The 111,363-nt window shown below is 71.9% G+C and carries 106 protein-coding genes (1 of these 106 cut by a window edge); 46 read left to right on the top strand and 60 right to left on the bottom strand.

Annotation, left to right across the window (positions count from 1 at the left end):
* Window positions 1-46 precede the first annotated feature (46 nt).
* Both ACYQ8Q_RS23875 and ACYQ8Q_RS23880 read right to left on the bottom strand, forming a co-directional pair.
* Window positions 47-454, bottom strand: coding sequence for a DUF3224 domain-containing protein (locus tag ACYQ8Q_RS23875; protein ID WP_460067741.1), 408 nt, complete (start codon window positions 452-454; stop codon window positions 47-49).
* A 57-nt stretch (window positions 455-511) separates the two neighbouring features.
* Window positions 512-1,336 (bottom strand): maleylpyruvate isomerase family mycothiol-dependent enzyme, encoded by an 825-nt coding sequence (locus tag ACYQ8Q_RS23880; protein ID WP_460067742.1) that lies wholly within the window; start codon window positions 1,334-1,336, stop codon window positions 512-514.
* 202 nt (window positions 1,337-1,538) lie between these two features.
* On the opposite strand from ACYQ8Q_RS23880, the gene ACYQ8Q_RS23885 reads away from it, so the two are divergent.
* Window positions 1,539-2,357 carry a carbon-nitrogen family hydrolase gene (locus tag ACYQ8Q_RS23885; RefSeq protein WP_460067743.1) on the top strand — a complete coding sequence of 273 codons (819 nt, stop codon included), beginning with the start codon at window positions 1,539-1,541 and terminating at the stop codon, window positions 2,355-2,357.
* Here ACYQ8Q_RS23885 and ACYQ8Q_RS23890 read toward each other — a convergent pair.
* Window positions 2,345-3,172 carry a glutamate ABC transporter substrate-binding protein gene (locus tag ACYQ8Q_RS23890; protein WP_460067744.1) on the bottom strand — a complete coding sequence of 276 codons (828 nt, stop codon included), beginning with the start codon at window positions 3,170-3,172 and terminating at the stop codon, window positions 2,345-2,347. The two genes, ACYQ8Q_RS23885 and ACYQ8Q_RS23890, sit on opposite strands and share 13 nt — an antisense overlap.
* 278 nt (window positions 3,173-3,450) lie before the next feature.
* Window positions 3,451-3,948, bottom strand: a complete 498-nt coding sequence (locus ACYQ8Q_RS23895; RefSeq protein ID WP_460067745.1) for an LURP-one-related/scramblase family protein — start codon at window positions 3,946-3,948, stop codon at window positions 3,451-3,453.
* 53 nt (window positions 3,949-4,001) lie between these two features.
* Here ACYQ8Q_RS23895 and ACYQ8Q_RS23900 point away from each other — a divergent pair, with 53 nt between their 5' ends.
* On the top strand, window positions 4,002-4,553 hold the full coding sequence (locus ACYQ8Q_RS23900) for a hypothetical protein (RefSeq protein ID WP_460073464.1): 552 nt from the start codon (window positions 4,002-4,004) through the stop codon (window positions 4,551-4,553).
* On the opposite strand, the gene ACYQ8Q_RS23905 is transcribed toward ACYQ8Q_RS23900, so the two are convergent.
* A complete protein-coding gene (locus ACYQ8Q_RS23905) occupies window positions 4,495-5,490 on the bottom strand; it encodes a helix-turn-helix domain-containing protein (RefSeq protein WP_460067746.1) in 996 nt (331 codons plus the stop codon). The two genes, ACYQ8Q_RS23900 and ACYQ8Q_RS23905, sit on opposite strands and share 59 nt — an antisense overlap.
* A 53-nt stretch (window positions 5,491-5,543) precedes the next feature.
* On the opposite strand from ACYQ8Q_RS23905, the gene ACYQ8Q_RS23910 reads away from it, so the two are divergent.
* On the top strand, window positions 5,544-5,936 hold the full coding sequence (locus ACYQ8Q_RS23910) for a cupin domain-containing protein (protein ID WP_460067747.1): 393 nt from the start codon (window positions 5,544-5,546) through the stop codon (window positions 5,934-5,936).
* A 75-nt stretch (window positions 5,937-6,011) separates the two neighbouring features.
* On the opposite strand, the gene ACYQ8Q_RS23915 is transcribed toward ACYQ8Q_RS23910, so the two are convergent.
* The 3 genes from ACYQ8Q_RS23915 to ACYQ8Q_RS23925 all read right to left on the bottom strand — a co-directional run bounded on the left by ACYQ8Q_RS23915 (window position 6,012) and on the right by ACYQ8Q_RS23925 (window position 7,700).
* Window positions 6,012-6,563, bottom strand: a complete 552-nt coding sequence (locus ACYQ8Q_RS23915) for an SMI1/KNR4 family protein (RefSeq protein WP_460067749.1) — start codon at window positions 6,561-6,563, stop codon at window positions 6,012-6,014.
* A 75-nt stretch (window positions 6,564-6,638) separates the two neighbouring features.
* Window positions 6,639-6,845, bottom strand: a complete 207-nt coding sequence (locus tag ACYQ8Q_RS23920) for a DUF397 domain-containing protein (RefSeq protein ID WP_460067750.1) — start codon at window positions 6,843-6,845, stop codon at window positions 6,639-6,641.
* Between the two features lie 9 nt (window positions 6,846-6,854).
* Entirely contained in the window at window positions 6,855-7,700 is an 846-nt protein-coding gene (locus tag ACYQ8Q_RS23925) for a helix-turn-helix domain-containing protein (protein WP_460067751.1), read from the bottom strand.
* 207 nt (window positions 7,701-7,907) lie between these two features.
* Between ACYQ8Q_RS23925 and ACYQ8Q_RS23930 the strand changes: the two genes are divergently transcribed.
* The 3 genes from ACYQ8Q_RS23930 to ACYQ8Q_RS23940 are packed head-to-tail and all read left to right on the top strand — an operon-like array spanning window position 7,908 to window position 10,376.
* Window positions 7,908-8,315 (top strand): ATP-binding protein, encoded by a 408-nt coding sequence (locus ACYQ8Q_RS23930; protein ID WP_460067752.1) that lies wholly within the window; start codon window positions 7,908-7,910, stop codon window positions 8,313-8,315.
* Window positions 8,312-8,560, top strand: coding sequence for a hypothetical protein (locus tag ACYQ8Q_RS23935; RefSeq protein WP_460067753.1), 249 nt, complete (start codon window positions 8,312-8,314; stop codon window positions 8,558-8,560). The genes ACYQ8Q_RS23930 and ACYQ8Q_RS23935 overlap by 4 nt, the downstream gene beginning before the upstream one ends.
* Entirely contained in the window at window positions 8,553-10,376 is a 1,824-nt protein-coding gene (locus ACYQ8Q_RS23940) for a thioredoxin-like domain-containing protein (protein WP_460067754.1), read from the top strand. Before ACYQ8Q_RS23935 ends, ACYQ8Q_RS23940 begins: the two co-directional genes overlap by 8 nt.
* Window positions 10,377-10,388: 12 nt before the next feature.
* Here ACYQ8Q_RS23940 and ACYQ8Q_RS23945 read toward each other — a convergent pair whose 3' ends face one another.
* From ACYQ8Q_RS23945 to ACYQ8Q_RS23965, 5 genes are all read right to left on the bottom strand, one after another.
* Window positions 10,389-10,553 (bottom strand): hypothetical protein, encoded by a 165-nt coding sequence (locus ACYQ8Q_RS23945; protein ID WP_460067755.1) that lies wholly within the window; start codon window positions 10,551-10,553, stop codon window positions 10,389-10,391.
* Between the two features lie 59 nt (window positions 10,554-10,612).
* Window positions 10,613-11,761 (bottom strand): glycosyltransferase family 2 protein, encoded by a 1,149-nt coding sequence (locus ACYQ8Q_RS23950; protein WP_460067756.1) that lies wholly within the window; start codon window positions 11,759-11,761, stop codon window positions 10,613-10,615.
* A 162-nt stretch (window positions 11,762-11,923) separates the two neighbouring features.
* The gene (locus ACYQ8Q_RS23955) at window positions 11,924-13,222 is read right to left on the bottom strand and encodes a M18 family aminopeptidase (RefSeq protein ID WP_460067757.1); all 1,299 of its coding nucleotides are present in this window, start codon (window positions 13,220-13,222) and stop codon (window positions 11,924-11,926) included.
* Window positions 13,223-13,428: 206 nt separating this feature from the next.
* Window positions 13,429-15,255, bottom strand: coding sequence for an acyl-CoA dehydrogenase (locus tag ACYQ8Q_RS23960; protein WP_460067758.1), 1,827 nt, complete (start codon window positions 15,253-15,255; stop codon window positions 13,429-13,431).
* A gap of 141 nt (window positions 15,256-15,396) precedes the next feature.
* A complete protein-coding gene (locus tag ACYQ8Q_RS23965) occupies window positions 15,397-16,248 on the bottom strand; it encodes an intradiol ring-cleavage dioxygenase (RefSeq protein WP_460067759.1) in 852 nt (283 codons plus the stop codon).
* A 177-nt stretch (window positions 16,249-16,425) separates the two neighbouring features.
* Here ACYQ8Q_RS23965 and ACYQ8Q_RS23970 point away from each other — a divergent pair, with 177 nt between their 5' ends.
* From ACYQ8Q_RS23970 to ACYQ8Q_RS23980, 3 genes are all read left to right on the top strand, one after another.
* Window positions 16,426-16,890, top strand: coding sequence for an SseB family protein (locus ACYQ8Q_RS23970; protein ID WP_055638059.1), 465 nt, complete (start codon window positions 16,426-16,428; stop codon window positions 16,888-16,890).
* A gap of 186 nt (window positions 16,891-17,076) precedes the next feature.
* Window positions 17,077-19,038 (top strand): NHL repeat-containing protein, encoded by a 1,962-nt coding sequence (locus ACYQ8Q_RS23975; protein WP_460067760.1) that lies wholly within the window; start codon window positions 17,077-17,079, stop codon window positions 19,036-19,038.
* 122 nt (window positions 19,039-19,160) lie between these two features.
* Complete coding sequence (locus ACYQ8Q_RS23980; protein ID WP_460067761.1) at window positions 19,161-20,141, top strand: pirin family protein; 981 nt, start codon at window positions 19,161-19,163, stop codon at window positions 20,139-20,141.
* 71 nt (window positions 20,142-20,212) lie between these two features.
* Here the strand turns inward: ACYQ8Q_RS23980 and ACYQ8Q_RS23985 are convergent, their stop codons facing one another.
* Window positions 20,213-21,316 (bottom strand): epoxide hydrolase family protein, encoded by a 1,104-nt coding sequence (locus tag ACYQ8Q_RS23985; RefSeq protein ID WP_460067762.1) that lies wholly within the window; start codon window positions 21,314-21,316, stop codon window positions 20,213-20,215.
* A 93-nt stretch (window positions 21,317-21,409) separates the two neighbouring features.
* Between ACYQ8Q_RS23985 and ACYQ8Q_RS23990 the strand changes: the two genes are divergently transcribed.
* The gene (locus ACYQ8Q_RS23990; protein ID WP_460067763.1) at window positions 21,410-21,874 is read left to right on the top strand and encodes a MarR family winged helix-turn-helix transcriptional regulator; all 465 of its coding nucleotides are present in this window, start codon (window positions 21,410-21,412) and stop codon (window positions 21,872-21,874) included.
* 85 nt (window positions 21,875-21,959) lie between these two features.
* The gene (locus ACYQ8Q_RS23995; RefSeq protein WP_460067764.1) at window positions 21,960-22,892 is read left to right on the top strand and encodes an ADP-ribosylglycohydrolase family protein; all 933 of its coding nucleotides are present in this window, start codon (window positions 21,960-21,962) and stop codon (window positions 22,890-22,892) included.
* On the opposite strand, the gene ACYQ8Q_RS24000 is transcribed toward ACYQ8Q_RS23995, so the two are convergent.
* Window positions 22,864-23,043 carry a DUF397 domain-containing protein gene (locus ACYQ8Q_RS24000; RefSeq protein ID WP_460067765.1) on the bottom strand — a complete coding sequence of 60 codons (180 nt, stop codon included), beginning with the start codon at window positions 23,041-23,043 and terminating at the stop codon, window positions 22,864-22,866. The two genes, ACYQ8Q_RS23995 and ACYQ8Q_RS24000, sit on opposite strands and share 29 nt — an antisense overlap.
* A 3-nt stretch (window positions 23,044-23,046) precedes the next feature.
* Entirely contained in the window at window positions 23,047-23,895 is an 849-nt protein-coding gene (locus tag ACYQ8Q_RS24005) for a helix-turn-helix domain-containing protein (protein ID WP_460067767.1), read from the bottom strand.
* A 194-nt stretch (window positions 23,896-24,089) separates the two neighbouring features.
* On the opposite strand from ACYQ8Q_RS24005, the gene ACYQ8Q_RS24010 reads away from it, so the two are divergent.
* Entirely contained in the window at window positions 24,090-24,518 is a 429-nt protein-coding gene (locus tag ACYQ8Q_RS24010; RefSeq protein ID WP_460067769.1) for an ATP-binding protein, read from the top strand.
* Window positions 24,519-24,597: 79 nt separating this feature from the next.
* Window positions 24,598-25,509, top strand: coding sequence for a hypothetical protein (locus ACYQ8Q_RS24015; protein ID WP_460067770.1), 912 nt, complete (start codon window positions 24,598-24,600; stop codon window positions 25,507-25,509).
* 109 nt (window positions 25,510-25,618) lie between these two features.
* Here ACYQ8Q_RS24015 and ACYQ8Q_RS24020 read toward each other — a convergent pair whose 3' ends face one another.
* The 4 genes from ACYQ8Q_RS24020 to aspS form a co-directional block, all read right to left on the bottom strand.
* Window positions 25,619-26,014 (bottom strand): hypothetical protein, encoded by a 396-nt coding sequence (locus ACYQ8Q_RS24020; RefSeq protein WP_460067771.1) that lies wholly within the window; start codon window positions 26,012-26,014, stop codon window positions 25,619-25,621.
* Window positions 26,015-26,182: 168 nt separating this feature from the next.
* A complete protein-coding gene (locus ACYQ8Q_RS24025) occupies window positions 26,183-27,139 on the bottom strand; it encodes an intradiol ring-cleavage dioxygenase (RefSeq protein WP_460067773.1) in 957 nt (318 codons plus the stop codon).
* Window positions 27,140-27,244: 105 nt separating this feature from the next.
* Window positions 27,245-28,192 (bottom strand): intradiol ring-cleavage dioxygenase, encoded by a 948-nt coding sequence (locus tag ACYQ8Q_RS24030; RefSeq protein WP_460067774.1) that lies wholly within the window; start codon window positions 28,190-28,192, stop codon window positions 27,245-27,247.
* Between the two features lie 137 nt (window positions 28,193-28,329).
* The gene (gene aspS, locus ACYQ8Q_RS24035) at window positions 28,330-30,093 is read right to left on the bottom strand and encodes an aspartate--tRNA ligase (RefSeq protein ID WP_460067776.1); all 1,764 of its coding nucleotides are present in this window, start codon (window positions 30,091-30,093) and stop codon (window positions 28,330-28,332) included.
* A gap of 182 nt (window positions 30,094-30,275) precedes the next feature.
* Between aspS and ACYQ8Q_RS24040 the strand changes: the two genes are divergently transcribed.
* Window positions 30,276-32,420 (top strand): SpoIIE family protein phosphatase, encoded by a 2,145-nt coding sequence (locus tag ACYQ8Q_RS24040; protein ID WP_460067778.1) that lies wholly within the window; start codon window positions 30,276-30,278, stop codon window positions 32,418-32,420.
* On the opposite strand, the gene ACYQ8Q_RS24045 is transcribed toward ACYQ8Q_RS24040, so the two are convergent.
* Together ACYQ8Q_RS24045 and ACYQ8Q_RS24050 are read right to left on the bottom strand one after the other, a co-directional pair.
* Window positions 32,372-33,436, bottom strand: a complete 1,065-nt coding sequence (locus tag ACYQ8Q_RS24045; RefSeq protein WP_460067779.1) for an AI-2E family transporter — start codon at window positions 33,434-33,436, stop codon at window positions 32,372-32,374. The two genes, ACYQ8Q_RS24040 and ACYQ8Q_RS24045, sit on opposite strands and share 49 nt — an antisense overlap.
* A 71-nt stretch (window positions 33,437-33,507) precedes the next feature.
* Window positions 33,508-36,546, bottom strand: coding sequence for an FG-GAP repeat domain-containing protein (locus tag ACYQ8Q_RS24050; RefSeq protein ID WP_460067781.1), 3,039 nt, complete (start codon window positions 36,544-36,546; stop codon window positions 33,508-33,510).
* Window positions 36,547-36,743: 197 nt separating this feature from the next.
* Here ACYQ8Q_RS24050 and ACYQ8Q_RS24055 point away from each other — a divergent pair, with 197 nt between their 5' ends.
* The 7 genes from ACYQ8Q_RS24055 (at window position 36,744) to ACYQ8Q_RS24085 (ending at window position 45,724) form a co-directional block, all read left to right on the top strand.
* Window positions 36,744-37,346, top strand: coding sequence for a DUF4956 domain-containing protein (locus tag ACYQ8Q_RS24055; RefSeq protein WP_460067783.1), 603 nt, complete (start codon window positions 36,744-36,746; stop codon window positions 37,344-37,346).
* Window positions 37,343-38,143 (top strand): VTC domain-containing protein, encoded by an 801-nt coding sequence (locus tag ACYQ8Q_RS24060; protein ID WP_460067785.1) that lies wholly within the window; start codon window positions 37,343-37,345, stop codon window positions 38,141-38,143. The genes ACYQ8Q_RS24055 and ACYQ8Q_RS24060 overlap by 4 nt, the downstream gene beginning before the upstream one ends.
* Window positions 38,140-39,966 (top strand): carbohydrate-binding domain-containing protein, encoded by a 1,827-nt coding sequence (locus ACYQ8Q_RS24065; RefSeq protein WP_460067786.1) that lies wholly within the window; start codon window positions 38,140-38,142, stop codon window positions 39,964-39,966. Before ACYQ8Q_RS24060 ends, ACYQ8Q_RS24065 begins: the two co-directional genes overlap by 4 nt.
* A 109-nt stretch (window positions 39,967-40,075) precedes the next feature.
* Entirely contained in the window at window positions 40,076-41,419 is a 1,344-nt protein-coding gene (locus ACYQ8Q_RS24070) for a pectate lyase family protein (protein WP_460067788.1), read from the top strand.
* Between the two features lie 206 nt (window positions 41,420-41,625).
* Entirely contained in the window at window positions 41,626-42,342 is a 717-nt protein-coding gene (locus ACYQ8Q_RS24075) for a hypothetical protein (protein WP_460067789.1), read from the top strand.
* Window positions 42,339-44,744 carry a P-loop NTPase gene (locus ACYQ8Q_RS24080; RefSeq protein WP_460067790.1) on the top strand — a complete coding sequence of 802 codons (2,406 nt, stop codon included), beginning with the start codon at window positions 42,339-42,341 and terminating at the stop codon, window positions 44,742-44,744. Before ACYQ8Q_RS24075 ends, ACYQ8Q_RS24080 begins: the two co-directional genes overlap by 4 nt.
* A complete protein-coding gene (locus tag ACYQ8Q_RS24085; protein ID WP_460067791.1) occupies window positions 44,735-45,724 on the top strand; it encodes a hypothetical protein in 990 nt (329 codons plus the stop codon). Before ACYQ8Q_RS24080 ends, ACYQ8Q_RS24085 begins: the two co-directional genes overlap by 10 nt.
* 75 nt (window positions 45,725-45,799) lie before the next feature.
* Here ACYQ8Q_RS24085 and metG read toward each other — a convergent pair whose 3' ends face one another.
* Window positions 45,800-47,515: a methionine--tRNA ligase gene (gene metG / locus ACYQ8Q_RS24090; RefSeq protein WP_460067793.1), complete on the bottom strand. Its 1,716-nt coding sequence runs from the start codon at window positions 47,513-47,515 to the stop codon at window positions 45,800-45,802.
* Between the two features lie 123 nt (window positions 47,516-47,638).
* Complete coding sequence (locus tag ACYQ8Q_RS24095; RefSeq protein ID WP_460067795.1) at window positions 47,639-49,681, bottom strand: VWA domain-containing protein; 2,043 nt, start codon at window positions 49,679-49,681, stop codon at window positions 47,639-47,641.
* A 279-nt stretch (window positions 49,682-49,960) separates the two neighbouring features.
* Here ACYQ8Q_RS24095 and ACYQ8Q_RS24100 point away from each other — a divergent pair, with 279 nt between their 5' ends.
* A complete protein-coding gene (locus tag ACYQ8Q_RS24100; protein WP_460067796.1) occupies window positions 49,961-52,021 on the top strand; it encodes a PhoX family protein in 2,061 nt (686 codons plus the stop codon).
* On the opposite strand, the gene ACYQ8Q_RS24105 is transcribed toward ACYQ8Q_RS24100, so the two are convergent.
* On the bottom strand, window positions 52,022-53,971 hold the full coding sequence (locus tag ACYQ8Q_RS24105) for an FUSC family protein (RefSeq protein ID WP_460067797.1): 1,950 nt from the start codon (window positions 53,969-53,971) through the stop codon (window positions 52,022-52,024).
* A gap of 152 nt (window positions 53,972-54,123) precedes the next feature.
* On the bottom strand, window positions 54,124-54,909 hold the full coding sequence (locus tag ACYQ8Q_RS24110; protein ID WP_460067798.1) for an alpha/beta fold hydrolase: 786 nt from the start codon (window positions 54,907-54,909) through the stop codon (window positions 54,124-54,126).
* 79 nt (window positions 54,910-54,988) lie between these two features.
* Here ACYQ8Q_RS24110 and ACYQ8Q_RS24115 point away from each other — a divergent pair, with 79 nt between their 5' ends.
* Complete coding sequence (locus ACYQ8Q_RS24115; protein WP_460067799.1) at window positions 54,989-56,335, top strand: aminotransferase-like domain-containing protein; 1,347 nt, start codon at window positions 54,989-54,991, stop codon at window positions 56,333-56,335.
* On the opposite strand, the gene ACYQ8Q_RS24120 is transcribed toward ACYQ8Q_RS24115, so the two are convergent.
* Window positions 56,235-57,140: a hypothetical protein gene (locus tag ACYQ8Q_RS24120; protein ID WP_460067800.1), complete on the bottom strand. Its 906-nt coding sequence runs from the start codon at window positions 57,138-57,140 to the stop codon at window positions 56,235-56,237. The genes ACYQ8Q_RS24115 and ACYQ8Q_RS24120 overlap by 101 nt on opposite strands.
* Window positions 57,141-57,294: 154 nt before the next feature.
* On the opposite strand from ACYQ8Q_RS24120, the gene ACYQ8Q_RS24125 reads away from it, so the two are divergent.
* Complete coding sequence (locus ACYQ8Q_RS24125) at window positions 57,295-57,822, top strand: SH3 domain-containing protein (protein WP_460067801.1); 528 nt, start codon at window positions 57,295-57,297, stop codon at window positions 57,820-57,822.
* Window positions 57,823-57,883: 61 nt separating this feature from the next.
* Here the strand turns inward: ACYQ8Q_RS24125 and ACYQ8Q_RS24130 are convergent, their stop codons facing one another.
* Window positions 57,884-58,324, bottom strand: coding sequence for a hypothetical protein (locus ACYQ8Q_RS24130; protein WP_460067802.1), 441 nt, complete (start codon window positions 58,322-58,324; stop codon window positions 57,884-57,886).
* 110 nt (window positions 58,325-58,434) lie between these two features.
* Here ACYQ8Q_RS24130 and ACYQ8Q_RS24135 point away from each other — a divergent pair, with 110 nt between their 5' ends.
* On the top strand, window positions 58,435-59,682 hold the full coding sequence (locus tag ACYQ8Q_RS24135; protein WP_460067803.1) for a PP2C family protein-serine/threonine phosphatase: 1,248 nt from the start codon (window positions 58,435-58,437) through the stop codon (window positions 59,680-59,682).
* A gap of 62 nt (window positions 59,683-59,744) precedes the next feature.
* Window positions 59,745-60,857: a hypothetical protein gene (locus ACYQ8Q_RS24140; protein WP_460067804.1), complete on the top strand. Its 1,113-nt coding sequence runs from the start codon at window positions 59,745-59,747 to the stop codon at window positions 60,855-60,857.
* A gap of 52 nt (window positions 60,858-60,909) precedes the next feature.
* Here ACYQ8Q_RS24140 and ACYQ8Q_RS24145 read toward each other — a convergent pair whose 3' ends face one another.
* Window positions 60,910-61,068 carry a hypothetical protein gene (locus ACYQ8Q_RS24145; protein ID WP_460067805.1) on the bottom strand — a complete coding sequence of 53 codons (159 nt, stop codon included), beginning with the start codon at window positions 61,066-61,068 and terminating at the stop codon, window positions 60,910-60,912.
* A 132-nt stretch (window positions 61,069-61,200) separates the two neighbouring features.
* On the opposite strand from ACYQ8Q_RS24145, the gene ACYQ8Q_RS24150 reads away from it, so the two are divergent.
* On the top strand, window positions 61,201-62,544 hold the full coding sequence (locus ACYQ8Q_RS24150; protein ID WP_460067806.1) for a helix-turn-helix domain-containing protein: 1,344 nt from the start codon (window positions 61,201-61,203) through the stop codon (window positions 62,542-62,544).
* A 9-nt stretch (window positions 62,545-62,553) separates the two neighbouring features.
* Here the strand turns inward: ACYQ8Q_RS24150 and ACYQ8Q_RS24155 are convergent, their stop codons facing one another.
* Complete coding sequence (locus ACYQ8Q_RS24155) at window positions 62,554-63,114, bottom strand: YciI family protein (RefSeq protein ID WP_460067807.1); 561 nt, start codon at window positions 63,112-63,114, stop codon at window positions 62,554-62,556.
* Between the two features lie 124 nt (window positions 63,115-63,238).
* Between ACYQ8Q_RS24155 and ACYQ8Q_RS24160 the strand changes: the two genes are divergently transcribed.
* The 3 genes from ACYQ8Q_RS24160 (at window position 63,239) to ACYQ8Q_RS24170 (ending at window position 65,828) form a co-directional block, all read left to right on the top strand.
* Window positions 63,239-64,240 (top strand): permease, encoded by a 1,002-nt coding sequence (locus ACYQ8Q_RS24160; protein ID WP_460067808.1) that lies wholly within the window; start codon window positions 63,239-63,241, stop codon window positions 64,238-64,240.
* Complete coding sequence (locus ACYQ8Q_RS24165) at window positions 64,237-65,007, top strand: TIGR03943 family putative permease subunit (RefSeq protein ID WP_460067809.1); 771 nt, start codon at window positions 64,237-64,239, stop codon at window positions 65,005-65,007. Before ACYQ8Q_RS24160 ends, ACYQ8Q_RS24165 begins: the two co-directional genes overlap by 4 nt.
* A gap of 95 nt (window positions 65,008-65,102) precedes the next feature.
* On the top strand, window positions 65,103-65,828 hold the full coding sequence (locus tag ACYQ8Q_RS24170; protein ID WP_460067810.1) for a GAF and ANTAR domain-containing protein: 726 nt from the start codon (window positions 65,103-65,105) through the stop codon (window positions 65,826-65,828).
* A 261-nt stretch (window positions 65,829-66,089) separates the two neighbouring features.
* On the opposite strand, the gene ACYQ8Q_RS24175 is transcribed toward ACYQ8Q_RS24170, so the two are convergent.
* A complete protein-coding gene (locus ACYQ8Q_RS24175) occupies window positions 66,090-66,863 on the bottom strand; it encodes a hypothetical protein (RefSeq protein WP_460067811.1) in 774 nt (257 codons plus the stop codon).
* A gap of 321 nt (window positions 66,864-67,184) precedes the next feature.
* On the opposite strand from ACYQ8Q_RS24175, the gene thrS reads away from it, so the two are divergent.
* On the top strand, window positions 67,185-68,393 hold the full coding sequence (gene thrS / locus ACYQ8Q_RS24180; protein WP_460067812.1) for a threonine--tRNA ligase: 1,209 nt from the start codon (window positions 67,185-67,187) through the stop codon (window positions 68,391-68,393).
* Window positions 68,394-68,466: 73 nt separating this feature from the next.
* Window positions 68,467-69,456 (top strand): nucleoside hydrolase, encoded by a 990-nt coding sequence (locus ACYQ8Q_RS24185; protein ID WP_460067813.1) that lies wholly within the window; start codon window positions 68,467-68,469, stop codon window positions 69,454-69,456.
* On the opposite strand, the gene ACYQ8Q_RS24190 is transcribed toward ACYQ8Q_RS24185, so the two are convergent.
* The 3 genes from ACYQ8Q_RS24190 to ACYQ8Q_RS24200 form a co-directional block, all read right to left on the bottom strand.
* Complete coding sequence (locus ACYQ8Q_RS24190; RefSeq protein ID WP_460067814.1) at window positions 69,453-70,073, bottom strand: hypothetical protein; 621 nt, start codon at window positions 70,071-70,073, stop codon at window positions 69,453-69,455. The two genes, ACYQ8Q_RS24185 and ACYQ8Q_RS24190, sit on opposite strands and share 4 nt — an antisense overlap.
* Window positions 70,074-70,206: 133 nt before the next feature.
* Complete coding sequence (locus ACYQ8Q_RS24195; protein WP_460067815.1) at window positions 70,207-71,172, bottom strand: LAETG motif-containing sortase-dependent surface protein; 966 nt, start codon at window positions 71,170-71,172, stop codon at window positions 70,207-70,209.
* A gap of 247 nt (window positions 71,173-71,419) precedes the next feature.
* Window positions 71,420-72,184: a DUF4142 domain-containing protein gene (locus ACYQ8Q_RS24200; protein ID WP_460073466.1), complete on the bottom strand. Its 765-nt coding sequence runs from the start codon at window positions 72,182-72,184 to the stop codon at window positions 71,420-71,422.
* A 196-nt stretch (window positions 72,185-72,380) separates the two neighbouring features.
* On the opposite strand from ACYQ8Q_RS24200, the gene ACYQ8Q_RS24205 reads away from it, so the two are divergent.
* Together ACYQ8Q_RS24205 and ACYQ8Q_RS24210 are read left to right on the top strand one after the other, a co-directional pair.
* Complete coding sequence (locus ACYQ8Q_RS24205; protein ID WP_460067817.1) at window positions 72,381-73,079, top strand: MOSC domain-containing protein; 699 nt, start codon at window positions 72,381-72,383, stop codon at window positions 73,077-73,079.
* Window positions 73,080-73,150: 71 nt separating this feature from the next.
* Complete coding sequence (locus ACYQ8Q_RS24210; protein WP_460067819.1) at window positions 73,151-74,425, top strand: M24 family metallopeptidase; 1,275 nt, start codon at window positions 73,151-73,153, stop codon at window positions 74,423-74,425.
* Window positions 74,426-74,447: 22 nt separating this feature from the next.
* Here ACYQ8Q_RS24210 and ACYQ8Q_RS24215 read toward each other — a convergent pair whose 3' ends face one another.
* The 6 genes from ACYQ8Q_RS24215 to ACYQ8Q_RS24240 form a co-directional block, all read right to left on the bottom strand.
* A complete protein-coding gene (locus ACYQ8Q_RS24215; protein WP_460067820.1) occupies window positions 74,448-75,137 on the bottom strand; it encodes a DUF6445 family protein in 690 nt (229 codons plus the stop codon).
* A gap of 119 nt (window positions 75,138-75,256) precedes the next feature.
* On the bottom strand, window positions 75,257-75,580 hold the full coding sequence (locus ACYQ8Q_RS24220) for an SCO0607 family lipoprotein (protein ID WP_460067822.1): 324 nt from the start codon (window positions 75,578-75,580) through the stop codon (window positions 75,257-75,259).
* A 137-nt stretch (window positions 75,581-75,717) separates the two neighbouring features.
* Window positions 75,718-75,993 carry a protealysin inhibitor emfourin gene (locus ACYQ8Q_RS24225; protein WP_460067823.1) on the bottom strand — a complete coding sequence of 92 codons (276 nt, stop codon included), beginning with the start codon at window positions 75,991-75,993 and terminating at the stop codon, window positions 75,718-75,720.
* Window positions 75,994-76,005: 12 nt separating this feature from the next.
* Complete coding sequence (locus ACYQ8Q_RS24230) at window positions 76,006-77,052, bottom strand: M4 family metallopeptidase (RefSeq protein WP_460067824.1); 1,047 nt, start codon at window positions 77,050-77,052, stop codon at window positions 76,006-76,008.
* Between the two features lie 193 nt (window positions 77,053-77,245).
* Complete coding sequence (locus ACYQ8Q_RS24235; protein WP_460067825.1) at window positions 77,246-77,773, bottom strand: FxLYD domain-containing protein; 528 nt, start codon at window positions 77,771-77,773, stop codon at window positions 77,246-77,248.
* A 115-nt stretch (window positions 77,774-77,888) separates the two neighbouring features.
* The gene (locus ACYQ8Q_RS24240) at window positions 77,889-78,077 is read right to left on the bottom strand and encodes a hypothetical protein (protein ID WP_460067826.1); all 189 of its coding nucleotides are present in this window, start codon (window positions 78,075-78,077) and stop codon (window positions 77,889-77,891) included.
* 182 nt (window positions 78,078-78,259) lie between these two features.
* On the opposite strand from ACYQ8Q_RS24240, the gene ACYQ8Q_RS24245 reads away from it, so the two are divergent.
* Window positions 78,260-80,551 (top strand): LuxR C-terminal-related transcriptional regulator, encoded by a 2,292-nt coding sequence (locus ACYQ8Q_RS24245; RefSeq protein WP_460067827.1) that lies wholly within the window; start codon window positions 78,260-78,262, stop codon window positions 80,549-80,551.
* A gap of 447 nt (window positions 80,552-80,998) precedes the next feature.
* Here the strand turns inward: ACYQ8Q_RS24245 and ACYQ8Q_RS24250 are convergent, their stop codons facing one another.
* From ACYQ8Q_RS24250 to ACYQ8Q_RS24265, 4 genes are all read right to left on the bottom strand, one after another.
* Entirely contained in the window at window positions 80,999-81,475 is a 477-nt protein-coding gene (locus ACYQ8Q_RS24250; RefSeq protein WP_460067828.1) for an N-acetyltransferase family protein, read from the bottom strand.
* Window positions 81,476-81,518: 43 nt separating this feature from the next.
* Window positions 81,519-82,130, bottom strand: a complete 612-nt coding sequence (locus tag ACYQ8Q_RS24255; protein WP_460067829.1) for a M23 family metallopeptidase — start codon at window positions 82,128-82,130, stop codon at window positions 81,519-81,521.
* Window positions 82,131-82,204: 74 nt separating this feature from the next.
* Window positions 82,205-83,233 carry a glycoside hydrolase family 26 protein gene (locus ACYQ8Q_RS24260; protein ID WP_460073467.1) on the bottom strand — a complete coding sequence of 343 codons (1,029 nt, stop codon included), beginning with the start codon at window positions 83,231-83,233 and terminating at the stop codon, window positions 82,205-82,207.
* Between the two features lie 16 nt (window positions 83,234-83,249).
* On the bottom strand, window positions 83,250-83,753 hold the full coding sequence (locus ACYQ8Q_RS24265) for an N-acetyltransferase family protein (protein ID WP_460067830.1): 504 nt from the start codon (window positions 83,751-83,753) through the stop codon (window positions 83,250-83,252).
* A 105-nt stretch (window positions 83,754-83,858) separates the two neighbouring features.
* Here ACYQ8Q_RS24265 and ACYQ8Q_RS24270 point away from each other — a divergent pair, with 105 nt between their 5' ends.
* From ACYQ8Q_RS24270 to ACYQ8Q_RS24285, 4 genes are all read left to right on the top strand, one after another.
* The gene (locus ACYQ8Q_RS24270) at window positions 83,859-84,737 is read left to right on the top strand and encodes a zinc metalloprotease (protein ID WP_460067831.1); all 879 of its coding nucleotides are present in this window, start codon (window positions 83,859-83,861) and stop codon (window positions 84,735-84,737) included.
* Window positions 84,738-84,945: 208 nt separating this feature from the next.
* Entirely contained in the window at window positions 84,946-86,649 is a 1,704-nt protein-coding gene (locus ACYQ8Q_RS24275) for a lysyl oxidase family protein (RefSeq protein ID WP_460067832.1), read from the top strand.
* Window positions 86,650-86,692: 43 nt separating this feature from the next.
* Window positions 86,693-87,847, top strand: coding sequence for a hypothetical protein (locus ACYQ8Q_RS24280; RefSeq protein ID WP_460067833.1), 1,155 nt, complete (start codon window positions 86,693-86,695; stop codon window positions 87,845-87,847).
* Window positions 87,848-87,938: 91 nt separating this feature from the next.
* A complete protein-coding gene (locus ACYQ8Q_RS24285) occupies window positions 87,939-88,412 on the top strand; it encodes a carboxymuconolactone decarboxylase family protein (protein WP_055635004.1) in 474 nt (157 codons plus the stop codon).
* 14 nt (window positions 88,413-88,426) lie between these two features.
* Here the strand turns inward: ACYQ8Q_RS24285 and ACYQ8Q_RS24290 are convergent, their stop codons facing one another.
* Window positions 88,427-88,840 carry a hypothetical protein gene (locus ACYQ8Q_RS24290; RefSeq protein ID WP_460067834.1) on the bottom strand — a complete coding sequence of 138 codons (414 nt, stop codon included), beginning with the start codon at window positions 88,838-88,840 and terminating at the stop codon, window positions 88,427-88,429.
* Window positions 88,841-89,184: 344 nt separating this feature from the next.
* On the opposite strand from ACYQ8Q_RS24290, the gene ACYQ8Q_RS24295 reads away from it, so the two are divergent.
* Both ACYQ8Q_RS24295 and ACYQ8Q_RS24300 read left to right on the top strand, forming a co-directional pair.
* The gene (locus ACYQ8Q_RS24295) at window positions 89,185-90,597 is read left to right on the top strand and encodes an LCP family protein (protein ID WP_460067835.1); all 1,413 of its coding nucleotides are present in this window, start codon (window positions 89,185-89,187) and stop codon (window positions 90,595-90,597) included.
* Between the two features lie 291 nt (window positions 90,598-90,888).
* On the top strand, window positions 90,889-91,374 hold the full coding sequence (locus tag ACYQ8Q_RS24300) for a MarR family winged helix-turn-helix transcriptional regulator (protein WP_460067836.1): 486 nt from the start codon (window positions 90,889-90,891) through the stop codon (window positions 91,372-91,374).
* A gap of 52 nt (window positions 91,375-91,426) precedes the next feature.
* Here ACYQ8Q_RS24300 and ACYQ8Q_RS24305 read toward each other — a convergent pair whose 3' ends face one another.
* On the bottom strand, window positions 91,427-92,635 hold the full coding sequence (locus ACYQ8Q_RS24305; RefSeq protein WP_460067837.1) for a cysteine desulfurase-like protein: 1,209 nt from the start codon (window positions 92,633-92,635) through the stop codon (window positions 91,427-91,429).
* 108 nt (window positions 92,636-92,743) lie between these two features.
* On the opposite strand from ACYQ8Q_RS24305, the gene ACYQ8Q_RS24310 reads away from it, so the two are divergent.
* The gene (locus ACYQ8Q_RS24310) at window positions 92,744-93,676 is read left to right on the top strand and encodes a LysR family transcriptional regulator (RefSeq protein WP_460067838.1); all 933 of its coding nucleotides are present in this window, start codon (window positions 92,744-92,746) and stop codon (window positions 93,674-93,676) included.
* Between the two features lie 7 nt (window positions 93,677-93,683).
* Here ACYQ8Q_RS24310 and ACYQ8Q_RS24315 read toward each other — a convergent pair whose 3' ends face one another.
* On the bottom strand, window positions 93,684-93,899 hold the full coding sequence (locus ACYQ8Q_RS24315; protein WP_460067839.1) for a tautomerase family protein: 216 nt from the start codon (window positions 93,897-93,899) through the stop codon (window positions 93,684-93,686).
* A gap of 131 nt (window positions 93,900-94,030) precedes the next feature.
* On the opposite strand from ACYQ8Q_RS24315, the gene ACYQ8Q_RS24320 reads away from it, so the two are divergent.
* The gene (locus ACYQ8Q_RS24320) at window positions 94,031-94,912 is read left to right on the top strand and encodes a helix-turn-helix transcriptional regulator (RefSeq protein ID WP_460067840.1); all 882 of its coding nucleotides are present in this window, start codon (window positions 94,031-94,033) and stop codon (window positions 94,910-94,912) included.
* Between the two features lie 156 nt (window positions 94,913-95,068).
* Here the strand turns inward: ACYQ8Q_RS24320 and ACYQ8Q_RS24325 are convergent, their stop codons facing one another.
* The 9 genes from ACYQ8Q_RS24325 to ACYQ8Q_RS24365 all read right to left on the bottom strand — a co-directional run bounded on the left by ACYQ8Q_RS24325 (window position 95,069) and on the right by ACYQ8Q_RS24365 (window position 104,568).
* Window positions 95,069-95,542 (bottom strand): GtrA family protein, encoded by a 474-nt coding sequence (locus ACYQ8Q_RS24325; RefSeq protein WP_460067841.1) that lies wholly within the window; start codon window positions 95,540-95,542, stop codon window positions 95,069-95,071.
* Window positions 95,543-95,652: 110 nt separating this feature from the next.
* A complete protein-coding gene (locus tag ACYQ8Q_RS24330) occupies window positions 95,653-97,044 on the bottom strand; it encodes an NADase-type glycan-binding domain-containing protein (RefSeq protein WP_460067842.1) in 1,392 nt (463 codons plus the stop codon).
* On the bottom strand, window positions 97,041-97,601 hold the full coding sequence (locus ACYQ8Q_RS24335; RefSeq protein WP_460067843.1) for a phage tail protein: 561 nt from the start codon (window positions 97,599-97,601) through the stop codon (window positions 97,041-97,043). Before ACYQ8Q_RS24335 ends, ACYQ8Q_RS24330 begins: the two co-directional genes overlap by 4 nt.
* Window positions 97,602-97,644: 43 nt before the next feature.
* Window positions 97,645-99,603 carry a putative baseplate assembly protein gene (locus tag ACYQ8Q_RS24340; RefSeq protein WP_460067844.1) on the bottom strand — a complete coding sequence of 653 codons (1,959 nt, stop codon included), beginning with the start codon at window positions 99,601-99,603 and terminating at the stop codon, window positions 97,645-97,647.
* Entirely contained in the window at window positions 99,603-100,046 is a 444-nt protein-coding gene (locus tag ACYQ8Q_RS24345; RefSeq protein ID WP_055638845.1) for a GPW/gp25 family protein, read from the bottom strand. Before ACYQ8Q_RS24345 ends, ACYQ8Q_RS24340 begins: the two co-directional genes overlap by 1 nt.
* Before the next feature lie 46 nt (window positions 100,047-100,092).
* Window positions 100,093-102,006 carry a VgrG-related protein gene (locus ACYQ8Q_RS24350; RefSeq protein ID WP_460067845.1) on the bottom strand — a complete coding sequence of 638 codons (1,914 nt, stop codon included), beginning with the start codon at window positions 102,004-102,006 and terminating at the stop codon, window positions 100,093-100,095.
* Entirely contained in the window at window positions 102,006-102,731 is a 726-nt protein-coding gene (locus tag ACYQ8Q_RS24355) for a CIS tube protein (protein WP_460067846.1), read from the bottom strand. Before ACYQ8Q_RS24355 ends, ACYQ8Q_RS24350 begins: the two co-directional genes overlap by 1 nt.
* 30 nt (window positions 102,732-102,761) lie before the next feature.
* Window positions 102,762-103,187, bottom strand: coding sequence for a phage tail protein (locus ACYQ8Q_RS24360; RefSeq protein WP_460067847.1), 426 nt, complete (start codon window positions 103,185-103,187; stop codon window positions 102,762-102,764).
* 40 nt (window positions 103,188-103,227) lie between these two features.
* Entirely contained in the window at window positions 103,228-104,568 is a 1,341-nt protein-coding gene (locus ACYQ8Q_RS24365; protein WP_460067848.1) for a hypothetical protein, read from the bottom strand.
* 892 nt (window positions 104,569-105,460) lie between these two features.
* Between ACYQ8Q_RS24365 and ACYQ8Q_RS24370 the strand changes: the two genes are divergently transcribed.
* Entirely contained in the window at window positions 105,461-105,871 is a 411-nt protein-coding gene (locus ACYQ8Q_RS24370; protein WP_460067849.1) for a hypothetical protein, read from the top strand.
* An 848-nt stretch (window positions 105,872-106,719) separates the two neighbouring features.
* Here the strand turns inward: ACYQ8Q_RS24370 and ACYQ8Q_RS24375 are convergent.
* From ACYQ8Q_RS24375 to ACYQ8Q_RS24390, 4 genes are read right to left on the bottom strand one after another with little or no spacing between them, the layout of a single operon-like run.
* Complete coding sequence (locus tag ACYQ8Q_RS24375; RefSeq protein ID WP_099054051.1) at window positions 106,720-106,878, bottom strand: DUF6760 family protein; 159 nt, start codon at window positions 106,876-106,878, stop codon at window positions 106,720-106,722.
* A complete protein-coding gene (locus ACYQ8Q_RS24380) occupies window positions 106,875-107,354 on the bottom strand; it encodes a hypothetical protein (protein WP_055636447.1) in 480 nt (159 codons plus the stop codon). The genes ACYQ8Q_RS24375 and ACYQ8Q_RS24380 overlap by 4 nt, the downstream gene beginning before the upstream one ends.
* Window positions 107,354-107,797 (bottom strand): phage tail protein, encoded by a 444-nt coding sequence (locus tag ACYQ8Q_RS24385; RefSeq protein ID WP_055636448.1) that lies wholly within the window; start codon window positions 107,795-107,797, stop codon window positions 107,354-107,356. The genes ACYQ8Q_RS24380 and ACYQ8Q_RS24385 overlap by 1 nt, the downstream gene beginning before the upstream one ends.
* A 53-nt stretch (window positions 107,798-107,850) precedes the next feature.
* Window positions 107,851-109,431, bottom strand: a complete 1,581-nt coding sequence (locus tag ACYQ8Q_RS24390; RefSeq protein WP_460067851.1) for a phage tail sheath subtilisin-like domain-containing protein — start codon at window positions 109,429-109,431, stop codon at window positions 107,851-107,853.
* Window positions 109,432-109,731: 300 nt separating this feature from the next.
* Between ACYQ8Q_RS24390 and ACYQ8Q_RS24395 the strand changes: the two genes are divergently transcribed.
* On the top strand, window positions 109,732-111,183 hold the full coding sequence (locus ACYQ8Q_RS24395; RefSeq protein WP_460067853.1) for a hydrolase: 1,452 nt from the start codon (window positions 109,732-109,734) through the stop codon (window positions 111,181-111,183).
* A 52-nt stretch (window positions 111,184-111,235) separates the two neighbouring features.
* Window positions 111,236-111,363: the 5' end (the start) of a ricin-type beta-trefoil lectin domain protein gene (locus ACYQ8Q_RS24400; RefSeq protein WP_460067854.1), read on the top strand. It continues 1,267 nt past the right edge of the window; 128 of the gene's 1,395 nt are visible here — the first part of the coding sequence; the start codon lies at window positions 111,236-111,238; its stop codon lies off the right edge, out of view.

Below are 111,363 nucleotides of genomic sequence, written 5' to 3' on the forward strand. Positions count from 1 at the left end.
CCGGGCCCGCCGTGATCCACACGGCGGGCCCGGCGCGTTCCCGCCCTCAGCCGAGCTCGTACTCGAACCACACCCGGTGCGTCCCGTCGGCCTCCACGGTCAGCCCGCCCGTGCCGGTGATCCCGGTCAGCGCGCCGGTGCCGCTGGACGGGACGACGGTGAAGAACTCCGCGCTGCGGTCACTGCCGGTGGTGGTCGCCGAGTGCACGAAGTTGAACGCGCCCTCCCGGCCGTGCAGCGCGCCCTCGAAGGACTCCATGGCCACATAGGTGCCGACCCCGGTGGCCTGGTCGTACGCGGCCGTGAACAGGGTCGCCGACCGTCCGGTGACCTCCCCCTCGTACCGCTTCTCCATGGTCGCGACGCCGACCGGCAGGGCCGTTTCCACCGCCGGTTCGGGCTTCAGTCCGGCCGGGACGAACGCGTGCACGCTGAAGGTTCCGCTGGCTCTCATACGTCGACCGTACCGAGCGCCACCGACAGCGGCGGGGAACGACCGGCGGACCGGTGGCTACCTCGTCACCGCGAAGTTCCGCAGGATCGCCGCCGTCAGCCGGGGCTCGCCCTCCGCCTTCACCCGGTCCGCGACCGCCTCCGCCGTCACCCGGCCGCAGGCCAGCCGGACGTACGTCTCCCAGTCGAGGGCGAAGGAGGCGGCGGGGCCCAGCGCCGGGGCGGTCTCCAGGGTGCCGCGGCCCTGGATGTCGACCCGGATCGTGCGCAAAAACTCGATCGGCCCGTGCACATCGAAGACGACCGCCGAACTGCGCGGCGCGTCGGCGCGGTCGGCGACGACGGCCGGCAGCTCGCCGAGGAGAACGTCCCGGGCGATGTGGGCGCCGGGGGAGTCCAGGTTGCCGGGGCGGCCGAGCGCGGCGCGCAGATCCTGCTCGTGCACCCACACGTTGAACGCGTGGCCGCGCATGGACTCCTCCAGCGTCAGCTCCGCGCCGAGGGGTCCGCGCACGATCGTGCCCGGCTGGCGCGACTCGTTGCGCAGCTGGCGGTTGCGCCGGATGATCATCAGCTCCAGCTCGGAGGTCATCTCGGGCGCGGTGTGGTGCCGGCGGACGTCGACCTGTCCCTCCATGTACCGCTGGATGTCGGTGGTGACGTGGAAAAGGTCCCGGGGCAGTGAGTGGATCGGGCGGGGATCGCCGTACATCTCACTGTCCAGGCCGATCACGTGCGAGACCACATCGCGGACCGACCAGCCGGGGCACGGGGTCCGCCAGTTCCACTCGCCCTCGACGAGCGGCTGCACCAACTCGGATATCGCTTCGATGGAGTGGGTCCAGGCGTCGGCGTAGGGCTGGAGGGTGGGATGCAGACTCACGGAACGGGACCCCTCGGCGGTCGGTGCACGGGCAGATGGTGGCGGCGGGTGGCGGCGTTGCCAACGGGAGGCGGAGACGGTCGGCGGCTGTCGGCGGGTGTCGTGAAACGCTAAGTTACGCTGCTGTGAGGCACCCCGGCAGTGCTTTCGTGTGACGATCGTAGGCCCGTGTGGACTACTCGAATGCCAGGACGGTGGTACTGTGCGCGCCTCTCTGATCCAGATCGCCGTAGACGAGGGCGAATCGGTCGAATCGCGGCGGGCGCGGGTCGCCTCCCTCGTACGGGAGCAGGCCGGTGTCGCGGACCTCGTGGTGCTGCCGGAGCTGTGGACGACCGGCGCGTTCGCCTACGAGGCCTTCGCCGACGAGGCGGAGCCGCTGGAGGGGCCGACCTACGAGGTGATGGCCAAGGCCGCGAGCGACGCGGGCGTGTGGCTGCACGCGGGCTCGATCCCCGAGCGTGACCCCGAGGGCCCCCTTTACAACACGTCTCTCGTCTTCTCCCCCTCCGGTGAGTTGGCCGCCGCCTACCGCAAGATCCACCGCTTCGGCTTCGACAAGGGCGAGGCCGTGCTGATGGGCGCGGGCCGGGAGCTGGTGACGGTCCGTCTCCCGGACACGACCGTCGGTCTGGCCACCTGCTACGACCTCCGCTTCCCCGAACTCTTCCGCGGTCTCGTCGACGCCGGCGCCGAGACCCTCGTCCTCTCGGCGGGCTGGCCGGAGCGCCGCCGGGCGCACTGGACGCTGCTGGCCCAGGCGCGGGCGGTCGAGAACCAGGCGTTCGTGCTCGCGTGTGGAACGGCCGGGACGCACGCCGGAGTTCCCCAGGCGGGTCACTCGATCGTGGTGGATCCGTGGGGCGAGGTGCTGGGCGAGGCAGGCCCCGGCGAGGAGGTCCTCACCGTCGCCCTCGATCCGGCGAAGGTCGCCACGACCCGGGAACAGTTCCCGGCGCTGAAGGACCGGGTACTGGGGCTTGCCCGCCCCGGGCACCGCGACCCGCATCAGCCCCGGTAGCGGGGCGCGGGCGGGAAGAAGTCGCCGTACACGCCCAGCCACTTCTTGTGCAGGGCCAGGAGTGTTCCCGAGGCGCGCAGCCGGGCCAGCACACCGTTGACGAAGCGGACCAGCTCGGGAGCGTTCCGCGCCACGGCGATGCCGTGCGGTTCATAGGTGAACCGAGGCCCGGTGATACGGGTGGTGGGGTCCTGGGCGCGCAGTCCGGCGAGGACGTTGTCGGTGGTCGACACGGCGGCCACCTCGCCCAGCTGGAGCAGGACGAGGCAGTCGGTCCAGTCGGCGACCGTCACCGGTGTCACCTTCGGGCGGGCCCGGCGCAGCGCGTCCAGCGAGGTGGTGCCGTCGGCCGTGCACACCCGCTGTCCGGCGAGGTCCGCGAGCTTCTTCGCACCGGAGGCCTTGGGCACGAGGACCCGCTGGCCGGAGTCCAGGTAGTCGCTGCTGAACAGGACGTGTTCCATGCGCTCGCAGGTGATCGTCATCGAATGGGCGACGAGGTCGACCTCGCCCTGCTCCAGCACCTCGATGCGCCGCCGCGACGGCACGGTCCTGAACTGCACCCGGTCCGGCCGCCCGAACAGGGCCGTGGAGATCTCCCGCACCAGATCGATGTCCAGCCCGTCCAGCCGTCCGGTGGTGGGATCGCGGTAACCGAAGAGGTACGTGTTCTGGTCCACGCCCACGACGAGCCGCCCCCGCTCGACGATCCGTTCCATCGCCGACCCGTCCGGCATCCGGCCGCCCGGCGCGGGCATGGGGTCCGGTGGCTTCAGCGAGTGCAGGGGGTCGCAGTCGGCCGCGTCGGCGCGCACCGGCGCGGTCCGAGCCGGTGGCGACGACGCCGTCGACCGGGCTCCAGCACGCGGCGCCCCGTCCGTGGAGGAGGCGGTCAGCCCCACCGTGGCCGCCAGCGCCAGGACCGCCCCGAGAGCGCGCCGACGTAACGCACCCCGCCCCGCTGCCCGCCCGCCGTCCCCCACGCGTGCCCCCCCGCCGCCGTGATACCGCGTCCGGCTCGTACGTCCGTTCATCGGTACGTCCGTTCAAGGGTGGGCCCGCAGCGGCTCCACCGCCACCCCGCCGCAGGGCTTCAGTCCCCGTCCCGCTCCTTCTCCGCCAGATGGATCACGCACACCGTCACCGCGATCAACAGCGCCGGATCCGCGTCCTCCCGTACGACGTCCACGCCGTACGTCTCCCGCACGTGCAGCCACCGCCGGGAGATGACGGCGAGCAGCTCGCCGTCGTACTCGACCGCGAACTCCCGGTCGAGGATCTTCCCGCTGACGTCCAGCACGGTCCGGCCGTCCGCCAGCGCCACCCGGTAGTGGTTGCGCAGCAGCGACAGCCGTTTGCGCCGCACGGTGGCCAGCGGCTCGCCGTCCCGCTCGATCACCATCGTGTCCCGCAGGGCGAACATCTTCTGGTGGATGTCGATCAGGACCCGCCCCTGTGTGTCCTTCAGCTCGAAGGTGTCCCGCAGCCGGATCGCCTTGCCGTCGACGAGGTACACCCTCTCGCCCCGGTCGTCCTCGATCCAGTAGTCGTCACCGAGGGCCAGGAGCCGGTCGCGTACGAGGAATCTCATGCCGGTACTGCTTCCCCGCCTGAGAAGATCTTTCCCGGAGGGGGCGGGAAATGGTGACACGGTTGACTCGACTGCGCGTGCTGATGGGAGTGTCCGCGCTGCTGGCCGGGGTGTCCGGGTGCTCCGGGCCCGGGGCGTGCGCGGGAGTCGGCGTGGTGTCCCAGGTCGGGGTGTTCTTCGTGGCGGAGGGATACGGAGATCTGGCCGGCGCCTCGTACGAGTTGTGCACGCGGGGCGAGTGCGTGAAGGGCCGGCTGCAGCAGGAGGGCATCTCGAAAATGAACCTCCTGCTGCCGGACGACGTCGACCCCGACACCGCCCCGGTCCGCTTCAAGGTCACCCGCGAGGGTGCTCGCACCCCCTTCATAGACGAGTCCGTCGAGGTGAGGCTCCTCCACCAGTCCGACGGTTGCGGCGGCGGGGGATACAGCCGGGGCCTCGCGTACACCAAGGAGAGCGGCTTGATGAAGAGCGCCCCGAAGTCCGTGTTCGCGGCGTGGATCAAGCAGCACGAGGAACAGGCCACGGCGCTTCCCACGGGGGCGACTACGACCCCGTCCGCCCGCCCGCCGGCCCGAACCGCCGCCGGTACGCCGACGGGCTGAGCCCCGTCTCGCGGCGCACGCGTGCGCGTAGGTTGGCGGCCGTCCCCAGGCCGCTCCTGGCCGCGACCACGTCCAGCCGTTCCTCCCCCCGCTCGATCAGCCGGCAGGCGAGCGCCACCCGCTCCCCGGTCAGCCAGGCCAGCGGGGTCGTGCCGAGCTGGGCACGGAAGCGCCGGTGGAGCGTGGCGGGGGAGACGGCCGCGCGGGCCGCCAGGTCCACCACCGTCAGCGTCTCCCCCAGCCGCTCCTGCGCCCAGGCCAGCAGGGGCCCCAGCGACTCGTCGGGCACGTCCGGCAGCGGGCGCTCCACGAACTGCCGCTGGCCACCGTCCCGGTGAGCGGCGAACACCAGCCGCCGGGACACGGCATTGGCGACCTCGGCGCCGTGGTCGCGCCGGACGACGTACAGCCCGAGGTCGAGGGCGGCGGCGCTGCCCGCGGCGGTCAGGATGTCGCCCTCGTCGACGAAGAGGACGTCGGGCTCCAGCCGTACGCGCGGATGCAGCGCGCGGAAGGCCTCCGCCCACATCCAGTGGGTGGTCGCCCGGCGGCCGTCCAGCAGTCCGGCCTCGGCGAGTGCGAAGCTGCCGGTGCACAGGCTCAGGACACGTGCCCCGCGCGCGTGGGCGCGACGGACGGCGTCGAGGACGTCGTCCCCGCGCGGTACGACATTGTCGGGCCGCCCCGGTACGACGAGGGTGTCCGCGCCGTCGACGGCCTCCAGCCCCGGCACCCCGCTCAGCCGGAAGAACCCGTGGTTCATCCGCACCTCACGCGCGGGTGCGCACAGCGTCACCTCGTACAGTGGTCCCGGCAGCCCGAGTTCGGGGCGGGGCAGCCCGAACAGCTCGGTGGCGACTCCGACTTCGAAGGGATTGGTCCCTTCGTCGACGATCACCACGACGTGATGCGGCTGTTGCGAGGATCCTTGCGGCATGTGCGATTCCTAGCACTCGTCCACGGCCGCCGCCAGGGACGACGATGACCGCCATGACCACCGAACCCGTCTCCCTGGCCACCGCCCTCGCGTCCTTCTCCGAGCGCTGGAGCCCCCGTATCGTCACGACCGTCAACGACTACGACATCCGCGTGGCCAAGGTCGAGGGCGAGCACCTCTGGCACGTCCACGACCACACCGACGAGTTCTTCCTGGTCCTGTCGGGCGAACTCCACATCGGACTGCGCGAGGCGGCCGGCGAGCGGACGGTCGTCCTCCCGAAGGGTTCCGTCCTCACGGTCCCGCGCGGCGTCGAGCACAAGCCCTACGCCCCCGTCCCCACCGAGATCCTCGTCCTCGAACCCACCGGCACCTCCACGGTCGGCGACCGTCACGAGGAGATCCCGTCCCACGTGGACGCGACGACGGGCCACGCGCTGGCCTGAGCCGCCGTCGGTTCGGTGCGGCGAACCCGTGAGGGAGAGCAGTCGGCGGGTTGGTCTGGACGCCGTGCGGAGTTTCTACGGGTCCTGCAGCCACTCGGTGTACCAGGTGCGAAAACCGGGGCTCACCGGGACGAAGCCGCCCCAGTCCGGGTCGATCTGCCAGACCTCGCCCTTTCGCAGGCCGTTCAGGACCAGCCTGACGTAGATGCCGCAGCCCTCTTCGGCCAGCATGAGCGTGCCGCGGGTCAGCTCACAGGCAGATGGGCCGATCCGGCCGGGCAAGGGATCGGTGAGGGGAAACGGCTCGGCGAGTCGGCCCGGGAGCCGGTCTTCCTGCCACTCGCCGTCCACAGCCCACTCCTCGCTGATCTCCGGGCGGGGAACCGTCAACGGCATCAACCCGTGGCCGGGACCGGCGGGTCCGTTGCCTACCTCCGTGACGAAGGACCGGTACTCCGTCGGCAGATCGATGCCATGGGCTGCCTCGAATGCCCTGATCTCCACCTCCGGCAGCGCCGGCGCCAGCTCGTACCGGTGTGTATCCGCGCCGAAGCGCGACCGCTCCGGGTCCCGTGCCGCCATCTCCCGTATCCGAGCGCGTACGCCACCCTCGTCCCAGCTCTCCACCCGACGACCGTAGCAACGACGTCGGCGCCCGGTCCGCCACACCTTCGCGCCAGGCGACTACCGGTGGGGGGGCCTTCAGGCGGAGGGGCCGGGGGCGGGCGCGTTCCTCACTGCCGTGAGCAGGGCGTTGAGGGCGGTCGGGGAGGGCGTAAGGAGCGTGGCCGGGGTGTCGCTCTCGCGGAGGTGGAGGGTGGCGGGGGTGGGGGCGGCTATCTCCAGGCAGTCGGTGTCGGGGTCGCCTCCAGAGAACGATGACTTCTGCCAGTGGAGTGCTTCAGACACGGGAATCCTTCAAAGTTCATTGGCGATACGGCGGATGAGGCCGAGGGAAGCATCCTGCGGGAGCGCTGCCTTGTCGATGGTCTCGCTCCGGGTGCGGTAGCGGTTCAGCCGTGCTGCGGCGTCGATGAACTCGGCGCCATGTGGCGTGTCGATCTGCACGGTGTCCAGCTGGGGCACGACTCCGCCAACGTACTGCATGGGAAAACCGGCCCCTGCGAACCCGTCGGACTCGAACGGGATGACGCGAATGGCGATCGTCTCCCTGGCTGTCGCCTGAAGAAGGTGGTCGAGCTGGGCGCGGGCGACCTTGGAGCCACCTACGCGCATGCGCAGCGCGGCCTCGTGAATGATCACGTCGTACGGCGTCCCCAACGCGATGACCTGCTGGCGGCGCATCCGGAACGAGACGCGCCTCTCGCGGTCCTCCTCCGGGAGGTTCGGTTCCACGAAGAGCGAGGCCGCGCGTACGTGGTCCTCGGTCTGGAGAACTCCCGGGATGTGCACGACCTGGAACGTGTGGACATACGACGCGTGGTGCTCCAACTCGGCAAGGTCGAGTGCCGCAGCGGGCAACACCGCCCGGTAGTCCTCCCACCAGCCCTTGTCGCGCTCGTTGGCCATGTCGGCCAACGCATCCACGAGCTGGGGGTCGTCGCAGGAATAGTGCTCGGCGAGCCTGCGCAGCCGTTCCTCGCTGACACCGTGTTTCCCTGACTCGATGTTGCTGATCTGGGCCTGACTCGTGCCCAGCCAGGCGGCGACGTCACGGGACACCAGGCCCGCCGCCTCGCGCAGCCTGCGCAACTCCGTGCCGAGGCGTACCTGGCGGGCAGTGGGGATGACCCTCGGCGGCATGACGTCTCCTCAGTTCCACCGACTCGGTTGCGGCGTTGCAAATATACCGAGTACCTTCATGTCGTACTCACGGAGAGTGTCCGACTGGTCACTTATCCGCAACTCCTCAATGCCTAAAGCCCGTTGGAAGCGCCACCCTGGCCATCGACGCCGGGGCGCCGGACAGCAACGCGGCCACCCCCTCGCCCGCCCCGGAGTTGATGCCCCATGCCCTCGTACACCCTCACCTGCCCACCCCTCGACACCTCGCCCCACATCGCCCGCGACTTCGTCGCCACCGTCCTGCGCGCCCTGGAGCTGGACCGCGCCCTGGTGGACGACGCGATCCTCTGTACCTCCGAACTCGTCACCAATGCCTGTACGCATGCCAAAGGCGACGGCACCGTGCTGTGGCTGGCGGTGGAGGAGAGGCGGCTGCGGGTGGCGGTGTACGACGGGGACGAGAACCCGCCGGTGATAAGAGAACAGATGCCTGAGATGTGGGAGCAGGGCGGCGGCCGGGGTCTGTATCTCGTGGACGCCCTCACCGAGGGCCGCTGGGGACACGGACCGCACCCGGAGGGCAAGGCGGTCTGGTTCGACCTGCCGGTACGGCGTATGGCGGCGGCGCCATGACGGACCACCAGCCGCAGCTGCCGCTCACCCCGCAGCAGCGGCTCGAAACGGCCGCCGTGATCCTCGGTCTCGCCCGCCCGATGCTCGACGACGGTGCCCACTCCGCCCCCGAACATCTCCGCTGGCTCGCCGGCCGCCTGGCCGAGTCCCTGACGGACGTCCTCGCCATCGCCGCAGCACACCTTCGTGGAGCATCTGGCGACGTGACTGTCGGCGCCAGGTGGCACCCTGGAGATCATGAGTGACTCCTCTCCCCGCCGTGTCCGTGTCCGTGCCCCCGAGCTGATCGGCAAGGGTGGCTGGCTCAACACGGGCGGAGCGCAGTACACCCTCGCCGACCTGCGAGGACGCGTTGTCATTCTCGATTTCTGGACCTTTTGCTGCATCAACTGCCTGCACGTCCTGGACGAGCTCCGTGAGCTGGAGGAGAAGCACCGGGACACCCTCGTCGTCATCGGGGTGCACTCGCCGAAGTTCGTGCACGAGGCCGAGCATCAGGCGGTCGTGGACGCGGTGGAGCGGTACGGGGTCGGGCATCCCGTGCTGGACGATCCGGAGCTCGCGACCTGGAAGCAGTACGCCGTCCGTGCCTGGCCGACGCTGGTCGTGATCGACCCGGAGGGGTACGTCGTCGCCCAGCACGCCGGGGAGGGGCATGTGCACGCCATCGAGCGGCTGGTGGCGGAGCTGGAGGACGAGCACGGGGCGAAGGGGACGCTGCGGCGCGGCGACGGGCCGTACGTGGCGCCGGAGCCGGAGCCGACGGCCCTGCGCTTCCCGGGGAAGGCGCTGGTGCTGCCCGGCGGGACCTTCCTGGTCAGTGACACCACCCGGCATCAGCTGGTGGAGCTGGAGGCCGACGGGGAGAGCGTCGTGCGGCGGATCGGCTCCGGGGTGCGCGGCTTCGCCGACGGTACGGCGGACACGGCGGCCTTCAACGAGCCTCAGGGGCTCGCGCTGCTCGACGAGTCGGCCGTGGTCGTCGCCGACACCGTCAATCACGCGCTCCGGCGACTCGATCTCGCCTCGGGGCACGTGACGACCCTCGCGGGGACCGGCAGGCAGTGGATGCAGGGCGACCCCACCTCGGGCCCCGGCCCGGAGGTCGACCTCTCGTCCCCCTGGGACGTGGCGCTGTTCGGCGGCAGGGTGTGGATCGCCATGGCCGGTGTCCACCAGTTGTGGGCCTACGACCCTGCCGAAGGGACGGTGGCCGTCGCCGCCGGTACCACCAACGAGGGCCTTGTCGACGGGCCGGGTGCCGAGGCGTGGTTCGCGCAGCCGTCGGGTCTTGCCGCGACCCCCGACCGGCTCTGGCTCGCCGACTCCGAGACGTCCGCGCTGCGGTGGGTGGACCGGGAGGGGGTCGTGCGCACCGCCGTCGGCACGGGGCTGTTCGACTTCGGGCACCGGGACGGGGCGGCCGGTCAGGCGCTGCTCCAGCATCCGCTCGGGGTCACCGTGCTGCCCGACGGGTCCGTCGCCGTCAGTGACACCTACAACCACGCGCTGCGCCGCTACGACCCCGCGACCGGCGAGGTCAGCACCCTCGCCACCGATCTGCGGGAACCGAGCGACGCCGTGCTCGTCGGGGACGACATCGTGGTCGTGGAGTCCGCCCGGCACCGGCTGACCCGGCTGCGGCTGCCGGAGGAGGCGGTACGGGTGGAGTCCGTGGCGCATCGCACGCGGCGGGCGGCGACGGAGGTGGCGCCGGGGAAGCTCAGGCTGGAGGTGATCTTCCAGGCTCCGGCCGGGCAGAAGCTGGACACGCGGTACGGGCCGTCGACCCGGCTGCTGGTCTCCGCCACCCCGCCCGAGCTGCTGCTGAAGGGCGAGGGAGCGGGTACGGACCTCTCGCGCACGCTGGAGCTCGATGCGGCGGTCACGGAAGGGGTGCTGCACGTCTCCGCGATGGCGGCGAGCTGTGACGACGACCCCGCGAACCCGTACCCCGCCTGCCATGTGCACCAGCAGGACTGGGGCGTTCCGGTCCGCCTCACCGAAGGCGCGGCGGACCGGCTGCCGTTGGTCCTGGCCGGGATGGACCCCGACCAGTAGCTTGGCCCGCCGTCAGCCGCGGCGCGAGCGCGGGGCCAGCTTGAACAGGGCGACGCCCGCGGCGACCAGGGTGGTGGCGGTGACGACCAGCGCCATGCTGTTCATCCACAGACCGGTGGCGGCCAGGGTGGCGCCGCCGGCGCCCGTGGTTCCGGCGCCGATCACTCTTCCGTACATCGTGCTTCTCCTAGAGAGTTCCAAGGGGGAGGGGGGTGGGTTCAGGAGGCCCGGGGGGCCTACGTCGCCACCCACTTCTCCTCGCTGCGGCGCACCAGCCCCCACAGCGAGGTGAAGTAGACGGCGTGCTGGAAGAGGTCGTAGAGCATCTCCGGGACCATCAGCGCGGCGACCAGGACGGCCTTCGGGCCCGCGCGGCGGACGGAGACGGTCTTCTCGACCACGAAGATCAGGCCGATCGCCGTCCAGAACGGCGAGAGGCCGGGCCAGCCGTACAGCGTGGTGAAGGTGGCCATGTAGGTGAGGTAGATCAGGAAGGACAGCGCGCCGAAGCCCATCAGGAACTGCTGCATGAAGTAGCGGGCGGTGACCTTGGTCCAGCCGTAGTCGCGCAGGTTCTCCAGGGCGCCGCGCTGCCAGCGCAGCCGCTGGTGCCAGAGCTTGCCGAGGGAGGGCATGACCTCGGTGACGACCGCGCAGCCGGCCGGGGACATGGCCCGGTAGCCGAGGGTCTTCACCGCCTTGGTCATCTCGTCGTCCTCGGTGAGCGAGGCGAGGCTGTAGTAGCTGGTGCCGCCGCCGATGACCCCGGCGCGGCGGGCGGCGCGCACCTCGCGCAGGACGCGGGCGCGGAACATGGTGCCGGTGCCGGTGAGGACCTGGGCCTTGCCGCCGGTGCGTTCCAGTTCCCAGGCGTAGCGGTGGAACTCCATGCGCTGGAGCAGTCCGAGGAAGCCGCCGCCCTCCTCGCCGTAGAAGACCCCGCCGACGGCGCCGACCTTGCGGTTGAAGGTGCCGAGCGCGGTCTCGGCGAACCAGGGGTCGAGGACGGTGTCGGCGTCCTGGACGAGGAGCAGGTCGCGGTCGTCGAGGTGGGGCAGCATCCAGGCGATGGCCTGGTTGAGGGCGCCGGCCTTCTTGTGGGTGTTGCCCTGGGTGTGGAAGACCTGGGCGCCGTGGGCGACGGCGATCTCGGCGGTGTCGTCGGTGCAGTTGTCGCAGACCACGACGACGAGGTCGGGCCGCCGGGTCTGGTCGCGCAGGCCGTCGACGGCGGCGCCGATGCGGTCCGCCTCGTTGTGCGCCGGGATCAGGACGGCGAGCCGGGGGCGCTCGGCCGGTTCCTCGGGGGCCGCGTGCGCACGGCGCGTCGCGTGGCGACGCGTGTCCTGCGCTCGCGGACCGCTCGGTGGCGCGAGGTCGAGCACGCCGGGACCCCCAGGTGTGAAGTTGCGGGCCCCCCGGCCCCTCTTTCCCCAGAAGTCTTCACGTAATTACTACAACCCGACAAGTTGTCCCGAGTAACGGACTGCTCACGGTTGTCTGTTTTTCCCTGTGAATCCCGTTGGTGATGAGGTGTCAGAAAAGAACTAGCCCTCCAGGAAAGCCACCAGCGCGTTCGCCAGCAGATACGGGTCGGCGTCGCCGCACAGTTCGCGGGCGCTGTGCATGGACAGGATCGCCACACCGATGTCGACGGTCCGGATCCCGTGCCGGGCCGCGGTGATGGGGCCGATGGTCGTGCCGCAGGGCATGGAGTTGTTGGAGACGAACGACTGGAACGGCACGCCCGCCTTCTCGCAGGCGGCGGCGAAGACGGCGCGGCCGGTGCCGTCGGTGGCGTAGCGGTTGTTGACGTTGACCTTGAGGATGGGGCCGCCGTTGACGCGCGGGTGGTGCGTCGGGTCGTGCCGCTCCGCGTAGTTGGGGTGGACCGCGTGGCCGGTGTCGGAGGACAGGCACACCGTGCCCGCGAAGGCCCTCGCCCGGTCCTCGTACGATCCGCCGCGCGCCAGGACGGAACGTTCCAGCACGGTGCCGAGCAGCGGGCCGTCGGCGCCCGTGTCGGACTGCGAGCCGTTCTCCTCGTGGTCGAAGGCGGCGAGCACCGGGACGTACGGCAGCTCGGCGCCGCTCGTCGCGACGGCCGCCAGGGCCGCCGTGCCGGCGTGCACGGACAGCAGGTTGTCCATCCGCGGGCCGGCCACCAGCTCCTGGTCGCGGCCCAGGTAGGCGGGCGGCTCCACGGAGTGGGTCATCAGGTCCCAGCCGGTGACCTCGCCCGCGGGGATCCCGGCCTCCTCCTCCAGGAAGGCGATGAGGTCGCCGTCGCGCACCTCGTGCCCGAGGCCCCAGACCGGCTGGAGGTGGCGCTGCTTGTCGAGCTTGAGTCCGTCGCTGTTGACCGCGCGGTCGAGGTGGATGGCGAGCTGGGGGACCCGCAGCAGGGGGCGGCCCACGTTCACCAGGCGGGTCGAGCCGTCCCGCAGGGTGAGCCGGCCCGCGATGCCGAGGTCGCGGTCGAGCCAGGAGTTGAGCAGCGGCCCGCCGTAGATCTCCACGGCGATCTGGCGCCAGCCGTGCGCGCCGGTGTCGGGCAGCGGCTTGACGCGCAGGTTCGGGGAGTCGGTGTGGGCGCCGACGATCCGGAACGGGGTGTGCGGCGCGGCGCCCTCGGGGACGTACCAGGCCACGATCGCGCCACCGCGCAGCACGTACTTGCCGCCGCTGGTCCCGTCCCAGGCGTCCGTCTCGACGACCTGCCGGAAGCCTGCCTTCTCCAGCCGCGCCGCCGCGTTCGCGACGGCGTGGTACGGCGACGGGCTCACCGTGAGGAAGGACATCAGGTCGTCGGTGTGGCCGCGGTCGAAGCGGGGGGGTTCGCTCATGGGGTTCACCTTAACGACGTACGAGGGCCCGTTCCCGGTCGTGGGAACGGGCCCTCGTGAGGACGGTGTGGAGGGCGGCCCCGCCCGGCGGCTCCTGTCGGGGAGCTGGGGACCGGGTGGGGGACCGGGGCCGCATTTCTAGCATGCCGCGCCGGTCCCCGGGCCGGGACGGTCCGCAACCCTCGGGCCGGGGACGGCCCGGAACGTCAGAAAGCGGCCTCGTCCAGCTCCATCAGGTCCAGCTCGACACCCTCGGCGATCTTGCGGGCCAGGGTGACGCCGGGCAGGACGTTGGCCGCGAAGAACTTCGCCGCCGCGATCTTGCCGGTGTAGAACGCCTTGTCCTTCGCCGACGCCGTCTCCAGCTTCTCGGCGGCGATCGCGGCGCCCTTGAGCAGCAGGTAGCCGACGACCACGTCACCGGAGGCGAGCAGCAGACGGGTGGTGTTCAGGCCCACCTTGTAGATGTTCTTGACGTCCTGCTCGGTGGCCGCGAGGTCGGTCAGCATCAGGCCGACGATGGCCTCCAGCTCGACGGCGGCCTTGGCGAGGTGCTCACGGGCACCGGCCAGCTCCTCGCCGCCCGTGCCGAGCGCCAGGAACTTCTTGATGTCCTCGGCGAGGGAGTTCAGCGCGGCGCCCTGGTTGCGGACGATCTTCCGGAAGAAGTAGTCCTGGCCCTGGATCGCGGTGGTGCCCTCGTACAGGGTGTCGATCTTGGCGTCGCGGATGTACTGCTCGATCGGGTACTCCTGGAGGAACCCGGAGCCGCCGAACGTCTGGAGCGACTGGGCGAGCTGCTCGTAGCCCTTCTCCGAGCCGTAGCCCTTGACGATGGGCAGGAGCAGGTCGTTCAGCGCGTGCTCGGTCTTGGCGTCCTCGCCCGCGGCCTCCTTGACGGCGATCGCGTCCTGCACCGACGCCGTGTACAGCACGAGGGCGCGCATGCCCTCGGCGTACGCCTTCTGCGTGATCAGCGAGCGGCGCACGTCGGGGTGGTGGGTGATGGTGACCTTGGGCGCGGACTTGTCCATGAAGTTCGCGAGGTCGGGGCCCTGGACGCGCTCCCTGGCGTACTCCAGCGCGTTGAGGTAGCCGGTCGACAGGGTCGAGATGGCCTTCGTGCCGACCATCATCCGGGCGAACTCGATGATCCGGAACATCTGGCGGATGCCGTCGTGCTTGTCGCCGATCAGCCAGCCCTTGGCGGGGTGGCGGTCGCCGAAGGTCATCTCGCAGGTGTTGGAGGCCTTCAGGCCCATCTTGTGCTCGACGTTGGTGGCGTAGACGCCGTTGCGCTCGCCCAGCTCGCCGGTCTCGACGTCGAAGAGGTACTTCGGGACGAGGAAGAGGGAGAGCCCCTTGGTGCCGGCTCCGGCGCCCTCGGGACGGGCGAGGACGTAGTGGAGGATGTTCTCCTCCATGTCGTGCTCACCGGACGTGATGAAGCGCTTGACACCCTCGATGTGCCAGGAGCCGTCCTCCTGCTGCACGGCCTTGGTGCGCCCGGCGCCCACGTCCGAGCCCGCGTCGGGCTCGGTGAGCACCATGGTGGAGCCCCAGGTCCGCTCCACGGCGATCTTGGCGATCTTCTTCTGCTCGTCGTTGCCCTCGTCGTGGAGGATGCCGGCGAACGCCGGGCCGGAGGAGTACATCCACACGGCCGGGTTCGAGCCGAGGATCAGCTCCGCGTACGACCAGATCAGCGACGGCGGAGCGGTGGTGCCGCCGATCGCCTCGGGCAGGCCCAGGCGCCAGTACTCCGACTCCATGAAGGCCTTGTACGACTTCTTGAAGGACGGCGTGACCGGCGCGGTGTTGGTCTCCGGGTCGAAGACCGGGGGGTTGCGGTCGGCGTCGGCGAAGGACTCGGCCAGCTCGTTCTCGGCGAGGCGGGTGAGCTCCTCGAGGATGCTCTTCGCGGTCTCGGTGTCCATCTCCTCGAACGGGCCGGTGCCGTACAGCTTGTCGCGTCCCAGTACTTCGAAGAGGTTGAACTCGATGTCGCGGAGATTCGACTTGTAGTGCCCCATGGCGACGGCTCCGTAGAGAGATCGGCGAGGCACTTGATCCTCGCGCCAGTTCACTTACCAACTAGTAGCACCGATGATGCTACCCGTCGGTAATAAGCCGCAACCCCGATCCGGTCATCTGTGACGGTTCACACCGGCGCCTCACACCGCGATCGTGAGCGTCGCGGTGTACCCCTTGTCCACGCTGCCCTCCAGGGCCGCCAGTTGCTGGTCGTACCCGTCGCTGAAGATGTTGTCCGTGTCCAGGGACAGCTGGCTCAGGTTGGTCACGCTCTTGCTGTAGCCGTCGGTCGCGTACACCGTGTCGCAGACGTCCTTCGGCAGGGCGAGCTGCGAGGTGTTCGTGATGGAGGTGGCCGCGGTGGCGTCCTCCAGGCTGCCGTAGACCTCGAAGTGAATGTGCGGCCAGCGGCCGGAGTAGCAGGCCGGGAAGATGCTCTCGAAGGTGACCTGCCCCTTGTCGTCGGTCTCCTGCACGCCCCGCAGGTAGTTCTCCTCGGTGACGCCGTCCGAGTACAGGGAGTAGTTGCCGTCCCGGTCGCAGTGCCAGAGGTAGACGGCCGCACCCTCCTTGGGCGTGCCGCAGCCGGACGCGGCGTCCACGACCGTGAGGGTGACCGTCAGCGGGACGCCCTCGGCGGTGCCGCCCGCGGAGTCGCCGAAGCTGGAGGTGATGTCGCTGCGCACGACACCGCTCTCCTTGAGGACGTTCACCCCGTTCGAGCCGTCGCCGGGGTAGGGGCCGGCGGTCTCGTTCGGGATGGTCGCGCACTCGCCTGCGGAGGAGGTCGTTCCGCTTCCGGACGAGGAGGAGCCGGAGGAGGCCGTTCCGGACGCGGTGTCCGAGTCGTTCCCGGCGCATCCCACCAGCGGAACCAGCCCTGCGCCCGCGAGCAGCCGGATCATCCTGCGGCGGGCCAGGACGGGAAGGTCGTAGGAGAGCCCTCTGTCGTGCTCGTGGTCTTCGTGGTCTTCGTGGTGGTCGTGCGCCATGGTCTGCCCCTTGCCTCCGGAGAGTCCGGACTTTGCCGTTCCGTGGTGCTTTCTTTGATGTGGGGACGGTATGGGCACTCGCTGTGCGATTCCAGGGCCGAACCTGTGGAGTTCCCGTGTTCTGTGCGAGGTCCCGTACCGTCCCACCGGCCGTGCGGTCTCGGTACGCTTGCGCCCATGTACGGCTACGAGCAGAACATGGGCGCCCAGCAGCAGTACGCCCCGCCGCAGCAGCCGATGGCGGGCGGCTACGGGCAGCAGCCGCCCCTGTACCCCGAGCCGTCCCCGCCCTCCCTCGCGGACGCGGTCCGTGCCTTCACCACGGGCCAGATGGCGGCGGAGGACTTCCAGCAGGTCTTCGCGACCTCCAAGGTCTACTGCCCGCGCGGCGACAACCCCGGCTTCCTCGCGCTGCACAACACCCAGCAGCCGGTGATCCCGATGTTCACCTCGCTGAAGGAGCTGCGCCGGTACGCGGGCAAGGAGTCCAAGTACTTCGTCATCACCGGCGCCGAGGTCATCGACCTCCTCCCCACCGGCTACGGCTTCGTCGTGGACATGGAGGGCGAGCACCGGATGGTGTTCGACGCGAAGGCGGTCGAGCAGATGGTGGAGTTCGCGATGCGCAGGATGTACGGCTGAGCCGTCCCCGCCGGCCGGGCCCTCGTGGGAAAACCCGCTCCCTGTTTGTCACAGCCATGCCATAGGGTGCCCTGAGGCAGCCGCGCCCCGCGCGCAACCGCTCTCCGCGGTCGCGTCCGGGTGCCGCGCGGCGCTCTCATCTACCCGGCGAACCCGGGTTTCCACTGGGGGTTCATCACTGTGCGCATGCGCAGCACTTCGGTCGCGACGGCGCTCGCGGTCCTGTTCAGCTCGGCGGCGCTGAGCGTCGTGGCGGCGGGGACCGCCTCGGCCGCCGAGACCACCGTCGCCCGCGCCGGCGGCCTCGTCGTGGACGGCGCGCTCCAGCGCGTGTTCGTCGGCGACGCGGCGGACGGCCGGATCCTCGCCGCCGACTACAGCGGCACCCTCGTCGACCTGAACGTCGGCTTCGGCAGCGTCAGCGACCTGGCCCTGTCGGACGACGGCACCACCCTGTACGCGGCCCTGCCCAACACGCACCAGATCCTCGCCCTGGACCCGGCCACGCTGGACGTCAGGACGACGTACACGATCCCGACCACCGCCGGCCCGCGCCACCTGGCCTTCGCCGGGGGCAAGGTCTGGTTCTCGTACGGCGACCAGTGGGACGGCGACCTCGGCTCCGTCGACCCGGCGGTGGACCCGGCGAGCGGGACCGACCCGGTGGCGATGACCCAGATCCCGGCCGAGGGAACGGGGTCCGGGATGTGGGGGCAGGCCCTGCTGGACACCGACCCGTCGCGGCCGGGCCTGCTGGCCGTCGGCGAGACCGGGGACTCCACGGGCACCGAGGCCGTCCTCGACGTGTCGAGCGGCACCGCCGAGGTGGTCGCCTGGCACGACACCTCGTACGCCCTGAACGACGGTGTCCGGGACATCGACCTGGTCGCGGGCGCCGACCAGGTGCTCGTCAACGGCTCCGACCGGCACGCCTACGCGAACGGCACCCTCACCAAGGACGGCGCCTACCCCGAGGCGTGGGGCGGCGACGCCGGGCCGAACGGGCTGGTCGCCCAGTACGCCCCCGGCAAGGTCACGGTCTACCGGCCGAACGCCACCCAGCCCCTGCGCACGTACACCGTCGGTTCCTCCTCCGACTACACCGCCGCCGCGGATGTGCGCTGGGCGCCGGACTCCTCGCGGATCTTCGCGCTCGCACCGGCCGGCGGCGGCACCTACACGCTCAAGGCCCTCTCCCAGCCGACGCTGAACGTCCCCACCCTCACGGTCAGCGCCCCGAGCTCGGCGACCCGCGCCAAGAAGCTCACCGTCACCGGCAGGATCTCGGCGACGGTCCCGCTGCCCACGGGCGTCAAGCTCTCCGTCACCCGCACCGACCTCGACAGCCCCAGCGGCAAGGCGCTCGCCGCCGTCACGGTCAAGGCGGACGGCACGTACTCCTTCACGGACACCCCGCCGGCCGGCGGCACGGTCACCTACAAGGTGACCTACGCGGGCGACGCCGAGCACACCGCGGTCTCCGCCTCCGACAAGGTCGCCGTCTCCCGCGTCGCGACGAGCCTGAGCCTGAACAACAACGGCAAGCTGTACAACTACGGCGCCGACGTGAAGTTCACGGCGCACCTGGGCTCGACCTACAACAACCGCACGGTCGAGATCTGGGCCGACCCCTTCGGCAGTGACAAGCCGAAGAAGCTGATCAAGAAGGGGAAGGTCAACTCCAGCGGCAACATCGCCGCCTGGGTCGACATGACCCGGGACACGACCGTCACCGCGGTCTTCGCGGGCGACTCCCGCTACAAGCCGAAGACCGTGAAGGTCACGGCCTACGCGCGGGTCAAGGTCTCCACCGCCGTCTCCAAGCACTACCGGACGGCGAAGATCGGCTCGACGTCGTACTACTGGTTCCACAAGAACACCGACCCGCTGCTCACCACGACGATGACCTACTACCCGGGCCGTCAGCAGCGCTTCGACCTCCAGGTCTACTACCAGGGTTCGTGGTACTCCACGGACTCGGAGTGGTTCCCCATCGGCGCGAACGGGAAGTCGGCCGTCAGCCTCGGGGCGCCCGGTGAGTCGGGCATCCGGGCCCGGATGCGCTCGGTGTACGTCAACGGCTCGTCCGGCGACAACGTGAACTCGACGACGTACGGCGCCTGGAAGTACCTGTACTTCAGCAACTGATCCCTCGTCCGAGGGACGGCACGGCCCGGAGGGAATGTCCTCCGGGCTTTCGTCGTTGGGGCTGGCAGAAAGTTCAATGCTCAACTAAACTGGGCCGCACATCGCCCAAGGAGGTAGGGACCATGCCTGCAGTGACCGTCGAGAACCCGCTGACGCTGCCGCGTGTCGCCGCGTCGGCCGAGGCCGTGGCGCGTCCCGTGCTGGGTGTCACGACCGCGCCGAGCGGCTTCGAGGGCGAGGGCTTCCCGGTGCGCCGGGCGTTCGCGGGGATCCACTACCGCCACCTCGACCCGTTCATCATGATGGACCAGATGGGCGAGGTGGACTACGCGCCGGGCGAGCCCAAGGGCACCCCCTGGCACCCGCACCGCGGCTTCGAGACCGTCACCTACATCATCGACGGCATCTTCGACCACCAGGACAGCCAGGGCGGCGGCGGCACCATCACCAACGGCGACACCCAGTGGATGACGGCCGGCTCGGGCCTCCTCCACATCGAGGCGCCGCCGGAGCACCTCGTCATGTCCGGCGGGCTCTTCCACGGCCTCCAGCTGTGGGTGAACCTCCCGGCCAAGGACAAGATGATGGCGCCGCGCTACCAGGACATCCGCGGCGGCAACGTCCAGCTGCTGACCACCCCCGACGGCGGCGCGCTGCTGCGTGTCATCGCCGGCGAGCTGGACGGTCACGCGGGCCCCGGCATCACGCACACCCCCATCACGATGATCCACGCGACGCTCGCGCCCGGCGCGGAGCTGACCCTCCCCTGGCGGGAGGACTTCAACGGCCTGGCGTACGTCCTGGCGGGCAAGGGCACGGTCGGCGCCGAACGCCGTCCGATCCACCTGGGCCAGACCGCGGTCTTCGGGGCCGGTGGTTCGCTGACCGTCCGCGCGGACGAGAAGCAGGACTCGCACACGCCGGACATGGAGGTCGTGCTGCTGGGCGGACAGCCGATCCGTGAGCCCATGGCCCACTACGGTCCGTTCGTCATGAACACCAAGGCCGAACTGCAGCAGGCGTTCGAGGACTTCCAGAAGGGCCGCCTGGGGACCGTCCCGGCGGTGCACGGGATGACGGAGGCGGGGCCTGAGGAGGCCTGAGGCACGGAGGTACGGAGGTACGGCGGAGCGGTCTCGCGTGCGCGGGGCCGCTCCGCCGTATCCGGTCGTGCTCACTCCTTCCCGACGCCGACGAGGAAGAAGTCCCGGACGTCCCCGGCGAGCAGTTCCGGCACCTCCATCGCGGCGAAGTGGCCGCCGCGCTCGAACTCCGACCAGTGCCTGATGTCGTACAGCCGCTCGGCCAGCGGTCGTACCGACTGGGTGATGTCGTGCGCGAACACCGCGACCCCGACCGGCGCCGGGCAGGGCACGCTCCGCCCGCGGGGAGCGTCGTGGTGCAGCCGTGCCGAGGAAGCCGCGGTGGCGGTCAGCCAGTACAGCGAGATGTCGGTGAGCATCCGGTCGACGCCGACCGGCGTGCGCGGGTCGGTCCACTGCGCGAAGCGTTCGGCGATCCAGGCCAGCTGGCCGACCGGCGAGTCGGTCAGCGCGTATCCGATGGTCTGCGGGGTGAGGGCCTGGAGGGCCTGGTACGGCGGACGGTTCGCCATCAGCTGTCTGATCCTGTCCAGCCGGGCCTCGTCCTTCTCGGACAGCTCGACGCGGGCCTCCGGGTCCGGCCGGGTCGGCAGGTAGTTGACGTGCACCCCGACGACCTGCTCGGGTGCCACGGCGCCGAGGGCCGTCGATATGCCGGCGCCGAAGTCGCCGCCCTGGGCGCCGTACCGGTCGTAGCCGAGGCGGCGCATCAGCTCGGCCCAGGCCCGCGCGATCCGGAAGGCGTCCCAGCCGCGCTCGTGGGTCGGCCCCGAGAAGCCGTATCCCGGGATCGACGGGATCACCAGGTGGAAGTCGCGCGAGAGCGGCTCGATCACGTCGAGGAACTCCAGGAACGACCCCGGCCAGCCGTGCGTGAGGATCAGCGCGAGCGCGTCCGGCCTCGGGGACCGGACATGGACGAAGTGGATGTTCTGGCCGTCGATCCCGGTGGTGAAGTGCGGAAGTTCGTTGAGCTCGGCCTCGTGCTTCCGCCAGTCGTAGCCGGTGCGCCAGTACTCGGCCAGCTCCTTCAGCCGCGCGAGCGGGAAGCCGTAGTCCCACCCGGCGTCGGCGACCTCGTTGGGCCAGCGGGTGCGGGCGAGGCGGTCGGCCAGGTCGTCGAGGTCGGCCTGGGGGATGTCGATGCGGAACGGCTCGATCAGGGTCTCGGACATGGTCTTCCCCTCGGATCGTTAGTGACATAAACGTTAGTGTCACTAGCGAAGGTAGACTGTTAGTGGCACTAACACAAGAGGTGGAGGAACCCGATGAGCGCGACCCCCGAACACACCCCGGCCCGGCTGCGCGCCATCCCCAGCCGGCTGCTCGCCGGGGCCGCGGCCGTCGGCGACCGGCTCGTCGGGGAGCGCCTGGCCGCCGAGGGCGCCCACAAGTGGCACTTCGCCGTGCTGGTCGCGCTCGCCGAGGGCGGTGCGGCCAGTCAGGCGGACCTCAGCCGCCGCACCGGCGTCTACCGCAGCGACATGGTCGCCGTCCTCAACGCGCTCGCCGACGCCGCGTGCGTGAGCCGTGAGCCCGACCCCGCCGACCGCCGCCGCAACGTCATCACCCTCACCCCCGCGGGCCACCGCCGCCTGGAGCGCCTCGACCGGCTCATCGCCGACGCCCAGCGCGAACTCCTCGCCCCCCTCACCCCCGCCGAGCAGGACGAACTCACCCGCCTGCTCACGCTCCTGAACGAACAGCACCGCCCCCTGCACGACGCGCGGTAGCCGTACCGGGGGCGAGGGGGAAAAGTCGGTGGCGGGCCGGGCCCGAAGATGCTCCTCTCTACGGTGTGCGGAGCGAGGGGGCGCCATGGAAGGCATGCGTACGGACCTGATGACCAGGAGCCTGGAGGGGCTGGTCCTGGGGGACGCGTTCGGGGACGGCTGGTTCCTGCGGGCGGAGGAGGACGCGGAAGGGCTGTGGGCGGCGCGGGAACTCCGGCCCGGCCCCTGGCTGTGGACGGACGACTCGGCGATGGCGCTGGTGCTGTGCGCGCATCTGGAGGAGCACGGGGAGGTCCGGGAGGACGACCTGGCCCGGGAGTTCGCCGCCGCGTACGCACGCGACCCGGACCGCGGCTACGGCCCGTCGATGCACGGGGTGCTGCGCCGCATCGGGGAGGGTGAGCACTGGCGTGAGGTGACGACGGGCGCCTTCGGCGGGCAGGGCTCGCACGGGAACGGCGCGGCGATGCGGGTGGCTCCGCTGGGGGCGTGGTTCTACGACAGGCCGGCGCTCGCGGCCAGGCTGGCCTTTCTGTCGGCGCTGACCACACACGCCCACCGCGAGGCCACGGCCGGGGCGGTCGCGGTGGCGGTCGCCGCGTCACTGGCGGCGGCCTCGGCGGAGAGGGAGGCGCCGCCTCGGGGGGACTTCCTGCGCAACGTCGCCTGGTACGTGCCGAACAGCGAGGTCCGCTCGCGCCTGTGGCGTGCCGCGGACTTCCCTTCGCGCACGTCGGTACGCCACGCGGCGTCGGTCCTGGGCACGGGCACCCAGCTCTCGGCCCAGGACACGGTCCCGTTCGCCCTCTGGTCGGCGGCCGGCCACCTGGACGACCTGACGGAGGCGCTGTGGCAGACGGTCGGGGGGTGGGGGGACCGGGACACGACCTGTGCGATAGCGGGGGGCGTCGTCGCGGCCCGCACGGGGACGGGGGGCGTTCCGGCGGCTTGGCGGGAGGCGTGCGAGGAGATTCCGCCGTGGGGCGCTGTCAGGGGCGGTCGGGGCGGAGATGGGTGAGGAGGGCGGCTAGGGCGGTGGGGGTGAGGGGGAGTGTTCGGGTGGGGGTGTCGCTCTCGCGGAGGAGGAGGGCGGCGTCGGTGGCGGCGAGTTCGACGCACTCGTTGCCGTCGGCACCGCCGGAGTACGTGGACTTCTGCCACTGGATCACGGCTTACATCTCCTTCGCCAGACGATGGATGAAGTCCCGCGACCGAGCAGCATCGAGGGACGCCGACTCCACCTTACGGAAGAGTGTTCGCATGGCGTGGAGTTGAGCGGCGGCGTCCAGGAACGCCGATCCATAGGGGGTGTCCCGCTGCACTGTGTCCAGAGCGGGCACGCGCCCGCCCGCGTAGACCAGTGATGAACTCGCGCCGCCGAACCCGTCGATGTCGAAGGGGACGACCTGGACCGAGATGTTCGGGCGTTCCGACTGGCTGAGCAGTCGCTCGAGTTGGGCGCGGGCGACCCGGCGGTCTGCCACGCGCGTACGCAGCACGGACTCGTGCAGGATCACCGTGTACGGAAGCGCGTTCCCCCGGGACAGGACCTGCTGGCGGCGCATGCGGTAGGCGACCCGAAGCTCCTGCTCATCCGCCGGGAGCTCGGGTACCCAGTACCGGAACACGGCTCGTGCGTAGTCCTCGGTCTGAAGAAGTCCTGGTACGTGGGCGGTCGCGATCACGCGAAGTGAGTGGGCGTGGTGCTCCAGCTCCGCCAGATCGAGGAACGTCGGGCTGAGGGTCTCCCGGTATTCCTCCCACCACCCTTGCGTTCGGTCTGTCGCCATCTCCACGAGTGCGTCGATCAACTCCTTTTCCGTACAGGCATACTGAGCGGCCATCCTCCGTACGCGCGCCTCGCTGACCCCCGCGACGCCCGACTCGATCTGGCTCATGGTCACGGCCACTGCGCCCAGCAGACCGGCGGCCTGACGTGCGGTCATGCCCGCCGCCTCGCGTAGTCGGCGCAGCTCCCGGCCCAACCGCTGCTGTCTGGCCGTCGGTTGTTTCCGTGGCACCTGAACCTCCGCGCTCACCACATTGGGTGATCAGAGTACGACAACCAGTTGCGCGACACTAACCTTAGTCTCTACCGTCGGTGATGCGACGCACACCCTGCGAAACCGGAAACCGGAAGCGCACCGCCCTGTCATGCCAAGACGGCGGCGACGGAGCCACCGGCCCACTCCCCTCCACCTGCCAGGAGTCACCCATGCCCGAACCCGAAGAAGGTCCCGCCGTCTGGGAGTACATCCTCTACATCCCCAACGACCCCCGAGCCGTCCGCATCTGCCGTCAGACCCTCCGCGCCGTCCTCGCAGCCCATGGCTTCCCGCATCTCACCGAGGCCGCCGAGCTGCTGGCCGCCGAGCTGATCACCAACGCGGTGCGGCACACCAAGGGCCCCGCCGCCATAAAACTCCGCGCGGAACACCGCACCCTCCGCATCGGCGTCTGGGACAACGACCCCGCCCCGCCCCGCCTGTCCCGCGACACCTCGTGGGACGCGGAGACCGGCCGTGGGCTGGCGCTCGTACGGGACTGTTCGGACCGTTGGGGCTGGGTCCCTCGGCCCGATCACAAGAACATCGTCGGCGCCGGCAAATACATCTGGTGCGACCTGGTCAGCGTCGTGGCGTGAACGTTCCTTCGCTCCTCGAAAGAGTGAACGCCCCGAGTTCGCCGGACAATCGACTCCTTGATCGTTCTAGGTTGCGCACATGGTCACACCCACCCACGAGGCCTCCCATCGGCTTTTCCAGGAACATCCAGAGGCCCTCACACCCGTCTTCGAGTCGCTGGGAATTCCGCCGCCGTCGAAGGCGGACTTCGGCACTGTCTCGCCGGACGCCACAGAGATCCGACCGCTGGAGCGCCGGGTCGACACTGTGCTCAAGTTCGAGCCTGAGATGGGCGAGAGCTTCCTGATCGCCATCGAAGCACAGACCAAGAAGCACCCGGAGAAGGCGAAAAGCTGGGCCTACTACGTCGCTTATCTGCGTGCGAAGTACGACATGCCGGTGCTGCTGGTGGCGGTATGCAAGGACCGCCCGACCGCGATCTGGGCGGCGGGGCCCTTCGAGTGCGCCGTGGGGCCGTGGACGACGCAGGTGACGAGGCCATTCGTCCTGGGGCCGACCACGGTCCCCGAAGTCACCGATGAATCAATGGTCACGCGGAACCCGGCGTCAGCGGCTCTGTCGGCCATCGTTCATAGCGAGAATCTCCGAGCACCCGCCATACTCGAAACGGTGGCCCGCGGCTTCCTGGCCTTCGACCCGCTCACTACGAGGCACTGGGTCGAGGTCGTGGAGATCGGCCTGGAGAGCACTCCGATCAGAAAGGCATGGAAAGCACTGATGAAGAGCCTCGTCACCCACTACCCGGGCCACAGGACGATGTTCGAGGAGACGTATCTGGAAGGGGAGGCGAAGGGCAAGGTCGAAGATCGCGCGTCGCTCGTTCTCCGTCTCCTGGAGAAGCGCGGCATCGATGTCCCCGAGGACATCCGCGAGCGCATCACCTCCTGCGACGACCTCGACACCCTCACCCTCTGGTTCGACCGTTCCCTGACGGCCACGGCAGCAGGAGACCTGTTCGTCGAGCCGTCCGAGGACGAGACGAGCACATGAACACGGACCCGGATTCGGATGTCTCGGTGCCGGACGAGGGGCACTGGTACATCACCACCCGCACCGGCCTGAAGACCCTTGCCCCATGGCGGGCATCGCCCCTCCGGCTCTAGCGAGACGTAGTCGCGAAGGCAGGCGCAGGGAAAGGGGCCGTGTCCAGGCCCAACCCCGCGCGGGCCACCCGCAGGTGGGCGAGGCCCTCCCCCGCCAGTCGCGTGACCTCCGCGTACTCCGTCGCCGTATGGGCCGTGGCCAGAAGGGATCGGGCCTCGCGCTGGCATTCCGCCGCTCGCGTCAGGGCGTGGTCCGTGTCGGCGGCGGCCGTCGACCAGGCGCGGGCGTTCGGGGGGACCAGGCCGCCCGTCAGGCGGACGAGGGCGTGGTTGGCCTCGGCCTCCGCGTCGAGGTCGGACGCGGGACGGGTCCGCTGGGCCCGGCGCTGGGCCACGACTCCTGCCGTGGCGCCGACGATCAGCAACACCGAAAGCGCAATCGCGAAAACCATGGCCCGTTCCTCCCTTGTCCGCCGACCCTCGTCGGCTCCCTCCTCCTCCATGAGAAGACAAGGCGCTGTGATCACCCCCCGGGATTCCTGTGTGACACCGGTGAGGTTTCCAAGGGGGTGGACAAGAGGGGCGGAACAAGGGAAGGAGCAGGCCGGGCGGACAGTGCGTCAGGTCGCCGACGGGGAAGCGGAGGCGCTCGGCTCGGGCGGGGTGCCCTGGCCGTCCTGGGTGGTGGCGGGGTCGACGCCCACGGTCAGCGTCGCCCGTACGCCTCTGGAGATGTCCCGCTTGTCGTAGCGGAGCTTGAGCAGGCCGCCCGTCGCGCCGCTCTGGTCGTAGATCGTGTCCTCGGTCAGCAGGGTGCGCTCCGCTGTGTTCGAGGTGTACGGCTCCACGCTCTCCGTGGCCACGACCGACTCCTCGTCGAAGAAGAACTGGCCGGTGTGGCAGGTGTGGCCGCCCTCGTAGCCGGCGTCGGTCCACTCGCCGTCCACGTGCACCTTGGTGTGAATGTGGACGCAGCGGCCCCGGTACCAGCCCGGGAAGACCGTCTTGAAGGAGACATGGCCGTGGCGGTCCGTGCGCCAGGTGCCGCGGAGGTAGCGGGTGTCGTCGGTCGGTTCCTGGTGGCCGCCACCGCCGCCACCGGGAGGCGGGCCCGTCGGGGCGTCGGTCGGGGCGTCGGTCGGGGGTTCGCCCGTCGGGGCCGGGCCGCCGCCCCCGCCGCCGCCGTTGCCCATGTCCTCGTAGCCCGAGTAGACACCCGCCGCGTCGCAGTGCCAGATGTCGACGGCCGCGTTGCGGAGGGGCCGGCAGGTCTCGGAGTCGATCACCTTCAGGCTGAGGAGGAGGGGGATGCCCTCGCGGTCCTCCGTGACGTCCCGGCGGATCTTGTCGGCGTCGATGTAGTAGGGGCCCTCGACCGTCTCCGAGGTGAGGACATAGCAGTCCTCGGGCCGCTCATGGGGGCCGGGTGTCCGCTCGCCGGCCGCCGCGTCGACCGCGAGTGCGCCACCGCCGAGTCCCGCCACGGCGAGCGCGCCCGCGCCCACCGCGACGACCCGACGGCGCGTCAGATCGGTTGTCTCCGCGGGCAGTTGGGGTTCCTGTGAGTATCCCGTCATGGACATGCAAAGTAGGCAGGAACCCTGTCAGCGAGCTGAGAAAACGGCCCCCTTTCGCATCCTGCGCGAAAGGGGGCCGGAAATCGACCTACGGACGATCAGCGGTCAGCTCGTGCCGTCGTTGGTCTCGTCGGGAGCGACGCCCATGGTGATGGACGCGGTCACGCCCTTGGCGATGTTGTTCTTGTTGTACTTCAGCTTGAGCAGGCCGCCCGTGGTGCCGCTCTGGTCGTAGATGGTGTCCTCGGTGAGCAGGGTGCGGGTCGTGGTGCTCGTCGAGTACGGGTCGACCTCCTCCGTGAGGAGCACGGCCTCCTCCTCGAAGAAGAACTGGCCGGTGTGGCAGGTGTGGCCGCCCTCGTAGCCGGCGTCGGTCCACTCGCCGTCCACGTGCACCTTGGTGTGGATGTGGACGCAGCGGCCCTGGTACCAGCCGGGGAAGATCGTCGTGAAGGTGACACAGCCCTTCTTGTCGGTCTTCCAGGTGCCGCGCAGATAGCGGGTGTCGCTGGTGGGCTCCTCGTGGCCGCCACCGCCGCCGGTGCCGCCGGACGGGGGCTCGCCGGTGGGCTCACCGGACGGGGGCTCGCCGGTGGGCGTGTCCGTGGGGGCGTCCGTGGGGGCCGTACCGCCACCCTGGGAGAAGGACTCGTAACCCGAGTAGAGGCCGAGCGCGTCGCAGTGCCAGACGTCCACGGCCGCGCCCACGACCGGCTTGCAGGTCTCGGAGTCGATCACCTTGAGCTTGAGGGTCAGCGGGATGCCCTCCTTGTCCTCGGTGATGTCCTGGCGGAGCTTGTCCGCGTCGATGTAGTACGGCCCCTCGGTGGTCTCCGAGGTGAGCTTGTAACAGACCTCGGCCGTGCTCGACGCGGACGCGGAGGCGGTGTCCGTCGCGTCCGAGGCCTCGTCGGCGGAGGCGGTCATGGCCAGCGCGCCGGCCGCGCCGACACCGACAACGGCCGCGCCGCCCGCGACGACGACCTTGCGGCGCGTCATGTTCCGCTTGTGCGCGGGGCCTTCGGGTTTGATCTCTTCGGTGTTTCCCGTCATGCCTCGGACGCTAAGTAAGAAGGCTGTCCTGATCATGGGTGAAGACTGTGGGTTCCTGAGAAACCTGAGGCCTTCGGCCACCGAAACGGAAAAGGGGCGGGAAACCGACCCCGGTCTCCCGCCCCTTTCACAGAAACCTACTTCGGCTGCGGCTTGCGCACCGTCAGGTGCAGCTCCCTCAGCCGGGCCTCCTCCAGCTCCGTCGGCGCGCCCATCATCAGGTCCTGGGCGTTGCCGTTGAGCGGGAACGCGATCGTCTCGCGGATGTTCGGCTCGTCCGCGAGGAGCATGACGATACGGTCCACGCCGGGCGCGATGCCGCCGTGCGGCGGGGCGCCGAAGCGGAACGCGCGCAGCATGCCCGCGAACTTCTCCTCGACCGTCTCCCGGTCGTAGCCGGCGATCTCGAACGCCTTCAGCATGATCTCCGGCTCGTGGTTCCGGATCGCGCCGGAGGACAGCTCGACGCCGTTGCAGACGATGTCGTACTGCCAGCCCAGGATGTCCAGCGGGTCCTGGGTCTGCAGCGCCTCCAGGCCGCCCTGCGGCATGGAGAACGGGTTGTGCGAGAAGTCGATCGCGCCGGTGTCCTCGTCCTTCTCGTACATCGGGAAGTCGACGATCCAGCAGAAGCGGAAGACGCCCTCCTCGAAGTGGCCGGCCCGCTTGGCGGCCTCGACGCGCACCGCGCCCATGATCTTCGAGACCTCGTCGAACTCGCCCGCGCCGAAGAAGATCGCGTGGCCGGGGGCCAGCGAGAGCCGCTTGGTCAGCTCCGCCACGTTCTCCTCGGTGAGGAACTTGGCGATCGGGCCGGACAGCGTGCCGTCCTCGGCCACCCGCACCCACGCCAGACCCTTCGCGCCCAGCGTGACGGCGAAGTCGCCGAGCTGGTCGAAGAACTTCCGGGGCTGGGCGGAGACGTCCGGCACCGGCAGGGCGCGCACGTGCTTGCCCGCGAAGGCCTTGAACTCCGAGCCCTCGAAGACATCGGTGATGTCCACCAGCTCCAGCTGGGCCCGCAGGTCCGGCTTGTCGGAGCCGTACTTCAGCATCGCCTCGCGGAACGGGATGCGCGGGAAGGGGGACGTGACGTGCCGGCCGCCGCCGAACTCCTCGAACAGCTCGGTCATGAGCTGCTCGATCGGCTGGAAGACGTCCTCCTGCTCGACGAAGCTCATCTCGACGTCGAGCTGGTAGAACTCGCCCGGCGAACGGTCCGCACGCGCGTCCTCGTCACGGAAGCAGGGCGCGATCTGGAAGTAGCGGTCGAAGCCGGAGATCATCAGCAGCTGCTTGAACTGCTGCGGCGCCTGCGGGAGGGCGTAGAACTTGCCCGGGTTCAGCCGGGAGGGGACCACGAAGTCACGGGCGCCCTCGGGGGAGGTCGCCGACAGGATCGGGGTCGCCATCTCGTTGAAGCCCAGCGCCGTCATCTTGTGCCGGATCGCCGAGATGACCGCCGTACGCAGCATGATGTTGCGGTGCATGCGCTCGCGGCGCAGGTCCAGGAAGCGGTACTCCAGACGCCGCTCCTCGTTGACCCCGTCCTCGGTGTTGATCGTGAAGGGCAGCGGCTGGGCGGCGCCGAGCAGCTCGACCTCGCCGACCTCGACCTCGATCTCACCCGTGGGGAGGTCCGCGTTCACGTTCTCCGTGCCGCGCGAGACGACCTTGCCGTCGACGCGGACCGTCGACTCCTTGCTGACCTTGTCCAGGGCCTCGTACGCGGGCGTGCCCGGCCGCGCCACCAGCTGCGTGATGCCGTAGTGGTCGCGCAGATCGATGAAGAGGATGCCGCCCAGGTCGCGCCGATTGTGCAGCCAGCCACTCAGCCGGACGTCGGTGCCGACGTCAGAGGAGCGGAGCTCGCCGCAGGTGTGGGACCTGTACCGATGCATCGTCGTTCATCCAGCCTTCGTGGATAGGGGGCACGTTTCACGTGAAACAAACCCCAGGGTACCGGGCAGCCCAAGATCGCCTCCCCTCAATAGCGCCGGTGATGATCATCACCGGTTGCGATCCGCTCATCAATGGCACTCATCAGTGGCACCTTTCGGCGCCGTCTTCTTAGAGTGGGGCAATGCGCGCTGGCGAGTCCCTGCCCGCCGTGGGAGAGGTCCTCGCCTCCCTCGCGACCGGCCTGTGGCACTGGAGCACGGCCACCGGGCAGGTCACGGTCGACGCCGAGGCCGCCCGGCTGCTCGGGCTGCCCGCCGAGGGGACGGTCCTCAGCGAGGCCCAGACCCGGGCCCGGCTGCACCCCGTCGACTGGAACGAGATCACCGGAGTGGTCCAGCTCGCCGTCGCCGAGGGCACCCTCGCCGAGGTGCGGATCCGGATCATGGACGAGCAGGGGCGGATCATCCGGGTGGTCCGCAGCCGCTCCAAGCCCTCCTTCGACCCCGAGAAACGGGCGTACGAGCTGATCGGCACCCTCCAGGAGGTCACCGAGCCCCGCCCCGGCACCCCCGCCGGGCGCACCGCCGTCACCGGTGACTGGCGGCGCTCACGGGAGGCGTTCCTGCTGGACGCGGGCCGGGCGCTGGCGGAGGCGCGGTCCACGGAGGAGGTGCTGCGGGTGGCGGCGGGCCTGGCGATGCCGGGGTTCTCGCCGGACGGGCTCGCCGTCTTCGGGGTCGACGGCGACCGGCTGACGATCATCGGCCACCACGGGCAGCAGCCCGGCGACGAGGAACCCTTCACCCATATGCCCGTGGAGACGGACTACCCGGCCGCCGAGGTCGTCCGCACCGGCCGTGCCGTGTACCTCTCCTCACCCGGGCAGTACAAGGAGCGCTACCCCCTCACCTGGCCGATGGCCGCGCACTTCGGCCGGGAGTCCTGGGCGTTCGTGCCCCTGACGGTGGCCGGGCGGACGATGGGCGCCTGGATGGCCGCCTTCACCCACCCGGTGGTCTTCACCCCGGACGAGCGGTCCGTCCTCACCACCGTCGCCCGGATGCTCGCCCAGGCCCTCACCCGCGCGGGCGCCGCCGAGACCCAGCGGGAGCTGACCGACGGCCTCCAGCGCTCGATGCTGCCCACGCTCGGCCCCGAGATACCCGGCATGACCCTGGCCGCCCGCTACATACCGACCGGCGGCGGGCTTCAGGTCGGCGGCGACTGGTACGACATGATCCCGCTGCCCAGCGGCCGGTTCGCGCTGGTCATCGGGGACGTCCAGGGTCATGACGTGCGCGCCGCCGGGCTCATGGGCCAGCTGCGGATCGCCCTGCGCGCCTACGCCGCCGAGGGCCACCGCCCGGACGCCGTGCTCTCCCGGGCCTCCGGCTTCCTGCACGGCATCAACCAGGCCGGCGACGACACCGACCTGCGGTTCGCGACCTGCCTCTACATCGAGGTCGACCCGGTGACCGGGGTGCTGGAGACGGCCCGGGCCGGGCATCTCGACCCGGCCGTGCGGATGGCCGACGGCACGGTCATGGTCCGCGCCACGGCCGGCGGTCTCCCCCTCGGTATCGACCCCGCCGCCGACTACCCCACCACCCGGCTCGCGCTGGAGCCCGGTGAGTCGCTGATGCTGTGCACCGACGGGCTGCTGGAGACGGGCGGTCACGACCTCGACACCGGCTGGAGCCGGGTCCGCGCGATCCTGGAGGGCCACGAGGGCGACCTGGAGGAACTGGCCGACGCCCTCGTCCAGGCCGTGCACGGCCCGTCCTCGCACCACACCCCCGGCCCGCTCGCCGACCGCCGCGGCGACGACATCGCCGTCCTGCTCCTGTGCCGCCACGGCGCGGCAGGCTGCGGCCCGGCCGCCGCCGCCCCCGTGCGCACCCCGGTCCGCCGCACCATGCTGACCGTCGCCCAGGCCGAACCCGAGCGTGTCGCGGTGGGCCGCCAGCAACTGCGCGAACTGCTCCACGACTGGCCGAGCACCGACCAGGTCGACTCCGCCGTGCTCCTGCTGTCGGAGAGCCTCACCAACGTCCTCGTCCACACGGACGCCGACGCGCTCCTGGTCGCCGAGGTCACCGGCGCCCCCGGTGAGCGCCGGATCCGGATCGAGGTCACCGACAGCAGCGACGACCTCCCGCACCGCCGCCGCCCCGGCGAACTCGCCTCCTCCGGCCGGGGCCTGGTCCTCGTCGAACTCCTCGCGGACGCCTGGGGGGTGGCCCCGCGCGGCGAGGGCAAGACGATCTGGTTCGAGCTCTACGAGGCCGACGGCGCGGGCGGCTCCGACGGCCCCGGAGCGCCGTAACGCGTCCGCAGCTCGCTGAGCACCCCGAAGCCCGCCGCGGTCAGCGGCACCGCGAGCAGCATGCCGAGGACGCCGGCCACGGAGGCGCCGGCGGTGATGGCGAGCATGACGGCGGCGGGATGCATCTGCACGGTGCGGCTCTGGATGGCGGGCTGCAGGACATGGCCCTCCAGGACCTGTACGGCGAGGACGACGCCCAGCGCCCACAGCGCGACGACGAACCCCCGGTCGGCGAGCGCGACGAGGACGGCGACCGCGCCCGAGATGAAGGCGCCCAGGTAGGGGATGTACGCGCCGACGAAGACGAGGGCGCCCAGGCCCGGGGCGCCCGGGACGTCGAGGACGAGCAGACCGACGGTGATGCACAGGGCGTCGATGAGGGCGATGAGCGTGGTCCCCCGCATGAAGCCCTCCACGGCCGCGAAGGCCCGCCGGCTCATCGCCTCCAGGGTGTCCCCGGTGCCGCCCGGCGCCACCGAGCGCAGGGCGCCGGCGGCGCGGTCGGAGTCCCGCAGGAAGAAGAACACCAGCAGCAGCGCGAGAACGGCCATGGCGATCGTCTCGCCGACCACGCTGACCCCGCTGATCACATTGGAGGCGGCGGTCCCGCCGAACTTCGTCAGCAGGTCCCCGGAGTTGGAGGCGAGGTCGTCCAGCGAGGTCCCGGCCGCCCCGAAGTGCTCGGCGACACTCCTCGCCGCGTCCTTCAGGGAGGCGACGATCTGGTCCCCGGTGTCGATCAGCGCGGCGACCACCACGTACACCGCGCCGCCGACGACCGCGACGACGGCCACACAGGTCAGCGCCGCCGCCATCGACCGCGGCATCCGCGCCTTCACCAGCCGCTTGTACAGGGGCCGCAGCAGCGCGGTCCCGAGCAGGGCGAGCAGCACCGGCGTGACGGCCGTACGGAACGTCGCGCACAGCCGGATCCCGACGTACGCCACGCCCGCGACGAGCAGGATCACCGCACACCAGGCGGCGAGCCGGCGGACGGGCACGGGGAGCAACTGCACACGTCCAGCGGAGCACGGTCCGGCCGGGTTGTCCTGCGCGGACCACCCGGCCGGGTGACATACCGTCAGCGTCAGGACAGCGCCTTGTACCCGCCCCAGCCCGAGCCGACCAGCGCCCGCGCCCCGAACGAGCCCTTGCCGTCGCCGTACTGCCGGTACAGCTTCCCGGCGGTGTCGCGGGCGACGAGGTCGGGGCGGCCGTCGTGGTTGAGGTCGCCGACCCCGACGACGGCGTTGTAGGCGGCGCCCCAGTTCGCGAACAGTTTCACGCGGGCGGAGAAGGTGCCCTTGCCCGTGCCGGAGTACCGGTAGAGGTTGTTGGCCTTGTCCTGGGCGATCAGGTCCCCGACGCCGTCGCCGTCGAGGTCTCCGGCGCCCGCGATCCGCTTGTACGTCTTCAGGTTGTCGTACAGCTTGATCCGCGAGGACAGCTTGCCGGTGCTGGTGCCCTTGAACAGGTACACCGTGCCGGTGGAGGCGGCACGGGCGACCAGGTCGGGGCGGCTGTCACCGGTGACGTCACCGGGCGAGGTGAGGACGTCGTACTGGTTCCAGCCGCTGGCGGCCAGGGTGGTGTACTTCGTGGACGGCTTGACCGCCGAGTAGCAGCCCGGCTTGTACAGGCGCAGGGCGCCGCTGCTCAGCCGGACCAGGACATCGTTGCAGCGGTCGCCGCTGAGGTCGCCGACAGGGACGGCGGTGATGGTCTTGGGCCAGCCGGTGCCGGTGACCTTCTCCGAGAACTTTCCGCCGCCCGTGCCCTGGTGGAGGGTGAGCGCACCCGAGGTGCTCAGGGTGAGCAGGTCCCCGATGCCGTCGGGACCGTCGATGCTGCCGTAGTCGTGGCGTACCGGAAGGCCCTTGTCGATGTAACGGGTGCCGCTGCTCACCGTGACGGGCGTGGAGCTGCCCAGGCCGGTCGCCCGCAGGGTCCACTGGTACCGGCCGTTGGGGAAGCGGACGCCCGCCGAGGTCAGGCCGTTCCACCGGGCGTCCAGGGAAACGGTGGCGGCGCCGCCCGTGAGCGTGCGGGTGGCCTTGCCGGACGGGCCGCTCTGCACCGAGGCGAAGGTCAGCGACCAGGAGGTGACCGGGCGGGACAGCAGCCAGGTGGCGGTCCAGTAGTCGGCCGAGCCCAGGGTGGCCGTGTAGTCGTCGATCTCCGTCTTGAAGGCGGTCGGCGCGGACGGCGTGACGCCGGTCGTGGCGACACGCGTGCGCTCGTAGCCGTCGAACCAGGCGACCAGGCCCGTGTACTCGTCGACGGTCCAGCGCCAGCGGCGGTCGGTGTCCTGACCGGTGTCCGGGACGCCGGAGGCCAGGGTGCGGGTGGTGCCGGAGGCGGCCTCGGTGAGGACCAGTTCGTCGGTGGCGTGGTCGTGGCGGACGGTGAAGCCGTCGCCCAGCAGGACATCGCCCGGGGTGACCGCGACCGAGGTGCCCGCCTTGGTGTCGTAGACGCCCGCCGAGGCCGTGCCGCAGGCCCAGTAGAGCCAGCGGCCCGCCGCCTGGAGCTCGGTCGGGACACAGCCGGCGCCGGGGATCGTGACCGTGGTGAGGGTCTTGTCCTCGGTGAGGCTGTAGGACGTGACCTGGCCGGCGGTGGTGCCCGCGCTCCAGAGGGTGGAGCCGTTCAGGGCGGCGGCGCGGCCGCTGCGCTTCAGCTTCTGTCCCTGGCTGATCTCCCACACGTACTGCGTGGGCGAGGTGCCGCCCGACTGGTAGACCACGTAGTCGTCGGAGACGTCGACGATCGTGCCGCCGGAGGTGCCGAACTCGATCGGGTTGTAGGAGCCCGTGACCTTGATCCGGTCGAGCTTCTGGTCCGTCTCACCGGTGTAGGTGGTGAGGTAGACGTCGTCCGGACCGTAGCCCATGTTTCCCCAGAGCGGGGCGCAGGAGACGCCGGTGTACGGGCAGACGGCGTTGACCACGGCGCTGTCGGTGGCGGCGGAGGACTCCAGGAGGGCGCCGCCGTCGGTGGTGAGGGTGCGGACGGAGCTGTCGTTGTCGCTCTCCACCACCCGCAGGCTGCCCCGGCTGAGGGCGATGCCTTTCTTGGCGTTCTCCACCGCCGGGACCCGCGCCACCTTCGTCAGCGCGGGCGTGCCGTCCTCGCCCGCCGTGACGCGCTGGAGCCACCAGTCGTCGGCGCCGGTGCCGCCGCTGACCAGCGCGTCGTCGCCGGGCGCGGGCAGCGCGTAGGCGCCGGAGGACTCCAGCAGCGTCTGTGCGGTGTCGTCGCCGAGGGACACGGCCGTCAGCGTGCCGCTCGCGGCGAGCGGCAGCAGCAGACGGTCGCCGACGAGGAGGGGGGCGTCCTTGAGATCGCCGAGGGACGACAGGTCGTAGACCTGCTCCTCACCGGCCGGATCGGTGCGGGACTTCAGATGCAGATTGCCGCTGTCGGGGTAGTACCAGCCGAACCGGTCCTCGCCCAGGACGGTGTAGGCGTCGTAGGGGATGTCCGTGAAAGCCGGCGTGGAGACGGCCGTCGCGATGTCGACGTAGGAGAGCGAGGTGCTCCCCTCCACCAGGACGCCCCGGGAGTCGGCGGCGGCCACCGTGTTGTCCGCGAGGGTGGTCGTGCCGTCGCCGGTGATCGTCCGCTCCCGCCGCTCCCCGCCCGGGAAGTCGATCAGCGTACGGCCCGTCACGACCGTCTCGCCCGCCAGCGCCCGGTAGTAGTACGACGACGTGACCGTGGACGTCGTCCGCGTCGCCGGGTCCCACAGGGTGACCGACTTCGAGGACAGCGCCGTCGGCAGGGCGACCAGGTCGCCGTCGGAGCCGTACCAGGCCGTGCGGCAGGTGCTGGTGACGGTGGCGCAGGGCGAGCCGGGTGTGTAGACGCCGTCCCCGGTCGACACGGTGACCGTGGCGCCGGTGGTGAGGTCGGTCCACAGCAGGCCGTCGACGCCGCTCTGGCGGTGCAGATAGCCCGACTCCCCGACGACCAGCGGCCGCTCGGTGCGCGGTTCGGCGGTCGCCGGGTCGGTGAGGGTGATCTCGGTGGTGCCACCGGACCCCGTCGCTCCGGCGGTGCCGCCCCCGACGGTGGTGACGACGGTCGCGACGGCGACCGCGAGTGCGGAGACGGCGGCGGTCACGCCCCCCGTTCTCCGGGCGTGCTTGCCCACGTGCTGGTCCTCCCCACGAGGGCCCCCTGCCCCCGCCCAAGTGAGCGGACTTTAGCAGGGCTTTTCCCGTGCTTTGTTGGCAGGTTCCCCGTTGTTTCCCGGCACTTCTCAAAGTCGCTTAAGGAAGCGCCAAGACAGCTCACAGCCGACTGACCGATCGTCGGGGCATGAGCACCCAACTCATGGACACCCAGCCGCTCCTCGTCGTCACGGATCTGGCCGCGATCGCCGTTCTGGCCTTCGCCGTGTACTTCCCGCGCCATCACCGGCGGGACCTGGTCACCGCGTTCCTCGGGATCAACGTCGGCGTGCTGGCCGTCGCGATGACGCTGAGTCAGGCCGCCGTCGGGATCGGCCTCGGGATGGGCCTGTTCGGGGTGCTGTCGATCATCCGGCTGCGGTCGTACGAGATCGCCCAGCACGAGATCGCCTACTACTTCGCGGCCCTCGCGATCGGTCTGCTCAACGGCATCCCCGAGGAGACGTCCGGCCTGCCGGTCGCGCTGACGGTCCTGCTCGTCGGCACGCTCTACGTCGCCGACCACCCCCGCCTGTTCGCCCGCCACCGCACCCGCAGTCTGCGGCTGGACTCCGCGTACACCGACGAGGCCGCCCTGCGCGCCCAGCTGGAGGTGCTGCTCGGCGGGCGGGTGGTGAACCTGTCGGTCAAGGGGGTCGACCTCGTCAACGACACCACCCAGGTCGAGGTCCGGTACGTCGTCGACGCCGACGTCGAGGCGCGGGCGCCGCGCGGCAGGATCCCCGCATGAGGGCCCTCGACTCCCTCGGCGCGGCCGTCGGCACCCTGCGCCCGGTCGGCCTCGACGAACTCGTGGCCCGCGCCGAGCTGTTGACCAGGGTGGACCGCAAGTACGTCCTGCCGGCCGCCGATCTGCCCGTCCTGCTGGCCGGGCTCGGCGGCCTGGGCACGGACGTCCGGGTCCTGGAGATCGACGGCGGACGGGACTTCGGCTACCGCTCGCTCTACCACGACACCCCGCGCCTGGACGCCTACCTGGGCGCCGCCCGGTCCCGCCGGCGCCGCTTCAAGCTCCGCGTCCGCAGCTATCTCGACTCCGGCCTGGACTTCCTGGAGGTCAAGACGCGGGGCCCGCGCGGCACCACCGTCAAACAGCGGATCCCGTACGACGGTGACGACCGCGCGCTCGACCCGGTCGGCCGCGCCTTCGTCGACGCCGTCCTCACCGGCGCCCGTATCGACCCGCGCGCCCTGCGCTTCCGGCCCGCGCTGACGACGACGTACCGCCGCACGACCCTGCTGCTGCCCGGCGACGGAAGCCGGATGACGGTCGACACCGGGCTGGTCTGGGCGCTGCCCGACGGGTCACGGGTGCTGGCCGCCGGGGACCGGGCCGTCGTCGAGACCAAGGCCGGACGGGCCGGCTGCGGCGCCGACCGGCTGCTGTGGTCGCTCGGCCACCGGCCCTGCACGGTCTCCAAGTACGGCACCGGCCTCGCCGCCCTGCGCCCCGAACTCCCCGCCCACCGCTGGCTGCCGGTCCTGCGCCGGCACTTCCCCACCGCACTCGACGGGAGCCCCGCATGAGCATCGCCACCTCGGTACGGCGCAGGCTGGCCGCCGCCCTCGCCTGTGTCGCCCTGGCCGCGGCCGCCCTGACCGGCTGTTCCTCGGAGAGCACCGAGGAGTCGGCCGGCGGCACGGAGTCGGCCTCCGCCGGTGCCGCCGTGGAGGGCGCGCAGAGCGCCGCCACGGTCCTCGCCGCCGACAAGAAGGCGCATGACGCCGACCTCTCCGAGGACACCTCCGACGCCGTGGACATCGCGCTCGACGGGGACTCCGCCACCGTGACGGGCGAGGGGGCGACGGTGAGCGGGGCGACCGTGACCATCACCGGCGCCGGCACCTACCGCATCGCCGGCACCCTCACCGACGGGCGGATCGTCGTGGACGCGCCCGACGCGACCGTACGGCTCGTGCTGGACGGGGCGAGGATCTCCAGCTCCACCGGGGCGGCCCTCGCGGCCACCGAGGCGGACGCCCTGGTCGTCGTCCTCGCCGACGGCAGCACGAACACCCTCTCCGACGCGAAGTCCTACGCCGAGGGGGCGGAGGCGGACGCGGCCCTGTTCAGCGCCGGTGACCTGACCGTCGGCGGCGGGGGCACGCTCACGGTGAAGGGGAACGGCAACGACGGCATCGTGAGCAAGGACGGCCTGGTCCTCGCCTCCGGGACGATCCGCGTCACCGCCGCCGACGACGGGGTGCGCGGCAAGGACTACCTGGTCGTCGAGGACGGCGAACTCACCGTCGAGGCCGGCGGCGACGGCCTGACCTCCGACAACGAGGACGACGAGGACTCCGGGTACGTGTCCCTGGCGGGCGGCGCGATCGACGTCACCGCGCAGGGCGACGGGGTCTGTGCCGCCACCGATCTCGTCGTCACCGGCGGCCGGCTGACCGTCGGCAGCGGCGGCGGAAGCGGCGGGCAGCCCGCCGACGACACCTCCGCGAAGGGACTGAAGGCCGGCGTCATCGGCGTCCTGGAGGGCGGCACGCTCGCCGTCGACTCCGCCGACGACGCGGTGCACAGCGACGGCGCGGTCCACTTCGCCGGGGCCACCGTGACCGCCGCGAGCGGGGACGACGGGGTGCACGCGGAGGGCGACCTCGTCATCGACGACGGCACGGTGAAGGTCACCCGGGCGCAGGAGGGCCTGGAGGGCAAGGACATCGTCGTGGCGGGCGGCTCGGTGTCGATCGTGGCGAGCGACGACGGCATCAACGCCAGCGGCAGCGACGGGAGTTCCGAAGGAGGCCGGGGCGGCGGGCCCGGCGGCGGGGAGTCGGTCGGCGACTACAAGGTGACCGTCTCCGGCGGCACCCTCGTCGTCGACTCCGAGGGCGACGGCCTCGACTCCAACGGCACGGCCGAGATCACCGGCGGCACGATCGTCGTCAACGGCCCCCAGCAGGGCGGCAACGGCGCCCTCGACGTCAACGGCACCTTCACCGTCAGCGGCGGCACGCTCCTCGCGGCGGGCAGCGCGGGCATGGCCGTCGCCCCCGACGAGGACTCCGGCCAGGGCTGGCTGTCGGCCACCCTCGACTCCTCCGTCGCGGCGGGCACGACCCTGCACGTCGTGGACGCCGACGGCGGGATCGTCGCCACCTACGTCACCGCCAAGCAGATCCAGAACGTCGTCTACTCGTCGTCCGCGATCACCACCGGCGAGACCTACCGGATCTACGCGGGCGGCTCCACCGCCGCCACCGACGGCACGGGCGGCCTCTACAGCCGGGCGGGCACCCTCGGCTCGGCCGAGGAGATCGCCACGGTCACGGCCGGGGACGCACCCGAGGGCGGCGGGTTCGGCGGGGGCGGCGGGCCGGGCGGGGGCCGCCGCTGATCCGGCGGTCCCCAGGGGCGGAGAAAAATCTTTTCGACCGGCGGCAACTCTTCACGGAGCGGCGACCACTGACAGGGCGTAACCCCGCTCCTCCCCGTAAGGAACCCCCGTGGCAGCTGCTTCCCACCGCCGGTCCCTCCGCGCCCGTCGCACCCTCGTCATCTCCGCCGCCGTCGTCGCGGCCGGTGTCGGTGCCGGTGCGATCGTGATGAGCGCGAACGCCGGGACCGTGGACCTGTACCACCAGACGCTCGCCGCGAAGGACGGCTGGGCCTCCTCCGGCACGGGCACCACCGGTGGCACCAAGGCCGACGCCGCGCACACCTTCACCGTCTCCACCCGCGCCCAGCTGGTGAAGGCGCTGGGCTCCGCGACCGACACCACCCCCCGGATCGTCAAGATCAAGGGCACCATCGACGCCAACACCGACGACTCGGGCAAGAAGCTGACCTGCGCCGACTACGCCTCGGGCACCGGCTACTCGCTCTCCGCGTACCTGAAGGCCTACGACCCCGCCACCTACGGCCGGTCCAAGCTTCCCTCCGGCACGCAGGAGAAGGCCCGCGCGGCCGCCCAGACCAAGCAGGCGAAGAACATCGTCTTCAAGGTGCCCGCCAACACCACGATCGTGGGCGTGCCGGGCACCAACGCCGGCCTCACCGGCGGCATGCTCCAGATCCAGAACGTCGACAACGTCATCGTCCGCAACCTGGCCTTCTCCGCCACCGAGGACTGCTTCCCGCAGTGGGACCCGACCGACGGCGACGACGGCAACTGGAACTCCAACTACGACTCGGTGACCCTGCGCGGCGCCACCCATGTCTGGGCCGACCACAACAGCTTCACCGACGCGGCGCACTTCGACAGCGCCAACCCCAAGTACTACGGCCGCGAGTACCAGATCCACGACGGCGCCCTCGACATCACCAAGAGCTCCGACCTGGTGACCGTCTCGCGCAACCAGTTCACCAACCACGACAAGACCATGCTGATCGGCAGCAGCGACAGCGAGCCGAGCGGCAAGCTGCGGGTCTCCATCCACCACAACGTGTGGAAGGGCATCGTCCAGCGCGCCCCGCTGGCCCGCGTCGGCCAGGTGCACATCTACAACAACCTCTACGACGTCACGCCGCTCAACGGCTACGCGGTGCAGTACAGCATCAACTCGCGCGCCAAGGCCCAGGTCGTCGCCGAGAACAACTACTGGAAGGTCCCGTCGTCCGTGAAGGCCGCCAAGCTCCTCAGCGGCGACGGCACCGGCTCGATCAAGGGCTCCGGCAACCTCGTCAACGGCACGACGACCGACCTCGTCGCCGCCTACAACGCCGCGTCCTCCAAGGACCTGAAGACGACGGTCAACTGGACCCCGGCCCTCACCGCCGGCCTGGAGTCCTCCGCGAAGGACCTCCCGACCTCCCTGGCGACCACGACGGGCGCGGGCGTCCTGAAGTAGCCCACAAGACCCGCGAGGGCCGGGAACCACGAGCCCCCGGCCCTCGCGTTCCCGTCCCGTCGCGCCGGCGACTTCGCCATGAAGGGTGTGCCATGTGCACACCCTTCGTCGGTTTCCATGCGATGTCGTCCGGTTCTCAACACCTCACTGAACAAAGGCTTCTTCGCCCTCTATGATGCTCTTCCGATGAGCGCCACGGGGGCATCATGACAGCGCATTCATCCGTACCCAACAGCACGGCTGACGAGCGCGAACTCGTCCTGGAAGCCGTACTGGGGCCGGCCAGCGAGGCGTACTACGCCGAGCGTGTGCGATCGGGGAGTGGCGCCAGAGTCAGGGCACAGGCGGCCCAGTCCACTGTCACGCTGTTCGCGAGCGGCATTGTGGCGGCGCTGACGTTCACCCAGCTCGCCGACCGTCCGTTGAGTACGCGCTGGGCAAGCGTCGCAGCGGTGGCCCTGTGGCTGCTCGCTGCCGTCCTCTATCTCCGGGCGGTGGCGCAGCCGGTGGGCGCTCTGGCCGGACCGAGCCACGCCCAGGATCGACTGGACCTGCTCAACGCCGTCCTGAAGAGGGCCGACGACGAAGCCGCCCAGGTCGACAAACGCCAGAAACTCGCGAACTGGGTGGTCATGGGGGCGCTGGTCGCCAGCGTGATCACGGTTGCTCTCGCTGCCATCGGCGGTCCGAAGGAGGAGAAGGCTTCTGGCTCCGTTCTTGTCTCGCCCTCCTTCGCGGCGAGCGCCCGGACGTTGTGCGCCATGAAGAACGAGCGCATCACCGGCCAGATCGACAAGGCCTCTCTCGGCACCCCGTTCGTGAGCATCACGGTCGCCTCCAAGGAGTGCGGCGGGGCGAAGAAGGAAACCGAGCTGGTGATACCCAAGGCCGCTATTCAAGCAATCGTCATGGAAGGGGAATGATCACCAACATGAGCGCGGCGTTTCATCTCTTGTGCTTCACACCCCTTGTCCAACGGGAGGCCGCGCTGGAGAGCGTGCGGTCGGTGCATGCCAAGGGTGATCGAATAGACGGCATCCTCATCCTGGGTTCCGGTGCCGACCCACTACGCCAGATGACCCCGGCCGAGACCGACGACTTCCTCGACACAGTGATGCTGGAGTGCCTGGAGACCGGTGCGGACCGGCTGCCGCCGGTCGTGACCGTGCCGGGACAGCACGACGTCAGCCCGCTCGGACCTGGCCAAGGCATGCTTGCCAAGGCACTCACCCGCTACTGGAACGACACCGAGCGTGGGTTGTGGCGTGGTGACGAGGACGACATCGTCGAAGCCATCCGAGACGCTTCCTTAGGGGACTTCGTCGCATGGACCGAGGCCCACGCGAACTTCCCCGAGTGGCGACCGGGCGTCCTGCCGGGCGAAGGATCCGTAAGACTCACGACGGGCACGGGCACACTGGGCATCGTCGTCGCCAACACGGTCTTCCGCATGGCAGTACCCGACGCCACCACAGACCTGGCCACCTGCACGACGGCACAGCTGGACAGCGCGGTCGGCGAAAGCTGCCTTCAGTGGGTCGATGCCAACGATCTGACCCTTGTGGCCGCGGGGCACTCCGCAGGCGTCCCAGCCGCTCTCACGCCCGCGTTGCCGCGCACGTTGCTGCTCTCCTCCGACGGCGAATCCGCCCGCGCCGGGGCGGCTGCCCGGTGGCTGGTGTCTCCTCGCGGTGCAACGCGCCAGCACCGCCTTCTGCGTATCGACATCGTCGATGCCAGAGCGCCCAAGATCCGTGACCTTGCGGCACCTCCTGCCGAGCAGCCGATCCCCCTGCCGAACCCACGACGCTCCGGAGGCCGTGCCCCACTGCCGCGCCAGGCGACTTCGGAGGCGTACGACGCAGCGGCCACCCTGGAGAACTTCTACCAACAGATCGGCACAGGACGAATGATCCTCGTCGCCGTCTCGGGTGTGCATGGCGAGCACGGGCTTACCGACGTCGACTCACTCACCAGGCAGCTGACCGAGGCGGTCTACGGGGAGGTGCCCGACCCCGCGCCCACCACGCCGGAGATCTGGGGGACCGCCCTCAGCGAACTGGGTGGCCGTACGGTCGATCAGTACATCGCCGAACTGCGCGGCTCGGACCAGGAGTCCATGACGGCCGCGCGCCGCGTGCTGCAAGCCCCTTGGTGGCGCATCTACGACTTCACCGCGACCGACATCTTCGCGTCGGTTCTCGAGTTCGACCCGAGAGCCGCGGAGACCAACGTCTTCGTCAACGCCCTCCAGCGTAAACCCGAGGCCGGCAAGGCCACGGTCGAAGTGGTCGCCATGCACGGCAGTCCCGCCACTCCCGAAGGCCTCGACTTCGGTGTTCCAGCCGATGACGATCTCTCGCCACGCGCACTGTGGTTTCGCAGGCTGAAAGCGGAACTGCTGACCCACCCGGCGGTCTTCATAGCCTCCTCCCCCAGCAGCCGCTCGCTGTGGAACGCACTCGCCCTGGCACAGCCACAGACCGAGGCGGAGCGGTTTCCTCGCTTTCTCATCACCGGGCCGGGGACCGCGGCGGACCGAGCCCGTATACGACAAGCCGGACTCACCCACATCCAGGCTCTCCCGCACGAGTTCGCGGTGCAGCGACTGCGGCCGGGACTGGAGATTCTCCAACAGGGCAAGAGGCGGCTCGCGGACGTTCGAGTCGGTGCACGACGGGGTTCGGGAATCAAACTAGTCTCCTCCCTGGTCGACAACGCGCCCACGGGCAGCGTCGAGTTCCTCAAGGGCCAGGATCCGACATGGGGTGACGTCAAGGACGGCTTGGCCGTCAAGCTCTCCATCATCGACCGCATCCGCGCCAGTGCTCTGCCCGCGGAGGACGGACGGCACAGGATCGTCCTGGTGGAAGGACGGGCAGGCTCCGGCAAGACGACCGCCCTCATGCAGTATGCCTATGAGCTCCATCAGACGGGGCGGACGGTTGCCTGGATCGACCGCGAGGCGACTGATCCACTACCGAACCTGAAGGCCCAGGCTCGCGGCATGTCGGCGGATGCGATCTTCGTGGACGACGTCGACATCTTCGGAAGCCTGGGTGCGTCCCTGCTCAGGGAGCTCAGCAACGGTGGCAGGGCGCTGGTCGTCGCGGCGATCCGTACGACCCGTTCCGACGAGCTGGATGTCACCTTCCAGTCAAGGCGGGTGTCGGCCGACGAGCCGCTCAAGGACGAAGACCTGGGACACATCGTCGACGTGCTGCACACTCATGGTCTGCCCGGATACTCAAGCGGCACAGGCTCAGGCCGGAGAAGATCGACAAACTGCGGGAACTGTGTGACCGGAGCCTGCTCGTGGCGATGATCCAGGTGGTGACGGGCAAGCGATTCGAGGAGAAAGTCGCCAGCGAATACCACGAACTGAATCCCGAACAGGTCGCGGTGTACGCGACCGTCTGTGTCTTCGAATCCGCCATCGTCTTCAAGAAACGTGGCATCGAGCAAGAGGACCTGCTGCAGATAGTCTCCGGGCGGGCAGCGCCCAAGCCGTCCTTGAACAGGGCGATCAACCAGCTGGTGGACAGGCGGTTTCTCACTCTGGCTCCGGACGGGACCGTCCGCTGTCGGCAACGGACCATCGCGGACACGGTGGTCGAGACCGTCCTCAAGAAGAACCCCGGCCAGCTGGCCGGCGTCATCGAGTATCTGCTGAGGTTCTACGCCCAGTACGCGTCCGACATCCGGGACAACGACGACCCGTATCGCAGGATCATGATCCGGCTGCTCAACCATTCCCTCATGGTGTCGCTTCGGCTCAACCCCAGGCAGGTGAGGGACATCTACAGCACTGTGCACGAACTGTTGCGGGACAACTTTCACTACTGGCTGCAGCGCGGAGAGTACGAACTCGAACGGGGTGACCTCGGCATAGCCGAGAATCATCTGGAGACCGCGCAGGGGTGCGAGGGCGGAGGCACGGACCACTTCGTCCTCACGGCGTGGAGCGCGATACGACTGCGAAGGTCCACGGAGAGTCCGGCCGACGGGAATCTGCGCGACCGTGCCTTCGAGGCACTCGGGGTGCTGGAGGACGTGACACGGCGCCATGGCGGAGCCTCCCCGCACTCGTTCTCCGTGGTCGCGCGACGGGGGACCGAGTGGGTCGGCTCCTGTGAGGGCTCGTTGTCTGCGGGGCAGGTCGACGACACGCTCCGCCGGATCCTCGCCGTGGTCGAGACGGGGCGGCGGTTCTGCAAGGACAATCACGAATTCATGCGCATCGCCGATGAGTTCGAACCGAAGCTGCATCGGCTTCTGGAGCGCAACAAGGGAATCCCGTTGTAGCGGACGGTGGCGCGCCTCGGACCGGCCGGAGGCACGCCACAGCCCGACAGGCCGGGCGCGCCGTAGCGCCCGCTGTTACTGTCCTTCGCCGCCGAAGCGCTCCTTGTAGGCCGCCAGGTCGTCGTCCGTGAGCTTGGCGAAGAGGACCGGGGGGACCGTGAAGGGGGTGCCGGCGGGGACGGCGGCGAGGGCGCGGGCCTCGTCGGGGGTGACCCAGGTCGCGGTGTCGTCCGTCAGGGCGAAGGCCTCGCGCATGGTCTTCGCCGTCGCCGGGATGAAGGGCTCCGAGACGACCGCGTAGAGGTGGATCAGGTTCATGGCCGTGCGCAGGGTCAGGGCCGCGCCCTCCTGGTCGGTCTTGATCTCCAGCCAGGGGGCCTTCTCCTCCAGGTAGGAGTTGCCCGCGGACCACAGGGCGCGCAGCGCGGCGGCCGCCTTGCGGAACTGGAGGGCCTCCAGCTGGGTCTCGTACTCGGCGAGCAGCTCGGCGATCTGCTCGCCCAGCCGGGTCTCCGCCTCGCCGGGCGCGCTGCCCGCCGGTACCTCCTCGCCGAAGCGCTTCTTGGAGAAGGACAGGACGCGGTTGACGAAGTTGCCCAGGGTGTCGGCGAGGTCCTTGTTGACCGTGGCCGTGAAGTGCTCCCAGGTGAACGACGAGTCGTCCGACTCGGGCGCGTTGGCGATGAGGAAGTAGCGCCAGTAGTCGGCCGGGAGGATGTCCAGGGCCTGGTCGGTGAAGACGCCCCGCTTCTGGCTCGTGGAGAACTTCCCGCCGTAGTACGTCAGCCAGTTGAAGGCCTTGACGTAGTCGACCTTCTTCCACGGCTCGCGCACGCCCAGCTCGGTGGCCGGGAACATCACGGTGTGGAAGGGGACGTTGTCCTTGGCCATGAACTCGGTGTAGCGGACGCTCGCGTCCGCCTCGTACCACCAGGACTTCCAGTCCCGGTTCTCCGGGTCCAGGTCGGCCCACTCCTTCGTCGCGCCGATGTACTCGATCGGCGCGTCGAACCAGACGTAGAAGACCTTGCCCTCGGCGGCCAGCTCGGGCCAGGTGTCGGCCGGGACCGGGACGCCCCAGTCCAGGTCACGGGTGATGGCGCGGTCGTGCAGGCCCTCGGTCAGCCACTTGCGGGCGATGGAGGAGGCCAGCTGCGGCCAGTCGCCCTCGTGGCGGGAGACCCACGCCTCGACCTCGTGCTGGAGCTTGGACTGGAGCAGGAAGAGGTGCTTGGTCTCGCGGACCTCGAGGTCCGTGGAGCCGGAGATCGCCGAGCGCGGGTTGATCAGGTCGGTGGGGTCGAGCACCCGGGTGCAGTTCTCGCACTGGTCGCCGCGGGCCTTGTCGTAGCCGCAGTGGGGGCAGGTGCCCTCGACATAGCGGTCCGGGAGGAAACGGCCGTCGGCGGGGCTGTAGACCTGGCGGATCGCCCGCTCCTCGATGAAGCCGTTCTCGTTGAGGCGGCGGGCGAAGTGCTGGGTGATCTCGACGTTCTGCGGGCTGGAGCTGCGGCCGAAGTAGTCGAACGCGAGCGCGAAGCCGTCGTAGACCGCCTTCTGCGCGTCGTGCGCCGTGGCGCAGAACTCGGCGACCGGGATGCCCTGCTCCTTCGCGGCCAGCTCGGCGGGGGTGCCGTGCTCGTCCGTGGCGCAGATGTACAGGACGTCGTGGCCGCGCTGGCGGAGGTACCGGGAGTACACGTCCGCCGGGAGCATGGACCCCACCATGTTGCCCAGGTGCTTGATTCCGTTGATGTACGGAAGGGCGCTGGTGATGAGGTGTCGAGCCATCGGGGGCTGCTCCCAGGTCGGTCTGCTGCTGGTGCGAACCTTGAAATCGTATCCGACATGTGTATGCCGCCCGCTTCCCGTTTTACGGGGTGAGAAGCGGGCGGCATACGCGGCTGGGCGGTGTTACGGGCGCCAGTCGATGAGGACGCCGTCGTAGAGCTCCGCGTCGGTGAGCTCCAGGGGGGTCGGGCCCGCGTGGAAGAAGGCCGTGTTGTCGGTCTTCAGTTTGCGGAGGTAGTCGAAGGCCTTGTTGTCGTGGTCACCGAAGGCGACGAAGGAGAAGAACACGGAGGGGTGGCTCTTCGCGGCGTCGGTGAGGGACTGGGTGGCCGGGGTCTTCGCGTCCGGGGCGCCGTCGGTCTGGAAGACGACCAGGGCGGGGGTGCCGGGGGTGGCCTTCTCGTCGTAGTGGGCGAGTACGGCGGCCACCGCGGCGTGGTAGCTGGTACGGCCCATGCGGCCGAGGCCCGCGTGCGCCTCGTCCACGGCGTTCTCCGGGGAGGCGGGGGTGAGGTCGGTGGTGCCGTCGACTTCGGTGGAGAAGAAGACGACGTGGACCGAGGGGGCCTCGGGGGTGAGGTGGGCGGCGAGCGCGAGCGTCTGGTCGGCGAGCGCCGCGGCCGAGCCGTCCTTGTAGTACGGGCGCATGCTCGCGGAACGGTCGAGAACGAGGTACACACTCGCCCGGGCGGTGGTGAGCCCGGCCTTCGCGAGCGCGAGAGCGGCGGCGTCGTGCGCGAGGGGCTCACCGGCGGGGGTGACTACGGCGGGCTCGGCGTCGGCGTCGATGGCGGCCGGCTCGGCATCGGCGGCGACCGGCTCGGGCTGTGCCTCCGGCTCCGCCGGGACAGCCTCGGCCTGGGGCTCCTCGGCGGTGGCCGCCTCGGGCTCCGGTGCCTCTTCCGGGGCCTCCTCGGTCACCGCAGAGGCTTCGGCGTCCGCCGACTCCACGGCCGCTTCGGCCTCGGGCTCGTCCTCAGCGGACGGCTCGGCTGCACCCGCAGCCTCAACGGCGGGCTCGGCTTCTGCCGCCGGCTCTGCCGAGGCTACGGCCGTCGGCTCTGCCGCGGTCCCAGCGGCAGCCTCAGCCTCGGCCTCCGCCGCAGGCTCAGCCTGCGGGTCCGCCTCGGCCGTCGGCTCCGCCGCGGACCCAGCGACAACCTCGACCTCCGCGTCCGCCTCAGCCTCGGGCTCCGCGTCCGCCTCGGGCTCCGCCTTGGCGTCAGCGGTCGCCTCAACCTCAGCTGGCTCTGCCGAGGCTTCGGCTGTCGGCTCGGCCGCGGTCTCAGCGGCAGCCTCCGCCTCAGCCTCAGCGGTCGCTTCAGCGTCAGCCTCAGTCTCGGCCTCCGCCTCCGCAGCCCCCGCTTCCGCCGCAGCCTCAACGGCGGGCTTGGCTTCCGTGGCCGGCTCTGCCGAGGCTTCGGCCGTCGGCTCCGCCGCGGCCTCAGCGGCAGCCTCAGGCTCCGCCTCCGCCTCAGCCACTGCCTCGGGCTCAGCCTCCGTCTCGGCCTCAGCCTCCGCGTCCGCGTCCGCCTCAGCCTCGGGCTCCGTCTCGGCCTCAGCGGTCGCCTCAGCGTCAACCTCCGGTTCGGCCTCCGCCTCCGCAGCCGCCGCTTCCTGCGCAGCTTCAACGGCGGGCTCGGCCTCCGTGGTCGGCTCTGCCGAGGCTTCGGCCGTCGGCTCCGCCGCGGCCTCAGCGGCAGCCTCAGGCTCCGCCACCGCCTCGGTCACCGCCTCGGCCTCCGCCTCGGTCACCGCCTCAGCCACCGCCTCGGCCTCAGCGGTCGCCTCAGCGTCAGCCTCCGGTTCGGCCTCCGCCTCCGCAGCCCCCGCTTCCTTCGCAGCCGATGTCTTCTCGTCCGGCTTCTCGTCCGCCTTCTCCGCAGCCTCAGCGGGAGACTCCGCCTCCTCCGCGGAGCGGGCCGGCTTCGGGACCGATACGTTGTCGAAGGCCGCCGAGACCAGTTCGTGTTCCGAGTCCGTTGCCGCGCGGGGCTCGGGGATCACGGCGGTCGGCGCCGTCGTGGGCGCCGGTTCGCTGTTCTGCCCCTCCTCTCGCGAAGAAGCCGGTCCCTGCGAGGGAACCTGTTCCGCACCCTCCGCCTCGGCGGTGCGCTCCTTGCGTGAGCGGCCGAATGCGTTCCGAAGGCGAGTGAGAATGCCCATGCGCGCAACCCTTCGCGTGAGTTGAAGCCCGTCAATCCCTGGCCAGGACGGACACGTAAGGTTAGCGGCCCGAAGTGGCGATCTTGGGCAGGGGTGAGTGAGGGGAAGCGGGGTGTGTCAACACCGCCTCCCGGCCATCCCCCGGCCCACACCGCGGCCCGCCTCAACTTCCCTGTGGCCACCGGGCATTCACTCCCCGTTCACCCCGCCGCCGCGCCTGCGCACGGACGTCCCCCTACCGTCACGCTCACACCAAGGGAACGCAAGGGGAGAGTAAAGGTGCGCAAGCTGCTGCCGTTGATCGGAACGCCGTCCCAGTCCCACCCCGGCGGACGTTCCGCCATGACCTGTCGTTTCCGGTGTGGTGACGCCTGTTTCCACGAGGTGCCCAACACCAGCGGCAACGAGTACGTCGGTGATGTCATCGCCCGCGTCCTGAGCCGCCGCGGCATGATGCGCGCCGCCGCCGTCGTGACCGTCGCCGCCACGGCGGGCACCGTCGGCGTCCTGCCGGCCGCGGCCACCGTACCCGCGCAGGCGGAGCGGAAGAAACCGGCCACGGGCGCCCGGGGCCTGCGCTTCACCCCCGTGCCGCCGAACACCGCCGACGCCGTCACCGTCCCGGACGGCTACCGGCAGAACGTCGTCGTCCGCTGGGGCGAGCCCATCCTGCGCGGGGCGCCCGCCTTCGACCCGGAGAACCAGACCGCGGCGGCGCAGGCCGGCCAGTTCGGCTACAACAACGACTTCCTCGCGCTGCTGCCCCTCCCGGGCGAGCACCGCCGCCGGCTCCTCGTCGCGAACCACGAGTACACGGACGAGGTGCTCATGTTCCGCGGCTACGACGCCGCCAACCCGACCCGGCAGCAGGTGGAGGTCGCCTGGGCCGCGCACGGCCTCGCCGCCGTCGTCGTGGAGGAGGACCGCAGGACCGGCGCGCTGACCGCCGTACCCCGGCATCCCCTCAACCGGCGCGTCACGGCCACGACCGAGTTCCGGCTCACCGGGCCCGCCGCCGGGTCCGACCTGCTGAAGACGTCCGTCGACCCCACCGGCACCAAGGTCCTCGGCACCCTCAACAACTGCTCCGGCGGCACCACCCCGTGGGGCACGACCCTGCACGGCGAGGAGAACTTCAACCAGTACTTCGCCAACAGCGGCCGGGCCACCGACAAGCGGTACGGCATCGGCACCGGGGCGACCGAGCGCAAGTGGGAGAGGTTCGACAAGCGGTTCGACGTCGCCCAGGAGCCGAACGAGGTGCACCGGTTCGGGTACGTCGTCGAGTTCGACCCGTACGACCCGACCTCCACGCCGCGCAAGCGCACCGCCCTCGGACGGTTCAAGCACGAGGCCGCGACCGTGCGGCTGACCGAGGACGGGCGGCCGGTCGTCTACTCCGGTGACGACGAGCGCTTCGACTACTTCTACAAGTTCGTCGGCAGCAAGCGCATGAAGCAGGGGTCGGGCCGGGCCGTGCGCGAGCACAACCTGTCGCTGCTCGACGAAGGCACGCTGTACGTCGCCAAGCTCACCGGCGACTCCCCGGCCATCGAGATCGACGGCACGGGCAGGCTGCCGGCCGACGGCGAGTTCGACGGCAGCGGCGAGTGGATCCCGCTGGCCACCGCCACCGCGAAGGGCGCCGTCTCGCACGTCGAGGGGATGAGCGCCGAGGAGGTCTTCGTCTTCACGCGGCTCGCGGGCGACAAGGCCGGCGCGACGAAGATGGACCGGCCCGAGGACATCCAGCCCTCGCCGGTCTCCGGCAAGGTGTACGTCGCGCTCACCAACAACTCCAACCGCGGGGTCGGCGCGAACGCCAAGGCCGACGAGGCCAACCCGCGCAACGCCAACAAGCACGGGCACATCCTGGAGCTGACCGAGCGCCGCAACCGGCCGGAGAGCACCTCTTTCGCCTGGTCGCTGTTCCTGGTCGCGGGCGACCCGGACGACCCGGCCACCTACTTCGCCGGGTTCCCCAAGGACGACGTCAGCCCGATCTCCTGCCCGGACAACGTGGCCTTCGACCCGCACGGCAACCTGTGGATCTCCACCGACGGCAACCAGCTCGGCTCCCACGACGGCCTCTTCGGCGTGGCCACGCGCGGTGCGCGGCGCGGTGAGCTGAAGCAGTTCCTGACGGTGCCGACCGGTGCGGAGACCTGCGGTCCCGTCATCCAGGACCGGCGCGTCCTGGTCGCCGTACAGCACCCGGGGGAGGTCGACGGGGCGTCCGTCGAGAAGCCGGCCAGCACCTGGCCCGACGGGCCCGGCAGGATCGTCCGTCCGGCGGTCGTGGCGGTGTGGCGCGCCGACGGCTGCGACATCGGCGCCTGATCAGCCCGACGGTGAGGTGATGGCCCTCGCCGCGGCCACCTCCTGGCGCAGGGGTTCCAGGACGCTGCCCGCCGGGCCCGCCAGGTCCGTGCGGACGGGGTAGAGGACCTCGGTGTCGCGCAGGCCCTCGGCGAGCTCCCGCAGCTGGAGCGTGACCTGGGCGAGTTCCGGCCCCGACGGCGGTTCGGCTCCGTGCTTCACACGGACCCGGGCCGCCGTCGTCGCGTCCACGATCCGTTCCACCGCGACGACCAGCGGCCACCAGGCGGCGGCCCGGCTGCCGGTCGGGGGCGGCTCGGTCAGGGCCCGCTGGAATTCCGTACGGACCACGGACAGATCCCGGTACAGCCGGCGGCGCATCCGGGCGCGGGCCGCCGGGTCGACGTCCGGTCCGAAGGCCGCGTCGACATAGCGGGCGGTGTCCGCGACCGCGTCGGCCAGTTTGTCCCCGACGCGGGTGTGCCAGCTCTCCGGCCAGAGCAGATAGCCGGCCACGAGCGCGATGCCGCAGCCGATGAGGGAGTCGACGAGACGGGGCAGCAGCAGGCCGGTGCCCTGGTGGTTGAGGATGTCCGACAGGAGCAGGATCACCGGGGTGATCGCCGCCGTCTGGTAGCCGTAGCCGCGCGGGGTGAGGGCCGGGATGAGGGGGGCCAGGACCAGCATCACCGGTACGTCCCACCAGCCGCGCGGCACCTGCGAGAGCACCGCCGCCGCGACCACCAGGCCGGCGACCGTGCCGAGCGCGCGCAGCAGGGCCCGGGAGAACACCGAGCCGAAGTCGGGCTTGAGGACGAAGGTGATGGTCAGGGCCACCCAGTAGGAGCGGGCGACCGGGACGGTCGACACCAGCACCTGGGCGAGGCCGATGCACAGCGCGAGCCGCAGCCCGTACCGCCAGGAGGCGGCGGACAGGGCCACGTTGCGGGCGGCCCGCGCGGCGCGGGTGCCGAGCCGGGCCGGGCGGCCGAGCCGGTCGTCCTCGGGGCCGCGGGGGTCGAGGTCGGGCGCGGTCACCACCGCGGCGGCGTGCCGCAGGGCGTGGTCCACCGCCCGTCCGGTCTCCGAGCCGGGGGCGGGCAGGGCGAGGGCCAGGGGGCCGGTGAAGCCGGTTTCGATCGCCCGTGCCAGATGGTGCACGGCCTCCGGGACCTCCGGCGGCAGCGGCCGGCCCTGCAGATGGGCCGCGGGGGCCGCCTCCACCACCGGGGTGATGGCGTTCAACTGGGCGAGCAGCCGCGCCAGTTCGGGGCTGCGACCGTGGTGGCGGGCACGCCGGGCGAGGACGAGGTCGTACGACTGGTTCAGCGACTGGGTGACGGTGTGGCGGGCGTCCTCGTACGCGCCCGGGACCTCGCTGCCGCAGGCGGCCAGCAGATCGGCGACGGTGCGGTAGGTGGCCGCGACGGCGGTGCGTTCCGGCACCCCGGAGCGCAGCGGCCAGGCCAGCAGCGCGAGGAGGAGGACGAGCAGCCCGCCGCCGCTCATCAGCAGCGGCGGCAGCCACCACGGGCCGGGCATCGGCAGTCCCGCGCCGACGACACAGTTGAGGAGCAGCAGCAGCCCGGACACGGACGCCACCGCGCCGATCGTCGAGATCATGCCGGAGACCAGCGCCACGCCGGTGACGGTGACGACCGCGAGCCAGCCCTGGCCGTACACGGCCGAACCGATCGTGATGCCGACGGCCCCGAACAACTGCGGGATCGCGATGTTGAGGATCCGCATGCGGTAGGCGTCGGCGGTGTCGCCGATGACGCCCGACAGGGCGCCCATGGAGACGAGCGCCCCGTAGGCGGGCTGTCCGACGGCCATGCCGATGACCAGGGGGAGCGTCATCGCGACGGCGGCGCGGGCGACGGCGGGCCGGTTGACGGGGGCCTGCTGGGGCCGAAGGTTCCGCACCAGCCAGTCGGGAGGCGTGAGGCCGATGGGGAACTCGCGGGACATGACCTCATTATGGGCACCCGGCGACGGAGCCGGTCAGGGCTGGTGCGGGGGAGAGACGCACGACTTGAGCACCGGGTGGTCGAGGCCCTCGCCGTCGTTCACGGGGGCGATCACCTCACGCTAACCGGGCGGCAGCGGCCCCCGCCAAGGGATTAGGCGCCGTCGACCCGTGCCAGGAAGTCCGCCAGGGCGGCGTTGAACTCCTCCGGGCGCTCCAGGTTCGGCAGGTGGGCCGCGCCCTCGATCACCGTCAGGACGGAGTCGGGGAGGGCCGAGTGCAGGGCCTGCGCGTCGGCGACCGGTGTGTAGGTGTCGTCGGCGCCGACCAGGACCAGGGCGGGGACGTCGGCGCGGGCCAGCCGGGGCCGGTAGTCGGGGCGTTCGGCCCGCCCGCGCAGGGCGGCCGCCGCGCCCTCCGGTGAGGTGGACGTCATCATGCGGTGGACGTGGGCCTTGACGGCGGGGGCGGCGTACGGGGCGACCATCTTCTCCAGGACCTCGTCGGCGTACCCGCGCATCCCCTCCGCCAGCAGCCGGTCGGCCATCTCGCCCCGGGCGATCCGGCCCGCCGGGGTCTCGGGCGCCGCGAAGGTGTCGGCGAGGACCAGGCCCCGGACGCGGTGGGGAAACCGCCAGAGGAGGTCCATCGCGATCTGGCCGCCCATCGACAGGCCCGCCAGGACGAACTCGTCCACCTTCAGCTCCTCCAGGAGGGACGCGATGTCCTGGGTGTGGTCGGAGAGCAGGGTGACGCCGGGGACGACCGGGGAGGCCCCGTAGCCGCGCAGATCGGGGGCGATCACCCGGCGCCCGGCGGAGAACGCTTCGATCTGCGGGGCCCACATCGTGCGGTCGAAGGGATGGCCGTGCACGAGGACAAGGGGGAGCCGCGGGGAATGCGCGTCGCCTTTGTCCTCGTATGCGAGGAAGGGGGTCATGTCAGCGACCCTAGGGGCGGCCGAATCCTCGGTGCAATAAGATCTTTGCCTTCGGTGCAATCCCAAGGGGGCGGGAAACGTGGGGGACTTCCGGGACATCGCGGACCGGATCGCCGGTGACATCGCCTCCGGGCGGCTGCGGCCCGGCCAACGGCTGCCCCCGCAGCGGTGGTTCGCGCGCCGGCACCGCATCGCGCCGTCCACGGCCGGGCGGGTCTACGGCGAACTCGTGCGGCGCGGGCTGGTCGTGGGCGAGGTCGGCCGGGGGACCTTCGTACGGGCCGCGCCCGAGGGGGAGCGGGGCCGGGCCCTCACCGAACCCCGCGTCTCCGCCCCGCCGGTGAACCTGGAGCTCAACTACCCCGTCACGGCGGCCCAGTCCGAACTGCTCGCCCCCGCGCTCGCCCCGCTCCTGCGGCCCGACGTGCTGACGGAGGCCTCGCGGGCGGTCGCCGCCACCGGAACCGCCGCCGCCCGCGCGGCCGCCGCCCGGCTGCTCGCGCTGCCCGGCTGGCGGCCCGGACCCGACCGCTTCCTGTTCACCGGCAACGCCCGCCAGGCCATCGCCGCCGCGTTCGCCTCCCTCGTCCGGCCCGGTGGCCGGGTCGGGGTGGAGGAGCTGACATATCCCCTGGTCAAGGAGATCGCCGGGCGGCTCGGGGTGGTGCTGGTGCCGCTGGACGGGGACGACGAGGGCGGCGTACGGCCCGACGCGCTCCGGGCCGCCCACCGCGCCGCCCCGCTCTCCGCGCTCTACCTCCAGCCGACCCTGCACAACCCGACCTCCGTGACGACCACGGACCGGCGGATGCGGGAACTCGCCCGTGTCACGGCCGACTTGGGGATACCGGTCGTCGAGGACCGGATCTGGTCCTTCCTCCACCCCGACGCCGTCCCGTTCGCCGTCCATGCCCCTGCCCACACCCATGTCGTCGACGGGTTGTCCAAGCGGGTCGCGCCGGGGCTCACCGTCGGCCTGCTCGTCGTACCGCAGGCGCGGGTGGAGGCCGTGGGGGCGGCGGTGCGCTCCGGTGGGTGGAGCGCGGGGCGGTTCGCGGTGGAGGCGGCCGTGCGGTGGGTGGAGGAGGGGGTCGTGGAGCGGCTCGTCGAGGACAAGCGGGCGGACGCGGCACGGCGGCAGGCGCTGCTCGCCGAGGCGCTCGGCGGGTTCCGGGTCAGGACCGATCCGCGCGCCTATTTCGCGTGGTGGGAGCTGCCCGCGCGGTGGCGGGCGGACACCTTCACGGCCGCCGCGGCCGCGCACGGCATCGCCGTCACCCCGGGCACCGCCTTCGCCGTCGACCCGCGCCGCACCCCGGACGCGGTCAGGCTCGGGCTCGCGTCGGCTCCGGAGGCGGAGCTGCGGCGGGCGCTGCGGACGCTCGCCGCAGTCGCAGCAGCCGGGCCGCCCGCAGATACCCGGTGAGCCAGGTCGCCCCGGCCACCGTCAGCCCCACCGCGAGCAGCAGCCAGGCGGCGCTGCGCAGGGTGGTCGTCAGGGCGTCGTAGACCGCGGCGGCGGCCGGGCGGTGGGCCGCGTCGGGCAGATCGGCGAGGGTGAGGCGGCGGCCGATCGCGACGGCGAGGCCGAGGAACGCGCCGCCGAGGGCGGTACCGAGGGCCGTCGCGGTGATCGCGCGGCGTCGGCAGGCGGCGACGGCGATCCCGCCCGTGGCGAGGACGACCGCCGCGAACGGCAGCCAGAAACCGGCGACATCAAGCACGTGGTAGCCCTTCCGGAGGGTGGCCAGATCGTCGGGCGGGAGCAGCGCCACCCGGGTGTGCTCGATCGGGATGCGCTCCGCGAACGGCACGTGGTCGAGGGTCATCTGGTGTTTGAGCGGGGTGGTGACCGCCGCCAGGTCCACCGTGACCGGGGCGTCGTCGGGGCCGGGGCGGTCGTCGGTGAGCGCTCGCATCACGGCCGTGTGCGCGGCCTCGTTGCCCGCGTCCCACGCGGTGCGGTAGGCGTGGGTCGCGGTGAAGGAGCGCACCGCGTCACGCAGGAACAGCGGGCTCATCCCCGACTCGCGCGCCACCCCGTCGCCCACCGTGTCCGCGACGGCGTCCCGGACGGCGGGGTCGGAGGCCAGCGGCGCCATCGCGGTGACATAGCTGCGGGTGTCGGTGAGGCCGTACGCCGCCCAGGCCGCGAGCGTGCCGAGCGGCACGAGCAGGCAGGACAGCGCGATCAGGACGGCCGAGAGGGCGGTCCGCAGGCTTCGGGACACCCCTCCAGGCAACGGGCCGGACGCGGCCGCCGCCAGCGGGCCTGAGCCGTACGGGTGCCCCTGGGGCTGCCGGGTTTCCCGGGGCCGGTGGGGCCTCCGGTGGAGGGTTCACCCGAACGGGTGTTTCCTGGTTCTGGGGAGAAGGAGGCCGATCATGCGCACCACTCCGGCCCTGCGGACTCTGGCCGCGGCCCTGCTCACCGGTGGCACCCTCGCCGCGACCGCGGCGGGCACCTCGGCGGCAGCCCCGCCGACCAGCGGCGGCGACGGACCCCTCGTGGGCACCGTCGTCTCCCGCACCGACCTGAACGTGCGACAGCAGCCCACCACCCACTCCGCCGTCGTCGCCTCGCTCGCGCCCGGCACGCACGACCTCGTCCAGTGCCGGGTCCGGGGACAGCGCGTCCACGGCAACCCCTACTGGTACTGGCTCTACGACACCCAGGGCTGGGCCAGCGCCGCCTTCGTGGACGTCCGCGGCGGACGGGTACCGGACTGCGCCGACCCGTGCCCGCAGTGGAAGAACGGGGACTGGACCAACTGGAACGACCCGTTCACCAACAGCTCGTTCAGCGTCTCGGGCTCGGGCTCGTTCAGCTTCTCGGGCTCCTGGAGCTTCAGCGCCTCCGGGACATCAGGGACCTCGTCGGGTGACTGGGAGTGGATCCCGGTCGACCGGTGAGTGGAGGGATGAGGGAACACATGGGCCCCGGCGCGAACCGCCGGGGCCCATGTGCGTCGGGCTATCGGATACGGCGTCCCGCCGCGTCCTCGTGCGTGTAGTAGCGGTAGAACAGCACGGCGAACGTGACCGAGCCGATCACCAGCCCCATCCACACGGAACGCAGGACGCTCGTGCCGGTGTTCGCGTACAGGAAGCCGAACGCACAGCCCGCGAACACCGCCCACAGCACGGCGTGCAGTTCGCGCATCATGTGCGGGGCCAGGGCCGCCACGCCCATCCACAGGCCCGCGAACACGATCGTGCTCACGAAGCCGAGCAGGACGTTCCAGCCGGTGATGGGGCCACCGGAACGGTTGTTGGCCGCCACCCAGTAGCCGTAGACGAGTCCCATGCCCACCGGGACCGCCCACCGCGCGATCCGGTGGGTCCGTGCGCTGAAGATGTCCGGTGTCCGGGCCGGTCCTGCCGGGGTCCGCACCGCGGGTGCCGCATGAGCCATGAGAGCGCTCCTCTCTCTCCTCGCCCCCGCCTTCCAGGGCACACCTGGGCGCGGGCGGTGGCAAGTCGGGTGCGGATGCGGGTTGTGCCGCGGCGTGTTTCGCTGACCCCATGGAGCGGGACACCCGCCCCGCGCAGGCCCGGCGCCGGGACGTCCTGCAACGTCATCAGCTGCTGCAGGTCCGGGGCCGCAGTGTCACCTGGCTGGTGCCGCTGGTGGTGCTGGTCGCCATCAGCTTCGCCGACTACAACTCCACCGGCGAGTTCCGGATCGTGTCGTGGTGCGTGTTCGTCTCCGCGATCGCCGCCGCGCTGTGCGGGGTGTGGACGACGGCCCTGTTCGCGGTCCTCTCCCTCATCGTCTACGTCACCAGCGACGCCGCCTGGCCCATCGAGTACCGGGAGGGACCGGCCGACTTCGTGCTCGTCCTGGTCGGCGGGGTGCTGTCGGTGCTCGCTTCCTCGGTCCGGGTGCGGGTGGAGCGCCGGATGCTGCACATGATGGACATCGCGGAGACCACCCGGCGTACCGTGCTGCGCCCGCTGCCACCGGTCTTCGGCGGCCTCGACCACGCCGCCGTGTACCTCGCCGCCGACGCCGACGCCCGCGTGGGCGGCGACTTCTACGACATCCAGCCCGGCCCGCACGGCACCCGCGTGCTCCTCGGGGACGTCCAGGGCAAGGGGCTCGGCGCGGTGGAGGCGGCGGCCGCGCTGCTGGGCACCTTCCGCGAGGCGGCGTACCACGAGCCGGACCTGGCGGTGGTCGCCGCCCGGCTGGAGACCCGGATGCGGCGGCACCGGCTGCACACCGTGGCGCTCGGCCGAGACGACGGCGACCGGTTCGCCACGGCCGTCCTCATCGGGTTCCCCGCACGGGCGGAGGGGGTGGTCGAGGTCGTCGGCTTCGGCCATGAGCCGCCGCTGGTGGTGAGCGCGGCGGGGGTACGGCCGCTGCCGTGCGGGGAGGGGCTGCCGCTGGGGCTCGGGGACCTCACCGCGCCCGGTACGGGCCTGCCCGGGGGGCTCGCGGACCTCGCGGCGGCGGGCGCCGCCGCGCTCGGGCTGTGGGACATCGCCGTGACCGCTGCCGGGTCGCCGGTGCTGCGGGCGCCGGTCGCCGCCGAGGAGACGCTGCTGCTGGTCACGGACGGGGTGACGGAGGCGCGGGACGCGGCCGGGGAGTTCTATCCGCTGGCCGAGGAGGTGAGCGGGGCGCTTCTGCGCGATCCGCGGACGGCCCTGCCCGAACAGCTCGTGACCTTCGTCCGCGAGGGGACCCTGCGGCACTGCCGGGGACGGCTCGCGGACGACACGACGATTTTCGCGGTACGGCGGACGGCGGACGACACGCGGTGAGGCAGACCTTTGCAGCAGCAGCGGTTACGGTGCTGAGGTACTGATCGACAGGGGGAGGGACCATGCCCGGAACCGTGCTGCTGCTGGCGGCGTCGCCCGTGGGCAAGGGGTGTCTGGTGGACGCGGCGTCCGTCCTCCCCGTGCTCGCGGCCGTACCGCCGGCCGTGCTGGCCGGCACCGACACGGCCAACGTCGTCGAGCTGGCCGATCCGCTGGAGCCGCAGGCCGTGCTGACCCGGCTGCGGGCCGCCGCGGCGGCGGCCGGACCGCTGACCGTGTTCGTCACCGGGCAGCTCCAGCTCGACCGGCGCCAGCATCTGCCGCATCTCGCGCTCGCCCGGACGACGCCGTCCACCGTGCGCTACACCGGGTTCCCCTGGCACTGGTTCCGGGAGGAGCTGCGGCTGCGGGCGCCCGGCACGACGACCGTGATGGTCGATCTGCACGCCGACGCGGAGGCGTGGGGATGGCTGCGCGGGCATGCGCTGGACTGCGGGCCGACGGTCGCGGTGTACGGGAGGGTGGCGCCGCCGCCGGGGCGGCGGACGGTGGCCGCGCCGACGTACATGAAGGCGGTCGCGACGATCCTGCGCAGCGGGGGCCGTCCGGCGGTGGAGCAGTTGCATCAGTCGGCGTTGGGGAGGATCGCGGGGGAGGGGGAGGGGGAGGTGGGGGACTTGGTGCTGGGTGCCGCGGCACTCGTTTCTCAAGCTCCCCCGGAGAGGGGGCCCCGGGCTGAGCTGGTGGGTGACCCTCACGCCGCTATCTCGAGTGCCGTCCAGGCCGGGCGGCATGCCGATGCCGACGCGCTCGCCGCCCGCTGGCAGGAGGCGGCCGCCGCCGCGCACGGTGCGGGGTCCGAGGAGGCGTTGCACTGGGCCGAGGTGCGGGCCGATCTCGCGATGTTCGCGGGGGACGCCGAGCGCAGCTGCCGTACCTGGATGGCGGTCGCCGCCGCCCGGCTGGCCGCCGGGCAGACGGTCGACGCGCCCGCGGTCGAGGCGGCCGTGGACCGGGCGCACCACCAGTGGGGCCGGATAGCGGACACGGCACGCGCCCGCGATCTCGGCCCCGCCCTGGCGGACCTGCGCGCCCGCGTCCCGGGCCGCCGCGAGGGCGCCCTGGACCATGTCCAGCGTCAGCTGCGGCAGCTGGAGGTCAGCTCCACGCGTTGAAACAGGGTGTGCGCGGGAGCGGGCAAGGCCATCGGCATCGTCACCAGATGCGCTAGCGGTCCCCGGGCTGTTCCTGGGCCGTCGGCGGGGTCGGGGTCGCCCGGGCCGGGACGGCGTTGGCCGCGGTGATCAGGGTGGCGGCGGCCAGGACGGCGGCGGCGAGGGCCCTGGCGTAACGGTGTCCGTGGTGGGGGGATGTGGGTCCGGGCACGGCAACCTCACAACATCGGCGGACGACGGCTCATGACACTCATGTATTAAGCATGCTTAATTCGCCGTTTAACCTAGGGGCTGCGACACTCCAACGGCAAGAGGCTCAGGCGTAGTTGGGGGTAAACAGGACGTGGGCGAACGGGACGAACCGGAGGTCATCGGGCGGCGCGTGCAGCGGTTGCGCGTCGAACGCGGACTGACGCAAAGGCAGTTGGCGGAGCCGACGTACACACCCGCCTATGTGTCCACGCTGGAGGCCGGCCGGGTGCGGCCCTCCGACGAGGCGCTGCGGCACATCGCCGAGCGGCTCGGCGTGGACTTCCAGGAGCTGGCGACCGGGCGCTCCGCCCGCCTCGTCACCGATCTGCGGCTGCGTCTCACCGAGGCCCATCGGGCCCTCGCCACCGGCGCGGCGCAGGAGGCCGCCGCCCAGTACGCCGTCCTGCTCACCGAGGCCGAGGAGCACGGGCTCGCCGAGGAGCAGTCCGGCGCGCTGCTCGGACTCGGCGAGTGCGAGATCTCCACCGGCGACCTGGAGAAGGCCCGCCAGTACTTCGAGCGCGCCGAGGAATGCCTCGCCGACGCCCCGCTGCCGGTCCGCGTCCCCGCCCTGCGCGGACGCGCCGTCTCCCACTACCTCGCCGGTGAACTCCGTTACGCCGTCTACCTGCTGGAGTCCACCCTCGACGAGCTCAACCGGGGCGGACTGCACGATCCCGACGCGCTGCTGCTCCTCTACGCCTCCGTCATCGGCCCCTACATGGACATGGGCGCGCAGGCCCGCGCCGCCCAGGCCGCCGAGTTCGCCCTCGCGCTCGCGCCGCAGGTCGCCGACCCCGCGCTGGTCGCCCGGATGCACCGCTCGGTCGCCCGCACCCTCCTCGCCGAGGGCCGGCTCGCCGAGGCCGACGCCTCCCTCGCCAAGGCCGCCGAGCTCTACCGTCAGCTCCAGCTGCGCACCGAACTCGCCAACTGCCACTGGATGCGCGGATACGTCTACGCCCAGAACGGCGAACTGGAGCGCGCGGAGGAGGAGTTGAAGCAGGCGCAGGACATGCTCGCCGCCCAGGGCGCCGCCCTCTACGGCAGCCAGGTCGCCGTCGAGCTGGCCGACGTGCTGCACCGCCGGGGCCGCTCGCAGGAGGCCTCGGCCCTGCTCCACGACGTCCTCGGCGACCTCTCCTCCGAGCGCGGAGCCGTCCACTCGGCCGCCGCGCACCGTCTGCTCGGCATCATCGCCGAGGACGCCCGCGACACCGAGGCGGCGGAGGAGCACTACGTCCGGGCGCTGAGCCTGCTGGAGCGGGCGGGCGCCGCCGGTGACCTCGCCGATCTGTGCCGTCTGCTGGGGGATCTGCTGCGGCGCACGGGCCGGGTGGAGGCCGCCCTGGACGCGTACCGCACCGGCCTCGGCCACCGCACGGCCCCCGGCACCACCACCCTGGGCCCGGCCCCGGCCCAGCCCCCGCTGTAGCCGGGCCGCTCAGCCGGTGGGCGGCCGCCCGCCGAACTGCCAGTGGTGGACCTCGACGTCCGCGTACCGGCCCGCGTCCAGGACGGCGCGTGCCGTGTCCGCGTCCGGCGCCCGGACCAGTGCCGCCGTCCCCAGCCGGACGGTCCCGTCGTCGGACAGCAGCGGTCCGTAGGCGATCAGCTCGTCCCGGCACGGCGGCACGGTGTCATCGGCGGCCGCCCCGTCCGAGCCCAGGCCGAGCACCAGGAACCGGTCGCCACCGGTCCGCCCCCCGGGGAACTCCCACATCGTGCGCCCCAGCAGGTTCCGCCACCGCCGCAGCAGGACGTCCCGGTACACACCGGCCTGGTAGCCGGGCTCGTCGAAGGCGAACGCGCGGGCGGCCGCCGGGGTGTACAGGTCGACGATGTGCACACTGCCGGTGGGCACCCCGTCGGTGCCGGACATCGTCGGGCCCCGGGCGATCATCTCCGACGCGTACTTGTCCATGTACGACCAGTGCTGTTCGAGCAGCTCCTCGCGCAGGGGCAGCGAGCCGGGCCGGTCGCGGTGGTGACAGAAGAACTCCATGCCCGACAGTCTTTCGGGCCCGGCGGCGCCCAGTACACCGGAATTTCCCGGCCCGTCCGGAATCACAGGTTCCACCGAGGCGGGGCCCGGGTCCGGCACAGAACGCGTCGTTAGCGTCCGCCGGGTGTTGAGTCAGCGGGCGGTCGGCGACGGGGTGCGGGTCGTCGTGCGGGCGTTCGTGTACGCCGGGGTCGGCGGTGCCGCCGTCGTCGCCGTGGCGACCGTCGCCGCCGTGCTCGGGCCCACGCTCGCGCTCGATCTGTACACCCCGCCCGTGGCCGCCTGGTGGACCGTGTTCACCGCCGTCGCCGTCCAGGGGGTGCCGTTCCTGCTGCTCGGCACCGTCGTCTCCGCCGCGATCGGGGCCTTCGTGCCCGAGCGCGCCCTGAAACGCCTCCTCCCCCGCAACCCCGCCCTCGCCGTCCCCGTGGCCGGTGTCGCCGGCGCCGTGCTGCCGGGCTGCGAATGCGCCTCCGTCCCCGTGGCCGGGAGCCTGATGCGGCGCGGGGTCGCCCCTGCCGCCGCCCTCGCCTTCCTGCTCTCCGCCCCCGCGATCAACCCCGTCGTGCTCGTCGCCACCTCCCTCGCCTTCCCGGGGCAGCCCGCGATGGTCCTCGCCCGGCTGCTCGCCTCCCTCGGCACCGCCGTCGTCATGGGCTGGCTGTGGGCGCGGTTCGGGAAGGAGGAGTGGCTGCGACCGCCGGGACGCCCGGCGCCCCACGCCGGCGGGCCCCGTGCCTTCCTCCTCGGCCTCCGGCACGACTTCCTGCACGCCGGCGGCTTCCTCGTGCTGGGCGCCGCCGCCGCGGCCACCTTCAACATCGCCGTCCCCCGGTCCGTCCTCGACGTCTTCACCGGGTCCGGCTGGATCGCCGTGCCGCTGCTGGCCCTGCTCGCCGTCGTGCTGTGCGTGTGCAGCGAGGCCGACGCCTTCGTCGCCGCCTCCCTCAGCGCCTTCCCGGCCACCGCCCGGCTGGCGTTCATGGTGGTCGGCCCGATGGTGGACCTGAAGCTGCTCGCCCTCCAGGCCGGCACGTTCGGCCGCTCCTTCGCCGTCCGGTTCGCCTCCGCCACCTGGCTGGTGGCCGTCACGGCCAGTGTCCTGGTGGGGTGGTGGCTGCTGTGAGGCGTCATGGACCGACGGTCCTCCTCCTGCTCACCGGCGCGGCAGTCCTGCGCATCACCCTCTTCGGCGACCTCTATCTGCGCTATGTGCAGGCGGGCCTCAGGCCCTACCTGATCGTCTCGGGGGTCACGCTGGTGCTGCTGGGCCTGGTGACGGCCGTACTCCGCGACGAGCATGAACATGACGACGACAAGGACAAGGACAAGGACGAGGTCGAGGTCGAGGTCGAGGTCGAGGTCGACGTCGAGGAGGGGCACGGACATCGGCACGGGCCCCGCACCGCCTGGCTCCTCGTCCTTCCCGCCCTCGCCCTGCTCCTCTTCCCGCCCCCGGCCCTCGGCTCCTACAGCGCCGACCGCGAGGCCGCCCAGCGGGCCGCGCAGGGGGTCGGGACCTTTCCCGCGCTTCCGGACGGGGATCCCCTCAGCCTCACCGTCGCCGAGTTCAGCTCCCGCGCGATCTACGACAGCGGACGCTCCCTGAAGGGCCGTACCGTCCGGCTGACCGGCTTCGTCACCCGTGGCGACGACGGCGCCTGGTACGTCACCCGGCTCCTCGTCACCTGCTGCGCCGCCGACGCCACCACCGGCAAGGTCGAGATCCGGGGCGCCGACGACGACGCCCCGCCCACCGACACCTGGGTCACCGTCATCGGCACCTGGCACCCCAAGGGCACGCTGGGCTCCGACGCGGCCTGGCCGCCGGTGCTCGACGCGGCGGGCACGACCCGGGTGAAGCAGCCCGCGGATCCGTACGAGAAGCCGTAGAAGAGAAGCCGTGGAGGGGGGTCTGGCCGTGAGTCGTGGGTACCCGGCGGGCATGGGGAGCCGACCGACCGGCCCCTCGCCCGGAGGTGGTCGCTGTGTCCGACCGGGAGCGGGAGCGGATCGCGGCGGTCCTGGCCGACGCGGTACGCGGCGCCGCGCCGGGCGAAGTGCCCGAGCGGCTGTGCGCCGTGGCGGTGCGGCTGCTGCCGGTGAGCGGGGCGAGCGTGGCGCTGTGCGGCGAGGGGATCCCCGTGCCGCTGAGCGCGAGCAGCGCCCGGGCCGCGGAGCTGATGGAGATGCAGGCCACCCTGGGGGACGGCCCCTGTCTGTGGGCGGCCGAGACCGGTGCGCCCGTGTACGCCTCCGATCTGCGGGGCGGCCGGGACGCCGTGCGCTGGCCGGTCTTCGCCCAGCAGGCCGCGGCCGCCGGGGTGCGCGCGGTGTACGCGCTGCCGCTCGGCGACCGCACGGCCTGCCTGGGCACCCTCGACCTCTACCGTGACGTACCCGGTGAACTGGCCGGGGAGGAGGTGCGTACGGCACAGCTCGTGGCGGACGTGCTGACGGCGGCCCTGACGGCCCTGCCGCTCGGGGAGGACGACGGTCTGCGCCCGCCCGGCGAGGAGCCCTGGCTGAGTGCCCTCGCCACCGACCACGACGTCGTCCACCAGGCCGTCGGGATGGTCATGGCCCAGCTCGGCGTCGACGCGGACGACGCGCTGGCCCGCCTGCGGGCGCACGCCTTCGCACACGGCCGCACGGTCCTCGACGAGGGCCGTGCGGTGGTCGACCGCCGCACCCGCTTCGACGACCGCGACTGAGCCACGAGCCGGGACGTCGCCGCACCGGGGTGGGGAGGCCGACTGCGCCCGCGGGTCGGAGGCCGGTCGTGCCACCGGCTGGGACGTCGGTCGTGCCGTTGGTCGTGCAGCCGGTTGTGTCGCCGGTCGGGACTGCGCTGTGCCGTCGGTTGTGTCGCCGGTCGGGATCGCGCTGTGCCACCAGCCGTGCCGTCGGTCGTGTCGCCAGTGGGGACCGCGCTGTGTCGTCGGTCGGGGACGCGATGTCGGGGTCGGCGTGTGTCAGACCTGGGCGCGGCCCTGCTTGCGTACGTCCGCCAGTCGTCGTACGCCGAGCTGTACCGCCGCCTGGGTCGCCTCGTTCGGTACGTCGCCCAGGCCGCCGTTGGTCAGGGCGAACCCGTCCTCGCCCGCCCGGACGGCGGCCACGTCCAGCGCGAGGGCGGTCGGCTCACCGTCGGCGTTGTCCTCGGCGGTTCCCCAGAGGGTCAGCGTCACCCGCAGTCCCTGCCTGGCGTCCCCCACCTCCGGCAGCGGCAGGTCGGTCACCTGGACGTCCTCCACCGTGTCCTTCCCCGCCGTGGCCGTGAACCGGGCGCACTTCTGCGGCAGTTCCCTGAGCCAGGCCAGCGTCCGGTCCATGTCCGCCGTGCTCCGCCCGGTGAGCTGGTAGCGCAACTGGGCGGCGGCATCGGGGTCGTCGAGCCCGACGACCGCGCGGGCGGGGGCGCCGAACAGCTCGTCGGTGTAGAGGGCGTCGAGGAGCTTCTGGCACTCGGCGACCGGTGTGCTCGCCTTCAGCAGCCCGTCCCGCCAGGTCGCCGCGCCCCCGGTCGGGAGCCAGGGCCCGCCGAGGTCCTCGGCGGTGATGAGGGCCGCCTGCGCCTGGCTGTCACTGAGGACGCGCGGGGCGGCCGACGCGGCGGGCTTGCTGGTGGAGGCCTGGACGGTCGGTTCGGCGGGGGCGGCCGTCGGCGGGTGCTCCAGGCCGAGGGCGGCGCACCCGGTGACGGTCGTGAGCAGCAGCGAGGAGGCGAGGAGCGCGCGGCGTTTCATATGGGGGTGCCTCCTGACGTGGGGATACGTGCCTCCTCCCACGGCAGCACCGCCGGTGCGGACCGACCAGCGCGGCGGGCCGTACGGGTTACGGGCGTTGCTGCGCGCGGTGGAAAACCGGCCGCCGGAAAACCGTTCGTCGCCGAGGGGACCCCGTCGCTAGGGTCGCCGTATGCAGCGCGCCCAGCCGTCCCGCACGACGACGCCGGACACCGTCCCGGCGCGCTGATCCGATGCATGGATGACCGAAGCCCCGGGGCGAGCGCTCCGGGGCTTCGTCGTGTCCCGGTCCGCCCCGCCCCCCTCACCAGGGAGACCCGGATGCCCGACCACCGCCGCCTCGGCCGCGAACTCGACCTCTTCGACACCGACCCCCTGATGGGCGCGGGCCTGCCGTACTGGCTGCCGGACGGCGCGATCGTGCGGCACGCCCTGGAGGAGTACGTCCGGGAGGCGGAGCGCGCGGCCGGCTACCGGCACGTGTACTCGCCGGTGCTCGGCAAACGCGAGCTGTACGAGATCTCGGGCCACTGGGACCACTACGGCGAGGACATGTTCCCGCCCATGGACCTCGGCGCGGAACAGATGCTGCTGCGCCCCAGCCTCTGCCCCCACCACGCCCTGATCTACCGCTCCCGCTCCCACAGCTACCGTGAACTTCCGCTCCGCATCGCCGAGTTGGGCGGCATGTACCGCTCCGAGCTGTCGGGGGTGCTGGGCGGTCTCACCCGGGTGCGGGCCATCCAGCTCAACGACGCGCACATCTTCTGCACCCCGGAGCAGGCCGTGGACGAGGCCCGCGCGGCCCTCGGGCTGATCGGGCGGGCCTACGCCGACCTCGGTATCAGCGCCTCCCGGTACCGGCTCTCCCTGCCGGGCGCGGGCGGCAAGTACGTGGCCGACCCCGGGCTGTGGACCCGCGCGACCGCTCTGCTGCGGGAGGTGCTGGACGGTTCGGGGACCGCGTACGAGGAGGCCGAGGGCGAGGCGGCCTTCTACGGTCCGAAGATCGACGTGCAGATCGCGGACCGCGCGGGCCGGGAGGCGACCCTGTCCACCGTGCAGATCGACTTCCACCAGCCCGCCCGCTTCGCTCTGCACTACACCGGCGCCGACGGGGCGAAGCACCGGCCGGTGATGGTGCACCGCAGCGTGATCGGCAGCGTGGAGCGGGCGGTGGCGCAGCTGATCGAGGAGCACGGCGGGGCCTTCCCGGCCTGGCTGGCGCCGCTCCAGCTGGCCGTGCTGCCGGTGTCGGAGGCGCAGCAGGGGGCCGCGGCCGAGCTGGTGCGGCGGGCGTCGGCGGCGGGGCTGCGCGCGGACGCGGTCTGCGAGGGCACTCTGGGGGCGCGGATCCGGGCGGCGCGGCGGGTGCCGTACCTCGCGGTGATCGGGGAGCGGGAGGCGAGCGGCGGGCTGGCCGCCGTACGGCTGCGGGACGGCCGCCGCCCTGGCGCGCTGCCCGTGGCCGAGCTGGTCCGGCGGATCGGGGAGCGGGTGGCGGCGCGGGGAGGGGAGCTGTGGGACTGAGCAGGTACCGGGCGGGTCCGCATAGGGTCGGCGGTGACCGAGTTGGTTCGGAAGGATCCGAAGGAGTCGCCGGATGACCGATCGCGATCAGCAGCCCCTCCCCGTGATCATCGACTGCGACACGGGGGTCGACGACGCCCTCGCCCTGCTGTTCGCCGTACGGCATCCGGGGCTGGACCTGCGGGCGGTGACCTGTGTCGCCGGGAACACGGATGTCGACGGCGTGGTCCGCAACACCCTGACGGTGCTGGACGTGGCGGGCGCCGGGGACGTCCCGGTGGCCCGGGGCGCCGAGCGGCCGCTGATCGAGCCCGCCCGCTCCGCGACCGTGCACGGCAAGGACGGCATGGGCGACATCGCCGGCCTGCCCGCCCCGGCCCGCCGGCCCGTCGACGTGGACGCGGTGACCCTGCTGCGCCGCGAGATCCTCGCCTCGCCCCGCCCGGTCACGCTGATCCCCACCGCGCCCCTGACGAACATCGCGCTGCTGCTGCGCACCCACCCCGAGGCGACCCGGAACCTGGAGCGGATCGTGTTCATGGGCGGCGCGGTCGCCGCCGGGAACGCCACCCCGGTCGCGGAGTTCAACGTGTGGCACGACCCGGAGGCGGCCGCGATCCTGCTGACGGCCGGGGTCCCGATCACGATGTACGGGCTCGATGTGTTCCAGCGGGTGGTGGTCCCGGGGGAGGACGTACGGCGGCTGCGCGCGAGCGCGGAACCGGGCACGCGCCTCGCCGGCGACCTGCTCGCCCACCGCCCCTCCGCGCCGGAGGCCGACGCCGACGAGTCGGCCGGGGGCCTCGGTGACGCGGGCGCGGTCTGCGCCGTGGCGGACCCGGCCGGTCTCACCACCCGCCCGCTCCCCGTGGAGGTCTCCCTCGCCCCGGGCCCGACCCGCGGCCAGACGATCGTCGACCGCCGCCCCCGCCACGGCGAGTCCGAGACCCACCACGGCGTACGGGAACAGGCCCTGGTGGATGTGGGGTTGGACGTGGACGTCGAGCGGTACACACGGCTGTATCTGGAGACCGTGGAGCGGGACTTTCGCACTGCGCTTTAGGCGCGGGCGAGGGCGGCGAGGTCGGGGAGCAGCGCCGCCAGTTCCTCCAGCAGGGTCCCCATGTCCACCACGTCGGGCATGGGGTAGAGGAAGCACACCCCGTCCTCGCGGACCGAGACCGCCGGTGCGGCGAACCGCACCAGGCGCTGCGGCAGATCAGAACCGTAGAACCGCTGGACCGTCCCTTCGTAGTCCGTGCTCATCGGCTGGTACGGCAGATCCTTGGCGAAGGAGAGCGCGATTTCGGCCGCGCTCCAGTGGCGCTCCAGACGCAGATCCGGTCCGCCGCTCCCGTCGAAGTACACGATCAGCCAGTGCCGCATGTCCCTGCGCCCGACCGGTTCCCAGCGCCTGGCGACGGTGACTTCGTGGGAGCCGAGCGGGCCGGTCGCCCCGCTGCCGGGGACTGTCCGCAACAGCCAGGGGAAGTGGCCCGCGAACATGGCCCACTGCTCTCCGTCCGGGCCCCGCTCGACCCGGCTCCAGCCGGGACGGCCGGCCAGCACACGCATCGCACGATCCGCCTTGTTCGCCCGGCGCGCGGTGCGGACCGCGAGGGTCCCGCCGATGACGAACGGCGCCAGGAGGATGACCGACCACATGATCCAGGGAAACATCGGAACATCCTCGCCCGGGCGGTCGCGGCGGCACATCGGGGAAACCACGTAGAACGCCACGCAGACGCACGTCCGCCCCGGCTCCTTGAAGGTGCCGGGGCGGACGTACCGGAGAAGCCGGAGAGAGCCGGCGTCAGGCGCGGGTCGCCTTGCGGCGGCGGGTGGCCACCACGATCGCGGCGCCGCCGGCCAGGAGCGCGGCGGCTCCGCCCGCGACGAGCGGGGTGTTGCTGCTGGCGCCGGTCTCGGCGAGGTCGCCGCCACCACCGGTGCTGCCGCCCGTGGCCGGGGTGCTGCTCGACTCGGAGGCGGACGGGGTCGGCGTGGCCGACTCGGTCGACGTGGACTCCGAGGCGGAGGGCGAGGGCGACGCGCTCTCGGACGACTCGTCCGAGGGGGTCGACTCGGACGCCGACGGCGACGGCGAGGAGTCGCCGCCTCCGGCCGGGGCCGACGGGGAGGACGGGGGCTGCTCGGTGGTCGTGCAGTCCTTCGTGCCGCCGTTCCAGGCCGCGATCAGCTTGTCCTTGATGACCGGGCGGTCCGGGCCCTTGGGCAGGTTGCCGTGCTCGAAGCCGTCCTGCGCGTCGAGCTTGCCGTCGAACTTCACCGCGCCGCGGTAGAGGTCGATCTGGGCGTAGCAGCCCGCGTCGGGGACGGCGATGTCGAGGGTGTCGGTCTGGCCGGGCTTGACCGTCACGGTGTCGAAGTCGACGAAGACCTGCTCACCGGAGGTGCCGAAGGTGGCGCCGTGGGCGAGGTAGGAGGCCAGGGAGGCGGTGCAGGTGCTCGCGTCGCCCGCCGTGCGGACGGAGATGTGGACCTTGCCGTCCTGGGTCGGCTTGAGGTTCTGGTCGTCGACGCGCACCGAGTCGAAGAAGTTCTTGCCGTCGAGCGAGAACTGGCAGCGGTCGGTCCCCGTCTCGGTGCCCGCGCCGGTGCCGGGCTGGTAGTGCCCGCCGGACTTCCAGCCGTCGCCGCCGGGGCCGGAGGTGGCGAAGGCGCCGGAGGCGGCGGCCACGGAGGCGGCGCAGAGGGTGAGCGTGGCGGCGCCCGTCCCCAGCAGGCGGCGCACGGTGACACGTCTCGCTATGGACATGTGTATCCATTTCTTGGCGAATGCCAGGGCTGATTGGTCAGATCAGGAGAAACACGGGGCCCTCGGGTCACAGGCGCCACAGTGTCCGCCCATCGTCGTTCGCCTGCCAGATGGCTGTCAACCTGGGATAAACCCTGGGCAGTTCAAGTTTCCATCACGACTTCATCACGTGTGGAACGTTCCCCTCCGAACCGCCCGGCGGCACGGGGCCGAACCCCCTGCCGCCGGACACCACGGTGTGGCCTGCCTAGCCTCCCGTGCCCGCGTTCGCGGCGGCGCCGGCGGTGGAGTTGGCCGCGCCGCCCGCGATGCCGTCGATGTCCACCGGGGTGGACGTGGCGTTCGGCGGCGGGGTGAGGACGACCTGGGGCGCGCCCGCGGCCGGGGCGGGCGGGGTCAGGTCCGTCTTGGGCAGCTTGGGCGCGGTGGTCTGCTGGAAGATCGTCGAGTCGAAGTCGACCAGACCGGTCTTCTCCATCACCGTGATGTGGTCCAGGACGGTGTCGTTGGCCTGGTCGGCCAGGGCGCGCACCAGGGAGTTCTTCGTCGTCGACCGGATCTTCGCCACGGTGTTGAAGATGGAACCGTGCGTCATGCGCAGGATGTTGGCGAAGTCGGTGTCGAACTGCGCACCGGACTCACCCTTCAGCTGCGTCACGAAGCCCTCCTGCTGGGGGCTCGCCACGTTGGGGATCGTGATGTTCAGCATCGGCGCGATCTTGCGGCAGGTGGTGTCGAGGGCGGCGTGGCCGTCGACGAGGTGCTCACTCGCGGTGAGTACGGCCTTGCTCGTCCCCTTCTGCAGACCGATCTGGCCCAGCGGGTACTCCCACAGACCGGCGGCCCGTACCTTCACCACGAAGTCACGGTCGCCCTCGGTCAGCGGGCCCCACTGGGTGTTCGCGATGACTCTGTCGGTGGATGTCGACACCGTGTCCAGCCCCAGCATCGAGGGGTAGGCCAGGGCGCCGAGAGTCAGTGTCAGGGCGCCACCCACGAAGAGAGTTCCCATCGCGTTCCGCGAGAGTTGCACCGTTCCTCCTGCCCGGTCGGGGGTCCGCCGACGGTAGGACTCCGGCGGGGGGTCGGACGCACTGGAGTACGCACGAAGAGCCGCCGCGACTCTATGGGGTTCGTAAAATCTTTGCGGCTGTATGAGTTCCCATCAAAAACTGACGTCTGAACTGGGTCTTCGCGAGGGGGAGTCGATGCGAGCGAACGTCGTCGGGATCACGTACTACCCGGTGAAAGGGTGCGCGGGGGTCGAGCTCACCAGGGCCGTGGTGACCCCCGAGGGACTGCTCGGCGACCGTGCCTGGGCGGTCGTGGACGACCGGGGCGACCCGCGCTGGCAGGGCGCGGACCCCCGGCTCGCGGTGATCGCCCCAAAGGTGCGGGACGGCGGGCTGACGCTCCGGGCGCCGGACACCGAGCCGCTCACGGTGACGGGTCCCGGCCCCGAGGCGGACGCCTGGCTGACCCGGTTCCTGGGCCGCCCGAGCCGGCTGGTCCGCGCCCGCGCCGGGAACGACTCCCGGCTGCACGTCCTCTCCCGCGCCAGCCTCGACGCCCTCAACCGGCGCATCGCCGCCCGTGGCGCCGCCCCGCTGCCCGTGACCCGGTTCCGCCCCAACCTCGTCGTCGACGGCTGGACCACCCCCCACACCGAGGACGACACCCCCGGTCTCGCCGTGGCCGGCACCGAACTGGCCTTCACCGAACTCACGGTCCGCTGCGCCGTCACCCTGGTCGACCAGTCCACCGGCCGCCGCGCGGGCCCCGAGCCGCTGCGCACCCTCGCCGACTACCGCCGGGCGGACGGCGGCGGGGTCGTCTTCGGCGCGTACTTCGCGGTACGGCGCCCGGGCCGGGTGGCCCTCGGCGACGAGGTGACACCGACCGCCTGAGCACACCACCCCTGCACCCGTACGGCCCTCCCCACCCGCCCTCCGCACCGCCCACCGGTTCGAATGGACACATGACCCCCGACGACCACGAGCCACAGAACCGCGCCGGACCGGAGAACCGGGACAGGCGGGAGAACCGGGCGCCGGAGCCCCGTGAGCGGGGAGGCCGTGAGGTGGGGTCCCGTGAGCCGGAGTCCCGCGCACCGGAGTCCCGTGGGCCGGGGAATCGCGCGCCCGCTCCCTTCTCCACGGACGTGTACGCCGAGCGTCTGCGGCGGGCCGCAGGGGAGGCCGCCGCCGCCCGGCTCACCGGGGTGCTCGTGACGCCCGGGCCCGATCTGGGACGGCTGTGCGGGCACCGGCCGGGCACCGCCCCGGACCGGCTCACGCTGCTCGTGCTCACCCCGGAGGCCGAGCCCCGTCTGCTGCTCCCGGCCCGGGACCTCGCGGACGCCTCCGCGGGCCCCGCCCCCGGCACCGTCCGGCTCACCGCCTGGGCCGACGGCCAGGACCCGTACGCCGCCGCGGCCGGACGGCTCCTCCCGCACGGCCACTACGGCATCAGCGACGCCACCTGGTCCGTCCACCTCCTCGGCCTGGAGGAGGCCCTGCCCCTGACCACCTACCGGCCGCTGTCCACCGCCCTCCCCCTGCTCCGCGCGGTCAAGGACGAGCAGGAGACGGCCCGTCTCGCCGCCGCGGCCACCGCCGCGGACGCCGCGTACGAGGCCGTTCTCGCCCTGCGGTTCGGCGGCCGCCGTGAGTCCGAGCTGGCCGCCGACCTCGCGGGCCTCCTGCGCGCCCACGGCCACGACCGCGTCGACCGGGCCCGGGTCGCCGCCGCGGGCCATGGCGCGGACCCGGACCACCGGCCCGGCGACCACCGGATCGAACCCGGCGACACGGTCGTCCTGGACCTCGGCGGCCGCCGCGACGGCTACGCCTCCGCCCTCACCCGCACGGTCCACGTGGGACCACCGCCGGACCGGCTGCGCAGACTGCACGAGATCGTCCGCACGGCCCGGGAGGCGGCCCTGGCGGCGATGCTCCCCGGGGTGCCGTGTGCGGAGCCCGACCGGGCGGCCCGCGCGGTGCTCGCCGACGCCGGGCACGGTGGCGACGCCCTCCCGGCCACCGGTCACGGCCTCGGCGTCACCCCGTACGAGCCGCCGTATCTCGCCCCGGGCGGCGCCGCGCTGCTCACGCCCGGCATGTGCGTCCAGGTCGCGGCGGGTGTCCTGCTGCCGGGCCGGCTCGGGGTGCGGCTCGGGGACACCGTGGTGTGCACGGCGGCGGGCGTCCGCCGGCTGGCCGGCGCCGACCCCGCCCTCGCGGAGGTCGTCTGACGCCCGCACCGCACCGGCCGGCTCACGCCATCCAGAAGAACACCGCCGTCATCCGCTTCTCCTCCAGCGTCGTACCGCAGTAACCGGTCGCGCTGTGCACGAGGTTGGCGTGGTAGAGCAGCAGCCGGCCCGCGCGGTGCGGGACCCGTACGTCCTCCTCGAAGGCGTCCGGGGCGACGAACCGGGTGCCGAGGGCCTCGACGAGGTTGTGGTGCGGGGCCTGGACGACATTGCCGCCGAGCCGGCCGCCCGGCAGCGACTGCCGGTAGAAGCTGGTCCCGCAGTCCTTGGGCACGCCCGGGTTGAGGTACAGCACGGCCGCGTACCGGCACAGCGCGCGCGAGTCGGAGTGCGGCCGGGGGGTGCTCTCGCCCTCGCCGACGACCTGGACGCAGTTGTGGTTGAGGGTGCCGCCCCCGGGCGCCTGCTGCACCCACAGCCGCCGCGCCCCGGTGGCCTTGCGCACCTGCTGCTCCACCCGGGCGAGTTCGGCGGGCTCCAGACCGGGCATGGTCCGCAGCCCCGGCCAGCTCTCGGAGGTGTACGGGTGTCCTTTGACCCAGTCGTCCCTGGCCAGACACCGCTCGCGGATCGCGGCGATGCCGTCCTCGGGGAGGACGTCGTCCAGGACCCAGTAGTCACGGCCCCGGGTGGGCTTGCGGTAGGGCAGGACGGGGAGGGCGACGGCCCGCCGCGGCTGTGGCATGGACATGAAGCGAATCTAGGCCGGGGCTCCGTCAGTTCTCGCCCGCGATCTGCCCCGGACTGTGCAGAGAACCGGTCAACGGGTCGTCAATCCCGGTCAAGAGATCGTCTGGCGGGGCCGGTCACTCACTGGCCCGCGGGGAGCGGGACGACCTTCCCGTTCTCGTCGACGGTGTGGGTGGTCCAGTACTCGTCCCACTTGTCGCCGACGTACTCCGGGACCTTGCCCTCCGGGTAGCGGACCCAGCCCTCCGGCGGCTCCTGGCCGTCCTTCACGCACAGGCCGCCGCTGCTGTTGACGGCGAGGGCCGGATACTCGCCGTCGCTGCACTGCGCGTCCTGGAACGAGAGCGAGCACGCGGACAGCAGCCCGGCGGCGGTGGCGCAGGCCAGCGCCAGACCCACCAGGGACAGCGGCGACCTACGGCGGACTCGGCTGCTCTTCTGCACGGCTGATCCCTCTCGACGCGCGCCGACCCCTCGTCGGCGTGTGCCCTCAGCCTGCTGGACCCCGGACGCAGGCTCCTGAGTACGCGTACTCAACAGCCGGGGGGCGCCCTACTCGATCCCTGTCCGATCCGTCCGCCTCAGAACCCCTCCCCCAGTACCCGTTCCACCAGCCGGAGTTGGGCGTCGGTCAGCCCGGGGTCGGTGAACTCCACCGGCGGCTGGTCGTCCACGGTCAGCGTGTAGTGGCAGGCGTCGGGCACACCGGGCCCGGACGGGGACGGCCCGCCCGCCGCGGCGAGGACCTCGTACGCGAGCCCTTCGAGCGCGGCCCCGTCGGGCCGGGCGGCGGTGTCCGCCTCGGCCCGGCGGGGCACACCGAGCAGTCCCCCGCTCCTGATCAGCCGGATGTGCATGGCGCCGCCGGTTCAGTGGACGCTCAGACCGACGTCGGACCAGGCCTTGACCACGGACTCCAGCTCCAGCCGGGTGCCGTAGAGCCGCTCGGCCGTGTCCTTCGTCGCCTGCGCGAACTCCTGGAAGTCGCAGTTCTCGGAGAGACCCCCGGAGGTGAGCGTCTCGTACCAGATGCGTCCCGCCCGCTCCCAGGCGTGGCCGCCGATGGCGATCGCGGTCAGATAGAAGGCGTGGTTCGGGATGCCGGAGTTGATGTGCACCCCGCCGTTGTCGGCGTCGCCCTCGACGTAGTGGGTCATATGGCTGGGCTGCGGATCCTTGCCGCCCAGCAGCGGGTCGTCGAAGCCGGTCCCCGGCTCCTTCATCGACCGCAGTGCCTGCCCCCGTATCTGCGGGGTGAACAGACCCGCGCCGATCAGCCAGTCGGCCTGGTCGGCGGTCTGGTGCCGGTCGTACTGCTTGACCAGGGAGCCGAAGACGTCCGAGACCGACTCGTTGAGTGCGCCGGACTGGTCCTGGTAGATGAGACCGGCGGTGTACTGCGTGACGCCGTGGGTGAGTTCGTGGCCGATGATGTCGACCGAGATGGTGAAGTCGTTGAACACGACGGCGTCTCCGTCGCCGAAGACCATCCGCTCGCCGTCCCAGAAAGCGTTGTTGAAACGGCGACGGTAGTGGGCCGTCGCGTCCAGCGGCAGATTGGCGTCGTCGATCGAGTACCGGCGGTAGGCCTCCTTGTAGAGCGTGAAGGTCGTACCGAGGCTCTCGTACGCGCGGTTGACCGTGCCGTCCAGGGACGGGTCGCCGCCCTCCCGGCGGACCAGGTCGCCGGGGAGCGCGAGGGTGTGGTGGGTGTCGTACAGCGTCCGGTCCAGGACGAACTCGGTGGGCGTGGCGGGGGAGACCAGACTGGGCGTCGCGATCCGGTTCTGCCGGAAGTCGGCTTCGACGGCCAGCGTGTTCTGCGCGGCCTCCCGGACGTGCGCGTTGTCGGCCTCGGTGAGCTTCTCGAGGACGAACGGCGGCAGGATGCCGCAGACGGGGCGCGTGGGGCGCATGGGGGGTCCCTCCTTGGAAGAGGGCTTGGACAACGGGGTGATGGGCCACGAGTCCCCGGCGCGGGGACCCGGAGCCGGGGCCGCGTGACTCACGCGGGCCGAACGAGTCCCATGCCTCTCATTCTGCGCCCGGGGGCGGTCTCCCGCACGCCGGACGGGTGACGGCGCCTCAGATCTGCGGGTGTGGGCCGCCTCAGTACCGCACCGCCCGTGCCACCTCCGCCTTCACCGTGCCGGACAGGTCGCGGTTGCTGCGGGCCGTCCCCGTGCCGGTCTTCCCGGCGGCCACGTCGGAGACGGTGACCACGACCGTGTCGAGGCGGTTGCCGTCGCTGTCGGTGAAGTCGACCTGGACGGCGAAGGACTTGGTGGAGTCGGCGGTGTTGGTGACGGTGACGTCGACCGTGGCGCGGCCCTGGTCGGTGCCGGGTGTGCCGAGCTTCGCGTCGGACTTCACGTCGACGCCGTTCTTGATCTCTTCCAGTTCCTTGTTCGCCTCGGCCGTGGCCGACGCGAACGCCGACGCCGCCTCGGAGGCCAGGGAGGACGCGGCCGCCGTGGCCTCGGCGCCCAGCGACTCCGCCGCGGAGGCGGCGATGCTGGCGGCCTTGCTGGCGGCCGACGACACCGACGAGGGGGTGTTGTCGTCGGAGCAGCCGGTCAGGCCGGCGGCGCAGCAGATGGCCGCCGCCGTCAGCAGCACGCCCTTGGTGCGCGGCATCTCGCCTCCAGGTGTGTCCGAGCAGGGTCTCCTTCCAGTGAAGGGGCGGCCGGTGCGCCGCGCATGCCGGGTCACCCGGACGGATGGCGCGGGAGCACCGGGCAGGGCGCCCGGGTCAGCGTCCCGCCTTCTTGTACCGGCGCATCAGCTCCACGATCCGCGCCTGCTCGGCGCCCGCGTTCAGCGCTGTCAGCAGGTCGTCCGGGCACAGCTCGTAGAAGTCGCCCCAGTGGCCCCGGCGCCGGTTGTCCCAGATGCGGTAGCCCCCCGGAACGCCCCGGGCGACATAGCGCCGTCTGCTCAATCCCTCTCCCCTCCCCCGTGCGCGGTATCCGCAGTGTCCTTCACGCCCTTCATCCCTCGCGCGGATTTTCGAGGCCCGTCGCCCTCCCCGGTGACACCTACGCACCCTTCACGCTCGGCGATCATGTGCTTACGCTGTGATGGTTGATGGGTGGATCGGTGGAGAGCGTGTGCGGGAGTGGCATGGGATTCGGCTTCGGTCAGCGGCGCGGCGGGCAACTCCCCGTGGAGATCACCAGTTTCGTGGGCAGGGCCGAGGAACTCGCCCTGATCAAGGACGCGGTGGGGCGCTTCCGGCTCGTCACCCTGGTCGGCCCGGGGGGTGTCGGCAAGAGCCGTACGGCGCTCCGGGCGGCCGGGGTCTCGGCGGCGCGGTTCGCGGACGGCGTCTGGCTGGTGGAGCTGTCCGCGCTGCACGACCCGGAGCTGGTGCCGGCCACCCTCGCCGGGGTGCTGGAGCTGCCCGAGCAGCCGGGGATGACCCCGCTGGACGCGGTGGTGGAGCATCTGCGGGAGCGGCGGATGCTGCTGGTGCTGGACACCTGTGAGCATCTGGTCGACGCCTGCGCGATGCTCTGCGACATCCTGCTGCGGGAGGCGCCGGGGCTGACGGTGCTGGCCACCAGCCGTCAGCCGCTCGACGTGCCCGGCGAGCACTGCGTCCCGATCGCCCCGCTGAGCAGGCAGGACGCGCTGGAGCTGTTTCTGCTGCGGGCCGGTGCCGTCACCACCCTGGGCGAGGACGACCGGCCTCGCACCCTCGCGCTCGTCGACCGCCTCGACGGTATGCCGCTCGCCCTGGAACTGGCGGCCGTACGGCTGCGCGCGGTGCCGCTCGGCGAGCTGGTGGCGCGGCTGGGCCGGCGGTTCGAGGTGCTGACCGGGGGCCGCCGTACCGCGCTGACCCGGCACCAGACCCTGCGGACGGCCATCGACTGGTCCTACGACCTGTGCACCCCGCAGGAGCGGCTGCTGTGGGCGCGGCTGTCGGTGTTCGCGGGCTCCTTCGAGCTGTCGGCGGCCGAAGCGGTGTGCGGGGGCAGGGAGTTACCGCGGGCGGAGGTGGTGGGCGCGCTGATCGGGCTGGTCGACAAGTCCGTGGTGCAGCGCATCGGGGAGGACGGCGGGCGCTACCGGCTGCTGGACACCATCCGGGAGTACGGTGCCGGGCGCCCGGCCGGGGCGGAGGGCGCCGCCGACGCCGTACGGGAGCGGCACTTCGCCCATTACGAGCGGCTGGTGGCGCGGTTCTGGGACGAGTTCCTCAGCCCGGCGCAGGTCGCGCTGCACCGGGCGGTGCGGGAGGAGATCGCCGATGTGCGGGCCGCCCTGGAGTACGGGTGCGCGCAGCCGGGGCGGGCGGTTCGGGCGCTGTGGCTGGCGACGCGGCTCGGGCCGTACTGGCGGGCGGCGGGCACCCTGTCGGAGGGCCGGCACTGGATCGACAAGGCGCTGGAGCCGGTCACGGAGGACTGTCCGGAGCGGGCCTGGGCGCTGCTGATGACCGGGATCTTCGGGGTGTGGACGGCGGATCTGGAGACGGCGCTGGAGCGCTTCCCGCAGGCGCACGAGGTGGCGCGCCGGGTGGGGGAGTCGCGGGTGGAGCTGTCGGCGCAGGCGTACCTCGGGGCGATGACGGCCTTCGGCGGGGCGGTGGAGCAGGGGCTCGCCGAGGTGGAGTCGGCCCGGCTGCGGATCGTGGCCTCCGGGGACCGGCTGGGCATCGGGGTCGTGCACTACGAGGCGGCCCTGCTGCGGGCCGTGTTCGGGGACCCGGCGGGCGCGCTGGAGCTGTGTGCGACGGGCCTCGCCCATCTGGAGGAGTGGGGTGAGCGGCAGCTGTACGCGTCGACCGTGACGACGAAGGGCGTCATCCACATGCTGGCCGGTGAGGACGCCGAGGGGGAGGCGTGTCTGCGGCGGGGCCTGGAGGCGGTGAGCGAGATCGGGGAGGTGCTGGTGGCGGCGCTGGCCGTGCTGGGCCTGGCCTGGCACGCGGCCCGGGGCGGCCGGCACGTCCGGGCCTGCTGGCTGCTCGGGTACGCGGAGAACGCGCGCCGGCTGAGCGGGGACCCGGTGGCGCTGCTGCCCCGGCTGGTCGAGGAGCAGGAGGAGGTGCAGCGGGCGGTGCGGGAGGCGCTCGGCCCGGAGGCGTTCGAGCGGTGGCGGGAGACGGGGGCGCGGATGTCGGGGCAGGAGGTGCTGGAGGCGGTCCGCGCGGACGCGGAGGTTCCGGAAGGCCCTTCGGCCCCGGTACGGCCCCCCGCTCCCCGCAACCCCGTTCGCCCGGCCGACTCCCTCACCCGCCGCGAGCGGGAGGTCGCCGCGCTGGTCGCCCGCGGGCTCTCCAACCGGGAGATCGCCGAGCGCCTCGTCATCTCCAAGCGCACGGTGGACGCCCATGTCGAACACATCCTCGCCAAGCTGGGCATCACCTCCCGCACCGAGATCCCGGCGACGGTGACGGGGCCGTAGGCGTACGTAGGTAGAACGGCGGCGGTCTCCTGTGGGGTAGGTGTACCGATCTTCCGCGCACCGGTGTGCGGGGAGCGCGGTGGGCGCGGCAGCCTGGTGGTGCCGCCCGGGGCCGGGACGGGCCGGGGGCCGACAGGCCGAACCCTCGGTCGGCGCTGTCATGGCAGGCGTCCGGCACCGGACCCGCCCCCGGCGGTACGCGGGGCTGCCCCTGGTCGGCGGGGCAGCCCCCACCAGATGTGGTGCGCGTCACATCGGGGGCTGTCACGTCCGGCCCCGCCCCCTTGTCCCCTGGATGCCCCCCCGCAGACAGTGGCCACAGGGAGTGGTCACGATGAACACCCGGCACCGCGTCGTCGTCCTCGGCGCCGGCTGCACCAGACCGCCACCGCCCTCGATCCCGGGGCGCGGACGGTGACCCTCGACTCGGGGACGACCCGGACAGGCTCAGCGGGCTGCGAGAGCCGCCAGCGGGTCCCCGGTGAGCCGGCAGATCCGCCACTCGTCGAGGAACTCCACCCCGAGCGAGCTGTAGAAGTCGACGGTCGGCTCGTTCCAGGCCAGCACCCACCACTCGAAGCGCTCCCAGCCCTCGCGGACACAGGTCGCCGCGAGGGCGGCGAGCAGGGCGATGCCATGACCGGCGCCCCGCGCGTGCGGACGGACGTACAGGTCCTCCAGGTGCAGGGCCCGGGTGCCGGTCCAGGTCGAGAACCGGGGGAACCACAGGGCGAAGCCCACGGCCGCGCCGGTGTCGTCGTCCTCGGCGATCAGGACGTGCGCGGCGGGCCGTTCCCCGAACAGGGCCTCCCGGAGCTGCTCCTCGGTGGCGCGGGCCTCGTGCTCGGCCTTCTCGTAGGCGGCGAGTTCGCGGATCAGGGCGCGGATCTCGGGGACGTCGTCGGCGGTGGCGGCTCGGATCATGCGCGGAGCATGGGCCAGGGGCGCGGCCGCTGTCCACGGCGTTTCACCCGCCGAGCCGGACGTCCTTCTTCCGCAGCCAGGGCAGGGGCGGTACCGACGAGCCGAGGTACGGCGTCATCCGCACCTCGAAGTGCAGATGCGGGCCGGTGACGTTGCCGGTGGCGCCGGAGAGGCCGAGCCGGGTGCCGGGGAAGACGCGGTCGCCGCGGCGGACGTCGATCCGGGAGAGGTGCGCGTACTGGGTGAAGAAGCCGCCGGGGTGCCGGACGACGACCTGGTTGCCGAAGCCGTCGCCGCAGGTGGTGGCCTGGACCGTGCCCGGCCCGACGGAGTACACGGGGGTGTCGGTGGGGACCGCGAAGTCCTGTCCGGTGTGGCGGTGGGCCCAACGGTCGCCCTTGGCCGCGTACCCGGCCGAGAGCCAGTAGCCGCGGGTCGGCGCGGTCCAGGGGCCCCCGGTGCGGTGGTGGGGCTCCCGGCCGCGCCGGGCGACGGGGCAGTGGCCGGCGCGGCCGGAGGGGTCCACGGCGACCGGGTCACCGCTGCCTCTGCTGTCCTGGGGGCCGCTTCCGGCGCCGGACGGTACGGCGGTGAGCAGGACCAGGAGGGCCGACAGTCCGGCGGTCGCCGTAGCGAGGGAGTGTGCTCGTCGCATTGTGTGATCATCGAACCGACGAGGGGTGAGGGGCGGGGCACGCCACCCGACACCCGCCGGTTTTCCGTAGGATTTCAGCCGGACGGCTCCGCCAGCAGCCTGCGGTACACCTGCGACGACCTCGGATTCGCCGGGCACTGCCACACACCGTGCGGACAGTAGTCGCTGATCGTCTGGTACAGCGGCCGCTGCCGGGCGAACCAGGTGAGCATGGAGCGGACGTACGCCGGGTTGTCGCCGTTGCGGAACAGCCCCCACTCCGGGTACGAGAATTCCTTGTGGTGCGCCCGCGCGAACCGCACGTGCTCGGCGAGGCCGTACGGCTCATGGACCTGTTCGTCGAAGGACATGCCGCGCGGCTGGTCGTAGGCGTCCATGCCGATCACGTCGACGTACCGGTCGCCCGGGTAGCAGGCCGGCCACGGGATGGCGTCCCGCCCGCGGTTCGGCGCGAACTCGAACCGGAACCGCTGCCCCGGCACCGACCGCATGGTCTCCACGATCCGCACCCAGAACGCCTTCCAGGCCTCGGGATCGGGCCCGCAGCGGTGGGTGTAGGTGATCCCGTTCATCTCCCAGCCCACCACCAGCACGGTGTCCGGGATGCCGAGCGAGACCAGCCGGCGGGCCAGCGTGCGGAAGTGCCCGTCGTACGCGCCGTCCGCCCCGTTGCGCAGCAGCCTGCGCACCCTGCGGTCGGACAGATGCGCCTCCGCGCGGTCCAGCATCGGCACGTTCAGCACGAACAGCCGGTCCGCGCGGGCCCGGCGCCACTGCGCCCAGTGGTGGAGATCGCCGGGCTCCCCCTCGATATGGCCCCAGTGGTCCCCCGCCAGATAGGCGTGCCCGACCCGGGGCGTGGCCGGCCCCAGCCAGCCGTCCAGCTCGGAGACCCGCCGCACGCCGTCCGAGCCGTAGCCGACGTAGGCACCGAAGGGCGAGGGCGGCGGCCCGCCGGCCGTCTTCCCGTCGGGCACCCCCGCCGCCCACTCCCCGTCGCGGACGCACGCGGGCCCGGCGAGCAGGACGAGGACGACCAGAAGGAGCGTCAGGAAGGGACGGGTGCGGGTGACGGGGCGACGGCGAGGAAAGCTGCGGATCACTGACGGGGGCACCGGTTCAGGATGACCGCCCACCCCCCACCGGCAACCCGGATTCACTCGCGAACCACCCGTACCGGGGACGAGGTTCCCGCACCAGGAAGACATCCACGGAGTCCTCCCGCTCGAACACGAAACCGTGCCGCTCGTACAGCCGCCGGGCGGCACTGCCCCTCAGGACGTCCAGCCGCACCCGCCGCCCGTCGCGGTCGGCGTCCCGAAGCAGCCGCTCCAGCAGCGCGGTCCCGATGCCCCGCCCCTGCACCCGCGGGTCGAGATAGAAGTGCTCCAGCCAGTCCGCGTCCTCGGCCGGCCGCAGCGCCACACACCCCACCACCGTGCCGTCCGCCTCCTCCACGACCAGCGTGTGCCCGGGCGCCCAGGCGTCCCGCAGCCGCTGCCGCACCCGGTGCTCGTCGTACCGCCCGAGCCGCTCCAGATCCCCGCGCATCGCCACCGCCCGCACCTCGGCGACGGCCTCCAGATCCGCCGCGGTCGCCTGCCGCGTCCGCCACTCAGTCATGCGGCGATGCTACGAGCCGGCGGTCGGCAACCCATGGGCCGGTCGGCGGCAACGGACCAGTGAACGGCCAGTACGCGCATCCGTTCCCCCCACAAGGAGCCAACCATGCGCAGAAACCGCAGGCACCGCACGCGCCCCAGGCACCTGGCACGACTGTTCACCGTCCTCGCGGCCCTCGCCGCCCTCCTCCACGCGACCGGCGTCGCGGCGCCGCGCGCCGAGGCCGCCGACGAGTGGAACCCGCCCGCCACCCTCGTCCAGCCCCTGAACGAGGTCTGGAACCACGTCTCCACCACCTACCCCGACCTCTACGGCTTCCGCAACTACGGCTGGGACCAGGTCATGGCCAACCGCGGCAGCATCAACTACTGCGTCCGCTGGGAGTCCGACGCCCCCGTCAGCACCGCCCTGCGCGACCGGATCCACACGGCGCTGAAGAAGCAGTTCGCGAAGTGGATGGCGGCCCAGACGGAGAACGGCCGGGCCTACGACAACTGGCCCTACACCACGGTCCCGGTGAACATCGTCGGCTGGGCGGTCAAGAACCGCTCCACCCTCCAGTGGACCGACACCTCCGTCGACGTCTACACCAACGTCCTCGACTCGGCCGGCGCCCCGCAGTGCGCCCCCGACTGCGGCCGCTTCTTCCACCAGGACGCCGACTACTCCCGCTGCCCCGGCGGCACCGCCCGCCACTACGACCAGTCCCTCTGGCTCACCAAGGGCTTCCAGGGCGGCGCCGGCGGCGACTGGGGCCAGCGCGTCGGCCAGGAGTACTTCGTGGGCGCTCTCGACCAGGAGAACATCCACATCTACCTGCACGAGGTCGGCCACACCTTCGGCCTCGACGACTTCTACGACTGGACCCCCACGGGCCAGTGCTGCTTCCTCATGAACGCCGGCACCGCCACCCAGATCACCGACTTCGACCAGTGGATGCTCCGGGACTTCTGGCGCCACCTGAAGAGCCGCTACGGCCTCTGAGCGACCCGGCGCCTCGTGATGTCCCGTCAGCGATTCCTTCGTCGATTCCTCGCCAACAGGCAACCCTGACCCGCCCTTTACCTCTCTCACAGGGTGTCCACAGTCCTCGGCCCGTGGGTGCGTGGGGTGTGCCCGTGAGTGTCCGGGCCGGGGGTGTGGGCTGGCCTGTCCGATGCCATGGACCGTGGCACTCGCAGACGAGGAACCGATGACCAGATCGCAACACCGCAAGGGCCTCAAGCGCGGCGCGTTCGCCGCGGGGGCCGCGCTCACCGTCGTCGCCGTCGCCGGGGCCGCCCCCGGCGCCGGTGCGGCGCCGCAGAGCACCGCAGGGAAGCCGAAGCTGAAGCTGATCGCCGCGTCGAACGCGGTGACGCTCGACCGGTACGAGTGGGACGAGGGCTTCCAGCTCGACTTCGACCTCGGCACCTATCTGACCGTCGACAACGCGCCGCTGGAGTTCAAGACCACGCGCAAGTCGTACAAGGACCCGGTGGTCGTGCAGCAGATCCTGCGCAACGGCTCGAAGGTGACGACGAAGAAGCTGCCCGCCGGGCTCGTCAAGGACTTCAAGGGGCTGCCGGACTTCCTGGAGATCTCCGTGAAGAACAGCGCCGGGACGGAGGTGAAGAAGATCAAGAGCACCTTCTGTCCGAACAACGCCTCCGGACGGCTGCGTCCCGACGCGCCCGCCACCTCGCACTATCCGGAGAGCTGCCCGACCAACCCGTTCACGCTGGGTTCGGTGTGGGGTGTGGAGAAGGGCTGGGCGGCCAACACCACCACCCAGGACTACGACCACCCGGTGGACCTGGCGCCCGGTGAGTACACGGCCAAGGTGTCGATCGCGAAGAAGTACCGGGATCTCTTCGGCATCCCCAACGACGCGCCGACCATCAAGGTGACCGTCCGGCAGGTCAGCGACGGGGGCGGGGAAGGCGGCGGGGCCGGGCTGACCCGCGGGTCCATGTCGCACGACATGGCGGGCATGGACCACAGCGGCATGGCCGGGACGGACATGTCCGGTGCCGGGCACCACTACGGGCCGCGCGGCGCCGACGCGCCCGTGCCCTCCGCGCTCTCGCACGCCCTCGAGGACCGCGGTCTCGCCCACCACCTCGGCGACGGCTCCGGTCACACCGACGGCTCGCGCATCGCGCCCGCGCTCAAGGCCAACAGCAAGCGGCCGAGCGGACGTGCGGCGGTGCCCGCGAACGCGCCCAAGCCGGACCTGCGGTCGCTGCCCGCCTGGGACATCGCGATCACCGACGGCGAGGACGGCGACGCCGCCGGCCGCGACTACCTCGCCTTCAGCGCCAACGTCTGGAACGCCGGCCCCGCGCCGCTCGTCGTGGACGGCTTCCGCAAGCCGGGCGCCGACCTGATGGACTCGTACCAGTACTACTACGACGCCAAGGGCAAGCAGATCGGCTACAGCCCCGCCGGCACCATGGAGTGGGACCCGCGGATCGGCCACGAGCACTGGCACTTCACCGACTTCGCCAGCTACCACCTGCTCTCCGCCGACAAGACCGACATCGTCAAGAGCGGCAAGGAGGCCTTCTGCCTCGCCAACACCGACGCCGTCGACTACACGGTGAAGAACGCCAACTGGCACCCGTACAACACCGATCTGTCCACCGCCTGCGGCCAGAAGAGCTCCATCTCCGTCCGCGAGGTCCTCGACGTCGGCTCCGGTGACACCTACACCCAGTACCGTCCGGGCCAGTCCTTCGACATCACGGACCTGGCCAACGGGACGTACTACATCCAGGTGGTCGCCAACCCGGCCAAGCGCCTGAAGGAGACCAACGTCAACAACAACATCTCCTACCGCAAGGTCGTCCTGGGCGGCACGCCCGGTCACCGCACGGTGAAGGTCCCGCCGTACGACCTCATCAACGCACCCTGACACCTTGGGAGTTGGCGGCGGACATGTCAGGATGAGTGTTGTCATGAGTGCCTCGTCCGGACCGTCCGCCGCCGGCCCCTACGACCGGCCGCCCTACCGCGTCCGCACCGACCCGGCCCGCACCGACGGGCCGGGCGAGTGGGCGTTCGACGTGCTGCTGCCGTGGCGGTTGGCCCGGCGGATCTACGGCCCGTTCCGCGTCCTGAAGTTCAGCACGGCCGACCTGGTCGGGCTGGGCGTACCCGGCGGCGCGGTGGCGTCCACCGTCGCCGAGCAGGCCGTCGACCCGCTCATCGAACGGCTGCTGCTGCCCCGCGCGCTGCTCGGGCTCGGTGTCCTCATGGTCGTGGCGGGCCTGTTCACCGGTGAGGGCCTGCGCGGCCCGTTCGAACAGGGCTTCAGCGACGCGCTGCTGATGCTGGCCACGGGCCCGGTCGCGCTGCTCCTGGCCTGCGCCCCACTGGTCGTCCTGGCCCGCCACGGCGCCCGGCTCACGGTGCTCCGCCTGTGCCTGCGCCCCCTCCTGACCGCGCTCCTGACGACCGCGTTCTGCGCCCTGTTCGTGTACTACGCCGTCCACCACAACGACTACGCCGGGTTCGAGACCCTCCCCCAGCTGCTGTTGGGGCTGCTCCTCGTCCCCTGGCTCACGGCCTTCTTCGGCTCCGCCCTCTTCCTCATCCACCGCAACGCCTTCGGCGTCGGCGGTCACCCCCTGGTCCGTCCCCTGGCGAGCGTCCCGCTGGCCTGGCTGACCGCGTTCGCCCACTTCCTCTTCATCGACTACGTCGAGGCCTACCCCGGCTCCCACCCCCTCCCCTCCTACTGGGTGGCCCTCTTCGCGGGCCCGGCGGGCGTGACCGTCACGGCCGTCGTCGAGGTCGTCCTGCTGCGCCGCCGCCACGGTGTCGGCTTCCGCGGCCCGCTGCCCGGCTGGCGTCCCCCGCCGCCCCCGCCGCCCCGGCTCACCGCGGTGCCCCGCGCCCTGGCCGCGCGGGTCCGCGCCGACCTGGCCCGGGGTGCGGCCCCCTACTGGCCGCACTGGACCGACCGCAACGGTGTCGTCTGGGTCGCCACCCCCGTTCTCCACCGCCGTGAACAGGTGATGTGGCCGTACGTGCCCGCCTTCACGGACGTGGCCCGCCCCGCTCTCCGCTCGGACGTCGAGCGCGTCGCGGGCCCCCTCCAGCCCAGGTGACGCAGGTCACATCTGGATCGGTCACACTCGTCCGGGCCGTTCCGTCAGAGAGGTGTAACCAGCCGAGAGCAAGCCCACGAGGGAGATCACCATGGACGCGCGCCTCAACCTCTTCGCCAACCCGGTCGCCGGCAAGTTCACCCGGTACATCAACTCGGCCGGCAAGGTGATCGCCGACTCCACCCTGCCGGCGGCGACCCAGGAGCTGGTGAAGCTCCGCGCCAGCCAGATCAACGGCTGCGGCTTCTGCACCGACATGCACAGCAAGGACGCCGCCCACGCCGGGGAGACCGCCCAGCGCCTGTACCTGGTCGCTGCCTGGCGGGAGGCCAAGGTCTTCACCGAGGCCGAGCGGGCCGCCCTGGAGCTGACCGAGCAGGGCACCCGGATCGCCGACGCGGCGGGCGGTGTCACGGACGCGGCCTGGGAGAACGCGGCCAAGCACTACGACGAGGACCAGCTCGCCGCCCTGGTCTCCCTCATCGCCCTGATCAACGCCTACAACCGCCTCAACGTCGTCGTCCAGCAGCCGGCGGGCGACTACCGGCCGGGCATGTTCGGCTGACGGTCCCGGCTCCGTCAGTAGGCCCTGGCCGAGCAGTAGTTCTTCAGGGTCTTCCCTTTGAACCGGGCGACCTCGACCGAGAACCCGACGATCTGCGCGAGACTGGTGGCGGAGCTCTCCCAGACCGTGGCGGTGTCGTTTCCGCCGTACCAGTGGTGCCACGGCCAGTAGGTGGTCTCACCCGAGGCGTGCGCGGTGACGAGGCGGATGGCCACGTGCCATTTGTCCGCCTTGGTGTCGGCGACGGCCATGCTGACATAGGGAATCGTCTTGTCGTTGTACTCCCACCCGCTGGTGTAGAGACTTCCCGTGGCGCCCGTGGTGCTGCACGACGCGGCGTAGGAGGCGGCACTGGCCGGAGACGTCCCGACCGCCAGGAACAAGCCGGCGGTCAGGGCGAGCAGTCCGGTCCTGGAGCTCTTCTTCATCTGTCTTCTGTCTTCCCAGTCCTCGGTTCGGAGCGCGGGCGGTCCGTTGCGGCAGGCCGTCCGAGCGGCGGCCGGGCCCAGTCTCCCGAGCCGCCTCGGACTGAGGGAGGGGTCCAGTGGGCCCCTGGTTCATGTCCTTCCGTGGTGCCTGCGACGGTGCGCGGGCTCTCGACCCCGGGCTCGGCGGGGCAACCCTCCGGCGCTTCCGTTCGTCTCCTGAGACGTCTGTGCTCGTCGGACGTATTCCTACCTGCGTGTAGTGTTCCGGCGTTCGGCGGTGACCACGCCGGCAACCTGAGCACGGTGTACGGGGTGGAACAGCCGATGCGGAGGGACGGGCGCCGATGAGCGGAACGAGAAGGCGTGGACACGCTCCGACGGGATCGGCCGGCCTGGGCGGCAGAGGCGGTGGCGGCCGTACGAGGCTGACCCGGCGCGGCCGGATCGTCGCCTGGGGCGGCGGGGTGACCGCCATGGTCGTCCTCGCGGTCGGCGGCGTCGGCGCCTGGATCTACCAGGACCTCAACAACAACATCGGACGGGCCGACGTCGACGAGAAGCTCGGCGGGGACCGGCCCGAGAACCTCAGCCCGGGCTCGAAGAACATCCTGCTCGTGGGGTCCGACAGCCGGGACGGCGCCAACGCCAAGTACGGCAAGGACCTGACCACCATGCAGTCGGACACGCTGATGGTGCTGCACATCCCCGCCGACCGCGAGTGGGCGTCGGTGGTCTCCTTCCCGCGGGACTCCTGGGTGGAGATACCTTCCTGCGAGAAGGGCGACGGGGGTACGTCGTCCCCCCACCACTTCAAGATCAACGAGGCGTTCGCGATCGGCGGCAGCGGCGGCGAGGTCGCCGGGGCCGCCGCGTGCAGCATCAAGACCATCGAGGCCAACACCGGTCTGCGCATCGACCACTTCATGTCGATCGACTTCTCCGGCTTCAAGGGCATGGTCGACGCGCTGGAGGGCATCGAGGTCTGTCCCGAGGCGGCCATCCACGACGAGAAGGCCCATCTGGACCTGGAGGCGGGCTGCCAGACGATCAAGGGCGAGAAGGCCCTCGGTTACGTCCGCACCCGCTACAGCGTGGGCGACGGCTCCGACATCGGCCGTATCGGCCGCCAGCAGGAGTTCATGGACGCCATGGCGAAGAAGGCCAAGTCCAAGCTCACGGACGCCGACGCGATGTACGGCTTCCTCCAGTCCGTCACCAAGTCCCTCACCGCCGACACCGATCTGGCCGGCATCGAGCCGCTGTACGGGCTGGCGAACGAGCTGAAGGGCATCGACAGCGACCGGCTGAGCTTCGTCACCGTGCCCAACTACGGGCGGGAGGCCGACCAGCCCACCGACAAGGCGAACGTCGTCTGGCAGTACCCGCAGGCCGCCGATCTGTTCACCTCCCTGGCCCAGGACAAGGAGGTCACCAAGGCGCAGGTGGAGGCCGCGAAGAAGGACGTGGTGTACGCGTCCTCGGTGAAGTTCCAGGTCCTCAACGGCACCGGCATCGGCGGCCGGGCGGCGGCCGTGGCCGAGCGGCTCACCGAGGCCGGCTACAGCCTCGCGAGCACCGGCAACGCGCCGTCGACGGTCACCACGACCACCGTCACCTACCCGGCGGGACTGGAGCGTCAGGCCGCCGCGCTCGCCTCGCGGATCCCGAACGCCCGTGCGGTGCAGGACACCTCGGCGACGGCCGGCGTGGTCACGGTCGTCGTAGGACCGGAACTGAAGGTGGAGGACGTCGCCTGAGTGCTCGGTCGGCTGATCATCGGTGGTCACAGGAACCCCTGAGATGGGGTAAAGTTGATCTCGAGCCGGTCACCGGGAAATAAAAACGGTGAACGACCTCTGCGTTGGTGGTCCAAGGAAAGACGCCCCGCTTCCTGCGGGGAAATGCAGGTGCAAGGCCTGCCCGGCGCTCCGACGACGAGTCCCATCCCGTGTCACACGGGGTGGGACTCGTTCGTTTTCTCCCTGGAGGGCGGCGGTGCGGCGGCCTGCTTATTGCTTGAGTTAGGCAATTATCTGTACTCTGGGGTAATGCCGATACCGCTACCGCAGCCCTCCTCCGACGTGATCGCGATCGAACAGTCCCTGACCCGCATCACCTACCTGGCCGGCCGCGCCCGCCAGCACGAGCGGTTGATGGCCCTCGCCGGATTCCCCCTCGACCGGGCCGCCGTGGCGATCCTGCGCCACCTCGCCGAGGACGAGATGCTGCGCCCCGGCGTCCTCGCCGTCCGCCTGTCCGTGGAGGCCTCCCACGTCACCCGGCAGCTCCGTCAGCTGGAGAAGGCCGGTCACGTCACCCGGGTCCCCGACCCGGAGGACCGCCGCGCCCAGCTCATCCGCCTCACCGACAGCGGCCGCACCGCCGTCCGGCGCATCCGCGCCGCGGGCCTGCGCGGCATGGAGGCGGCCCTCGCCGACTGGGAGCCGGCGGACCTGCACCGGCTGGCCTCGCTCTTCGAACGGTTGGTGAGCGACTTCGTGACGCACGCGGAGGCGGCGGTGGAGGGGTCCTGAGGACCTGAGGACCTGTGGGCGCCGGGGGCCGGGGGCCGTGGTCCGGCCGGGGTCACTCCCCGGCGAGGAAGGAGGCCAGGCCGTCGAGGAAACGGTCCACCTCCTCGACGGTGTTGTAGGGCGCCAGGCCGACCCGAAGGGCCGGGTCCTGGAGCTTCAGGGCGGTGAAGGGCTCGTACGCGTAGAAGGAGCCGGCCGGGGCGAGGACGCCCCGCTCCGCCAGGTGCACCTGGGCCTCGCGGGCGTCGCGGCCTTCGAGGGTCATCAGGAGTGTCGGGGTGCGGTCGGCCGCGACCGAGTGCACGGTGACGGCGTCGCCCAGGGCGCGCAGCCCCTCCTCCAGCCGGGTGCGCAGCACCCCCTCGTGCGCGTGCAGGGCGTCCAGCGAGTGCGTGAGCCGCTCCCGGCGCGTGCTGCCCGGCCCCGGGTCGAGCGCGGCGAGGAAGTCCACCGCGGCGGTGGCGCCCGCCAGGATCTCGTAGGGCAGGGTGCCGAACTCGAAGCGCTCCGGGACGGTGTCGGGGGAGGGCAGGAGCTTGTCCGGGCGCAGGGACGCGAGCAGGTCGGGGTCTCCCCCGAGCACCCCGCAGTGCGGTCCGAGAAACTTGTACGGCGAGCAGACGAACAGGTCGGCGCCGAGCGCGGGGACGTCCACCAGGTGGTGCGCGGCGTAGTGCACGCCGTCCACGTACACCAGGGCGCCGGCCTCGTGCGCCAGATCGGCGATCCTGCGGACGGGGGGCTTGGTGCCCAGCACGTTCGAGGCCGCCGTGACCGCGACCAGCCGCGTCCGCGAGGACAGCGCCCGCTCGAACGAGCCGAGGTCCAGCTCCGCCGTCCCGGCGTCGACCTCGATCCAGCGGACGGTGACCCCGGCGCGCTCGGCGGCCTGGACCCACGGGCGGACGTTGCAGTCGTGGTCCAGCCGGCTGAGGACGATCTCGTCACCGGCCCGCCAGTCCTTGGCCAGGTGGCGGGAGAAGTCGTAGGTGAGCTGGGTGGCGCTGCGCCCGTGCACGACACCGCCCGCGGGTACGCCGAGCAGGTCGGCGTAGGCGGCGCGGAACTCCGTGACGGCGCGCTCGGCGTTCAGCTCGGACGGGCTCACGGTGCCGCGGTTGGAGAGGGGGCCGGTCAGGGTCGCGGCGATGGCGTCGGCGACGGGGCGGGGCGTCTGGGTGCCGCCGGGACCGTCGAAGAAGGCGAGGCCCCCGTCGAGGGAGGGGAAGTGGGCCCGGAGGGCGGTCAGGTCGATGGCCATGGCCTCGGCTTTCGGAGAGTTCCAGTTCTTCCGGCGGGCTTTCCCGACTCTGACACCTGATCCTGGAACACGTAAAGCGAGGGATCGAGAAGGGAAAGTTCACGGTTCATGAAGTCCATGAGGTCCCAGCCGGATCTGAAGCTCCTGGCCACCTTCCTGGCCGTGGTGGACCGCGGTTCCATGGCCGAGGCCGCGGCGGCCCTCGGGTACGTCCCCTCCGCGGTGTCCCAGCACATCGCCGCGCTGGAACGGGACCTGGGTGTGGAGCTGCTGGTCCGTCGTCCGGGCAGCCGGCTGATCCTGACGGCGGCCGGACGCTCGCTGGCACAGGCGGCGCGGAGCCTGTTCGAGGCGACCGCACGCTTCCAGGACGCCGCCGCCCGGATCGCGGACGGCGACATCGCCGAACTCCGCGTAGGCGCCTACCCCAGCGCGATGAGCCACCTTCTCCCCGGCGTCCTGGCGGCGCTCCACCCCCGCCGCCGGGGCGCCCGGATCCGTCTCGTCATCGTGGAGACCCACGAGGGACTCCCGCGGGTCACCTCGGGAGACCTCGACCTGCTCATCGCCTACCGCTACCTCCCCGAGGATCCGCCGACCCCGTCCGCCGACTGGAACGTCACCTCCCTCGGCCACGAGCCCCTGGTCCTCGTCGCGGGCCCGCACCCGGACGCCCGCCCCTGGCAACTGGCGGACTGCCTGACCATGGAATGGACCTCGGGCCACGCCCGCAGCCCCGACCGGCGTCTGCTGCACCGCTGGGCCGGTGAGCTGGGGATCTCCCCCGAGGTGACCCTGGAGACCGAGGACCTGCACAGCATGCTGGCCATGATCGGCGCGGGCCTGGCGGTGGGCCTGATCCCGGCGACGCTCCTCGGCGGGGACGCCGACCGCCCCCACGTGGAACGGGTCGCCCTCCCACCCGGGGCCACCCCCCTCCACCGCGAGATCCTGGCCGTGAGCCGACCGGGCGTCCGGCATCCGGTGGCCGAGGAGTTGCTGGCGCTGCTGGCGGAGGCTCTGCGCGACGCGCAGGCATAGGCGGGCTTCAGTCCTCGGTGGGCTGCCGGAGCATGGCCAGGGTCAGTACGGTGCCGCCGATGCCCCAGCCGCCGTCGGTGACCTCCTCGACCAGGACCATGGTGTTGGCCCGGGCGCGCTCGCCGTAGATCTCGACGTACAGCTCGGTGGTCCGGGTGACGAGGGTCTCCTTCTGCTTCTCGTCGAGGGTTCCGACGGGGACCTTGAAGTTCGCGAACGGCATGGTGGTTCTCCTTCTTCCTGGCACTCTCGTGGCTCCAGCGTGGTGCGGTGCGCCCGCCCCGGCCAGGGCTGTCCCCACCCTGGGGTTGGCGGCCCCTGGTTCGCGTCCGCCGGTGCCGCGACGATGGAGGCGTGAACCACTCCGAACTTGCCGCGTACCTCAAGTCCCGGCGCGATCGGATCCGCCCGCCGGACGTCGGACTGCCCACCGGTCCACGGCGCCGGGTGCCCGGGCTGCGACGCGAGGAGGTCGCCCAGCTGGCCGGGCTGTCGGCGGACTACTACACCGAGCTGGAACGGGGACGCGGCGCCCGGCCCTCGGCCCAGGTGCTGGCCGCGCTGGCCCGGGCGCTCCGGCTGAACGGCGACGAACGCGACCATCTGTTCCACCTCGCCGACCGGCCGGTCCTCCCGGGAGCGCACGGTCCCACCGCGCATGTCCAGCCCGGCCTGCTCGGCCTCCTGGACCAGCTCACCGCCACACCCGCCCAGGTCATCACGGACCTGCACGAGACCCTCGTACAGAATCCGCTGGCCGCCGCACTCGTCGGCCGGGCCCCGGCACCGCGCGGTCCCGAGGCGAGCCTCGTCCACCGATGGTTCACCGATCCGTCGTCCCGGAGCCTGTATCCGCCCGAGGACCACCCCCACCACTCCCGGGTCTTCGTCGCCGACCTCCAGGCGGTCGCGGCCCGGCGCGGCGGCGACCCCGAGGTGCGCCGGATGGTGGCTGTACTGCGCCGACTCAGCCGGGAGTTCGCCACGCTCTGGGACACCCACGACGTCGCCCTCCGCCGCACCGACCACAAACGCATCGTCCATTCGGCCCTGGGCGTCATCGAGTTGGACTGCCACAGCCTGTTCAGTGAGGACGGCCGCCAGCGCCTGCTGTGGTTCAGCGCCCCACCCGGCACGGAGGGCGCGGCCCAGCTGAGCCTGCTCTCGGTGATCGGCACGCAGGACATGGTTGAACCAGGTCCACGGGTGAACGTCCGGTCGCCGGAGAGGCGTTGAACGCGTCCGCTGCTCCGGTGGCCGGTCGTAGCTGTCCAGGGTGGCCTTCGTCGTCGAGGTGTCAGGTGTCCATGAGCCGCAGTTCCCAAGGACCGGTGTTGACGGCGAAAGTCCTTTCGTCCGGCGATGACAGGGACGGTCATGGGGACTTGGCGGTCACCCCGTGACCGGGACCAGGGGGCGGTACCGGACCGGGGTCGGTGTGCGCGTGGTTTCGGGGGTCGTGAAGACCAGCAGGCGCAGGATCAGGAAGCGGCCTGTGCCCGCCAGGGCGGAAGCGCTCAGGTAGACGAGCTGTTCCGTCAGCAGGCCGGGGGACGGCGTGAGCGCGTGCAGGGTGAGGACCGCGATGCTCGTGGCCGCGTAGGCCGCCGCCGCCGAGCCCGCCGACTGCCAGTGGCGGCGCCAGCCCGCGCGGCGGCCGGTGCGGAAGGTGTAGCGGGCGTGCAGTTCGGTGCACAGGAGGGTCGAGGCGATCGTGATCAGGGCGTTCGCCAGGGTCCACGGCATCGACTCCGCCAGCAGGGGGACCGCGAGGCTGCACAGGACTCCGGTGCCGCCGCCGAAGGCGACGAAGCGGATGAAGGAGGCGAACACGGGGGGTCCTTCCGCAGCGGGCGGCGCTTCCATTGCTTAACTCAGGCAACTATAAATCTATTGCTTGAGTTACGCAAGGAATTGCGGGGTGAGAGAAAGGCCGGTCGCGGTGTCCTTCCGCGGCCGGCCCCTTCCCTGCTCGCCTACGACCCGTTCGCGCTCGACGGGCCGAAGAACTCGATCTCCGCCATCGCCACCTGCTTGCTCGCCGACGCCCCGTACGCCGACTCGATCGTGAAGCGGACCTTGGTGACCTCGCCGACCCGGAAGGCGCGGCGCTGGCCGCCCGCCTGCTGGTCGAGGACCAGTTCACGGGTGGCCGTGGTGCCGTCCTTCAGGGTGATCGTCGCCTTCACGCGGTGCGGCAGGGCCGACTCGGTGAGCTGCTCGGCCCGCGTCGAGGTGCCCGGCGTGATGACCAGGTCGAGCAGCCGCGTCGGCTCGTTGAAGCGGGCCTCGATCCACTCGCCCTCGCCCGACTGCGAGACACCCGGACCCCACCAGGTGTTGTTGATCTTGTCGAAGGCCAGGTCGGGCTTGTGCCCGGGGTAGGAGCGGGACGCCGCGTACGTGTCCGGCGACACCGCGGCCCGCTTCGCGAAGTGGTCCTTGGTGGCCTGGATCGCGTCCGGCGCCTTCACCCCGGCGGCGATCAGCAGGGTGAGCACGACCGCGGCCATCACCCAGGTGAGGATCCGGTCGAACGTCCGGCGCAGACGGGGGCGGTCCCCCGCCCACGGCGTCTCGCCGCCCCGCCCGAACAGCCGCCGCCACCACGGCAGCCGGATCGAGGAGCGGTCCTCCAGGGTCATGGGCATCGCGCAGCGCGAGCAGTAGTGCCGGTCGGGCCGGTTCGGCGTGGCGCACCAGGGGCAGGCGATGCCGTTCAGCTCACCCTGCACCGGACCGGGGGCGCGGACCTGCGGCCGGTCCGCCACCGGGACGCCCGGCAGCACCGGCGCCACGGACGGGGGTGCGGGCGCGGGCTCCTCCGGATCGGCGACGGGGACCAGCAGGGAACGGGCCCGGGCCGCCATCGTGTCGCCCAGGGCCGGGGTGGGGGTGGGGGTGGGGGTCGTGGGCGCCGTTCCGCCGGCGCCGGCGTCAGCGGCGGCGGGGGTGGTGTCCGTCGTCGGGGGGAGGGGTGGGAGGGGGGTCTCGGTCGTGTCCTCGTCGTCCTCGTCGTCCCCGTTGTCGGCCCTGTCGTCGTCCTCGTCGTGGGCCGGGGTGTCGGCCGTGCGGGGCTCGCGGGACCGGTCGTCGGCCGCCGGGCGGGCCGGGGAACGGTCCTCGTCCTCGTCGTCGTGGTCGTCCTCGTCGCGGGTGCGGGTCGAGGACGACGGTGCCGCCGCCGTCGTACCGGAGGAGGACGCGGAGGAGGACGCGGAGGACGACGCGCCGCCCGCCGTCCCGGCCCTCGCCGGGGCCCGGTCGCGGTCGCGGTCCGTCCAGCTGAGGACGGCCCCGCACGCGTCGCAGAAGGACTGGCCGGGTTCCGCCCGGGTGCCGCACTCGGCGCAGTTCTGGGTGGTCATCGTCTCTTCGGGGTCCTTTCGGCGACGGTCACCTTGACCGTGTAGGGCATGTGGGCGGGGCGGGCGGCGGCCACGAGGGCGTCCAGGCGGTGTTCGTCCGCCGGGCCGGGGTCGGGCAGACGGACGGTGACGTGGAGGTGGGGGCGGGCGTCGCCGGGGAACGGGCCGAGGGGGCGGGCGCTCCACGCCGAGCCGCCGCTCTCCTCGATCTCCGGCTCCACCCCGAACGCCAGCCGCACGGCCTCGGCCAGCCCCCGGCGGGTGCCGCGCACCCGGTGCAGATACGCGGCCGCGGCGACGGCGGCCCGCAGCCTCGGCTCCGGTTCCGTACCGTCGGTCTCCGCGCCGACCCAGCCGGCCAGCCAGCGGGTGAAGTCGACCGGGGCGAGCGCCGGGTCGAAGTAGGCGGGCAGACAGTCCAGGACGTTGAGGATGGGCGCCATGACGTCGTCCAGCCCGCCCACGAAACGCTGCGCGAGATCGTCGTCCGCGAACACGGCGGGCAGCATCGCCCCGATCGGCGCGGAGGACCCGAGCCCGTCGACGGAACCTCTCACCGGCCACTTCCTTCCCAGGGGACTGCAACACCCTCGAGGGCCCTCACGCCCCGTCCCCGATCACGCGCACCCGATGGTCGTACGAGAAGACGAGCGCCGGCGCCGCCAGATCGATGCGGTCGGTCGCGTCGCCGCGCTTGCCGGTCAGCGGGTCCGCGGGGTGCAGGGTGACCTGGTCGACCAGCTCCACCCCCGGCACCCGCTGGAGCACCGCGAACACCTCACCGGACTGCACCGGACGTCCGAACGGCCAGCCCTTGCCGTCCGCGCCGCCGGTCAGCGGGTCGAGGTGCCGGTAGAGGGCGTCGTGGGCCTGGCGGCGCACCCGGTCGGTGTCGACGCCGCGGAAGGCGTGCACCGTGGCGACCACCGTGATGCCCTGGTAGTACGGCGGGCCGACCGCCAACCGGGTCCCGATCAGGCGGCGTTCGTCCAGGTGCCGCATGATCCGGTCCAACATGGCGTCGCCGGGGACCAGTTGCTCGAAGCGGAGGCGGCCGCCGGGGTCGGGGACGGCCTGGGGGACGACCAGGACCCGTACCGCGTAGGAGCCGTGCTCGTCGGGCTCGCCCTCCAGGCAGGTGATGCGGGCGGTCTCCGGGGCGGCGCGGCGGGCGAGTTCCTCGTAGTCCCGCAGGGTCACGGCCCGTTCCTGGGCGCGCAGGGTGATCGGCGCGCGGAGTTTCGCCTCCTCGACCGTCTCGCCGTCGACGCCGCCGCGCGCCGCCTCCCGGTTGACGACCTCGGAGACGTACGGCACGGAGGTGCGCAGCACCCGCACCGCGCCCCGGGCCACGTTGCCGGACCGGCCGCCGCCGGTGCGGTAGCGGCGGGCCCGGACGAAGGCGCCCTTGGGGGCCACCGCGCCGTACTGGCGCAGGGCGCCGTCGGGTTCGCGGACGGACGGGCCGAAGGCGATCTCGCCGGTGGCGGCGTCGAGGGTGATGTGGCGGTCCTCCGCGCGGGAGGCGGCGAAGTGGGGGACGACCTGCCAGTCCACCCAGCCCTCGTGCTCGGCGGTCTGGAGCAGCACCGGCGGGGTGTCGCCGACGACGGGCGCGTGGGCGAGCCGCAGCCGCTGGCCGGGCAGGCCCGTCGACTCGCCGAGGTTCTCGTCGAGGACGGTCTCGGCGTGGACGGCGGGGGCCGTGCCGCCGACCGTGAAGGCCTCGGCGGAGCGGACCGTCGGGGAGGTGGTGTAGAAGGGCTGGCCGACCAGGGGTTCGGTGACGCGGCAGCGCAGCCAGCCCGCCTCCTGCCCGCCGGAGCGGGACAGGACGTGGCCGCCGGGGATGTGCAGGACGACCTCGCCGGGGCGGTTGAGGCCGCCGGTGCCGTCGCGGTCGACCTCGCAGGGCTGCCAGCCGTCCTCCGTCCACGCCTCCCAGACCAGCGGGGGCTGACGGGGGTCGACGCCGACGCCGTCGACGCGGCTGTCGAGTTCCAGGGCGACCGCGCAGTGCGGGACGGCGGCGCTCAGCCCGAGGAGCATGCAGTCGCCGGGGCGCGGGGCCTCGGCGAAGCACATCACGTCCTTGCCCTCGGTGAGGTCGGTGGTGAGGTCGGTGACCGGCTGGCCCTGCCGCTGTACGACCAGATGCGACAACTCGCTCGGTACGACGGTGAGTTCGCGTTCCGTGGCGAAGACGACCGCCTCCTCGCTCTCCGTGCGGACCGTCGCCACCTCGGTGCCGGTCGGCAGCAGCACCGGCTCCTCCTGGGGCGCCGACAACCAGAAGGTGACCTCGGTGCGGGCCGCGGACGGCGGGAAGAGCCGGATGCCGACCAGGTCCAGGAAGGCGAGATGGTTCTTGTCGGGGACCCGGTTGAGGCGGTACACGATCTGGTCGGCCATGTGCGCGACCGTCTCGACGAGCGTGACGCCCGGGTCGGAGACGTTGTGGTCGGTCCACTCCGGCGCACGCTGCTGGATGTAGCGCTTGGCGTCGTCGACGAACTGCTGGAAGCGGCGGTCGTCCAGGTTGGGGGAGGGCAGGGCCATCAGCGGTCGCTTTCGGAAGCCGTACCGGAGGAGCCGGGCAGACCCGGCTCTTCGTGGGACGGAATGACGTAGAAGGGGAAGACGAGACTGCGCGGGTTGTTGGTCCCGCGGATGGAGTAGCGGACGTCGATCCAGAGCACGCCCTGCTCGGCGCCGGCCGTCACCTCGACGTCGTTGACCTCGATGCGCGGCTCCCAGCGGTCCAGACTGGTGTACACCTCGTGCTGGATACGGCCCGCGGTCGCCTCGTTGACCGGGGCGAACACCAGGTCGTGGATGGCGCAGCCGAACTCCGGGCGCATGGGGCGCTCGCCCGGCGCGGTGGCCAGGATCAGCCGGATCGCCTCCTCGATCTCGCGCTCGCCGCTGACCATGGCGATGCCTCCGGTGGGGCCGATCCGCAGCGGGAACGCCCAGCCCGACCCGACGAATTGTTCGGCCATCAGAGGGCCACCCTTCTCCTGCTTCTTCTGCTCCTGGGGCCGGATCTCATGGGATCGGATACGGCTTGTTGTTGACCATCACGACGCCCTGGAGCAGCAGGGTCGCGGCCCGGATGCCCACGTTGGCGGTGGCGTTGACCTGCACGGTGCCGCCCGCGGTGACCGTGGCGGCGCCGCCCGCCTTCAGGCTGAGCGCGCCCAGCGCGTCCACGGACACAACACTGGTCAGCGACTTGAGGTTGACCGCCCCGGTGCCGCGGATGTCGAGCAGCCCGCCGCTCTTGATGGTGAGTTTGCGGCCCGCGCTCAGGGTGAGATCGGTGCCGGCCTCGACGGACACCGACCGGGTGCCCGTGATCTTGACGGTGCCCTTGCTGTCGACGGTGATCTCGGTCTGCGTACGGTCCAGGTTGATGACGAGCTTGTCGTCCCCGGAGGTGACCCGCACGCCCTGCTTGCGGCCGCCGGTCTTCTGGCTGAGCAGGTCGACGCGGTTGCCGTCGCGGTCGGAGAGGGTGTGCCGGGCGGCGCGCCGCCGGGCCCCGTCGTGCAGCGGCACGTCCTTCACCGGCGTCGGCTTGTCCTTGCCGTTGTAGAGACCGCCGAGGACGTACGGATGGTCGAGGGCGCCCCGGTCGAAGGCGACCAGCACCTCGTCGCCCACGTCGAGCGGGAAGATCGACCCGCCGTCCTTGCCGCCCCACTGCACGACCCGCGTCCAGTCGGAGATGTACACGTCGTCGAGCCAGGGGAACTGGAGCTTCACCCGGCCCTGCTTCAACGGGTCCTGTACGTCCGTCACCAGCGCGTTCGTCGTCCCGGGGAGGTGGAGCCCGTTGTGCGAGCCGGCGCCCCCGCCGCCGGAGGCGAGCCCGTACAGGGACCGCCACTGGCGCCCGCTGACCGTCACCCACGCCTCGTAGTGCTTGCCGTCGCCGAAGACGTGCCGTACCGAGGTGGCGGTGTACTTGCCCTCGAAGGGCGCGCCGACGTCGGCGAGGGTGACGGGCAGGCCCGGCCGCAGCTTCGGGGTGCCGCGCGCGATGACCTCCAGCTCGGCGAAGGACCCGGTGACGTCGTCGGCGAGGGCCTCGGCGGCGAACTTCACCTCCGACTGCCGGTCGTACGGCGTCTGCGCGTCGACCAGCTTCGCCGGCTTGAACTTGGCGGCCGCCTCGCCCGGTGTCGTCCCGATGCTGATGCCGGGGTTGGTGGTGGCGGGCGCGGTCGCGGTGAGCTTCTTCTTCGTCGTCACGTCCCAGCCGCGCGCCTCGACGGTGGCGACCTGCTCGGCGGTGGTGACGGCGGCCCGCAGCCGCAGGATGTCCGTACCGGCTTCGAGCACGTACGGGCTCTTCTCACCCGGCGTCGAGGTCGGCGGCGCCCCGGAGGCGGGGTCCGGCTTGACGAACTGGAACTTCCCCTTGGAGTCGACCGACATCACCATCTCGTTCTCGTCGGCGAGACGGGCGAGGAAGTCCCAGTCGGTGACATTGGCCTGGCTGATGAACTCGTAGACCGTCTTCGTCGACTGGATCCTCCCCACGGACACCCCGGCCTGCGCGGCGAGCTTGCGGGCGATGTCGGAGGCGCTCTGGTTGCGGTACGCGGCGATCCGGCGCTGGCGCATCAGGCGGTGGCCGGCGTCGTACCCCCGGATGACGGTGAAGGACCCGGTGCCGTCGTAGTCGGCCTCGAGGCCGCACACCTCTCCCGTGAACAGCGGATCCCCCGCGCCCTGCCCGTCGGCGATCGGCGTCAGCACCACCGGCGTCCCGAACTTGACGCCCAGCTTGCCGAGGACGAGCCGGTAGGGGTCGCGGAACGTCAGCCGGAAGGAGGCGGGCACCCCGAGCCCCTGGTCCACCCAGCCCTCCACCAGCAGCGGCGCGAAGTCGGGCGGCAGCGGACTGCCGCCCAGGGTGACCTTGATGATGTTGGAGAACGCGGTCGCCACCATCAGGAACGCACCTCCCCGGCGGACGGCAGGATCAGCTCGATGCCGGTGGGCAGCCGGGTCGGGTCGTCGATGCCGTTGGCCTCGGCGATGTCCCGCCAGGCGGCCGTGTCGCCGTACTCCCGCCAGGCCAGCGACTGGAGCGAGTCACCGGCCACCACCCGGTGCACCCGCTGCGCGGTCAGCGCGCCCGAGGTCGGGTTCTGCCCCTTGGTCTTGCTGGGGATCTCGTGCAGCCGCACCTGACAGATGGCGCGGATCGGCACACCGGTCGTGCCGAACAGGGTGTAGGAGACGTCGACGCTGCTGACGTACGCCGTGAAGTGGACCGTCGAGAACGACCCCCACTGGAACACCACCCACGGCGGGGACGGCTGGTTCGCGGCGATGCTGCCGGTGGTGACCTCGCAGCAGTCGAACAGCGACTCCACCTTCTGCATCACGGTGTTGCTGTCCGGCTGGTCGGAGGAGTCCAGGAAGATCTCCACGCTCATCTCGCGCGGCTCCGGCCCCATGAACTCCGGCTTGGATCCGTCCCGGACGGCCGCCGTCGGCGTCACCTTCCACAACGCCCGGCGCGCCACCTGCAACTGGGCCGGGTTGAACTCGAACTCGAAGGACTTGCGCAGCCCGCCCGGTGTGGTGCTGGTGCCGACCGGCGGTTCGTGGATCGAGAGGGTCGCGCGGACCAGGCTCTTGCCCGCCCCGCTCTTGCTGCCCTTGGCCATGTTCGTGTGTCCTCTTCCCGGCTTCTCGGCCTAGTCGGTGAAGCCGTGGTGCGTGATCTCCAGAACCTCCGTGGCGACGCCCGGGCTCTCGGGGTTCAGGGAGGGGCCCTGCCAGCTGACCGGCAGCACGTCGATGAGCCCCCACCGGGCCACCTCGGAGCCGTCCGCCCGCAGCGCCGCGATCTGCGCGGTCGGGCGGGTCACCCCGGTCGTGACCGAGGAGATCCACTTGGCCACCTTGGTGGTGTCCGGGGTGAGGGGGCGGGTGAGGCGGATGTTGGAGAACGTGACGCGGGAGGGGAGCGCCCAGACGAAGCCGTTGTTCCCGCCCTCCTGGCGGTGCTCGATCTCCACCTGGGAGGACAGGCCCTCGCACCCGTTGAAGTAACCGAGGCTCTCGCCGTCGATGGTCAGGGTGAAGAAGATGGTGGAGCCCGGGTCGAGATCGCGGGACATCGAGGGTCAGGCCTTTCGTGGGGCGCGGGTCGGGTGCCGGTCAGTGGCGGGGGTCGCGGAGTCTGCCGATGCGTTCGCGGTCCAGGCGGAGTTCGGTGCGCAGGAGGCGGGTGATACGGCCGGTGAGGCGGTGGGTCAACTCGTCGAGCTGGAAGTCGGTGAGGGAACGCGGGTCGAAGGCGGCGGGTGGAGCGGCGGCACTGTTCCGGGTCTCCGCGGGCTCGGGGGCGGGGGGCGCTTTCGGAGGGGTCCGGGGTGCGATCGGGGGGGTGGGGGGTGCGAGGCGCTGGATGGCGGGGGTGGAGGCGGGGGTGCCGGGGAGCGCGGGGGTGAGGTGCGGGGCGGTGGCGCGCTGGACGGTGGGAGTGGGCGCGGTGGGGGTGGCGGCGGCGGGTGCCTGGAGGGGCGGCGTGGTGAAGGTGACGGGGCGCGGCTGGACCACGGGGACGGGGTCCGTGCCGGGGGTGGGGCGGCGCAGAGGGACGGGGGCGGTGCGGGCGCGGCGCTGGACGGGGGGTGTGAGGGGGGCGGTCAGTGGTGGCTGGGGGGCGGGGGCGGGTGCGGGGGAAGTGGCTGCGGTGGCCGGGGGCGGGGCAGGGGAAGTGGCTGCGGTGGCCGGGGGCGGGGTGGGGGCGAAGGCGCGCTGGATCGCCTCCGGGACGGGGGTCGTGGGGGCGGTGGCCGGTGGCCGGGTGGGGGTCGTGGGGGGTGTGGCCGGTGGCCGGGTGGTGGTGGGGGTCAGGGCTCGCTGGATCGCCTCCGGGACAGGGGTGGTTCGGGTCGGGGTGGTGGGGGGTGCGACCGGCGGCCGGGTGGTGGGGGCCAGGGCTTGCTGGATCGCCTCGGGGACAGGGGTGGTTCGGGTCGGGGTGGTGGGGGGTGTGGCCGGTGGCCGGGTGGTGGCGGGGGCCAGGGCTCGCTGGATCGCCTCAGGGACAGGGGTGGTCGGCGGGGGAGCCGTGGCGGGTGCCGGAGCGGGGGTGGCCGGGCGGGCGGGCAGCGGGGCGCCGAGCGCGGAGGGCTTGGCGGCGGCGCGCTGTACGGCCGTGGGCGCGGGGGTGCCGGGGGTGGTGTGCGGCTGCACGGGGCGTGAACCGGCCGACGGGCGCAGGGAGTTGGTGGACGGTGGCAGAGGGGCGCCGAGGCCGGTGCGCGGGCGGGGGGTGGTGGCGGTCGGCGGGGGTGTGCCGGGCCGGGCGGTGGCGCGCTGTACGGGGTGGCCGACGGGGTTCGTGGTGCCGGGGTTCGAGCTGCCGGGCTCGTTCCGCGGGGGGTGCACGGGGGCCGCGGCCCGCTGGGGTGCGGGTGTCTCGGCCGGGGCGGCGGCAGGGGGCGCGGCGTGCGCTGCCGGCGGTGCAGGGGCGGGGGCCGGTGCGGTCATGGCTCGCTGGACGGGGTGCGGGGTGCCCTGTGCCGGGGTGGGGGCCGGTCGGCCGGTACGGCCGGTGGATGCCGGACGACCGGTTTCCGCTGCGGGGGTACGGCCTTCCTGGCGCCGGAGGGCGGGCGCGGGTACGTCGGTGACCGGGGCCGGGGGAACGGCCCGCTGGACGGACGGCTCGGGGACCGGCGTGGGTGCGGGGCCGGAGAGCTGCGGGGTGACGGCGGTCGTGGGCGCGCTCGGGGCCGTCCGGGAGGTTTCGGGCGCGGCCGCGCGCTGGAGGGGGACGTCGGATGCGGGCGTGGGGGTGAGGGGGGTCGGGGGAGCCGGTGAAGGCGTGCGCGGGGCCGAGGGGTTGGCCGGAGGCGGGACGGTGGGGGGTGTGGCCGTGAGGGGGTTCTGCGGTGCCGGTGAGGGCGCGCGCTGGACCGAGGGGTTGGCCGGAGACGCGGCGGTGGGAGGTGTGGGGGCGAGGGGGGCCCGCGGTGCCGGTGAAGCTGCGCGCTGGATCGGGGGGTTGGCCGGGGGCCGGGTGGCTGGGGGCCGCGAAGGGCCTTGCTGGACCGCGGAGTTGACCGAAGGCGGTGTGGAGGGCGCCGTGGAGGGCGCCGTGGAGGAGGACTGGGGTGCCGGCGCGGTCGCCCCGCCTCCGGCCGGGCGCGGGGAGGTCGAGGGTACGGCCGGTTGAACCTCCGGCGCGGGGGCGTCCTGGGGCGCGCGCGCAACCGCCCGCTGGACGGGGAGGCCGGCCGCAGGCGGGGCGACCGGGCCGGGTGTCTGACCTTGTACGGGGTGCCCGTCGGCTGTCCCCGCCGGGGGAACCGGGGCCGGTGCCGCCGAGGGGCGCGGGCCCGGGGCGGGTTCCTTGGCGGCCGCCGGACGGTCGCCCTCGGTGTCCTTGCTCCGGGGTGCGGCAGGCGCGGACGGGAGACGGGCGGGCAGCGTACGCCGCTGCACCGGGGCCGGGGCCGACCTGGTCAGGGGGACGGCGGGCGCCGCCGGACGCGCCGCCGCCGGGGACACCCGGATGCCCCGCGCCGGGGTGGCCGACGGCGGGGTCGCGGGGCGCACGGGGTGCCGTTGCACGACCGGGACGGGGGCAGGGGAAACCGAGGAGGACGACGGTGGGACGCCGGGACGGTTCGGGGGCACGGGCGCGGTCGACGACCCGGTCGGGGCCGACGGTGCGGCGCCGGGGAGGGCCGGGCGGGCCGAGGCGGCCGACGGGACCGGGCCGGACGGGGACGGCACGGCCACCGGAGCGACCGGCGAGGATCCCGACGGGGCCGCCGAGGCCCGCTGAACCACCGGCACGGCACCGGGGCCGCTCGGATGCGTGGGTACGGGCGACGACTGGCCCGGGAGGACAGGTCCCGCACCGGAACCGGGACCGGGCAGCGCGGACCGGACACCGGGGAGGACCGATGCGGCGCGCTGGATCGCCGGTCCCGGAGCCGGGAGTGTCCCTCCGGCCACTGGCCGTGCGGGTACCGCACGGGGACGTACCGCCGAAGCCCCTGACGGAGCGGCACCGTTCCCCGGACGCGCGGCCGGGAGCCCCGGCAGCGCGGAAGCGGCCCGGCTCGGCGCAGGCAGCCCCGACGCCACCCCGGGCACGGCTCGCTGTACGACGGGAACGGCCCGCTGAACGCCCGGTACGCCCCCGGGAAGTCCGGGAAGTCCGGGAAGTCCGGGTAGCCCGGGCACACTCCCCGGCAGCGGTGCCGTCTGCACCGGAACCGAACCCGCAACCGGACCCGAACCCGTGACCGGACCCGACGGAGTGGAAGGCGCAGCCGTCGAAGCAGACCGAGGCGCCCCCGCCCCGTTGCTCAGCAACCCGCCCGGGCTCCCGTCCAGGACCGTGAGGGGGCGTACGCCGGTGAAGGCCGGGTTCTGCCAGGTGGCCAGCCGCCCGCCGAACCCGGGGTCGGCGACCCCCGCCGTACCGGACGCCACCGCCCGCTGGATCGGAGGCAGCCGGGTCCAGGACGCCGCCACCACGGGCCCGGCGCCCGCAGCGGACGTCCCGCCACTCACCGTCCCGCCGCTCTCCGTCCCGGAACTCACCGCTCCCGGAGCCGCGGCCGCCACCGGCGACTCCGCGGCCCGTCGCCCACCGCCCCGGAATCGATCCAGAAGACCCACCGGTCAGCCCTCCGTTCCGCCCCGGGTGACCAGGGTGCCGATGTGGTCCGTCCAGCGGCGGCGGTCGTGGTGTTCCAGGTCCAGGATGTCGTCCAGGGACCAGTGGAAGTGGTAGGCGACGTACGCGATCTCCTCGTGCAGCCGGTCGGTCGCGTACGTCACGATTCCCCCAGGCGGCTCCCGCCCAGTTCCACCTCGAAGGGCTCCGCGCAGTGCGGGCACTCCACGGACGCGCGGGTGTGGCCCTCGGCGTTGATCTGGCGGTAGAAGTCCTGGAGGAAGGCGAGGTCGGAGGCGAACATGTTCTCCACCACGCCGTCGTGGACGAGGGGGAGCGTGCCGAGGCGGGTGATGACCCGGCCCAGGAGCACCACCGACAGATACGCCGGGTTCTCCTGGACGCGGATGTCCCGCAACGGCACCAGCTCGTCCCGTGCCGTCGACAGCCGCATCACACCGTCGCGGTGGACGGTGCCCGCCTCGTCGACGTACCCGCGCGGCAGCTCGAAGGCGAACTCCGTCTGCAGGGTCTGCCGTTGCACCGGGGCCGGCGCGGGCGCCGAGGGCGGGAGCGGGGCGGCCTCCTGAGAGGGCTGCTCCACCTCCGCCTGCGGCGCCCGCACAGCCGTACGCCGCATTACTCGATGACCAGTTCTTCGAACGTGATCGTCACGGTCTCGGTCAGCGCCGACGCCTCGCCCGCCTTCACGGTGCTGGTGTCGATCTTGCTGCACCAGGCGTTGCGCATGTTGTACCGCTTGACCGGGTTGTTCATGTAGTCCATCACCATGATCGTGGCGTTCTTGCGGGCGGAGCCCATCGAGCCGTTGATCGACTCGGTGATCCACTGGTTGAACGCCGCGGACTGGGTCATACCGCGCACGACGGTGCAGGTGCCCGCCTTCTTCACGCCCGGCAGCTTCTTGGTGACCGGCTTGCCCTGCGCGGAGACCTGCTGGTACTCGATGACGTCCTGTTCGATGCTGAGGCCGCTGACCTCGGCGAGGTACTCGACCATCACGCCGTCGATCTGGAGCCCGAAATTGTGCGAAGTAAGGGCGTCACCCGGCTGGAGGCTCATCTGGGTTTCCTTCTAGGGGAGTTGACTGCGGTGCGGTGGACGGCGAGGGGTGTCTACTCCTCCAGCTCCCCGTTGCCGCTGGAGAACTGCGCCAGCCGGAAGATCACGAACTCGGCCGGCTTGACCGGCGCGATACCGATCTCGCACACCACCCGGCCGACGTCGACCGACTCCGGCGGGTTGGTCTCCTCGTCGCACTTGACGTAGTACGCGTCCTCGGGCTTGGCGCCGAACAGGGCGCCGCTGCGCCACTCGTTGACCAGGAACGCCGAGACGTTGCGCCGGATCCGGGCCCACAGGGCGTGGTCGTTCGGCTCGAACACCACCCACTGGGTGCCGATCAGGATCGACTCCTCCAGGTAGTTGAAGTACCGGCGGACGTTGAGGTAGCGCCAGGCCGGGTCGGAGGACAGGGTGCGGGCGCCCCAGATGCGGATGCCCCGGCCGGGGAACGCGCGGATGCAGTTCACACCGATGGGGTTGAGGAGGTCCTGCTCACCCCGGGTGATCTGGATCTCCAGGTCCACCGCGCCGCGCACGACCTCGTTGGCGGGGGCCTTGTGCACACCGCGCTCGAAGTCGTTGCGGGCCCACACGCCGGCGACGTGGCCGCTCGGCGGGATCAGCCGGGACTGGCCGGAGGCCGGGTCGAAGGACTTGATCCAGGGGTAGTACAGGGCGGCGTACTTGGAGTCGTAGCCGGCCGTCTCCTGGCGCCAGACGCGGATCTGGCGGGCGTTGAGGCCCGGCGGCGGGTCGATGATCGCGACGCGGTCGCCCATCAGCTCGCAGTGCGCGATCAGACCGAGCTGGACGGCCTTGACCTGCTCCAGGTCGATCGCGCCGCGCTGGTAGGCGGCCATCAGGTCGGGCACCGCGACCATGGAGATCTCGTCGACGGCCTCCAGGCCGCCGAAGCCGGTGCGGTCGGCGCTGTCGCCGAGGTACTGGGCGGGGCCGACGGTCACGGTGTCGTCGGCGGCCGGGACGGCGGGCGCGGCGGCGGAGGCCGACGGCAGCGCGACGGTCTGGTTGTCCGGGCGGGCGAGCTGCGCGGCGGGCGCGGCCTCGGCCACGGCGATGAACCGGGACCGCTCCTTGACCTGGGTGACGACGTAGGCGCGGTTGCCCTTCTTGGCGCTGACGTCGAAGGTCTCGACCGGCTGGTCGCCGTCCTTGACGATCAGCTTGAACCGCTCGGCGGGGCCCTCGCCCTCCGCGTCCGCGACCTCGACGCTCAGGTTGCCCGGCGCCGTCGCGGTCACGGAGAAGGTGCCGAGCTGCTTCGGCTCACCGGCGGGCAGCGCGGCCGGGGCGGCCGAACCGGTCACCGCGGAGGGGGACTTGCTGTCGCCCGCCGCGCCCGCCGCGGAACCGCCGACGCGGACGACGTACGCCGCCGAACCGCCGTTGTTGAAGAAGCCGTAGACGGAGTGCGCCAGGTAGTACCCGTCGGTGAAGTCACCGAACGCCGCGACGTACTGGGTCCAGTTGGTCACCAGGGTCGGCTCGTTGAGCGGGCCGGTCGGGGCGAGCCCGACGAAGGCCGCCACCGAGGTGCCCACCCCCTCGATCGGGCGGGAGCCGCTGGCCACCTCCTCGACGTATACGCCGGGCGACAGGTAGGACGGCATGCTGTGCTCTCCTCGGGGTACGCGTCAGGACGTTCCCACCGTCACGCGCGAAGCGCGTCGCCCGAAACGGCCTTCGGTGCAGGTCCCGGGGCACAGTCGGTGCCCGGTCGGGCAATCGGGGCCCGGGGGGCGGCGGCCCGCGGGGCGGGGGTGAGGGGCTCCGGCGGAACTCCCGCCGGGCCTCGTGGCCGGACCTGGGGGCCTGTCCGGCCGGGAGGGCACCCGGTGCGGTCCTGCCGGGCAGCCGCTCTGCCCCATGGCCTCTGACCCCGGTCGACGGCCACACCGTAGCGTCGGTGCGTGAGCCTGTGGACCTCTCTCGAACCCGCCTCCGTCACCGTCGACCCCGGCAGCCGGGCGACCGTACGGCTGCGGGTGCGCAACACCGGTGATGTCGTCGACGAGTACCGTTTCGAGCCCGTCGGGGATGTCGCGCCCTGGACGACGGTGGAGCCGCAGACGCTGCGGCTGTACCCGGGGACGACCGGCACGGTGGAGCTGAGCTTCGCCCCGCCCCGCACCTCGGACGCGACGGCGGGGCCCAACCCGTACGCCGTGCGGATCACGCCGACCGAGCACCCGGACGCGGTGACCGTGCCGGAGGGGAATCTGACGATCACCGCCTTCACGGAGGTGCGGGCCGAGCTGGTGCCGCCGACCGTGAAGGGACGGCTCAAGGGCCGGCCGCGGCTCGCGATCGACAACCTCGGCAACACCAAGGTGACCGCCTCCCTCAGCGGCGGCGACAACGGCGACCGGCTCCAGTACGAACTCCAGCCCGCCAATGTGCAGATCGAGCCCGGCCGGGCCGTGTTCGTGGACACCACGCTGCGGCCCCGGCAGATCATCTGGTTCGGCTCCAAGGAGGAACAGCCCTACCGGCTGGCCGTACGGCGGTCGGGGGCGCAGCCGCTGGAGGTCGACGGTACGTTCGTGCAGCGCGGGTTCCTGCCGCGCTGGCTGGCGACCGCGCTGAGCGTCACGATGGCGCTGGCGATCGCGTTCGTGATGATCTGGCTGGCGTACAAGCCGCAGGTGCGGTCCCTCGCGACGGAGAAGCTCGCGGAGGCCGGCGCCACCGCGCTGCCCAGCCCCTCGGCGCCCATCGAGAGCGCGCCGCCCGCCGCCGCGACCAGCGCGGCCGCGGCGCCGGAGGTCCCCGCGGACACCGGCGGCGCCGCGACGGCCGGGACCGGCAGCGGAAGCGGCTCGGGCAGCGGCAGTGGCAGCGGGAGCGGCGGGGGTTCGTCGAGCACGACCGTCAAGCCGAAGAAGCAGACCGCCGCGGACGCGGTGCAGGCACTGGCGGCGCGCAGCGACGGCCGGCACATCTGCTACCGCGCCTATGTCGCCGACCGCGGCTGGCAGGACCCGGTGTGCGACGGCGCGATCGCCGGTACGACCGGCAAGGGCCTGCCCATCAAGGAGCTGAACATCGCCACGGTGGGCACCAAGGGCGTCAACGGCAACGGCGCCCATGTGACCGAGGGCTGGCTGACCGGCTCCAAGTGGTCGAGCGCGGCCGACGGCGCCGACATGTACATCGGCAGCCTCAAGGAGGCGGTCTCGCCCCTCCAGGGCTTCACCATCGGGTTGGGCGACGGCAGCTCGGTCTGCCAGAACGCGCACATCAAGGACAAGGGCTGGCGCGGCGTGGGCTGCTCGGACCCCAACGCGAAGGACAAGTGGATCTACGGCGGCAGCCCCATGGACTGGAAACTCCAGCTGGAGGCGGTCCGCTTCACCCTGTGAGGCCGCCGCACCGGCGCCTCATCGTCCAGGAATCGTCGAAAGGGCCCGTGAGGTGACTCTGTGGACTTCTCTAGAACCGGCGGCCGCGACCGTCGACCCCGGCAGCAGTACGACCGTACGGCTGCGGGTGCGCAACACCGGTGATGTCGTCGACGAGTACCGTTTCGAGCCCGTCGGGGA

The organism is Streptomyces sp. YKOK-I1, from assembly GCF_054660435.1.

Coding starts and splice junctions, on each gene's coding strand:
- ACYQ8Q_RS23945 (WP_460067755.1), bottom strand. CDS start 10,553: ATGTACGGAAGAGTGATCGGCGCCGGAACCACGGGCGCCGGCGGCGCC.
- ACYQ8Q_RS23975 (WP_460067760.1), top strand. CDS start 17,077: ATGCGCAGCACTTCGGTCGCGACGGCGCTCGCGGTCCTGTTCAGCTCG.
- ACYQ8Q_RS24225 (WP_460067823.1), bottom strand. CDS start 75,993: ATGCACATCCGGCTGATCAGGAGCGGGGGACTGCTCGGTGTGCCCCGC.
- ACYQ8Q_RS23960 (WP_460067758.1), bottom strand. CDS start 15,255: ATGGGGCACTACAAGTCGAATCTCCGCGACATCGAGTTCAACCTCTTC.
- ACYQ8Q_RS24175 (WP_460067811.1), bottom strand. CDS start 66,863: ATGAAACGCCGCGCGCTCCTCGCCTCCTCGCTGCTGCTCACGACCGTC.
- ACYQ8Q_RS23940 (WP_460067754.1), top strand. CDS start 8,553: ATGAGTGACTCCTCTCCCCGCCGTGTCCGTGTCCGTGCCCCCGAGCTG.
- ACYQ8Q_RS24125 (WP_460067801.1), top strand. CDS start 57,295: ATGCGCACCACTCCGGCCCTGCGGACTCTGGCCGCGGCCCTGCTCACC.
- ACYQ8Q_RS24390 (WP_460067851.1), bottom strand. CDS start 109,431: ATGCCGTCCTACCTGTCGCCCGGCGTATACGTCGAGGAGGTGGCCAGC.
- ACYQ8Q_RS24265 (WP_460067830.1), bottom strand. CDS start 83,753: ATGACTGAGTGGCGGACGCGGCAGGCGACCGCGGCGGATCTGGAGGCC.
- ACYQ8Q_RS24135 (WP_460067803.1), top strand. CDS start 58,435: ATGGAGCGGGACACCCGCCCCGCGCAGGCCCGGCGCCGGGACGTCCTG.
- ACYQ8Q_RS24210 (WP_460067819.1), top strand. CDS start 73,151: ATGACCCCCGACGACCACGAGCCACAGAACCGCGCCGGACCGGAGAAC.
- ACYQ8Q_RS24095 (WP_460067795.1), bottom strand. CDS start 49,681: ATGGGCATTCTCACTCGCCTTCGGAACGCATTCGGCCGCTCACGCAAG.
- ACYQ8Q_RS24140 (WP_460067804.1), top strand. CDS start 59,745: ATGCCCGGAACCGTGCTGCTGCTGGCGGCGTCGCCCGTGGGCAAGGGG.
- ACYQ8Q_RS24300 (WP_460067836.1), top strand. CDS start 90,889: ATGCCGATACCGCTACCGCAGCCCTCCTCCGACGTGATCGCGATCGAA.
- ACYQ8Q_RS24270 (WP_460067831.1), top strand. CDS start 83,859: ATGCGCAGAAACCGCAGGCACCGCACGCGCCCCAGGCACCTGGCACGA.
- ACYQ8Q_RS24130 (WP_460067802.1), bottom strand. CDS start 58,324: ATGGCTCATGCGGCACCCGCGGTGCGGACCCCGGCAGGACCGGCCCGG.
- ACYQ8Q_RS24380 (WP_055636447.1), bottom strand. CDS start 107,354: ATGCGGCGTACGGCTGTGCGGGCGCCGCAGGCGGAGGTGGAGCAGCCC.
- ACYQ8Q_RS23995 (WP_460067764.1), top strand. CDS start 21,960: ATGGAAGGCATGCGTACGGACCTGATGACCAGGAGCCTGGAGGGGCTG.
- ACYQ8Q_RS23970 (WP_055638059.1), top strand. CDS start 16,426: ATGTACGGCTACGAGCAGAACATGGGCGCCCAGCAGCAGTACGCCCCG.
- ACYQ8Q_RS24250 (WP_460067828.1), bottom strand. CDS start 81,475: ATGATCCGAGCCGCCACCGCCGACGACGTCCCCGAGATCCGCGCCCTG.
- ACYQ8Q_RS24185 (WP_460067813.1), top strand. CDS start 68,467: ATGACCGATCGCGATCAGCAGCCCCTCCCCGTGATCATCGACTGCGAC.
- ACYQ8Q_RS24385 (WP_055636448.1), bottom strand. CDS start 107,797: ATGAGCCTCCAGCCGGGTGACGCCCTTACTTCGCACAATTTCGGGCTC.
- ACYQ8Q_RS24325 (WP_460067841.1), bottom strand. CDS start 95,542: ATGGAAGCGCCGCCCGCTGCGGAAGGACCCCCCGTGTTCGCCTCCTTC.
- ACYQ8Q_RS24295 (WP_460067835.1), top strand. CDS start 89,185: ATGAGCGGAACGAGAAGGCGTGGACACGCTCCGACGGGATCGGCCGGC.
- ACYQ8Q_RS24010 (WP_460067769.1), top strand. CDS start 24,090: ATGCCCGAACCCGAAGAAGGTCCCGCCGTCTGGGAGTACATCCTCTAC.
- ACYQ8Q_RS24255 (WP_460067829.1), bottom strand. CDS start 82,130: ATGCGACGAGCACACTCCCTCGCTACGGCGACCGCCGGACTGTCGGCC.
- ACYQ8Q_RS24355 (WP_460067846.1), bottom strand. CDS start 102,731: ATGGCCAAGGGCAGCAAGAGCGGGGCGGGCAAGAGCCTGGTCCGCGCG.
- ACYQ8Q_RS24065 (WP_460067786.1), top strand. CDS start 38,140: ATGAGCATCGCCACCTCGGTACGGCGCAGGCTGGCCGCCGCCCTCGCC.
- ACYQ8Q_RS23905 (WP_460067746.1), bottom strand. CDS start 5,490: ATGCCGCAAGGATCCTCGCAACAGCCGCATCACGTCGTGGTGATCGTC.
- ACYQ8Q_RS24350 (WP_460067845.1), bottom strand. CDS start 102,006: ATGGTGGCGACCGCGTTCTCCAACATCATCAAGGTCACCCTGGGCGGC.
- ACYQ8Q_RS24205 (WP_460067817.1), top strand. CDS start 72,381: ATGCGAGCGAACGTCGTCGGGATCACGTACTACCCGGTGAAAGGGTGC.
- ACYQ8Q_RS23895 (WP_460067745.1), bottom strand. CDS start 3,948: ATGAGATTCCTCGTACGCGACCGGCTCCTGGCCCTCGGTGACGACTAC.
- aspS (WP_460067776.1), bottom strand. CDS start 30,093: ATGCATCGGTACAGGTCCCACACCTGCGGCGAGCTCCGCTCCTCTGAC.
- ACYQ8Q_RS23910 (WP_460067747.1), top strand. CDS start 5,544: ATGACCACCGAACCCGTCTCCCTGGCCACCGCCCTCGCGTCCTTCTCC.
- ACYQ8Q_RS24195 (WP_460067815.1), bottom strand. CDS start 71,172: ATGTCCATAGCGAGACGTGTCACCGTGCGCCGCCTGCTGGGGACGGGC.
- ACYQ8Q_RS24365 (WP_460067848.1), bottom strand. CDS start 104,568: ATGACCGCACCGGCCCCCGCCCCTGCACCGCCGGCAGCGCACGCCGCG.
- ACYQ8Q_RS24235 (WP_460067825.1), bottom strand. CDS start 77,773: ATGCCGCGCACCAAGGGCGTGCTGCTGACGGCGGCGGCCATCTGCTGC.
- ACYQ8Q_RS24305 (WP_460067837.1), bottom strand. CDS start 92,635: ATGGCCATCGACCTGACCGCCCTCCGGGCCCACTTCCCCTCCCTCGAC.
- ACYQ8Q_RS24025 (WP_460067773.1), bottom strand. CDS start 27,139: ATGACGGGATACTCACAGGAACCCCAACTGCCCGCGGAGACAACCGAT.
- ACYQ8Q_RS23965 (WP_460067759.1), bottom strand. CDS start 16,248: ATGGCGCACGACCACCACGAAGACCACGAAGACCACGAGCACGACAGA.
- ACYQ8Q_RS23925 (WP_460067751.1), bottom strand. CDS start 7,700: ATGCCGCCGAGGGTCATCCCCACTGCCCGCCAGGTACGCCTCGGCACG.
- ACYQ8Q_RS24060 (WP_460067785.1), top strand. CDS start 37,343: ATGAGGGCCCTCGACTCCCTCGGCGCGGCCGTCGGCACCCTGCGCCCG.
- ACYQ8Q_RS24280 (WP_460067833.1), top strand. CDS start 86,693: ATGAGTGCCTCGTCCGGACCGTCCGCCGCCGGCCCCTACGACCGGCCG.
- ACYQ8Q_RS24330 (WP_460067842.1), bottom strand. CDS start 97,044: ATGACCACCCAGAACTGCGCCGAGTGCGGCACCCGGGCGGAACCCGGC.
- ACYQ8Q_RS24105 (WP_460067797.1), bottom strand. CDS start 53,971: ATGTCCCGCGAGTTCCCCATCGGCCTCACGCCTCCCGACTGGCTGGTG.
- ACYQ8Q_RS24275 (WP_460067832.1), top strand. CDS start 84,946: ATGACCAGATCGCAACACCGCAAGGGCCTCAAGCGCGGCGCGTTCGCC.
- ACYQ8Q_RS24055 (WP_460067783.1), top strand. CDS start 36,744: ATGAGCACCCAACTCATGGACACCCAGCCGCTCCTCGTCGTCACGGAT.
- ACYQ8Q_RS23875 (WP_460067741.1), bottom strand. CDS start 454: ATGAGAGCCAGCGGAACCTTCAGCGTGCACGCGTTCGTCCCGGCCGGA.
- ACYQ8Q_RS24030 (WP_460067774.1), bottom strand. CDS start 28,192: ATGACGGGAAACACCGAAGAGATCAAACCCGAAGGCCCCGCGCACAAG.
- ACYQ8Q_RS24245 (WP_460067827.1), top strand. CDS start 78,260: ATGGGATTCGGCTTCGGTCAGCGGCGCGGCGGGCAACTCCCCGTGGAG.
- ACYQ8Q_RS24020 (WP_460067771.1), bottom strand. CDS start 26,014: ATGGTTTTCGCGATTGCGCTTTCGGTGTTGCTGATCGTCGGCGCCACG.
- ACYQ8Q_RS24075 (WP_460067789.1), top strand. CDS start 41,626: ATGACAGCGCATTCATCCGTACCCAACAGCACGGCTGACGAGCGCGAA.
- ACYQ8Q_RS24080 (WP_460067790.1), top strand. CDS start 42,339: ATGATCACCAACATGAGCGCGGCGTTTCATCTCTTGTGCTTCACACCC.
- ACYQ8Q_RS24015 (WP_460067770.1), top strand. CDS start 24,598: ATGGTCACACCCACCCACGAGGCCTCCCATCGGCTTTTCCAGGAACAT.
- ACYQ8Q_RS23935 (WP_460067753.1), top strand. CDS start 8,312: ATGACGGACCACCAGCCGCAGCTGCCGCTCACCCCGCAGCAGCGGCTC.
- thrS (WP_460067812.1), top strand. CDS start 67,185: ATGCCCGACCACCGCCGCCTCGGCCGCGAACTCGACCTCTTCGACACC.
- ACYQ8Q_RS24290 (WP_460067834.1), bottom strand. CDS start 88,840: ATGAAGAAGAGCTCCAGGACCGGACTGCTCGCCCTGACCGCCGGCTTG.
- ACYQ8Q_RS24200 (WP_460073466.1), bottom strand. CDS start 72,184: ATGGGAACTCTCTTCGTGGGTGGCGCCCTGACACTGACTCTCGGCGCC.
- ACYQ8Q_RS24040 (WP_460067778.1), top strand. CDS start 30,276: ATGCGCGCTGGCGAGTCCCTGCCCGCCGTGGGAGAGGTCCTCGCCTCC.
- ACYQ8Q_RS23985 (WP_460067762.1), bottom strand. CDS start 21,316: ATGTCCGAGACCCTGATCGAGCCGTTCCGCATCGACATCCCCCAGGCC.
- metG (WP_460067793.1), bottom strand. CDS start 47,515: ATGGCTCGACACCTCATCACCAGCGCCCTTCCGTACATCAACGGAATC.
- ACYQ8Q_RS23990 (WP_460067763.1), top strand. CDS start 21,410: ATGAGCGCGACCCCCGAACACACCCCGGCCCGGCTGCGCGCCATCCCC.
- ACYQ8Q_RS24340 (WP_460067844.1), bottom strand. CDS start 99,603: ATGGCCCTGCCCTCCCCCAACCTGGACGACCGCCGCTTCCAGCAGTTC.
- ACYQ8Q_RS24310 (WP_460067838.1), top strand. CDS start 92,744: ATGAAGTCCATGAGGTCCCAGCCGGATCTGAAGCTCCTGGCCACCTTC.
- ACYQ8Q_RS24155 (WP_460067807.1), bottom strand. CDS start 63,114: ATGGAGTTCTTCTGTCACCACCGCGACCGGCCCGGCTCGCTGCCCCTG.
- ACYQ8Q_RS23930 (WP_460067752.1), top strand. CDS start 7,908: ATGCCCTCGTACACCCTCACCTGCCCACCCCTCGACACCTCGCCCCAC.
- ACYQ8Q_RS24315 (WP_460067839.1), bottom strand. CDS start 93,899: ATGCCGTTCGCGAACTTCAAGGTCCCCGTCGGAACCCTCGACGAGAAG.
- ACYQ8Q_RS24285 (WP_055635004.1), top strand. CDS start 87,939: ATGGACGCGCGCCTCAACCTCTTCGCCAACCCGGTCGCCGGCAAGTTC.
- ACYQ8Q_RS24345 (WP_055638845.1), bottom strand. CDS start 100,046: ATGGCCGAACAATTCGTCGGGTCGGGCTGGGCGTTCCCGCTGCGGATC.
- ACYQ8Q_RS23955 (WP_460067757.1), bottom strand. CDS start 13,222: ATGAGCGAACCCCCCCGCTTCGACCGCGGCCACACCGACGACCTGATG.
- ACYQ8Q_RS24110 (WP_460067798.1), bottom strand. CDS start 54,909: ATGACCCCCTTCCTCGCATACGAGGACAAAGGCGACGCGCATTCCCCG.
- ACYQ8Q_RS23980 (WP_460067761.1), top strand. CDS start 19,161: ATGCCTGCAGTGACCGTCGAGAACCCGCTGACGCTGCCGCGTGTCGCC.
- ACYQ8Q_RS24215 (WP_460067820.1), bottom strand. CDS start 75,137: ATGTCCATGCCACAGCCGCGGCGGGCCGTCGCCCTCCCCGTCCTGCCC.
- ACYQ8Q_RS24190 (WP_460067814.1), bottom strand. CDS start 70,073: ATGTTTCCCTGGATCATGTGGTCGGTCATCCTCCTGGCGCCGTTCGTC.
- ACYQ8Q_RS24230 (WP_460067824.1), bottom strand. CDS start 77,052: ATGCGCCCCACGCGCCCCGTCTGCGGCATCCTGCCGCCGTTCGTCCTC.
- ACYQ8Q_RS24360 (WP_460067847.1), bottom strand. CDS start 103,187: ATGTCCCGCGATCTCGACCCGGGCTCCACCATCTTCTTCACCCTGACC.